Annotated in this window: 114 protein-coding genes, 12 tRNA genes and 1 riboswitch (2 of these 127 cut by a window edge); of the genes, 66 read left to right on the top strand and 60 right to left on the bottom strand. The window is 44.7% G+C overall.

Annotation, left to right across the window (positions count from 1 at the left end; all coding sequences use genetic code 11):
- From alaS to L5M51_RS13275, 11 genes are all read left to right on the top strand, one after another.
- A protein-coding gene (gene alaS, locus L5M51_RS13325) for an alanine--tRNA ligase (RefSeq protein ID WP_263173228.1) crosses the window boundary here: on the top strand, positions 1-200 show its 3' portion. It extends 2425 nt beyond the left edge of the window; only the last 200 of its 2625 coding nucleotides appear in the window; its start codon lies beyond the left edge, outside the window; its stop codon occupies positions 198-200.
- 9 nt (positions 201-209) lie between these two features.
- Complete coding sequence (locus L5M51_RS13320) at positions 210-1466, top strand: aspartate kinase (RefSeq protein ID WP_006082603.1); 1257 nt, start codon at positions 210-212, stop codon at positions 1464-1466.
- A gap of 118 nt (positions 1467-1584) precedes the next feature.
- Positions 1585-1782 (top strand): carbon storage regulator CsrA, encoded by a 198-nt coding sequence (csrA, locus tag L5M51_RS13315; RefSeq protein WP_006082602.1) that lies wholly within the window; start codon positions 1585-1587, stop codon positions 1780-1782.
- 205 nt (positions 1783-1987) lie between these two features.
- Positions 1988-2079 (top strand) — tRNA-Ser (locus L5M51_RS13310).
- A 22-nt stretch (positions 2080-2101) separates the two neighbouring features.
- A tRNA-Arg gene (locus L5M51_RS13305) sits at positions 2102-2178 on the top strand.
- Positions 2179-2222: 44 nt separating this feature from the next.
- Positions 2223-2299 (top strand) — tRNA-Arg (locus L5M51_RS13300).
- A gap of 86 nt (positions 2300-2385) precedes the next feature.
- A tRNA-Arg gene (locus L5M51_RS13295) sits at positions 2386-2462 on the top strand.
- Positions 2463-2511: 49 nt separating this feature from the next.
- Positions 2512-2588: transfer RNA gene (locus L5M51_RS13290), tRNA-Arg, on the top strand.
- Positions 2589-2637: 49 nt separating this feature from the next.
- Positions 2638-2714, top strand: a tRNA-Arg gene (locus tag L5M51_RS13285).
- 45 nt (positions 2715-2759) lie between these two features.
- Positions 2760-2851, top strand: a tRNA-Ser gene (locus L5M51_RS13280).
- Positions 2852-2954: 103 nt separating this feature from the next.
- Positions 2955-3028, top strand: a tRNA-Arg gene (locus tag L5M51_RS13275).
- A 609-nt stretch (positions 3029-3637) separates the two neighbouring features.
- Here L5M51_RS13275 and L5M51_RS13270 read toward each other — a convergent pair.
- The 3 genes from L5M51_RS13270 to pepA all read right to left on the bottom strand — a co-directional run bounded on the left by L5M51_RS13270 (position 3638) and on the right by pepA (position 8890).
- Entirely contained in the window at positions 3638-6514 is a 2877-nt protein-coding gene (locus L5M51_RS13270; protein WP_263173226.1) for a valine--tRNA ligase, read from the bottom strand.
- Between the two features lie 20 nt (positions 6515-6534).
- A complete protein-coding gene (locus tag L5M51_RS13265; RefSeq protein WP_263173223.1) occupies positions 6535-7038 on the bottom strand; it encodes a DNA polymerase III subunit chi in 504 nt (167 codons plus the stop codon).
- 343 nt (positions 7039-7381) lie between these two features.
- Complete coding sequence (gene pepA, locus L5M51_RS13260) at positions 7382-8890, bottom strand: leucyl aminopeptidase (protein WP_263173220.1); 1509 nt, start codon at positions 8888-8890, stop codon at positions 7382-7384.
- Positions 8891-9133: 243 nt separating this feature from the next.
- Here pepA and lptF point away from each other — a divergent pair, with 243 nt between their 5' ends.
- Positions 9134-10246 (top strand): LPS export ABC transporter permease LptF, encoded by a 1113-nt coding sequence (gene lptF, locus L5M51_RS13255; RefSeq protein ID WP_113939369.1) that lies wholly within the window; start codon positions 9134-9136, stop codon positions 10244-10246.
- The gene (gene lptG, locus L5M51_RS13250) at positions 10243-11301 is read left to right on the top strand and encodes an LPS export ABC transporter permease LptG (protein ID WP_105251819.1); all 1059 of its coding nucleotides are present in this window, start codon (positions 10243-10245) and stop codon (positions 11299-11301) included. The genes lptF and lptG overlap by 4 nt, the downstream gene beginning before the upstream one ends.
- A gap of 120 nt (positions 11302-11421) precedes the next feature.
- Here the strand turns inward: lptG and L5M51_RS13245 are convergent, their stop codons facing one another.
- The 5 genes from L5M51_RS13245 to L5M51_RS13225 all read right to left on the bottom strand — a co-directional run bounded on the left by L5M51_RS13245 (position 11422) and on the right by L5M51_RS13225 (position 14808).
- Positions 11422-11931, bottom strand: a complete 510-nt coding sequence (locus L5M51_RS13245) for an RDD family protein (RefSeq protein WP_263173219.1) — start codon at positions 11929-11931, stop codon at positions 11422-11424.
- A gap of 59 nt (positions 11932-11990) precedes the next feature.
- Complete coding sequence (locus L5M51_RS13240; protein ID WP_006082593.1) at positions 11991-12248, bottom strand: DUF2960 domain-containing protein; 258 nt, start codon at positions 12246-12248, stop codon at positions 11991-11993.
- A gap of 29 nt (positions 12249-12277) precedes the next feature.
- Positions 12278-12628: a DMT family protein gene (locus L5M51_RS13235; protein ID WP_006082592.1), complete on the bottom strand. Its 351-nt coding sequence runs from the start codon at positions 12626-12628 to the stop codon at positions 12278-12280.
- Positions 12625-13122, bottom strand: a complete 498-nt coding sequence (locus L5M51_RS13230; RefSeq protein ID WP_113939489.1) for a GNAT family N-acetyltransferase — start codon at positions 13120-13122, stop codon at positions 12625-12627. The genes L5M51_RS13235 and L5M51_RS13230 overlap by 4 nt, the downstream gene beginning before the upstream one ends.
- Before the next feature lie 180 nt (positions 13123-13302).
- Entirely contained in the window at positions 13303-14808 is a 1506-nt protein-coding gene (locus tag L5M51_RS13225; protein WP_263173216.1) for a carboxypeptidase M32, read from the bottom strand.
- Between the two features lie 438 nt (positions 14809-15246).
- Between L5M51_RS13225 and L5M51_RS13220 the strand changes: the two genes are divergently transcribed.
- Entirely contained in the window at positions 15247-15882 is a 636-nt protein-coding gene (locus L5M51_RS13220; RefSeq protein ID WP_105251821.1) for a YqiJ family protein, read from the top strand.
- 36 nt (positions 15883-15918) lie between these two features.
- Positions 15919-17697 carry a flotillin family protein gene (locus L5M51_RS13215; protein WP_173243524.1) on the top strand — a complete coding sequence of 593 codons (1779 nt, stop codon included), beginning with the start codon at positions 15919-15921 and terminating at the stop codon, positions 17695-17697.
- 159 nt (positions 17698-17856) lie between these two features.
- Here L5M51_RS13215 and L5M51_RS13210 read toward each other — a convergent pair whose 3' ends face one another.
- A complete protein-coding gene (locus L5M51_RS13210) occupies positions 17857-20226 on the bottom strand; it encodes an OmcA/MtrC family decaheme c-type cytochrome (protein WP_263173213.1) in 2370 nt (789 codons plus the stop codon).
- Positions 20227-20581: 355 nt separating this feature from the next.
- On the opposite strand from L5M51_RS13210, the gene L5M51_RS13205 reads away from it, so the two are divergent.
- From L5M51_RS13205 to L5M51_RS13195, 3 genes are read left to right on the top strand one after another with little or no spacing between them, the layout of a single operon-like run.
- Positions 20582-21226 (top strand): 4Fe-4S dicluster domain-containing protein, encoded by a 645-nt coding sequence (locus L5M51_RS13205; RefSeq protein ID WP_105251824.1) that lies wholly within the window; start codon positions 20582-20584, stop codon positions 21224-21226.
- 16 nt (positions 21227-21242) lie between these two features.
- On the top strand, positions 21243-23366 hold the full coding sequence (locus L5M51_RS13200) for an aldehyde ferredoxin oxidoreductase (protein ID WP_105251825.1): 2124 nt from the start codon (positions 21243-21245) through the stop codon (positions 23364-23366).
- 18 nt (positions 23367-23384) lie between these two features.
- A complete protein-coding gene (locus tag L5M51_RS13195) occupies positions 23385-23906 on the top strand; it encodes a hypothetical protein (RefSeq protein ID WP_028761343.1) in 522 nt (173 codons plus the stop codon).
- An 80-nt stretch (positions 23907-23986) separates the two neighbouring features.
- Here the strand turns inward: L5M51_RS13195 and L5M51_RS13190 are convergent, their stop codons facing one another.
- The 3 genes from L5M51_RS13190 to L5M51_RS13180 all read right to left on the bottom strand — a co-directional run bounded on the left by L5M51_RS13190 (position 23987) and on the right by L5M51_RS13180 (position 26273).
- Positions 23987-24739: a substrate-binding periplasmic protein gene (locus L5M51_RS13190; RefSeq protein WP_028761342.1), complete on the bottom strand. Its 753-nt coding sequence runs from the start codon at positions 24737-24739 to the stop codon at positions 23987-23989.
- 145 nt (positions 24740-24884) lie between these two features.
- Positions 24885-25520, bottom strand: a complete 636-nt coding sequence (locus L5M51_RS13185; RefSeq protein WP_028761341.1) for a DUF2913 family protein — start codon at positions 25518-25520, stop codon at positions 24885-24887.
- A 99-nt stretch (positions 25521-25619) separates the two neighbouring features.
- Positions 25620-26273, bottom strand: a complete 654-nt coding sequence (locus tag L5M51_RS13180) for a peroxiredoxin-like family protein (protein ID WP_105251829.1) — start codon at positions 26271-26273, stop codon at positions 25620-25622.
- 315 nt (positions 26274-26588) lie between these two features.
- On the opposite strand from L5M51_RS13180, the gene L5M51_RS13175 reads away from it, so the two are divergent.
- Positions 26589-26912 (top strand): ankyrin repeat domain-containing protein, encoded by a 324-nt coding sequence (locus L5M51_RS13175; RefSeq protein WP_263173210.1) that lies wholly within the window; start codon positions 26589-26591, stop codon positions 26910-26912.
- A gap of 54 nt (positions 26913-26966) precedes the next feature.
- Positions 26967-27857, top strand: coding sequence for a hypothetical protein (locus L5M51_RS13170; protein ID WP_113939380.1), 891 nt, complete (start codon positions 26967-26969; stop codon positions 27855-27857).
- Positions 27858-27974: 117 nt separating this feature from the next.
- Here the strand turns inward: L5M51_RS13170 and L5M51_RS13165 are convergent, their stop codons facing one another.
- Together L5M51_RS13165 and L5M51_RS13160 are read right to left on the bottom strand one after the other, a co-directional pair.
- Positions 27975-29276, bottom strand: a complete 1302-nt coding sequence (locus tag L5M51_RS13165; RefSeq protein ID WP_028761337.1) for a DEAD/DEAH box helicase — start codon at positions 29274-29276, stop codon at positions 27975-27977.
- A gap of 361 nt (positions 29277-29637) precedes the next feature.
- Positions 29638-31206: a methyl-accepting chemotaxis protein gene (locus L5M51_RS13160; protein ID WP_263173207.1), complete on the bottom strand. Its 1569-nt coding sequence runs from the start codon at positions 31204-31206 to the stop codon at positions 29638-29640.
- A gap of 531 nt (positions 31207-31737) precedes the next feature.
- Between L5M51_RS13160 and L5M51_RS13155 the strand changes: the two genes are divergently transcribed.
- Positions 31738-33003 (top strand): HD-GYP domain-containing protein, encoded by a 1266-nt coding sequence (locus L5M51_RS13155; protein ID WP_168822982.1) that lies wholly within the window; start codon positions 31738-31740, stop codon positions 33001-33003.
- 173 nt (positions 33004-33176) lie between these two features.
- Here the strand turns inward: L5M51_RS13155 and L5M51_RS13150 are convergent, their stop codons facing one another.
- Positions 33177-34964, bottom strand: coding sequence for an aminopeptidase P family protein (locus tag L5M51_RS13150; RefSeq protein WP_263173202.1), 1788 nt, complete (start codon positions 34962-34964; stop codon positions 33177-33179).
- A gap of 393 nt (positions 34965-35357) precedes the next feature.
- Between L5M51_RS13150 and L5M51_RS13145 the strand changes: the two genes are divergently transcribed.
- The gene (locus L5M51_RS13145) at positions 35358-36143 is read left to right on the top strand and encodes an ROK family protein (protein WP_028761333.1); all 786 of its coding nucleotides are present in this window, start codon (positions 35358-35360) and stop codon (positions 36141-36143) included.
- Positions 36144-36491: 348 nt separating this feature from the next.
- Positions 36492-36580: riboswitch (cyclic di-GMP riboswitch) on the top strand.
- 113 nt (positions 36581-36693) lie between these two features.
- Entirely contained in the window at positions 36694-39300 is a 2607-nt protein-coding gene (locus L5M51_RS13140) for a glycosyl hydrolase family 18 protein (RefSeq protein WP_263173200.1), read from the top strand.
- Between the two features lie 132 nt (positions 39301-39432).
- Here the strand turns inward: L5M51_RS13140 and L5M51_RS13135 are convergent, their stop codons facing one another.
- Positions 39433-39903 carry an FKBP-type peptidyl-prolyl cis-trans isomerase gene (locus L5M51_RS13135; RefSeq protein ID WP_263173199.1) on the bottom strand — a complete coding sequence of 157 codons (471 nt, stop codon included), beginning with the start codon at positions 39901-39903 and terminating at the stop codon, positions 39433-39435.
- A 250-nt stretch (positions 39904-40153) separates the two neighbouring features.
- Between L5M51_RS13135 and L5M51_RS13130 the strand changes: the two genes are divergently transcribed.
- A complete protein-coding gene (locus tag L5M51_RS13130; RefSeq protein WP_263142424.1) occupies positions 40154-41509 on the top strand; it encodes a short-chain fatty acid transporter in 1356 nt (451 codons plus the stop codon).
- Between the two features lie 80 nt (positions 41510-41589).
- On the opposite strand, the gene L5M51_RS13125 is transcribed toward L5M51_RS13130, so the two are convergent.
- A complete protein-coding gene (locus L5M51_RS13125) occupies positions 41590-42069 on the bottom strand; it encodes an HPP family protein (protein WP_263173197.1) in 480 nt (159 codons plus the stop codon).
- A gap of 291 nt (positions 42070-42360) precedes the next feature.
- On the opposite strand from L5M51_RS13125, the gene L5M51_RS13120 reads away from it, so the two are divergent.
- On the top strand, positions 42361-42975 hold the full coding sequence (locus L5M51_RS13120) for a TetR/AcrR family transcriptional regulator (RefSeq protein WP_263173195.1): 615 nt from the start codon (positions 42361-42363) through the stop codon (positions 42973-42975).
- Positions 42976-43054: 79 nt separating this feature from the next.
- Here L5M51_RS13120 and L5M51_RS13115 read toward each other — a convergent pair whose 3' ends face one another.
- From L5M51_RS13115 to L5M51_RS13100, 4 genes are all read right to left on the bottom strand, one after another.
- Positions 43055-43561: a DUF1294 domain-containing protein gene (locus L5M51_RS13115; RefSeq protein WP_263173192.1), complete on the bottom strand. Its 507-nt coding sequence runs from the start codon at positions 43559-43561 to the stop codon at positions 43055-43057.
- Positions 43562-43590: 29 nt separating this feature from the next.
- Positions 43591-44796, bottom strand: a complete 1206-nt coding sequence (locus tag L5M51_RS13110; protein ID WP_263173270.1) for a DUF418 domain-containing protein — start codon at positions 44794-44796, stop codon at positions 43591-43593.
- 199 nt (positions 44797-44995) lie between these two features.
- Positions 44996-45433, bottom strand: a complete 438-nt coding sequence (locus tag L5M51_RS13105; protein ID WP_028761325.1) for a nucleoside deaminase — start codon at positions 45431-45433, stop codon at positions 44996-44998.
- Between the two features lie 65 nt (positions 45434-45498).
- Positions 45499-46416, bottom strand: a complete 918-nt coding sequence (locus tag L5M51_RS13100) for a LysR family transcriptional regulator (protein ID WP_263173189.1) — start codon at positions 46414-46416, stop codon at positions 45499-45501.
- 136 nt (positions 46417-46552) lie between these two features.
- Between L5M51_RS13100 and xapA the strand changes: the two genes are divergently transcribed.
- Positions 46553-47380, top strand: coding sequence for a xanthosine phosphorylase (xapA, locus tag L5M51_RS13095; protein ID WP_263173186.1), 828 nt, complete (start codon positions 46553-46555; stop codon positions 47378-47380).
- A gap of 211 nt (positions 47381-47591) precedes the next feature.
- Here the strand turns inward: xapA and L5M51_RS13090 are convergent, their stop codons facing one another.
- Positions 47592-48092 (bottom strand): hotdog fold domain-containing protein, encoded by a 501-nt coding sequence (locus L5M51_RS13090; protein ID WP_198573750.1) that lies wholly within the window; start codon positions 48090-48092, stop codon positions 47592-47594.
- Positions 48093-48316: 224 nt separating this feature from the next.
- Here L5M51_RS13090 and L5M51_RS13085 point away from each other — a divergent pair, with 224 nt between their 5' ends.
- Both L5M51_RS13085 and L5M51_RS13080 read left to right on the top strand, forming a co-directional pair.
- Positions 48317-49231: a DUF368 domain-containing protein gene (locus L5M51_RS13085; protein ID WP_263173184.1), complete on the top strand. Its 915-nt coding sequence runs from the start codon at positions 48317-48319 to the stop codon at positions 49229-49231.
- Between the two features lie 227 nt (positions 49232-49458).
- Positions 49459-51033, top strand: a complete 1575-nt coding sequence (locus L5M51_RS13080) for a hypothetical protein (protein WP_263173181.1) — start codon at positions 49459-49461, stop codon at positions 51031-51033.
- Between the two features lie 92 nt (positions 51034-51125).
- Here the strand turns inward: L5M51_RS13080 and L5M51_RS13075 are convergent, their stop codons facing one another.
- The 3 genes from L5M51_RS13075 to L5M51_RS13065 are packed head-to-tail and all read right to left on the bottom strand — an operon-like array spanning position 51126 to position 53518.
- Positions 51126-51785: a transcriptional regulator gene (locus L5M51_RS13075; RefSeq protein WP_113939392.1), complete on the bottom strand. Its 660-nt coding sequence runs from the start codon at positions 51783-51785 to the stop codon at positions 51126-51128.
- 50 nt (positions 51786-51835) lie between these two features.
- Positions 51836-53110, bottom strand: coding sequence for a serine dehydratase subunit alpha family protein (locus L5M51_RS13070; protein ID WP_263173178.1), 1275 nt, complete (start codon positions 53108-53110; stop codon positions 51836-51838).
- 24 nt (positions 53111-53134) lie between these two features.
- Positions 53135-53518 carry a RidA family protein gene (locus L5M51_RS13065; RefSeq protein ID WP_028761317.1) on the bottom strand — a complete coding sequence of 128 codons (384 nt, stop codon included), beginning with the start codon at positions 53516-53518 and terminating at the stop codon, positions 53135-53137.
- Positions 53519-53774: 256 nt separating this feature from the next.
- On the opposite strand from L5M51_RS13065, the gene L5M51_RS13060 reads away from it, so the two are divergent.
- A complete protein-coding gene (locus L5M51_RS13060; RefSeq protein ID WP_263173267.1) occupies positions 53775-55046 on the top strand; it encodes an amino acid permease in 1272 nt (423 codons plus the stop codon).
- Positions 55047-55175: 129 nt separating this feature from the next.
- Here the strand turns inward: L5M51_RS13060 and L5M51_RS13055 are convergent, their stop codons facing one another.
- From L5M51_RS13055 to L5M51_RS13045, 3 genes are read right to left on the bottom strand one after another with little or no spacing between them, the layout of a single operon-like run.
- Positions 55176-56795 carry a methyl-accepting chemotaxis protein gene (locus L5M51_RS13055; RefSeq protein WP_263173176.1) on the bottom strand — a complete coding sequence of 540 codons (1620 nt, stop codon included), beginning with the start codon at positions 56793-56795 and terminating at the stop codon, positions 55176-55178.
- Positions 56796-56839: 44 nt separating this feature from the next.
- Positions 56840-57250 carry a phosphate ABC transporter substrate-binding protein gene (locus tag L5M51_RS13050; protein ID WP_105251847.1) on the bottom strand — a complete coding sequence of 137 codons (411 nt, stop codon included), beginning with the start codon at positions 57248-57250 and terminating at the stop codon, positions 56840-56842.
- 9 nt (positions 57251-57259) lie between these two features.
- Positions 57260-58336 carry a porin gene (locus L5M51_RS13045; RefSeq protein WP_168823015.1) on the bottom strand — a complete coding sequence of 359 codons (1077 nt, stop codon included), beginning with the start codon at positions 58334-58336 and terminating at the stop codon, positions 57260-57262.
- Between the two features lie 691 nt (positions 58337-59027).
- Here L5M51_RS13045 and L5M51_RS13040 point away from each other — a divergent pair.
- The 3 genes from L5M51_RS13040 to L5M51_RS13030 are packed head-to-tail and all read left to right on the top strand — an operon-like array spanning position 59028 to position 60785.
- Positions 59028-60170: a transglutaminase-like domain-containing protein gene (locus L5M51_RS13040; protein WP_263173171.1), complete on the top strand. Its 1143-nt coding sequence runs from the start codon at positions 59028-59030 to the stop codon at positions 60168-60170.
- Positions 60171-60186: 16 nt separating this feature from the next.
- Positions 60187-60504 carry a hypothetical protein gene (locus tag L5M51_RS13035; protein ID WP_049821785.1) on the top strand — a complete coding sequence of 106 codons (318 nt, stop codon included), beginning with the start codon at positions 60187-60189 and terminating at the stop codon, positions 60502-60504.
- Positions 60501-60785 carry a heavy-metal-associated domain-containing protein gene (locus L5M51_RS13030; RefSeq protein WP_173243585.1) on the top strand — a complete coding sequence of 95 codons (285 nt, stop codon included), beginning with the start codon at positions 60501-60503 and terminating at the stop codon, positions 60783-60785. The genes L5M51_RS13035 and L5M51_RS13030 overlap by 4 nt, the downstream gene beginning before the upstream one ends.
- A gap of 153 nt (positions 60786-60938) precedes the next feature.
- On the opposite strand, the gene L5M51_RS13025 is transcribed toward L5M51_RS13030, so the two are convergent.
- The gene (locus L5M51_RS13025) at positions 60939-61463 is read right to left on the bottom strand and encodes a hypothetical protein (protein ID WP_263173166.1); all 525 of its coding nucleotides are present in this window, start codon (positions 61461-61463) and stop codon (positions 60939-60941) included.
- A 275-nt stretch (positions 61464-61738) separates the two neighbouring features.
- On the opposite strand from L5M51_RS13025, the gene L5M51_RS13020 reads away from it, so the two are divergent.
- The 12 genes from L5M51_RS13020 (at position 61739) to L5M51_RS12965 (ending at position 72390) form a co-directional block, all read left to right on the top strand.
- On the top strand, positions 61739-62692 hold the full coding sequence (locus L5M51_RS13020) for a YbgA family protein (RefSeq protein WP_107946875.1): 954 nt from the start codon (positions 61739-61741) through the stop codon (positions 62690-62692).
- Positions 62693-62752: 60 nt separating this feature from the next.
- Entirely contained in the window at positions 62753-63784 is a 1032-nt protein-coding gene (locus tag L5M51_RS13015; RefSeq protein WP_263173165.1) for a MerR family transcriptional regulator, read from the top strand.
- Positions 63771-65273: a deoxyribodipyrimidine photo-lyase gene (gene phrB / locus L5M51_RS13010; protein ID WP_263173131.1), complete on the top strand. Its 1503-nt coding sequence runs from the start codon at positions 63771-63773 to the stop codon at positions 65271-65273. Before L5M51_RS13015 ends, phrB begins: the two co-directional genes overlap by 14 nt.
- Before the next feature lie 23 nt (positions 65274-65296).
- A complete protein-coding gene (locus L5M51_RS13005; RefSeq protein ID WP_263173130.1) occupies positions 65297-65743 on the top strand; it encodes a nuclear transport factor 2 family protein in 447 nt (148 codons plus the stop codon).
- Positions 65743-66543 (top strand): SDR family NAD(P)-dependent oxidoreductase, encoded by an 801-nt coding sequence (locus L5M51_RS13000; protein WP_263173129.1) that lies wholly within the window; start codon positions 65743-65745, stop codon positions 66541-66543. The genes L5M51_RS13005 and L5M51_RS13000 overlap by 1 nt, the downstream gene beginning before the upstream one ends.
- Positions 66540-67790 carry an NAD(P)/FAD-dependent oxidoreductase gene (locus L5M51_RS12995; protein WP_263173128.1) on the top strand — a complete coding sequence of 417 codons (1251 nt, stop codon included), beginning with the start codon at positions 66540-66542 and terminating at the stop codon, positions 67788-67790. Before L5M51_RS13000 ends, L5M51_RS12995 begins: the two co-directional genes overlap by 4 nt.
- Positions 67787-68611, top strand: a complete 825-nt coding sequence (locus L5M51_RS12990) for a DUF1365 domain-containing protein (protein ID WP_263173126.1) — start codon at positions 67787-67789, stop codon at positions 68609-68611. Before L5M51_RS12995 ends, L5M51_RS12990 begins: the two co-directional genes overlap by 4 nt.
- 1 nt (position 68612) lies before the next feature.
- Positions 68613-69887: an SAM-dependent methyltransferase gene (locus tag L5M51_RS12985; protein ID WP_263173125.1), complete on the top strand. Its 1275-nt coding sequence runs from the start codon at positions 68613-68615 to the stop codon at positions 69885-69887.
- Positions 69888-69978: 91 nt separating this feature from the next.
- Positions 69979-70560: a DUF2878 domain-containing protein gene (locus tag L5M51_RS12980; protein WP_263173124.1), complete on the top strand. Its 582-nt coding sequence runs from the start codon at positions 69979-69981 to the stop codon at positions 70558-70560.
- A gap of 94 nt (positions 70561-70654) precedes the next feature.
- Positions 70655-71269, top strand: a complete 615-nt coding sequence (locus tag L5M51_RS12975) for a chalcone isomerase family protein (RefSeq protein ID WP_173243619.1) — start codon at positions 70655-70657, stop codon at positions 71267-71269.
- Positions 71257-71802: a DUF3833 domain-containing protein gene (locus tag L5M51_RS12970; RefSeq protein ID WP_105251860.1), complete on the top strand. Its 546-nt coding sequence runs from the start codon at positions 71257-71259 to the stop codon at positions 71800-71802. Before L5M51_RS12975 ends, L5M51_RS12970 begins: the two co-directional genes overlap by 13 nt.
- 360 nt (positions 71803-72162) lie before the next feature.
- Positions 72163-72390, top strand: a complete 228-nt coding sequence (locus L5M51_RS12965; RefSeq protein WP_131523646.1) for a hypothetical protein — start codon at positions 72163-72165, stop codon at positions 72388-72390.
- Positions 72391-72473: 83 nt separating this feature from the next.
- Here L5M51_RS12965 and L5M51_RS12960 read toward each other — a convergent pair whose 3' ends face one another.
- A complete protein-coding gene (locus L5M51_RS12960; protein ID WP_219251287.1) occupies positions 72474-72818 on the bottom strand; it encodes a DUF3634 family protein in 345 nt (114 codons plus the stop codon).
- Between the two features lie 153 nt (positions 72819-72971).
- Here L5M51_RS12960 and L5M51_RS12955 point away from each other — a divergent pair, with 153 nt between their 5' ends.
- Positions 72972-73157, top strand: coding sequence for a hypothetical protein (locus tag L5M51_RS12955; RefSeq protein WP_105251863.1), 186 nt, complete (start codon positions 72972-72974; stop codon positions 73155-73157).
- 294 nt (positions 73158-73451) lie between these two features.
- On the opposite strand, the gene L5M51_RS12950 is transcribed toward L5M51_RS12955, so the two are convergent.
- From L5M51_RS12950 to L5M51_RS12935, 4 genes are all read right to left on the bottom strand, one after another.
- Positions 73452-73527, bottom strand: a tRNA-Thr gene (locus tag L5M51_RS12950).
- 34 nt (positions 73528-73561) lie between these two features.
- Positions 73562-73637, bottom strand: a tRNA-Phe gene (locus tag L5M51_RS12945).
- 704 nt (positions 73638-74341) lie between these two features.
- Positions 74342-74417, bottom strand: a tRNA-Thr gene (locus L5M51_RS12940).
- Between the two features lie 34 nt (positions 74418-74451).
- Positions 74452-74527 (bottom strand) — tRNA-Phe (locus tag L5M51_RS12935).
- Positions 74528-74916: 389 nt separating this feature from the next.
- On the opposite strand from L5M51_RS12935, the gene L5M51_RS12930 reads away from it, so the two are divergent.
- The gene (locus L5M51_RS12930; protein WP_263173122.1) at positions 74917-75468 is read left to right on the top strand and encodes a cytochrome b; all 552 of its coding nucleotides are present in this window, start codon (positions 74917-74919) and stop codon (positions 75466-75468) included.
- A 4-nt stretch (positions 75469-75472) separates the two neighbouring features.
- On the top strand, positions 75473-76048 hold the full coding sequence (locus L5M51_RS12925) for a YceI family protein (RefSeq protein ID WP_028761297.1): 576 nt from the start codon (positions 75473-75475) through the stop codon (positions 76046-76048).
- 86 nt (positions 76049-76134) lie between these two features.
- Here the strand turns inward: L5M51_RS12925 and L5M51_RS12920 are convergent, their stop codons facing one another.
- Entirely contained in the window at positions 76135-76413 is a 279-nt protein-coding gene (locus L5M51_RS12920; RefSeq protein WP_263173119.1) for an oxidative damage protection protein, read from the bottom strand.
- A 2-nt stretch (positions 76414-76415) separates the two neighbouring features.
- Positions 76416-77507, bottom strand: a complete 1092-nt coding sequence (mutY, locus tag L5M51_RS12915; RefSeq protein ID WP_263173117.1) for an A/G-specific adenine glycosylase — start codon at positions 77505-77507, stop codon at positions 76416-76418.
- A 200-nt stretch (positions 77508-77707) separates the two neighbouring features.
- Here mutY and trmB point away from each other — a divergent pair, with 200 nt between their 5' ends.
- The 5 genes from trmB (at position 77708) to L5M51_RS12890 (ending at position 82112) form a co-directional block, all read left to right on the top strand.
- The gene (gene trmB, locus L5M51_RS12910; RefSeq protein ID WP_173497616.1) at positions 77708-78424 is read left to right on the top strand and encodes a tRNA (guanosine(46)-N7)-methyltransferase TrmB; all 717 of its coding nucleotides are present in this window, start codon (positions 77708-77710) and stop codon (positions 78422-78424) included.
- Positions 78425-78472: 48 nt separating this feature from the next.
- Positions 78473-78799 carry a YggL family protein gene (locus tag L5M51_RS12905; protein WP_028761293.1) on the top strand — a complete coding sequence of 109 codons (327 nt, stop codon included), beginning with the start codon at positions 78473-78475 and terminating at the stop codon, positions 78797-78799.
- Positions 78799-79713 (top strand): glutaminase B, encoded by a 915-nt coding sequence (glsB, locus tag L5M51_RS12900; protein ID WP_168824600.1) that lies wholly within the window; start codon positions 78799-78801, stop codon positions 79711-79713. Before L5M51_RS12905 ends, glsB begins: the two co-directional genes overlap by 1 nt.
- Positions 79714-79896: 183 nt before the next feature.
- Entirely contained in the window at positions 79897-80718 is an 822-nt protein-coding gene (locus L5M51_RS12895) for a YggN family protein (protein ID WP_263142379.1), read from the top strand.
- Positions 80719-81170: 452 nt separating this feature from the next.
- On the top strand, positions 81171-82112 hold the full coding sequence (locus tag L5M51_RS12890) for a LysR family transcriptional regulator (RefSeq protein WP_006082526.1): 942 nt from the start codon (positions 81171-81173) through the stop codon (positions 82110-82112).
- A gap of 678 nt (positions 82113-82790) precedes the next feature.
- Here L5M51_RS12890 and L5M51_RS12885 read toward each other — a convergent pair.
- From L5M51_RS12885 to L5M51_RS12850, 8 genes are all read right to left on the bottom strand, one after another.
- Positions 82791-84641, bottom strand: coding sequence for a DUF885 domain-containing protein (locus L5M51_RS12885; RefSeq protein WP_263173114.1), 1851 nt, complete (start codon positions 84639-84641; stop codon positions 82791-82793).
- A gap of 152 nt (positions 84642-84793) precedes the next feature.
- Positions 84794-85960: a radical SAM family heme chaperone HemW gene (gene hemW, locus L5M51_RS12880; RefSeq protein WP_263142375.1), complete on the bottom strand. Its 1167-nt coding sequence runs from the start codon at positions 85958-85960 to the stop codon at positions 84794-84796.
- Positions 85960-86577 (bottom strand): RdgB/HAM1 family non-canonical purine NTP pyrophosphatase, encoded by a 618-nt coding sequence (rdgB, locus tag L5M51_RS12875; protein ID WP_131523655.1) that lies wholly within the window; start codon positions 86575-86577, stop codon positions 85960-85962. Before rdgB ends, hemW begins: the two co-directional genes overlap by 1 nt.
- 122 nt (positions 86578-86699) lie before the next feature.
- Positions 86700-87134: a DUF4426 domain-containing protein gene (locus L5M51_RS12870; RefSeq protein ID WP_105251872.1), complete on the bottom strand. Its 435-nt coding sequence runs from the start codon at positions 87132-87134 to the stop codon at positions 86700-86702.
- 134 nt (positions 87135-87268) lie between these two features.
- Positions 87269-87574 (bottom strand): DUF167 family protein YggU, encoded by a 306-nt coding sequence (gene yggU / locus L5M51_RS12865; RefSeq protein ID WP_028761286.1) that lies wholly within the window; start codon positions 87572-87574, stop codon positions 87269-87271.
- Positions 87574-88122: a YggT family protein gene (locus tag L5M51_RS12860; RefSeq protein ID WP_105251874.1), complete on the bottom strand. Its 549-nt coding sequence runs from the start codon at positions 88120-88122 to the stop codon at positions 87574-87576. The genes yggU and L5M51_RS12860 overlap by 1 nt, the downstream gene beginning before the upstream one ends.
- A 46-nt stretch (positions 88123-88168) precedes the next feature.
- Complete coding sequence (proC, locus tag L5M51_RS12855; protein ID WP_173497619.1) at positions 88169-88987, bottom strand: pyrroline-5-carboxylate reductase; 819 nt, start codon at positions 88985-88987, stop codon at positions 88169-88171.
- 216 nt (positions 88988-89203) lie between these two features.
- A complete protein-coding gene (locus L5M51_RS12850) occupies positions 89204-89902 on the bottom strand; it encodes a YggS family pyridoxal phosphate-dependent enzyme (RefSeq protein WP_028761283.1) in 699 nt (232 codons plus the stop codon).
- Positions 89903-89937: 35 nt separating this feature from the next.
- On the opposite strand from L5M51_RS12850, the gene L5M51_RS12845 reads away from it, so the two are divergent.
- The 4 genes from L5M51_RS12845 to hemH all read left to right on the top strand — a co-directional run bounded on the left by L5M51_RS12845 (position 89938) and on the right by hemH (position 93870).
- On the top strand, positions 89938-90975 hold the full coding sequence (locus L5M51_RS12845) for a type IV pilus twitching motility protein PilT (RefSeq protein WP_006082517.1): 1038 nt from the start codon (positions 89938-89940) through the stop codon (positions 90973-90975).
- 9 nt (positions 90976-90984) lie between these two features.
- Positions 90985-92097: a PilT/PilU family type 4a pilus ATPase gene (locus tag L5M51_RS12840; protein WP_028761282.1), complete on the top strand. Its 1113-nt coding sequence runs from the start codon at positions 90985-90987 to the stop codon at positions 92095-92097.
- Positions 92098-92284: 187 nt separating this feature from the next.
- Positions 92285-92824 carry a glutathione peroxidase gene (locus L5M51_RS12835; protein WP_173243652.1) on the top strand — a complete coding sequence of 180 codons (540 nt, stop codon included), beginning with the start codon at positions 92285-92287 and terminating at the stop codon, positions 92822-92824.
- Between the two features lie 32 nt (positions 92825-92856).
- On the top strand, positions 92857-93870 hold the full coding sequence (hemH, locus tag L5M51_RS12830) for a ferrochelatase (RefSeq protein ID WP_263148734.1): 1014 nt from the start codon (positions 92857-92859) through the stop codon (positions 93868-93870).
- An 85-nt stretch (positions 93871-93955) separates the two neighbouring features.
- On the opposite strand, the gene ruvX is transcribed toward hemH, so the two are convergent.
- The 4 genes from ruvX to L5M51_RS12810 form a co-directional block, all read right to left on the bottom strand.
- Complete coding sequence (ruvX, locus tag L5M51_RS12825) at positions 93956-94381, bottom strand: Holliday junction resolvase RuvX (protein ID WP_028761279.1); 426 nt, start codon at positions 94379-94381, stop codon at positions 93956-93958.
- A gap of 29 nt (positions 94382-94410) precedes the next feature.
- A complete protein-coding gene (locus L5M51_RS12820; protein WP_173243658.1) occupies positions 94411-94974 on the bottom strand; it encodes a YqgE/AlgH family protein in 564 nt (187 codons plus the stop codon).
- A 66-nt stretch (positions 94975-95040) separates the two neighbouring features.
- Positions 95041-95370: a stress response translation initiation inhibitor YciH gene (gene yciH, locus L5M51_RS12815; RefSeq protein WP_219253466.1), complete on the bottom strand. Its 330-nt coding sequence runs from the start codon at positions 95368-95370 to the stop codon at positions 95041-95043.
- A 182-nt stretch (positions 95371-95552) separates the two neighbouring features.
- Positions 95553-95870: a hypothetical protein gene (locus L5M51_RS12810; protein WP_263173112.1), complete on the bottom strand. Its 318-nt coding sequence runs from the start codon at positions 95868-95870 to the stop codon at positions 95553-95555.
- A gap of 180 nt (positions 95871-96050) precedes the next feature.
- On the opposite strand from L5M51_RS12810, the gene L5M51_RS12805 reads away from it, so the two are divergent.
- Entirely contained in the window at positions 96051-96611 is a 561-nt protein-coding gene (locus L5M51_RS12805) for a DUF4136 domain-containing protein (protein ID WP_028761276.1), read from the top strand.
- 360 nt (positions 96612-96971) lie between these two features.
- Complete coding sequence (locus tag L5M51_RS12800; protein ID WP_263173108.1) at positions 96972-97613, top strand: trimeric intracellular cation channel family protein; 642 nt, start codon at positions 96972-96974, stop codon at positions 97611-97613.
- A 75-nt stretch (positions 97614-97688) separates the two neighbouring features.
- On the opposite strand, the gene tpx is transcribed toward L5M51_RS12800, so the two are convergent.
- The 3 genes from tpx to L5M51_RS12785 all read right to left on the bottom strand — a co-directional run bounded on the left by tpx (position 97689) and on the right by L5M51_RS12785 (position 99856).
- Positions 97689-98282, bottom strand: a complete 594-nt coding sequence (gene tpx, locus L5M51_RS12795) for a thiol peroxidase (protein ID WP_105251878.1) — start codon at positions 98280-98282, stop codon at positions 97689-97691.
- 123 nt (positions 98283-98405) lie between these two features.
- Positions 98406-99233, bottom strand: a complete 828-nt coding sequence (locus L5M51_RS12790) for a mechanosensitive ion channel family protein (protein ID WP_263173106.1) — start codon at positions 99231-99233, stop codon at positions 98406-98408.
- Positions 99234-99265: 32 nt separating this feature from the next.
- A complete protein-coding gene (locus L5M51_RS12785) occupies positions 99266-99856 on the bottom strand; it encodes an OmpA family protein (RefSeq protein WP_113939425.1) in 591 nt (196 codons plus the stop codon).
- A 343-nt stretch (positions 99857-100199) separates the two neighbouring features.
- On the opposite strand from L5M51_RS12785, the gene ltaE reads away from it, so the two are divergent.
- Positions 100200-101213 (top strand): low-specificity L-threonine aldolase, encoded by a 1014-nt coding sequence (gene ltaE / locus L5M51_RS12780; protein ID WP_263173103.1) that lies wholly within the window; start codon positions 100200-100202, stop codon positions 101211-101213.
- 194 nt (positions 101214-101407) lie between these two features.
- Complete coding sequence (locus tag L5M51_RS12775; protein ID WP_173497622.1) at positions 101408-102883, top strand: HDOD domain-containing protein; 1476 nt, start codon at positions 101408-101410, stop codon at positions 102881-102883.
- 95 nt (positions 102884-102978) lie between these two features.
- Here the strand turns inward: L5M51_RS12775 and L5M51_RS12770 are convergent, their stop codons facing one another.
- The 6 genes from L5M51_RS12770 to L5M51_RS12745 all read right to left on the bottom strand — a co-directional run bounded on the left by L5M51_RS12770 (position 102979) and on the right by L5M51_RS12745 (position 109095).
- A complete protein-coding gene (locus L5M51_RS12770; protein ID WP_263173099.1) occupies positions 102979-103527 on the bottom strand; it encodes a nuclear transport factor 2 family protein in 549 nt (182 codons plus the stop codon).
- 23 nt (positions 103528-103550) lie between these two features.
- Positions 103551-104375, bottom strand: a complete 825-nt coding sequence (locus L5M51_RS12765) for a zinc-dependent peptidase (RefSeq protein ID WP_263173097.1) — start codon at positions 104373-104375, stop codon at positions 103551-103553.
- Positions 104376-104485: 110 nt separating this feature from the next.
- Entirely contained in the window at positions 104486-106225 is a 1740-nt protein-coding gene (locus tag L5M51_RS12760) for a GGDEF domain-containing protein (protein WP_263173265.1), read from the bottom strand.
- Positions 106212-107615 carry an ABC transporter substrate-binding protein gene (locus L5M51_RS12755; RefSeq protein WP_219253486.1) on the bottom strand — a complete coding sequence of 468 codons (1404 nt, stop codon included), beginning with the start codon at positions 107613-107615 and terminating at the stop codon, positions 106212-106214. Before L5M51_RS12755 ends, L5M51_RS12760 begins: the two co-directional genes overlap by 14 nt.
- A 249-nt stretch (positions 107616-107864) precedes the next feature.
- Positions 107865-108329, bottom strand: coding sequence for a CopG family transcriptional regulator (locus L5M51_RS12750; protein WP_263173094.1), 465 nt, complete (start codon positions 108327-108329; stop codon positions 107865-107867).
- Positions 108289-109095, bottom strand: coding sequence for a division plane positioning ATPase MipZ (locus tag L5M51_RS12745; RefSeq protein ID WP_168824543.1), 807 nt, complete (start codon positions 109093-109095; stop codon positions 108289-108291). The genes L5M51_RS12750 and L5M51_RS12745 overlap by 41 nt, the downstream gene beginning before the upstream one ends.
- Before the next feature lie 525 nt (positions 109096-109620).
- Between L5M51_RS12745 and L5M51_RS12740 the strand changes: the two genes are divergently transcribed.
- The 5 genes from L5M51_RS12740 (at position 109621) to L5M51_RS12720 (ending at position 112280) form a co-directional block, all read left to right on the top strand.
- Positions 109621-110091 carry a GNAT family N-acetyltransferase gene (locus L5M51_RS12740; RefSeq protein WP_105251887.1) on the top strand — a complete coding sequence of 157 codons (471 nt, stop codon included), beginning with the start codon at positions 109621-109623 and terminating at the stop codon, positions 110089-110091.
- 151 nt (positions 110092-110242) lie between these two features.
- Positions 110243-110452, top strand: coding sequence for a DUF3820 family protein (locus tag L5M51_RS12735; protein WP_006082494.1), 210 nt, complete (start codon positions 110243-110245; stop codon positions 110450-110452).
- A 126-nt stretch (positions 110453-110578) separates the two neighbouring features.
- Positions 110579-110881: a hypothetical protein gene (locus L5M51_RS12730; protein ID WP_006082493.1), complete on the top strand. Its 303-nt coding sequence runs from the start codon at positions 110579-110581 to the stop codon at positions 110879-110881.
- A gap of 186 nt (positions 110882-111067) precedes the next feature.
- Positions 111068-111589 (top strand): GNAT family N-acetyltransferase, encoded by a 522-nt coding sequence (locus tag L5M51_RS12725; RefSeq protein ID WP_212601114.1) that lies wholly within the window; start codon positions 111068-111070, stop codon positions 111587-111589.
- A 166-nt stretch (positions 111590-111755) separates the two neighbouring features.
- A complete protein-coding gene (locus L5M51_RS12720; protein ID WP_212601113.1) occupies positions 111756-112280 on the top strand; it encodes a GNAT family N-acetyltransferase in 525 nt (174 codons plus the stop codon).
- Positions 112281-112535: 255 nt separating this feature from the next.
- Here L5M51_RS12720 and L5M51_RS12715 read toward each other — a convergent pair whose 3' ends face one another.
- Both L5M51_RS12715 and L5M51_RS12710 read right to left on the bottom strand, forming a co-directional pair.
- Positions 112536-113246, bottom strand: coding sequence for a pirin family protein (locus L5M51_RS12715; protein ID WP_263173089.1), 711 nt, complete (start codon positions 113244-113246; stop codon positions 112536-112538).
- 13 nt (positions 113247-113259) lie between these two features.
- On the bottom strand, positions 113260-113703 hold the full coding sequence (locus L5M51_RS12710; protein WP_263173087.1) for a DoxX family protein: 444 nt from the start codon (positions 113701-113703) through the stop codon (positions 113260-113262).
- A gap of 183 nt (positions 113704-113886) precedes the next feature.
- Here L5M51_RS12710 and L5M51_RS12705 point away from each other — a divergent pair, with 183 nt between their 5' ends.
- The gene (locus tag L5M51_RS12705; protein WP_168824535.1) at positions 113887-114780 is read left to right on the top strand and encodes a LysR substrate-binding domain-containing protein; all 894 of its coding nucleotides are present in this window, start codon (positions 113887-113889) and stop codon (positions 114778-114780) included.
- Between the two features lie 84 nt (positions 114781-114864).
- Here the strand turns inward: L5M51_RS12705 and L5M51_RS12700 are convergent, their stop codons facing one another.
- Positions 114865-115343: the 3' end of a bifunctional metallophosphatase/5'-nucleotidase gene (locus tag L5M51_RS12700; protein ID WP_263173085.1), read on the bottom strand. The gene runs 1267 nt beyond the window's last position; the window shows 479 of its 1746 coding nt (coding positions 1268-1746); the start codon falls outside the window, past its right edge; the stop codon is at positions 114865-114867.

Here is a 115343-nt window from a genome sequence, read left to right as displayed (position 1 = left end):
AAGTTAACCTGATCGCGGGTGTGAGTAACGATCTGATCGGTAAAGTCAAAGCGGGTGAGCTAGTCGCTATGGTCGCTGCACAAGTGGGCGGTAAAGGCGGTGGTCGTCCTGATATGGCTCAAGCGGGCGGTAGCCAGCCAGAAAATCTGGATGCGGCATTGGCTCAAGTATTACCTTGGATTACTGAGCGTCTAGCTTAAGAGGTTGCTGTGCCCCAAAAACGAAAGCTTAGTGGTAGCAAGCTTTTTGTGAAAAAGTTCGGCGGCACTTCGGTGGGTTCTATTGAACGTATCGAAGCGGTCGCTGAGCAGATTACAAAGTCAGCTCACAATGGTGAGCAACAAGTCTTAGTTTTATCCGCGATGGCGGGTGAGACTAATCGCCTGTTTGCACTTGCAGCACAAATTAATCCGCGCGCCTCGGCGCGCGAGTTAGACATGCTAGTCTCGACGGGTGAGCAAGTGAGTATTGCTTTGATGTCGATGGCGCTACAACGTCGCGGCATAAAAGCAAAATCCCTTACGGGCGATCAAGTGCAAATTCATACAAATAGTCAATTTGGCCGCGCCAGCATTGAGCGAGTTGATACTGAATATTTGCAGTCTTTGCTTGCCGATGGTGTTGTGCCGATCGTTGCAGGGTTTCAGGGCATAGATCCTCAAGGCGAAGTGACCACCTTAGGACGCGGTGGTTCAGATACCACTGCAGTAGCCTTAGCGGCAGCGTTAGAAGCCGATGAATGCCAGATTTTTACCGATGTGGCTGGGGTATTTACCACAGATCCTAATATTGATAGCAGTGCACGTCGCCTCGATGTGATTGGGTTTGATGTGATGCTCGAAATGGCAAAGCTCGGCGCTAAAGTATTGCATCCCGATTCTGTTGAATACGCCGAGCGTTTTCGCGTACCGCTGCGAGTATTGTCGAGCTTTGAAGCTGGGCAGGGGACGTTAATCCAATTTGGCGACGAGTCGGAATTAACGATTGCCTCATTAGTGCAAGGTATCGCGATTAATAAGGCGCTGGCAACGCTAACGATTGAAGGGCTGTTTACCACCAGTGAACGTTATCAAGCGCTGTTAGGCTGCTTAACGCGATTGGAAATCGATGTGGAATTTATTTCTCCATTGAGGATCCATGAGGATGATCCTTCGGGTCGAGTCAGTTTTATGCTCGCTGAAGCTAAGGTTGATACTCTGCTTAATGAGCTCGAAGGCTTAAGCGAAAGCCTTGCTCTCGGACCATTGATTATCGAACGGCAACGTGCAAAAGTATCTTTAGTTGGCAAAGGTTTACAGGCAAAAATGGGATTATTGACTAAGATGTTAGAAGTCTTGGGTAATGAAACTATTCATGCTAAGTTACTCACGACGTCAGAGAGTAAATTATCAACCGTTATCGATGAAAGGGACTTACACAAGGCGGTTCGGGCGTTACATCACGCTTTCGAGCTAAATAAGGTGTAATTAAATAACCGTTTGAGTATTGAATACTATTAATTTGTACTAAGCTGACCTTATAATAAGCCCATCTACCGGATGAGTGCCGTGTGTAAGCTGAATTAAGAAATAAAGGAGCTATCGAATGCTGATTTTGACTCGTCGTGTTGGCGAAACACTGATGATTGGTGATGAAGTCACAGTTACAGTGCTAGGGGTAAAAGGCAATCAAGTGCGTATTGGTGTGAATGCACCAAAAGAGGTTTCTGTTCATCGCGAAGAAATCTACCAACGCATTCAATCTGAAAAATCAGGTACACCATCGGAAGGTGGTAACTTTTAGTACCTTGTTTTGGCAAGCGTACTACGGCAGCAGAAGAGTCAGTTTTTTAACTGGCTTTTTTATTTTTCAGACCGAAAGATTGGCGTAAATCAATACATTGGCTTGATATAACAGCAATGTGATTAAAAACAGTTCAAATGGAATCTGTTTCGGAAAAAGGGTTTGACTTATTTTCGTCAAACAGTAATATGTGCGCCAAGAAAACGGAGAGGTGGCCGAGTGGCCGAAGGCGCTCCCCTGCTAAGGGAGTATGGGCTTTAACTCCCATCGAGGGTTCGAATCCCTCCTTCTCCGCCATTTCTTACTGATAGAAAACAGTGCGCGTGTAGCTCAGCTGGATAGAGTACCTGGCTACGAACCAGGCGGTCGGAGGTTCGACTCCTTCCACGCGCACCATTTTTTATTAGTGTTTGATGTAAAAGTAAATTTAGATACAAGTCGCGCGTGTAGCTCAGCTGGATAGAGTACCTGGCTACGAACCAGGCGGTCGGAGGTTCGACTCCTTCCACGCGCACCATCTCTGCATTAGTTAATCTTTAACTCATCAGTTTTGAATTTCATAAGAAATTTTGTAGATAATTGCTTATAGCAAAGAGTTAAAATGCGCGTGTAGCTCAGCTGGATAGAGTACCTGGCTACGAACTAGGCGGTCGGAGGTTCGACTCCTTCCACGCGCACCAATTTAAATTAATATGATTTAAATCGTATTAATGTTTTACCGTTTAACATGCGCGTGTAGCTCAGCTGGATAGAGTACCTGGCTACGAACCAGGCGGTCGGAGGTTCGACTCCTTCCACGCGCACCAATTTAAATTAATATGATTTAGGTCGTATTAGTGTTTTACCGTTTAACATGCGCGTGTAGCTCAGCTGGATAGAGTACCTGGCTACGAACCAGGCGGTCGGAGGTTCGACTCCTTCCACGCGCACCAATATAGTTAACGAGATACGTCTTGTTGATTTAAAGCGTTAAACGCGGAGAGGTGGCCGAGTGGCCGAAGGCGCTCCCCTGCTAAGGGAGTATGGGCTTTAACTCCCATCGAGGGTTCGAATCCCTCCTTCTCCGCCATTCTATTCTCTTAGTCGAGGGGAATAGAATAAATTTGCGAGATAAAAGTGCTTATCCTAGACTCAATCATGATTGGATCTATTAGAAATACAAAAACGAGTTTGCGCGTGTAGCTCAGCTGGATAGAGTACCTGGCTACGAACCAGGCGGTCGGAGGTTCGACTCCTTCCACGCGCACTATATAGATAAGCCCTGCAAGCAATTGCAGGGCTTTTTTATTTTTTAATCTGTAATGGTTTAACTCATTATATTTTTACCCGCTTAGGTTTAACCTTAACTTTGCATCATCATCTTTTGCCTTACCTTAGATATCTTCGGTGTCGCTATCTTTAGCCATTTCGCTTTAAACACTTCTCTTTCTTAGGTTCAACTCACTGAAGAATCTGCTTTTGCCTGTGTTGAGAGTCTATGACGACATTGGATATCTATGTCAGCACTCCATGTCAGCTCTCTCAGTGCTGTCTCTGGAGGTATTAGTTGTTCTTTAGTCTACATGTGTGGTGTTTACGTATGTCGGCAGTGATGGGCTACGTGTGAGCTCATGAGCGATAGACCACGGGGAATGATGAGGATGAATGGTGTGGTGGTTTCAATACAGTGTAGTAGGTTAAATGACAGTGTTTAGAGTTGACTCGGGTTAAAGGCGGCATCTGGCTCAAGAACGTAGATTAAGGCTCATAATTGCTCATAGATTGCAGCGATATAGATACAAGGAGGGCAGCCAAGTGGCTGCCCTTCATTCAGTTAGAACCAATCATAACAAGTGAATCAGAGTAAATGAGAAGCTTAAGCTTCTAACTTAGCGAACTCAGATTTTTGTTCATTGAGTTTGTCCATATCTCGCTTGAGATCGGCCATCTTGGCGCGCTCTTTGTCGATAACGTCGGCAGGGGCTTTTGCCACGAAGCCTTGGTTCGACAATTTTCCTTCGATGCGAGCTATCTCTTGGCCGAGCTTTTCAAGCTGTTTGTCGATACGGGCCATTTCGGCGGCGACATCGATTAAGCCTGCCATAGGGATCAGCAGCTCCATTTCGCCAATCAAACCTGTGGTCGACATAGGCGCAGTTTCGCCATCGGCTAAAATGGTCATGCTTTCTAAGCGGGCAAGCGTAGTGAAGAAGGTTTGGTTCGCTTCTACACGGGCTTTATCCTGCGCGCTAACACCACGAAGTAGGGCATTTAGCGGTTTAGATGGGGCAATGTTCAGTTCGGCGCGAATGTTACGCACCGCGACGATCACTTGCTTAACCCATTCTAAATCGGCCATTGCTGCGCTATCGACTTTAGCGGCATCAAATGTTGGGAATGGCGCAAGCATAATGGTATCACCTGCGACACCGGCTAACGGTTTAACGCGCTGCCAAATGGTTTCAGTGATATACGGCATCATAGGGTGCATCAGGCGTTGCATCGCTTCAAGCACTGTCACTAAGGTGTGACGGGTGCCGCGCATTTGCGTTTCGCTGCCGTTTTGCAATACCGGTTTGGTTAACTCTAAGTACCAGTCACAGAACTGGTTCCAAGTGAACTCATACAGGGTATTGGCCGCTAAGTCGAAACGATAGTTCGTCATGTGATCGTCAAAGGTCTTAACGGTTTGATTGAACAAGCCAATAATCCAGCGATCGGCTAACGACAGCTCCATCTCGCCACCTTTGTACTCTGGTGAGCCAGGGCCGCAATCTTGATCTTCTGTGTTCATCAGCACGTAGCGTGAGGCGTTCCATAACTTGTTACAGAAGCTACGGTAACCGTCTAAGCGCTTCATATCCCAGTTGATGTCACGACCCGTTGATGCCATTGCCGCAAGCGTAAAGCGCAGTGCATCAGTGCCGTGGGCTTCTATACCGTCAGCAAACTCTTTGCGAGTGCTCTTTTCAATTTTGGCGGCCAGTTGTGGCTGCATCATATTACCGGTACGTTTTTCAACGAGATCTTCAAGGCCGATACCGTCGATCATGTCTAATGGATCGAGTACGTTGCCCTTAGATTTTGACATCTTGTTACCCGCTTCATCGCGGATAAGACCGGTTACGTAGACGGTTTTGAACGGGACTTGTGGTTTACCGTCTTCATCTTTGATGAAGTGCATGGTCATCATGATCATACGGGCAACCCAGAAGAAGATGATGTCAAAACCTGTCACCAACACGTCGGTTGGGTGGAAGGTTTTTAAATCTTCTAAATTGTCAGGCCAACCTAAGGTCGAGAAAGTCCACAGGGCTGAGCTGAACCAAGTGTCCAGTACGTCTTCGTCTTGGCGTAATGTCATTGAGTCGGCAATATTGTGCTTAGCACGTACCTCGGCTTCGTTGCGGCCGACATAGACTTTGCCGTTTTCGTCGTACCAAGCTGGGATGCGGTGACCCCACCACAATTGACGCGAAATACACCAGTCTTGAATGTCGCGCATCCACGAGAAGTACATGTTCTCGTATTGCTGCGGCACAAATTTAATGCTGCCATTTTCAACGGCTTCGATAGCGGTTTTCGCCATTGGCGCAACAGCTACATACCATTGGTCGGTCAGCATTGGCTCGATAACCACACCGGAGCGATCGCCGTAAGGCACTTTCAAGGTGTGCGGCGCGATTTTTTCGAGCAGCCCTAAAGTGTCAAATTCAGCGACGATAGCATCGCGCGCTTTAAAACGGTCAAGTCCGGCAAAGCGTTCAGGCAGGCTGCCATCGAGCGTTTTGTTAAAGGTACCGTCAGAGTTCACCACTTCGGCGCTCACGCGAATGGCGGCATCTAAGGTCAGCACGTTGAACATGGGTAGGTTGTGACGTTTACCGACTTCATAGTCGTTAAAGTCATGGGCCGGGGTGATCTTCACGCAACCTGTACCAAAGGCCATGTCGACGTAATCGTCGGCCACGATAGGAATGCGGCGGTTAACAATCGGCAACAGAATAAACTTACCGACCAGCGCTTGATAGCGTTCATCATCGGGATGCACTGCAACCGCACTGTCGCCGAGCATGGTTTCTGGGCGCGTGGTAGCGACTTCTAAATAGTCTTTACCATCGGCGGTCAGTTCACCGTCGGCCAGTGGATAACGCAGATGCCACATGTGGCCCTGTTTTTCTTTGCTTTCCACTTCTAAATCAGAGATAGCTGTGTGCAGCTTTGGATCCCAGTTGACCAAACGCTTACCGCGATAAATCAACTCGTCTTCGTACAGACGTACAAATACTTCTTGCACGGCCTTGGACAAGCCTTCGTCCATAGTGAAACGCTCGCGGTCCCAATCAACAGAAGCGCCCATACGACGTAGCTGCTTAGTGATAGTGCCGCCCGATTGCGCTTTCCATTCCCACACTTTATCCATAAAGGCATCGCGACCTAGGTCATGACGATTTTTGCCTTCTTCGGCTTCAAGCTTACGCTCAACCAACATTTGGGTGGCGATACCCGCATGGTCAGTACCGACTTGCCATAGGGTATTTTTGCCTTTCATCCGTTGGTAACGGGTCAAAGTATCCATAATGGTGTCTTGGAAGGCGTGGCCCATGTGCAAGCTGCCCGTCACGTTTGGTGGCGGGATCATGATGCAATAATTGCCTTGGGATTCATCGCCGTGTGGTTTGAAGTAACCTTGCTCTTCCCAATTTTGGTAAAGCGTTTGCTCGATGGACTGCGGATCGTATGTTTTTTCCATGGGAACGTGTCTGTCTCAAACTAATTAAGTGGATGTGTTGCTAAGTCTTGGGTCTGTAAATTGACCCCTAAGCCGCGATACTGTCGATAACGTTCGCGAGCGACCGCTTTATGCTGATCGTCATTGGCAACAAAATCGATAATGTGGCCAAAGTTTACCGCAAATGGGGGCGCTTGGTCTGCAAGATTAATCAGAACTTGGCGACTTTTGTTGGCGCCGAGGCGATCAAAACCAATTTCAACCGGTGATCCCGTCATCGGGCCCTCACCTTTGAGGTTATGGGGCACAAAAGCACTGGGCTCAAACTGCCATAAAAGTTCATCAATTGCATGGGCTTGCTGTTTATCTTGGCAATGGATATAGACCCATTGTTGCTTCACAAAAGCCTGTTGCGCCAGTTGGCATGCCAGAATATGCATCTCGGAAAGCGCAGGGTTCGCATTCGCAGTTTCAACAGGTGAATCAGCCTTGGCCTTGGCAGGCGATGCCACTGGCGGCATAAGATAAAACAGCACTTGAGTCATGATTTCAATGCCTTGCTTCACTTGTTTTAGTGGCGAACGAAAGCAGCAGTTTACACTAAAAGTCAGTATGGGTTAATGCTTAGGGCAAACCTTACTGTGAGGTTTTATCTATCATTGTCTGGCGGGGCTTAATGGGATACTTTCAAACCGTTGGAGATGCAGAGGGTAGAGCTATAACTCTTTGAAAAATGATTCTAAAACCATTAGTTGTTCAGTTTTTTTATTTTCTTAATTTATTCAGGAAATCGATTTTCTGATTAAATTAAGGAAATAAAAAAGGCGAAGATTTTTATCTTCGCCTTTCATTTATCGAGCCTTTAACAAACTAAGGCCCGATAGTTGGTTATTCGCCGAGTTCAACGCCAGCACGATTGATCAGGAACTGAGTCAATAGTGGCACTGGACGGCCCGTAGAACCTTTGTTAGCACCGCTATTCCAAGCTGTGCCTGCAACGTCTAAGTGAGCCCAGTTGTACTTTTTAGCAAAGCGAGAAAGGAAACATGCTGCTGTGATAGCACCTGCTGGACGGCCACCTAAGTTGGTCATGTCAGCAAACGGGCTGTCGAGCATATCTTGATACTCATCCCACAATGGCATGCGCCATGCGCGGTCACCACTTTGCTCACCGGCACTTAATAGCTCGTGTGCTAGAGGGTTATGCGATGAGAACAGACCCGATGCGTGTTTACCAAGGGCAATCACACACGCACCAGTCAGGGTTGCAGTATCGATAACCAATTCAGGATCGAAACGCTCAACATAGGTTAATACGTCACATAGGACTAAACGGCCTTCTGCATCGGTATTTAACACTTCAACGGTTTGACCTGACATAGTGGTCAGAATGTCACCTGGACGGTAAGCATTACCCGATGGCATGTTTTCACAGCCAGCCAGAATACCCACAACGTTGATAGGTAACTTCATATCACAGATGGCTTTCATGGTGCCGATAACACCCGCTGCGCCGCCCATGTCGTACTTCATTTCGTCCATGGCTTCGCCAGGCTTCAATGAAATACCACCCGAGTCGAAGGTTAACCCTTTACCAACTAGAACGATTGGTTTTTCTGTGCTATCGACAGCGCCCTTGTATTCCATCACAGTCATGATGGATTCATTGGTACTGGCGCGACCGACTGCAAGGTATGAGTTCATGCCCAGTTTGGCCATTTGCTCTTCACCAATAGTGGTGACATGCAGTGTGTCGTGTATTTCAGCCATTTGGCGAGCTTGTGAAGCTAAATAGGCTGGATTACAGATGTTCGGTGGCATGTTGGCTACATCGCGACATAAATGCATGCCAGCAGATACTGCCATACCATGCTCGATGGCGCGCTCACCTAAAGTTAATTCACGGCGAGTCGGGACATTGAACACTAATTTACGCAGTGGACGGCGAGTTTCACCTTTGCGGGTCTTCAGGGCATCAAAGCTATAAAGACTGCTATTAGTGGTTTCAACCGCTTGACGTACTTTCCAATACGTATCGCGTCCTTTCACGTGCAGTTCAGTTAAGAAGCAAACTGCTTCCATTGAACCTGTTTCGTTAAGGGTGTTGATTGTCTTAGTGATGATTTGTTTGTATTGGCGTTCGTCTAATTCTCGTTCTTTGCCACAACCCACTAATAATACACGTTCACTCAATACGTTAGGAACATGGTGCAGCAATAACATCTGGCCTGGTTTACCTTCCAGATCGCCGCGACGCAGTAGGTTACTGATATAACCTTCGCTAATTTTATCTAATTGCTCCGCGATACCCGACAGACGACGGGGTTCATAAACACCGACCACGATACAGGCTGAGCGTTGTTTTTCGGGGCTACCGCTCTTTACGCTAAACTCCATGAGCACTCCTAGATTCTTAAAGACAAATTTTTATATTTATTGGATAATGTCTGCTTGTCCCGAAAAGGGCCTAAGTTATTACTCCAAAGGTGATTTATTCTCGGCGCTTGAGCCACGCATTTCGTGACGTTAAGTTTACCTAGAACCCCTGAAGCTGGTCAGAAAACTATCAAAAGTAAACAGTTTACATGAAAGTTAGTCTGTTACCAGCAAAAAGATAAGTTTAGAGACCGGATCCTGCCTGTGATTGTATTTAAATACCTTATTCGAGAAGTTTTAAAGGCACAAATTGCGGTACTTTTAGTGCTGTTAACTATTTTTATTAGCCAGCATTTCGTGCGTATACTGGCCGATGCCTCCGACGGCGATTTTCCCGCCTCTTTAATCATGACTCTGATTGGGCTTAACTTGCCTTATCTGGTGATCTTAGTGCTGCCGTTAAGTTTGTTCTTGGGTATTTTACTGGCCCACGGCCGTATGTATTCCGAAAATGAAATGGTCATTCTCCACGGTGTTGGGGTCAGTGAGTGGTATGTCACCCGCGTGACGCTGATCCTCGCCGTGATCAATATGCTGTTTACTGGCTATTTATCCCTTTATGTTGCCCCTTGGGCAGAAGAACAGCAAAACCAAGTGCTCGAAAAAGCCCAGTCTGAAGCGGGTCTTGCCGCCTTAATCCAAGGGCGTTTTCAGGCGAGTCCCAATGGTCGCGCGGTATTATTTGTTGAGCGTATTGGTAAAGATAACGAGTTAGATAAAGTGTTTGTAGCCCAGTTGCCAGATCCTGATGATGAAACTGGCGTGACCAATGTCGTGGTGGCTAAAGGTGGACGAGTACAGGAAGATAGTTCAGGTGCTCAACAATTGAACTTGAATGACGGCGTGCGTTATCAAGGCAGCCCGAAGGCGAAGGACTACCAAATGATCGAATTTGGTGGTTATAAAATGCAAATTAAAGAGCAGCAAGTTGATGAGCGTCGCCGTAAATTATCTGCACTGCCCGTTGATGAACTCGTGAAAATTGAAGGTGCTGAAGCCGCGGCTGAATTCCACTGGCGTCTTGCTATCCCGCTCGCGATTCCAATTATGACACTGATTGCTGTACCGTTAGCGCGGGTGAATGTGCGCCAAGGTAAGTTTGCTAAGATGTTCCCGGCAGTTCTTTTGTACCTTGGCTATTTTGGACTGATGGTCGCGGGACGTAAGGCATTGCAAGATGGGATTATTCCACTGTATTTAGGTATGTGGTGGATCCATGTTTCTGCGCTCTTGATGGGGTTATTCTTGCTTGGCAAAGATAGGCCTATTTTCAGTCGTATATCGTCCTTGTTTGCCAATAAGAAGGTGGCAGCATGAAGATATTAGACCTTTATATCGCCAGAATATTGTTAAGCACTTCAGCGCTTTGTTTGCTGGTGTTGACTGGTTTGTCGGGCATCATCAAATGGGTTGATCAGCTGCGTTTAGTTGGCCGTGGCACCTACAGCATGATGGATGCTGGCATCTATGTTTTATTTTTAGTGCCACGGGATATTGAAATGTTTTTCCCTATGGCCGTCTTGCTAGGCGCTTTGATTGGTATGGGAATGTTGGCATCGAATTCCGAACTTGTTGTGATGCAAGCTTCTGGCATGTCACGTTTGCAGATCACTATGTCGGCGATGAAAACTGCTGTGCCTTTGATGTTATTGGTGATGGTTTTAGGGGAGTGGGGCGCACCGATTGCTGAGCAAAAAGCCAATGAGTTGCAAGCTGTTAAACTCTCTGGTGGGAGTTTAATTAAGTCCCATCGTGGAATTTGGGCAAAGGATGGTGATTTGTTCGTTAATATTGGTGAAGTTGAAAACATCAATAAACTCAGCAATATCACGCTTTATAAATTCAATAGCGAACTTAAGCTCACCAACGTAGTTCACGCAGACCGAGCGGTCTTTTCCCAAGATCGCTGGCGTTTATTTGACGTTAAACGTACTGATTTAAGCTATGAAAAAGTCGTGCTTGAGTATCTTGAAGAAGACCAATGGCAATCGAGTTTAACGCCAGATAAGCTCAGCGTAGTGTCGATTAAACCCGAGGCGTTATCTATACGGGGTCTGGTCGGTTATCTTGATTACCTTAAAACTAACAGTCAAGATCCCAGCCGTTATGAGCTTGCTTTATGGCGCAAGGTGATGCAGCCCGTGACGGTCGCAGTGATGATGTTAGTGGCACTGTCGTTTGTATTTGGTCCGCTGCGGACTGTGACTATGGGCGCGCGCGTATTACTTGGGGTCGTAGCAGGTTTTAGCTTTTATATCAGTAATGAGATTTTTGGCCCCATGAGTATAGTGTATGAGCTACCTGCTTATGTGGGGGCTGTTGCGCCAAGCTTGTTGTTTACTGGCGTTGCCTTCTACTTTATCCGGCGATGATACGCAGCTTATTACTCCTTACTCCGGATTTCGTCAATTAAGAATAGTCCATAAAAATAGCCCATAAAAAACGACGCTTTTGCGTCGTTTTTTGTATTTCGGATTTACTTAAGAATAAACTTATGCCCCATGCCAGTTACGCATTTGGTTGGCTTCTTTAGACAGCACGACCACTTCTGAGCGAGTCATCATATCCTGCAGTGCGCGCTTATCATCATTGATTAAAATCCATAAATTGCCAATGCCGAGCAGTGACCAAATGATGCGAGCGTAGGCAGTGATCAGGCTTAAGTTTTGGCCATTAGGATGTTGAATTTTAAGCCGCCAAGCGCGCATCCCTAAGGTTTGACCGCCCTTACTCCAGAATAATGCGTAGAAAGTGCCGACACACAAGGCAAGCCAAAGTTGATAAATTCCCTGATAAGCTGGCGTGCCATTGAGTGCATCTGAGACATGCTCAAAGCCATTCATGCCAGCCAGTCCTGAAGCGGTGAGGCCGTAGAAAATCCCAAAGCCCATTGCGCCAGCAACCATATAGACGGCCACGGCTAACATCGAATCGTAAACTGCAGCGCCTAGGCGGCGGAAGAATCCTGCGCGGGGGAAGTTAGCATGTTCGGTATTGAGCATTACAGTGTCCTGTTATTGAAGTGCTTAAAGCTAATACAAAAAACAATTAATACATTAGCCTAGGCTTCAGGTTCTTCATCTCTGACAAAGTGGATATTGCTAAAACCAAAGCGGGCAAACTCTACTTTCCTGAATTCTTTTTCAGCCTTGGCACCTTTACGAGATGTCATGGCGACTTGTTGTTCCATAGCCAAAAATTTGGTCAGATCTATGCCCTCGGCTTCGGCCACAGCTTCATATAAATCATGGTGTTTGTCGTAGCTAAAGGCGATAGTTTTAGTCTTACCTTTGAAGGTATAAGTGACTTGACGGGCCATGGGGGAGCTCTCCTGAAATAAGTCTGAAATTAATTAAATTCACTTCTAAAAATAAAATAAACAGCACCTAAGATGCACAGTCCTGCCCACAGATAATCGAGCTTCAATGGTTCTTTCATATAGAAATAGGCAAAGGGGACAAACAAACTTAAGGTGATGACTTCTTGTAAAATTTTTAACTGGCCGACATTCATTACTGTGTAGCCGATACGGTTAGCTGGCACTTGCAGCAAGTATTCAAATAGGGCGATACCCCAGCTCACTAAGGCCGCAATAATCCAAGGTTTTGAGCCTAGCGTTTTCAAATGCCCGTACCAAGCAAAGGTCATAAAAATATTACTTAAGCAAAGTAAACCGATAGTGGTTAGGGTTGGATTCATTTTTCATCTCTATGATTAAATTTATAAATCATATACATAGCATCGTCAGTATAGCTGCCAAGGCATTTATCGATTGCTTTAGGTTTAAAACCCATTTTAAGCCAATAGCTGTCGGCACCTTGTACGGCTACGAGGGATAAGGAATTGAGATTATAGCGATCAGCCAGTAGTGTTAGGCGGGTCAGCGCCTTCGCTCCAGCGCCTAAACCTTGGGCTTTGGCCGAAATCGCAATATCGTGTAGGTATAAGGTATCAGCCTTGGGTAAATGGGTGATGGGCTGATATAGCGCTGGCGGCATATTGGCGGTCCATGGGTGGGCCAAGCAATAACCGACAACCGATTTATCCACTTCGAACACAAAACAGGACTGAGGTGATACCTGCCATTTACTTTGCAGTACGTGCAGTGGCTCAGGATCCAGTTGTGAGTAACACTCGTCTTGGATCGCTAAAATGGCATCCCAATCCTCTGGGGTGATTGCACGCAGTAACATGGCCGACATTTATCCTGTTTCAAGAGTTCTGTTGAAGGAACTCCGTGGAAAGAGTCCTGATTCAAATAAGCTCGGCATTATAACCTCAAGCAGCGTTAAAATGCAGGCTCCAGCGGCAATATAAAGCGCTTTAAAACCCGTATAAACTGAGCTTTCAGCGCTTTTAAGCATTAGCAGCGGTTAAATGCCCAGATATCGTTGGCGCAGGTGACGCTCAAGATATTGACCATTTAGGGTTTCGCCCGTTGCTTGGCGTATCAGTTCATCGGTTGTGAGCAAAGATCCCTTAGACCAAATGTGTTCACTCAACCATTGGAATACAGAGTTCAACTTGCCTGCATCGATCAGGGTTTCAATTGGTCCTAAGGCTTTTTCCATCGCAAAACGGCATTGGGCGGCATACATGGCGCCTAAGGTATAGCTGGGAAAATACCCTAGTTCACCAACGGCCCAATGGATATCCTGCATGCAACCGTCTCGGTAGTTGCCATCGGTATTAATCCCCAGTAGTTGTTGCATCTGCGTCGACCAAAAATCAGGTAAATCATCTACGGTTAAGCTGCTGTCGATAAAGGCTTTTTCTGCCTCAAAGCGCAGTAAAATGTGGCAAGGATAGGTGACTTCATCGGCATCTACACGGATAAGTCCGGGCGCTACGCGGGTGTAATGCTGTGCTAATTCTTGGGCGCTAAAATGACAATGAAGATGTTGCGCAATTTTAGGCTGCAATTGGCGTAAAAATGCCGGATTTGCCCCGAGTTGCATTTCGCAGAATAGACTCTGGCTCTCGTGGATACCCATAGAACGCGCCAGTCCCGCAGGTTGTCCACGCCACGCTTTAGGTAAACCTTGCTCATATCTGGCATGGCCTGTTTCATGAACTATACCCATGATAGCGCTACTGAAATCAGCCTCATTGTAGCGAGTCGTTATCCGTACATCGCTTGGCACGCCGCCACAGAATGGATGGCTGCTGATATCCAGCCTACCGTGGTTAAAGTCAAACCCCAGAAAATCCATTACGTCTCGGCCAAGGGCTTGCTGCGCGCTAACATCGAAGGGACCATTTAGCGTTAACTTAGGCTCGTTTGCCTGTTTAGCCAGCACTTCTTGGATGAGTGTCGGTAGCCAATCTTTCAGTCCGCCAAAGGTTTGCTCCAGCTTTGCCGAGGTCATTCCCGGCTCAAATTTATTGAGCAGGGCATCATAGGGGGAAATATTCTGGGCTTCGCCGCGGATCTGCGCTTCTTCCTTAGCAAGTGCAATTACCGCTTTGAGGTTTGGTTTAAAGCCTTGCCAGTCATTATTTTTACGTTGTTCACGCCACGCATTCTCACATTGATAGGCCATTTTAGTTTTGGCTTGCACGAGATCGCCGGGCACTAAATTTGCCTGTTGATATTGGTACTGCATTTCCCGCAGGTTAGCTTGTTGTTCCGTTGTGAGAGATTCGTCCGTCGCGCTGTGTAAGTGTTCGGCTAAGACGGTTGAGGTTTTGAGTGTGTGGATATGTCGCGCCAGTTCAGCCATTGCATCGCCGCGATTGCTATTACCGCCCATAGGCATCATGGCTGCTTGATCCCAGTCACCAAGAGCGCTGAAATGTTCAAAGTGAGAAATTTTTTGAAAATGTGCTGTCAGTTTATCGTAACTTGGTGTTGGTACTTTGCTCTTGGGTGAGTCCATGGAATTTCCCTTCTGGCGCATCAAATTCTGCGCGAATAAATAACAATAACAGGATGATAATACAATGACGTCAACAGTATACTCAAACAACCTGAAGATGCAGGACTCAGTGGGCTGATATTAACGCTATAGTAACGCACTTGAGGCAAGGCCATTTATTGCTCCTGAATAAATGGCATCCACGCCATGTATGGCGATTGCGGCTATTTGCAGCTCTCGCGCGCTAAGCTAAAAGGGGCGTTGAAGTGTTAAAGTGGTTTTCGATAGGGTACTAATAGCGAAGATGGTCACGCGATTTTGGCGCAGCAGAGCATAGTCAAAATCTGTTTTAGGGACAATTTTTAGTTTGGAAATTATGCTTGCCTTGCTATTCTGTTGTGGTTAAGTCGATAATTACAGTGAAATAAATGGAATGCTGTATTGTTCAAGGAGATGACTATGTGGGCGTTTTTAGTTGAACAGCCTAATTTACCTTACACCATAGCTTTTGCCTGCGTACTGGCCCTTGGTGTGTTTGAAGCCTTCGCATTATTCATAGGTTTAAGCATGTTAAGTGCGTTAGACCAATGGGTACCTGCTGATGTGGAATATGATGCTGATGTGGGCGCGGGTGGACTCACGGGCATTGCCGGTTGGCTGTGTCTAAATAGACTCCCATTACTTATTTGGTTTGTGCTTGCGCTGACCAGTTTTGCGATTGCGGGTTATATCGTCAATTTTATCAGTGTTAGTCTTGCCGGTTTTTTACTGCCGCAACTGTTCACTTTACCCATTGCTATTGTCGCCAGTGCATTTTCTTGCCGTTATTTTGGCCGAGTACTTGCTGATCATTTGCCTAAAAATGAATCGAGTGCGATCTCGCTAGATGATCTTAGCGGCTATGTCGGCACTATCACCTTAGGTTGCGCAATTAAAGGCATGCCCTCTGAAGCTGTCGTTCGCGATAAACATCAACAAAAACATTACGTTTTAGTCGAGCCCGAAACTTCGGATATCGAGTTTGCCTCAGGCACTCAAGTCGTGCTGCTTAAGCGAGAAGGCCGAGTCTGGTCAGCTACGCGTTTTGATAATTAATCTTCCCAAGCCATAAATCAATTGAAAGGAAATCAAATGGATGTGTTAACAAACATAGGTTCATCCGGTAGTTTTATTTTGCTCGTTGCGGGTATGGTGCTACTCGGCCTCATTGTGATCGGGTTAATTTTCGCCAAGTTATATAAACGTGCAACTAAAGAAATGGCCTTTGTGCGTACCGGCTTTGGTGGTGAGAAAATCATTAAAGATGGCGGCGCTATTGTGTTGCCTGTATTACATGAAACCATCTCGGTAAACATGAACACTCTGCGTATCGAAGTGGAGAAAACCCAGAAAGATGCGCTAATCACTAAGGACAGAATGCGTGTCGATGTGAAGGCCGATTTTTACTTGCGTGTAGCCCCACATTCCGATGGTATTTCAATGGCAGCGCAAACCTTAGGCACGCGTACAAACCGTGTTGAAGAGCTTAAAAAGCTGATGGAGTCCAAGTTTGTTGACGTGCTGCGTGCTGTGGCCGCCGAAATGACCATGACAGAAATGCATGAGCAGCGTGCCGATTTTGTGCAACGAGTGCAAAATAACGTCGCCAACGATCTGGAGAAAAACGGTCTCGAACTCGAATCGGTTTCATTAACGGGTTTCGATCAAACTGATTTGCAGTTCTTCAATGAAAACAATGCATTCGACGCCGAAGGTCGTGCGCGTCTGGCGAAGATTATCGAAGAGAAACGCAAAGAAACCAACGATATTCAACAGGAAAACCGCATTAAAATCGAGCAGCGTAACCTAGAGGCCGAAAAGGAATCCTTAGAGATTGAAAAGTCGGAAGAAGAAGCGCGCCTGATCCAGCAACAGTCGTTAGAATTTAAACGCGCCGATCAGAAAGCGGAGATCATTAAGCAGAAAGAAAACAAGGCCCGCGAAGAACGCGAAGCTGAGATTGCCAAAGAGCGCGCCATCGAAACCGCTGAAATCGAAAAGACCAAAGATATCGAAACCCGCGAGATTGAAAAGTATAAGTCGATTGAGCAATCGCGCATTCAACAGCAAAGGGATATCGAAGTTTCTGAGCAGGAAAAACGCATTGCGGTTGCGGCCAAATCTGAAGAAGAATCAGCTGCCCGTGCTCGTGCAGCTGAAGCCGAAAAACTGAAAGTTGAAAAAGAAGAAGCGGTAATCACAGCGCGCCAAGTGGCAGAAGCTAATCGTCGCAAAGAGATTGAAGTGATTGATGCTCGTAAGGAAGCTGAGCGTGATGCAGTCGGCGTAACAGTGCAGGCCGAAGCTGAGAAACGTGCAGCTGAAGACAGATCGAGTGCGATTCTGATTGAAGCGCGCGCCAGTGCCGATGCGAAAAAACTGCAGGCCGAAGCGGATGAAAAAGTGTATGCCGTTGAAGCTGCAGGTAAACAAGCACTTTATGAAGCAGAAAACGTCTTGAGTGATGAGCAGATTGCCCTGCAAAAATCCCTCGCCATTTTGAAGGCCTTGCCTGAAATTGTGGCCCAAGCCGTTAAGCCGTTAGAAAATATCGAAGGTATTAAGATTCTTCAAGGTTATGGTGCAGGTCATCAATTTGCTGCGGGTGGCGAAGGTGCTCACCATCAAGGTGGTATCGCAGAGCAAGTGACCAGTGCAGCATTAAACTATCGCGCCAATGCGCCTGTTATTGATGCCATGCTCAGGGAGTTAGGGTTAGTGAATGGTGACTCTGGAACCTTGAATGATTTATTGAATGGTAATAACACCTTAACCGCCGAAGCCTTAAGTGGTGTGACCTTGTCGAACTCTAGACCTAAGGACTATAGCCAAACGCAGGTAGTAGAGAGCCAAAGTGTGCTCAAGCCTTAATCTCAACGACATTAAACTAAGTCAAATCAAGTAAAGCACTCGCCGTTGCTCTTTTGAGCCTTGTGCGGATAAAAGATTGATAAATAGGACGAATGAAATAAAACCGCTCACCATTATGGTGAGCGGTTTTTTTTGGGGTATTAAATCAAATCTAACGGCTTATTTGTGTACCTTGTCGACCCCCGATGAGCGACCTTCTGCATGACAGGTTGCGCATGATTCCTGTCCTGATTGGTAAATTCGACCACCGCTGGCATCACTTTGGTAAACCCCGCCAAAGCTACGAGCATGGACGACTAAACTATCGATAAGCGTGTGACAAGCCGTGCAGGTTGCTAAGGTTGGTGAGTACTCGGCAATTTGCCCTATGTTGGCTGCATCGGGTGTCGCAACTAACAGGGATTGCTGTGCACTTAGCCCCTCGAGACTGAGCTGTCCTGCGCTATGACAAACACTACAGTTATTTTTTGCATTAGGGTAAGTGAGTTCGGGACGTGGGTTATCAAAACCTACTACAGTACGGGTTCCCGCATGCAGTGAATGCACCATTTCCCTGTAGCTCAAAGTATTGTTGATGGTGCGATAGGGCTTGATTTGGCTGGCCCCAGGAGTATGCATCACATTGGCATTGAGATACATAATCGCATCATTACTGTGGCAACTTTGACATTGCCCATCGGTTAGTGCGGTGGCCGTTTGCGGTGCATGACAGGTGCCACAGCTGCTATTGGGTTCAAAAATTCCTTTCATTTGATGCGCCGACAGAACTCTATCTTCTAATCCTTGATCATGACATTGGCGACAGGCCTGTTCATCGACCTTAGCTTTTGCTGTAACAGCTTGACCTTGCAGGCTTAGCAAATTAATGGCACTGAGACTCACCTCTTGATTTGCGATATTACAGTTAACGGCAAAGCCAGTATTTTTATCGGCACAGAGCACCAGTTTACTGTAGAGTTTTGACTGACTCAGATCGCCAAAATCGGCTGCCGACAGGTTAGATATAGTGACGGTTAGCTGATTGGGCGCGGTAATTTTTAAGGCGACGTCGCTCGTGTTTGCTAATAAATCCCACACTTTACGCTGGCCGTTATTGATTGGCATGTTCGCGCTATTTGTTTCACCTGTGGCAATCAACCAGAAGGATTTTATCATAGGTTGACTGGCGGGCAGTTGCTCCATTTGCTGCACTTGCAATGTCACTGCAAGGGTCTTAGCTTCAACGCTTAGCTGCGAACTCAGTAACTTAACTTGGTAATCGCTCACCAGCTTAGTGGCTGTTTTCACGGCGGCATTGTGGAAAAGCCCGACACCTTCAGGATTAGTGCTATCAGGGTGGCAGCCGCTACAGCCCAGTGCCCATGGGTTGGCAAAAATTTCCCTATTGTGGAATAACCCCGCTACAGTGCCATTCCAATCTGCTGGAATTTGCGCTTTGTGACAGTCAAGACACGCGGTTTTACTGGGGATATTACTATTGCCACTTTGCGCCGTTGCGCCGGGAATATGGCATTGCTGACATTGGGCCATATCACCGGGAAAGGTCACATTGGCGTAGTCATATAGCTGTCCCTTGTAACCTACAATTTGATATTTGGCTTGGTGGATCTGGTGTGTCAATGTCGCCATATCAAGGCTATTACCCGTTTCAGGATCGCCAGAGTAAGTCGTGTGACAGACAACGCAGCCCTCAAAGGCAAAACGTTTATTGCCGTGCATCAAAAGGCGAGTATCGGTATTGGCTAAGTCTGGGTTATGGCATCGAAAACAGGCTTGTTCCGGCGCGATCACTTTACGGCCCATATCCGCAGCGACGGTCTGTCCTGTGGCGGGCACAAAATCGTACACGCTGTTGATCAACTGAGTGTCGATTGGGCTGTTTGCTAACGGTTTTAACTCTAGGTAAATCCTGTGGGTGAGCTCAGGCGAGTACTGGGTATCTATCCCCGTAAATTGGGAGTAACCCGTGAGTGGTTTACTCAAAGTGTAACGGTATTGGCCCGCGCCTAAGGAGGTTAGACAAGCCGTTTTACAGCTGCTTTCAATGCCTGCTTGCCACTGAGTCTGTGCATTCGCTTGGGCATTTGTGGCGGGTTCTACTTGATTATTGATGTAACTGGTCCATTGCAACGCAGCATTTGTCGCGCTTGCTGCAGAGTTAGTGACTTCAGCGCCAGTTGTTGCCATAGCATTAGCCGCGGCTTGGGTGATTTGATAGTGCTCCTGCGGCGGTGCTAATTTGGCAATACCGACACCTAAGGTATCTAGCTCCTTCAGGTTTTCTAGTCCTGTGACCGCAATACCATTGGCATTGCTGAGGAAGAAATCGACCTGAACATGGGTTTGCGCATCGATAACCACATTTTCTATTGTCGCTTTGAGTGTATCCGCTTGTTCAATGCTGATACTCACAATTCCTGGTGGACCTTCTTTCCCATCGTCACCATCGGAACAGGCTGTCATCAGACAGACTGCGACTGCCATTGGCGTAAAGATTTTCCATTGAGAACGGGTATTCGTTTTCATCATTTTCCATTCCTTTTTAATTAGATTCTGTCGGGACTCTAATCGGAATGTATGCGGTATAGATATTAACTTAGTTATAAGTCTAGTTGCACTTAATTAACCAAATTTAAAAGTTATTTGTTAATTATATTAAGGTAATTTGAAGTGAGGCATTATTTAAATTTGCTAGATGTTGAATTGTTAATTCTTGAAAACGTTACTCTGATGTATGTCGCGTAACTTGATCTAATAATGCCCCAATATGGGTAATTGTGACGCAGGTTAAAAATCAAAGACATAATTACTTTAGCATAAATTGTCGGGAATCAAAGTGTATGCATATTTTAATTATATTGCTTTGACTAATAAAGGATCAAATATGATTACCAGAAGAGGAATGCTTAAAGGCGGTATGGGCGTTGCTGTCGGTACAGTTTATAGCGGAACATTAATAAGTTTTCTGACCGGTTGTGGCAGTGACAGTAATAGCCAAGAGATAGTAGAAGTCATGCCTGGTGGACTCATGGTGGTGAACCCTACGGTTTGTGTTAGCTGTAGACGCTGTGAAATTGCCTGTGGTTGGAACCATGAAGGGGATAGCAGTCCGACACTTGCCCGCGTCAAAGTAGAAAGAAATATGAACTATGGCCCACATGGTGTGCAATTTGACTATGAAATACAACGAGGAGAATGCGGCGATAAAACCGTTGTTCCTTCCACTTGTCGCCACTGCGAAGTCTGTACTGAAGTTTGTCCACAGCAAGCTATTTCAACGAATGAACAGACTGGCGCCAAAGTGATTGATGAAGAACGTTGTGTCGGATGTGGTTATTGTGCAGATAAGTGTCCTCAGCAAGTCATTAAAGTTGTTCGCAGTAAAATGAAAGCCGTCAAATGTGATTTATGTAACGGTAAACCTGCCTGCGCGCAAGTTTGTCCTACAGGTGCAATTAAATTTTATAACTGGGAAGAGGCTGAAGCTGCATTAGAACAATATGAAAAATATACCGGCTTAGTTTCTTAAATTCAGGAGAAATAATATGAGTGATAAAATAGGTGGTTGGGCGGGTAAAGTCCTCAGAGTTAATTTAACAACTAATCATATATGGTATGAGCCAATCAATAAATATTATGACTATATCGGTGGCATGGGGATTGGTTATAAAATATTGTGGGATGATCATAAGGATAATATTACAGCAATCGACCCAGATAATATTATTGTCTTTTCTGCCGGACCATTAACGGGTTCAGGCGTTATTTGTACTGGACGAACAACCATTACTTCCCGTAGTCCCGTCATTGAAAAACATCTGATTGCCGATGGTCACTTTGGTGGGCATTTTTCACCCGCAATGAAATTTGCGGGTTTCGATGCGATTGCAATAGAAGGCAAAGCGAGCAGCCCTGTGTGGCTTAAAATTGTGGATGATAAGGTCACGATTGAACCTGCCGATGCCCTATGGGGGAAAGGTATATTTGATACCCACGCTATGATCGCGCAAATGATGGGACCTAATGCACAAGTCGCTGCGATTGGCCAAGCGGGTGAAAACCAAGTGCCTCTTTCTGTCATTATGACTCAGGGCGGGCACTCAGCAGGTGGTCATGGCTCGGTAATGGGGTCAAAAAATTGTAAAGGGATCGGCATTATCGGCACTGGCGCCGTTAAAATCGCCGCCAATAATGAAAAGATGCGTGCCTTAGATGACCATATTTTAGGTATTATCGGTGCCAACAATAATGGTGTCGTTCCTTCAACGCCGCAATCTTGGGCTGAGTACTCAGCACCCATCAGCCGCTGGAAATCTCGGCCCGGTTTGAAGTGGGGCGCTGCCGATCAAGAAATCGATTTAGGCGAAGTGCCATGGAATGAACGCAATCGTATTGGGTTTCGAACTTCAATGGCAGAAAGCTACATAGGTGTGGAATATGCCAATAAGTGGATGAAGCGTACGGGAGGCTGTCATTCATGCCCAATACGTTGCTTCTGCGAGCTAAAAGTCCCTGAATTGAAAAGCAAATACGGTCGTAAAACCGAACATATATCTAACGTCTGTATGGGATTCCTCGTACCACAGTATTTAATGGGCACCAAAAATGGTACAGAAGCACATGCGATGGCGGGCGCTTTAGGGGCTCATATTCTCGATGACTATGGTATTTGGTGTAACTATGGCTCCATTTCTCATCTATTTAAATTCCTAAAAACAAAGGATATGTTTAAGCATTTATTACCTGAAGATGAATTTAACAGTATTCCTTGGGCGCTCTGGGATAACCAAGATCCTGCTTTCTTACTTGATTTTTATCGCCGAGTGGCGTTTAAAGAAGGTGAAATCTCCCATATGGCCGACGGCTTATATGATTTGATCAAGCGTTGGGGGTTAGATGGAACCAATCCCAAGTTAGGTAATTGGGATATTCATAAAGAAAGTGCCACTAAGGTATTCAACAAGAAAACCAATGCTGCCGTGCACCATGCTAGTGAAACCGCGGGTCAGGTGGGTACGTTAATCAACGTCGTCTTTAACCGTGATGCTCAGTGCCATTCCCACATCAACATAGTTAACAGTGGTTTGCCACACGATATGACAGTGGCGATTGCCGAGAAAAAATGGGGTGAAGGTGCATTCGATAAGGTGAATTGGTATACCCCAATCAATGCGGCTAAGATCCGTTTTGCAAAATGGTCGCTGGTGAAAAACGTATTACATGACTCTCTGACACTGTGTAATTGGATGTTCCCATTGTTGGCATCACCGGATAAAAATCGTAACTATGAAGGCGATAGCACCATTGAATCGCAGATGTTCAGTTTAGTGACTGGGATTGAAACCACAGAAACGGAATTGGACTTTAAGGCGGAAAGAGTGCTGCATTTACACCGTGCCTTAACCGTATTGCAAATGAATGAAAGCAATATGCGCGAAGAGCATGATGTGCTCAGTGACTGGGTTTATGATTTGAATCCAGATAAAAACTTCGGTCAAGAGGGCACCATCAAGATGGACCGCGCTGACATGCAAACGGCGCTGGACATGTTCTATGAAGCCTTTGGTTGGGATATTCAAACCGGTGCGCCAACTCGGGCCACGCTCGACAAGTTTAGCCTAGGTTTTGTTGCCGATAGATTGGCGGCGCGAGGCCTGTTACCCAGTTGAACTCTATAGTTGGACACTATGATTGAACTTGTCGGTTATATCAGGGTATTTAGCCAACACGGACGCTTAGTCACGGCGGAGCAAATCGCCGCCGTGGCAGGGCTCGAGTGGGATAGTGAGCAAACGGTTAACAGTTATATTCGCCTGATCCTCAATGAGGCTTACAAGGATGTGCAGATGCGTTTGTCGGATAAGCGGTATTTCTTCTATTCCGACAGAAGCATAGTTGAACGTTACGCTGAGCAATGGTTAGCGTTGGAGCGGGGTGAAGCGTTTGAGGCGATTATTGCCCAGATCCGTCGCAATAGCTGCCGCCATACTGAGGTCTATCTGGAGAGTGTACTGACGTTTGCCCCCTATCTTTATGATGAGCCTACATTAGCCAATGTGCGTGAGCAATTACCACAACAGCTTGGGGCCGAGGATATCCATTATGCAGTGGACAATCAGGGGAAAGGTTATTACTACTCGACTCTGGGATTGAGTCACAGCTATGCGGCCGTCCTCGCTAATTATGATCCTTGTGAATGGTCAAACTGAGATTCTGCGACCTCATTGATATTGATTAAGCGCCTTCGGGCGCTTTTTTATCGCAAATATCTCATATAGCTAGCGTGAAATTAGCTTGCCAGCGTTTGAGTGTACTTTTTGATGATTTCGTCAATTTTACCATTGGCCTTCAGTGTCGCTATGGCTTGATTGATGGCAGGAAGCAAATCGGCATGTTCTTTTCGCAACCTAAACACTAAGTCACCATCAGAATGCACTGCCGCCAGTGCGACAGGGATCCGCAACTGAGTCGACCAATACAACGCCGGGTAATTACCAGCAATAACGGCATTGACTCTGTGTTTATCTAAGGCTTTGATCAGCTCCTGCTCTGAGGTAAAGTCTGCGCGGATAAAATCTTTATCGTCGTGATATAAATAACCGCGCACTGTACCTATTTCTTGGCCTTTTATCTGGCTGATATCTGTATATTTACTGACATTCTCTGGCAATGTGACCACATATTCAGTGATTTGCATTATGGGGGCCGATTTGACAAACAGCGGCCCTAAATCCTGCTTTTCAAACCAACTAGGGCTGACGATATCAAAGTCGAGTTGACCGGTTTCTAGCGCATTATTGGTGCGCTTTGGCGGCAGGGCTAGGATTTCACCTTTGATTTCAGCCATAGATAAAATCATCGGAATAAGCTCAGTGATCATCCCCGGCGCCTCGGCTTGATCACCGATAAAATACGGATACCAAGAATAGGAGCCAGTGATATTGTATTTGAGCTGTTCCGCAAAGGCATGCTGTTGAGTCAAGCAAAGGGTGAACAAGGCAAATCGAACTAAGTGTTTATACTGCAAACATCGCTTAACCATATTGCTTTTATCCTTGTTATCTCTGCTTTAGCCAAGGCCTATCCGATGGCCATTCTACCTAAACTATGTGAATGAATTGTTTATTGGATCACAATCAGCCACATCAGCCATATTCAAGCTATTTTCTGCTTTTCGCTATTACACCTTAAGCCAATAGCTGACACAAAGCGGGTTGCTGATTATTAGGGAAAATTTGATAGGTTTTATGGTGCTTAATCAAGCTGGTTTTCTTGTTGCCTTGGCTGAGCAATAACCCATGGGACAGGGCGATACGCGTTAGTGTCTGTTCATCGGCGCGGACATATAAGTTGATTGGCTTGATCAGCTGATTGTCTTTAATATGTTGATTAAATTCTTTGGTATCAATCACTAAGCTAGATTGACCATCACCATCGAGTTTCAGCTTGGCACTGATTTCAGTGTCAGTAAAGACTAACCAATCGGCTTGTTTTAAGGTTTCTATCATAGCATTTAATGCCGTGCCTAAAGCGGGCTCTGATGTCTCAACTGATTGATATTGATACACTATCCTTTCTAGTAAACGCTTGAGTTCGGCGCCCGCACCTTGGCTGCGAGCCAAACGTATCCAAGCCGTGAGATCGTCGGCTACCAATTTAGAAAAGCGTTTTTCCTTTAAGGACTCGACCATCCAATTACACAAAAAATGACTTTCCTGCGCAGAGGTGCGCTGGGCTTTCTTGGTCTGTGCTGAAGCGGTTAAATCGGCAAGACCCGCAAGGGCGAGTTCGAGCACAGCTTGGTTATAGGTTTGAGAATTCATTATGACTCCGCCGCGGGCTGAAGTGATGTTATCTATTTGAACTTGGACGATATTGATTGCGGCGGAGCTAGTTTAGCAAAGCGGTCGTTAAACCGATATTTATTCTTGCGATCCCACTAAACTCGCGGCGGTTAAAATCAGCTTTGGCGCGGGCCTCACTTTGTAGTTAGGGTTGATATATTGAAAATGAATCAATCCTTTGTCGTCGCTGATATAAATGGCGGGTACAGGTAAGACTAAACGTTTGGCACCTTCAGGGGTGATCCATAAAGGATTCTCGAGCTTAAGGCGTGCGGTATAGGTTTCAGTCACTTTTTCGCTAGTGTAAAAAGCTAAACCAAAGGCTTGGGATGCCAGCATTTTTTCATCGGAAAGCAGCAGATACTTAAGCTCATTTTTTGCCGCCGAAGCCTTAAGTTGAGCTGGCGTATCGGGTGAAATCCCCACTAACTGAAAGCCCATTTTTAATAACTCAGGTTCAATGGCTTTTAGTTGCCCCATTTGATTATTACAAAATGGGCACCAGCCGCCGCGGTAAAAGAAGAAAATGGTTGGCTTTTTCTGGGTTAATTCTGCTAAATCGACCGTTTTGTCATTGATATCTTGCAAGTTTACCTTAGGGATTTGCTGACCATTAAGTAGCGGACTGATGGAAAATTCATCCTTAGCAATGGGTTGCGCAATAGCCGTTAGACTTGTTAGTAGTAAGATGGTTGTGAAGTAAAACCTGTGTAACATCGAAGCGGTTTGCATATAAAGTCCTTAATTTGGTTTTGTTTTCTTCGTTTTTTAAGCCGTTGTTGTTAATATTTCCCTCGTTTTAGACAAAGAGATATTGCGTAAATCTATATTTGTTATGTCTAACTTGCTTAAGAGTGGTTCGAGTTAGCACTAAACGGGTATGAGCATTAAAAGAGCGGCAATTGCCGAACATTCTTACAAGCCAATGCAGATGATTGCACCAATGTGATACCGATGGGGTTGGTTGGTTGGTTGGTGAGGTATTTATAACGGTAACCATTTGGATTTTATCGCGATTACAGCGTAGTGTTGGAGTGGTTAAAACGAGTGAACGACAAGCTGATGGGGCAAGCCTTAATTGATGCAGTGGTAAAACACGATATCATTACCGTAAAACAGTTGATCAAACAGGGTGTTGATGTCGAATATGTCGACTCACAAAATATGACGGCTTTATTGCATTGCTGCCAACTTCAATTACTCGATATTCTCATGTTACTGGTTGAAGCTGGGGCCGATGTCCATCATGCCAATAACTTAGGTCACCTTCCTGTTGAACTGGCCCATTGGCATGGCGAGTTTCATATAGGGAGTTATACCGCCACGAGTCAAAAAATAGTGAAGTATTTGGAGCGCTATGGTGGCGTTTAACGTGGTCATCGATAAATTGTATTGCACTTCAATATTCAATCACGGGAGCTGTAAATGGATAAGGGATTATTTAAAATATTAAAGAAAATCTATTTTAAAAAGTCTTATATCAAAGACGAAAATGGATATATGCAAAGAATAGATAATGGGGACCAGTTTGATTGTGAGTCTGGGACTACACACTATTCTAATGACGGTTTATCTAATGCAGAAATACTAACACTTGAAAAAAGTGGTTATCCTGTCAATCAGATAATCAAATATAGTCATGATGAATGTATTAACGCTTATAAAACGTTGCTTGAGCATCCTCACTTATCGATTGAGAATTTGATTTCGGCATATATATGTGGCTTTTCAAGTTTTCCAAGAGGAAGACAACCCATATTAAGTTATTTGTTCGCTCAAGCGGTTCCAGAACATAAAATGGTCAGCGAAGGGGATGTTTGCCCCGTTTGCTCAATAAGAAGAAATGTTTGGATAGAAAAAGGGCATAAAATATTCAGTTGCTATGCTGGGAGTGTATGGAATGAAAGGTGGTGTGGTAATCTCGTTGAATTAGAGGAGTTTACTGCCATTTCACCTTGTACTCCGACGTCAGAGGATATCAGTATATTGATATCGTTAATCGATATGATCCGTCAAGCTCCTCAAGATGAAACACCTGGAAAATTAGAACAGCGCATCAAGAAAGCTAAAATTATTCCTAACTATGAGAAATATAGTTTTCGCGGACAATTAATGGTATTGGCTGAATTGGGAATTATGCCAAATCCGTATGTAAAACCTTTATATGATGGATTCACCCATTTTACCGATATCTGTAGTGTGAAATACCCTGGAAGTACTCGATCGGATATTATGCTTCCTCTCGCGGGGTGGCGAGGCGAAAATAGTATAAATGAAACAAGGCTTCAAGCGTTATTGGGTAACATAATACGGTGAGATAAAGGTTACCAAGGTTATTATTGAGTGAGTATAAAAAAGCGTCCGGTTATGGACGCTTTAAAATCGCTGTTTTATCAATATTGACAAACACTGATAATATCAATCAACGGATAATTACTTAAGTTTTTTGGCCTTGCTCGGTGCTTGACCAACCTTCATTTTTACGCGGCGGCCCTGCATGTTTTTCTCAGCAGCAACTTGAGCGCCGACGTTGTCGGTTCTTTGTTGCTTTTTGGCAAAACTGCGGCGGGTTTGCAATTGCTTTAATAGCAATTCGCGGCTGCCAACTTCATAACCTGGCACAGTGACGCGGCGAATCTGTTGGCCAATCAATTTTTCGATATCGGCTAACGTGCGCTCTTCTTCGCGGCTCACAAATGAAATGGCTACGCCAGTTTTACCCGCACGGCCTGTACGACCGATACGGTGTACATAATCTTCTGCGAGGAAAGGTAAGTCATAGTTGACTACGTATTCAAGGCTTGGAATATCCAGACCACGGGCGGCGACTTCGGTGGCAACCAGCACCCGAACATCACCCGCCACAAACTCACGCAGGGCGCGGCGACGACTGCCTTGGCCTTTTTCACCGTGGACCACTTCAGATGGGATACCATCTAAGTTTAATTCTTTGACTAGTGTATCGGCGGCTTCACGGGTCGCAGTAAATACCAATACCTGTTGCCAGTTTTTCTTGCCGATAAGCTCAGAAAGCAGTTCGCGTTTACGGCGTTGTTCAACCGGATAAACTACTTGGCTAACGGTGTCGGCTGTAGTGTTTTGTTTATCAACGCTGATCACTTGCGGTTTAACCATCATGTCGTTGGCGAGTTTTTTCACCGCACTTGAGAAAGTGGCCGAGAATAACAAGTTTTGACGTTTCTTATTTACCGCTTGAAGGATTTTTTGGATATCGGCGCTAAAGCCCATGTCGAGCATTCGATCGGCTTCGTCTAGCACTAAAAAGTCGACGTTCGACAGGCTTAAGTTACAGGCGGTAAGGTGCTCAAGTAAGCGACCTGGGGTGGCAACAATCACATCGGCGCCGCGTTTCAGCTTTTGCGCTTGAGTCTCAATCTTTACGCCGCCGTAAATGGTTAAGACGCTGAAGTTTAAGTATTTGCAGTAAGCCGTAACGTTGTCAGCCACTTGAGCGGCAAGCTCACGGGTTGGCGTAAGGATTAATACGCGGGCATTCGATTTTAGCGTTTCGCTTGGCTTTTCAACCATCTTTTGCAGGATCGGCAGCGCGAAAGCGGCGGTTTTACCCGTACCGGTTTGGGCACTGGCTAAGACATCTTGGCCGCGGCGGATAGCAGGTATCGCTTGCTGCTGAATAGGCGTCATTTGTTGATAACCGCAATCTGAGATAGCGCGCAAAATCTCGGGGGAAAAACTAAAAGATTCAAATCTCATTTTGGATTCCTATCGTTCACTTATTCAAACATTCAAGCGCCACTAGCCTCTTTATCACTTGTCTAAAGGAGAGAGGTGTACCGGCTGGCTCATTCTTCCACACAGATTTTATAAGAAAAATGGCGGGCGCGGAGTATAGCAAAAATTTCGGTTAAAACCTGTACTTTTTAGTGTTTTGGCATTTTATCTGCATCATTTCATCAGGAGGGGATAAAAGGCTTGGTACTGGTTCAGGTGGGCTAGGTCTTATTGATCTATACAAGGGTTGAGTAAAATATGGACTCAACAATAAGGATTAAAGCTCGCTATATTAGAGAATACCGCAACCTAGGCTGCGGTATTTTGGATCTTGTACTTATGTTTAACCGAAGGTGCGCCTCAGGCCAAGGGCTTTTTCGGCATTGTGTTTAAGAAGATGGGCTGCATCACCAATCAGATGGGTTGCGGCTAAGTTCTCGGCGCTGGCATGGGTGATGGAGTGAATATTACTGGCGATCTCATTGACCACTTGACGCTGTTGATCGGCTGCCACTGCATTTTGTTGGGCAAAGGTGTGGATATCACTCACTTCTTGGTAAATGGTGTTTACATTGTCGGCGGACAGTTGAATATCGCTGGCACAACGCTCCGCATGTTGACGGCTTTGTTCCATTTCTTTGGCCCATGCGTTGAGCATAGTGAACATCTTATCGACACTCTTAGAAATACTGTTGGTCGATAGCTGGGTTCTGCTCGATAGGGCGCGTACTTCATCGGCGACCACGGCAAACCCACGGCCTTGTTCACCCGCACGGGCAGCTTCAATTGCGGCATTGAGGGCGAGGAGATTCGTTTGCTCGGCAATAGAGTCAATTTCGCCCATCGCATTAGCGACTTGCTCGGCTTCTTTATTTAATTGATGGGCATTGTTGGTGGCATCGGCAACAGACTTTGCCAGTTGCTCCATTTTTTGAGTGTTGGCCTTCATGTTGGCACTGCTTTTAAGGCAGAGATCATAGGCGGTATTGATGCTGGTGGACGTGAGATGTGTATTCTGCGCCACTTCTGTGATGGTTGAACTCATTTCTTCCATCGCGCCAGAGAGCTGTTCTAGCTGACTTTTCTCTTGATCTAGGCTGACATAGGTTTGCTCGGTTGCGACCACTAATTGATCGGCAATGGCATGTAATTGATTGGCTTGATCTTGGGTGCGCCCAAGTACGCCATTCATTTTGGCCTGTAGCATGATGAGCTGGAAATCGAGAATAGAAGAGGTATCTGCACCCGAGTAAATGTAACGACTGATAGAGTCATATTTGGTTTGCATTTCAATCAGTTTAGCGGGAATACGAAAAGCCTCATCGTAGAAAATGGCGAGGTTTAAACTCATCAGAATCGCCCCTGCGATAATCACGCCCCAGCCCCAAAAGTAGCCAGCGATCAGTAAACCTGTGGAGGCGACAACCGCAGATACGATACGTTTTTGCATTAAACTTAAGGGTTTAGGAATGGATTTGTCTAATTTGAGTCTTTGGTAAATCTCATTAGCTTTCGTGACGTAGGCGACTTGAGGCTGAATGCGCACCGATTGGTAACCGACAATAATGCCGTTTTCAAACAAGGGAGACACAAAGGCATCGACCCAATAGAAGCCACCATTTTTACAGCGGTTCTTGACTATGCCGCGCCAAGATTGGCCTGACTTAAGTTTTCCCCACATTTCCTTAAAGGCGGCACTCGGCATATCCGGATGGCGCACCATATTGTGGGCACTGCCAATTAATTCTTGGGCGCTATAGCCTGAGACTTCGGCAAAACGGGCATTAACGTAAGTGATGATACCGCGAGTATCAGTGGTGGAAATGAGTTCATCTTGTGGTGTTAAGCGGATTTCTTGATCTGATCTCTGTGTATTAACTATTTTATTCGCTGAGGCGTTACTCTGGCTCATTTAGTGTGTCCATTCAGGGCCGATGTGGTTCATTAGGGTTCAGGGCGCGGTATTAGGCGCGAATTTTATTGTGCTGACTCTCATCGGAGTAAGCTTGTTATGTGATAAGAGTATCATTTTTGTGTGGGTATAGGAGAGCGGTTTCTCATGGCTGACAGGTGAAAATCAATCGTTCGTCGTATTTATAAGCTATTGCAATATATAAAGTTTTTAAGTAGTGAGAATATGGTGTTAAACGAGCGTTTATCCTGTTAAATCGTTAATTCTAGTATTTTGTATAGGGTTATTATTTTATGTCTTGAGTGGGTATTTGTCATTCATCTTAAATATAAATTATGTTCGATGATATTGGGCTAATGTCCTTGATTCGGCTTGATATCGCTGTATTCATGGAGCGCTTTATTGGCCTTAGTCTATTCTTTAATGGGCAACAAAAGATGGCTTATTTTTCCTTGCTTCAGTGGTGTATCTTGATTTTGCTCTTCTAGTTTATTAGCTCACAGCGGGAATGCTACATAAGAGGAACTTCCCATGGCGATATCACTTAGGCGTGGTGTAACTAAATTAGCCACAGCGTCCTTGGGAACAGCGGCGGCACTGCCACATTGGCGACGTTTGATTTTTGAACGTTTATTTGGCTTTCTAGCGATTCTCTGCGTGCCTGTATACATCACTAGTGTGTATTTATGCGTCATCGCCGATCTCTGGTTTATGGTGGTATTTGATACGCTGGCTTATCTGTTTTTACTGCTTTTACTGTATTTTCCTAAGCTTGCTGATAGTACGCGTTTTGGCTGTGGCTGCTTGCTGGGTTTTGCTATCGGCATCGGTTTTTTAATTGCGATAGGCCCTTCGGGAGCTGGTTTTTTCTGGTTATTTATTTTCCCGCCGTTAGTCGGTATTTTTTTAGGCAATCGAGCCAGCTTATATGCCCAGTGTTTGAATGGGCTAAGTTTGGTATTGATTGGTTTTGCCTATCATTTTAATTGGCTCAATTGGCCTGAAACCCAAGGTTATAGTGTCGGTATTTGGGCCGTTGTCGTGGTCAATTTTATCGTGACCAATGCCATGTTGACGTTAACTATCACTTATTTATTAGGTAAGTTGGCTGACGCACTCGATTCAACCTTAGCATCACGCCAAGCTACCGTATTAGGCTTAGCTAAACTCGCCGAATACAGAGATAACGAAACGGGCGCGCATTTGCTACGTATGCGGCAGTATTCGAAAATGCTCGCGTCGCAGCGACTACTGGCCGCCAATCCTCCTGCAGAATTGAACGAAGATTATATTCAAGACATTAGTTTGTCGGCCATTTTGCACGATATAGGTAAAGTCGGTATTGCCGATGCGATTTTGCTTAAACCGGGTAAATTAACGCCGCAGGAGTTTGAGCAAATTAAAGCTCATCCTGTGATCGGGGGACAAGTGCTACGCAGTTTGTTGGAATATGCGCCCCAATGTACTTTTATTCAGATGGGGCGCGATATTGCCTCGGGTCACCATGAAAAGTGGGATGGTAGTGGTTATCCCCTTGGTTTGAAAGGTGAAGATATTCCGCTTTCGGCGAGGATAGTGGCCCTAGTTGATGTTTATGACGCGCTGACTTCTCCCCGATGTTATAAGCGGCCCTTTAGCCACCAAGAGGCTATCGACTTAATTATTGAAGGCAAAGGTCAGCATTTCGACCCTGAATTAGTCGATTGTTTTATTGAAATTCATCAAGACTTTGAAGTGTTGTCTAAAGCATCGCTGGATGATGCTTATCAGCCGATGGCACAACCTACTATGGTTTAGCGACTCATGTTTTTAAATCGTGTTTTGAAATCATGGTTTTGAAATAAGACGTGGGTTTTAAAACACACTGATAGCGCTAAAAAAAAGCCCAATGCTAATTGCCTTGGGCGTTCTATTTTATAGCGCGTAAGTGACTAAAATAACGACTTAAATTGCTACTTATCAGCGGAGTGCTAAATTGCTTTAGTCACTTGAGTTAACCAAGCCAATTCATCCCCTGACATCAACGGAGAAAGTGTATTGAATACTTGCTGATGATAAGCATTAAACCAGTCTATTTCCCCTTGCGTTAACAGGCTCTTATCAATAAGGCGCGCATCCATAGGGATCATAGTCAGTGCATCGAACTCATATATCTCACGCTCAGCCCCTTTAAGTGCTTCACAGTGTTGCACTACGACGAGGTTTTCTAGGCGAATACCGAAATCGTCGGCGCGGTAGTAACCCGGCTCGTTGGAAAGCACCATGCCTGGCATCAGGGCAATAGCGTTAACATTCTTGCCTATGCGCTGCGGACCTTCGTGCACACTTAAAAAATGACCCACACCATGGCCTGTACCGTGATCGTAATCAAAACCATGTTGCCATAAATATTGGCGGGCGAATGCATCGAGCTGCTGGCCTGAGGTGCCTTTCGGGAAGCGAGCTTGGTCGAGGGCAATATGACCTTTTAGCACCAGCGTAACCATTTTTTTATGCTCATCGGTCACTTCACCTATCGCAATGGTACGGGTCACATCTGTCGTGCCATCAATATACTGAGCGCCAGAATCCACTAAGTAGATGCTGTCCATTGTCATCATGGCTGGTGTGCCATTGTTGTGATTGTAATGGCACATAGCGGCATTAGGACCGGCAGCTGAAATCGTGTCGAAACTTGGCTCGCGGTAACGCTCATCTTCTAGGCGAAAGCTTTCCAATTTATCCGCAAGGGTGCCTTCATCGTGCATACGATTGGCTGCCACTTCGGCATCGAGCCATGCAAGGAATCGACTCACGGCGACGCCATCGCGGATATGGCAGGCACGCATGCCGGCCAGTTCTGCGGCGTTTTTCTGCGCTTTAGGTAAAGCGACAGGATCGATTCCAGCTATCAATTTTGCTCCTGCCTCACGGGCAATGTTTTGTGCCCAAGCGTTTGCAGAATTCGGATCGGCAAGTAGTTTTACATCCTGCATGCTGGCGAGTGTATCGGCAAGAGATGCCTCGCCCTTAAAGCTTACGCCAGCACCAACATGCTCCTCAATGCCCTCTGGGAGTTTGCTTAAATCGGTGAAAAGCTGCATATCGCCATTGGCGTGGAGCAGGGCACTGCCGAGTACAACGGGCAGGCGTGGTACATCATTGCCGCGAATGTTGAGTAGCCAGCAGAAAGAATCTAAGGCGGCGATTAAGGCAACATCACCACCGGCTTTTTTTACTAAGGCACCAATTTCAATGCGTTTTTGCAGGCTGGTTTTACCTGCACTCTCGTTGCTAAACAAAGTGATAGGCGCGTTCGACTGTGCTGGGCGATTCTGCCAATGCAAATCGATGGGGTTTTGTTCAACTGCAACTAATTCGATTTGGGATTTATTTAAGGTTGTTTTGGCATTTTCATACCAAGCTAAGGTATGTAAGCGCGCATCGAAACCAACGCGTGACCCTGCTGGTAGCGTGTCACATAACCACTCAATTTGTGGTGTATCGGTTAGGCTTTCATAACTGAAAAGTGTGGCATCGACTTGCAAACGAACTTGAACCGTATAGCGGCCATCGGTAAATATTGCGGCTTTATCTTTCAATACGATAGCCATACCCGCCGAACCGGTAAAGTTGGTTGCCCAGTACAAACGTTCGTTATGTGCCGGCACATATTCGCCCAGATATTCGTCGGCACGGGGAATAATAAAAGCATCGAGATTAGCAGATGTTAATTCGTTACGAATAGCACCGAGACGGTTAGCGATTGATTGTGACATATGGGCTCCAATTAAGACTGGCATGCTATGCGAGTCGGTAGGCGAAGATCGCCTAAGGATGAGTAGGTTTATGTTGATTTGAGTTTTAACCGGCTCGGATTATCGCAAGTCTAGCGCGCTAGATGCAAGGGTAGCGAATAAAGGATTTTGTATACAATCGTGAATTTGTGCAGGTAAGACGCGTGAGGTTATGGGGTTTGTTGTTAATTTATTTATGTGATTTTGAGCATGGAAAGTGAATTAAATAAAAGGTTGGTCATGTTTTAATTAGGACTTGTTCCTTACAAATTAGCAACTTAAGTTTTATTCAATCGCTAACATTTGGACCCTATGCTAACATTTGCCATCTCTACTCGGGGTCAGAGTGGGGCACATGTATCAGTGGAGTAAGCGATGCAAATACTAACAATAGATGTGGGCGGTACCAAAGCCCTGTTCGAACTTCAGCTCGCGGGGCATACAGAACAATATAAAATCCCCACAGGTGAAGGTTTTAAAATTGAAGAGTTAAATAATCAAATTGCGGCGTTTGAACGTGATTATGATTTACAGCATTACCAACTAGCGATTGCCGTACCTGGACTGGTACAAAATAATCGTTTGGTTTCTTGTAAATCTTTACCCGGACTCAATGGATTGAGCTTCGATACAGTCAAAACCCAGGGTGAGCTTAAGTTTATCTGCAACGATATCGATGCGGGTATGCAAGCGACTTGTGATGCCAAATATGCCTGTGAGTTATTGGTCATGTGCGGCACTGGGATCGGAATGTCTATTGCCTTTAATGGACAAGTCTTTACGGGAGCGACGGGCGTGGCGGGGGAGTTGGGGCCTTGTCGCGTGATGACAGAATCTGGCGAGTTTAGTTTAGAGCAACTGGCCAGTGGCGATTCAGTGCGCAGCCGCAAAATCTCTACTCAGGATGATTTATATCGCGCGGGCAGTTATCTCGGCATGGGATTAGCGTGGGCGGTTAATTTATTTAATCCCAATCGAATTTGGCTTGCTGGCGGTATGATGAATAGCGCTCCTTACTACAAAGGCTGTCTCGAAAGCTTAAAGCAAATGGCATTGAGCGCGCCCTTAGCTGAGATGAAAATCAATCGTGTCGATGATATGGAAACCTTGGTTTGCCGCGGTTTATCTGTGATGCTCGCAAGGGACTATCCCCGTGCATAAGGATCATAAATGCCCCGCGCATAAGGATCATCATGTTGCTCGACAATGGTTTGCGCCATGAATGTTTAGTGATTGGGTTTTAGCTGCATAAGTGACGTAAATTGTGAAATATAAAGCAGGACTTGTGATGCCTTTGGCATATCGAGTCCTGTTTTTTATTCTTAAAGTATTCAGATAATCCTCATTACCCAAAGTAAATATTAGCGATAGTTTAATTTGCATAATTCCTTTCTTATCAGATGACTAGTTCTATTTACGATTTTAGCCAATAACGCAGTTGATAATATTTTGTTGCAATTTTATTGCGCTTACGCTTATGCTGATATTTGCAATGACAACGTTGTCATTGCGTGTAAAAGGCAAACCAGTTGAAAAACTGGGACGCAAAGCCTCCGGTCTAAGGGTTCGTCTGTACCTATGATAGCGGGGATACCACAGGTTTTTCTTCGTGCAGTTGTCAGTCGTTTTGCATGGTTTTAAGAGAGTGCTGTTTCCTGTCTACGCTTTGTTTGCCTTATTGATTCATATAAAAATTCAATAGGGATATCTCATGTTCAAGACTCAAATTTCAACATCAGCCTTGCTAGTGGCATCAGCGCTGGCATCTACCATCAGTGCCAGCGTTTTTGCAGCGGCGCCCGGTAAACCGACTTTAGGTTGGGGCGAAACTAAGTTCGCTATTATTGAAGTGAATCAAGCGGCTACCGCTTACAATCAATTAGTTACGGTGAAAGATGCCGCCGATGTCTCCGTCAGTTGGAACCTTTGGAGTGGCGATGTGGGCAATAGAGCCCAAGTATTACTCAACGGCAATGTAGTTTGGGAAGGCCCATCTGGCGCGTCGGGAACCGCTAACTTTAAGGTGAACAAGGGCGGCCGTTATCAGATGCAAGTACAACTGTGTAACAGCGATGGTTGTACTGCGAGTGATGCTAAACAAATCCTCGTGGCTGATACCGACGGCAGCCATTTAGTGCCACTCAATGCTCCTCTAAAAGAAAACAACCGTCCCTATGCTAATAAATCAGGCAAAGTGGTGGGAGGTTACTTTGTCGAATGGGGCGTATACGGCCGTAAATTCCCGGTCGATAAGATACCTGCGCAAAACTTAACCCATATTTTATATGGCTTTACCCCAATTTGTGGTGGTAATGGCATCAATGATAGCTTGAAAGAAATCGAAGGCAGTTTCGAAGCGTTGCAACGTGCCTGTAGTGGTCGTGGTGATTTTAAAGTTGCGATTCACGATCCTTGGGCAGCGATTCAAATACCGCAGGCGGGAGTGAGTGAGCATTCAGATCCTTACAAAGGTAACTTCGGTCAATTGATGGCACTTAAGCAAGCACATCCAGATTTGAAGATTTTACCTTCGGTCGGTGGTTGGACCCTCTCGGATCCCTTCTTTTTCTTCGGTGATAAAGCCAAGCGCGATATCTTTGTCGCTTCGGTGAAAGAGTTTCTACAGACATGGAAATTCTTCGATGGCGTAGATATCGACTGGGAATTTCCAGGGGGGAATGGCGCTAACCCAAATTTAGGTAATGCCAATGACGGTGAAACCTATGTGACTCTGATGCGTGAACTGCGGGCAATGCTTGATGAACTAAGCGCCGAAACGGGTCGTACCTATGAGCTGACCTCTGCTATTAGCGCAGGTGACGATAAAATTCAAAAAGTCGATTATCAGGCTGCTCAGCAGTACATGGATTACATCTTCTTGATGAGTTACGACTTTAATGGTGGTTGGACTAATACTGAACTCGGCCATCAAACCAATCTGTATGAAGCGAGTTGGGATCCCAATACCCGTTACACCACAGCTAATGGCGTTAATGCGCTGTTAGGCCAAGGTGTGACCCCAGGGAAAATTGTGGTCGGTGCCGCTATGTATGGCCGCGGTTGGACAGGTGTGAATGGCTACAGTGGTAATAATCCTTTCACGGGGACGGCAACGGGCAAAGTAAAAGGTACTTGGGAAGCTGGTGTGGTGGATTATCGTCAGATAGCGAACGATTACATGGGAAGTGGTTGGACTTACAGCTATGACGAAACAGCTGAGGCGCCATCTTTGTTCAAGGCATCTACTGGCGATTTAATCACTTTCGATGATGCTCGTTCAGTTAAAGCCAAGGGGCAATATGTGCTTTCTAATCAACTTGGTGGGCTTTTTGCGTGGGAGCTTGATGCCGATAATGGTGACATTCTGAATGCCATGCACGAAGGTTTAGGTCATGGTGAAGGCACCACTCCGCCAGTGAATAAAGCGCCCATTGCCAATGCTGGCGCGGATGTGAATGTCACCGGTCCCGCCGATGTGACGCTCAATGGTAGCGGTTCGCGCGATCCTGAGAATAGCGCGCTGACGTATCTTTGGACGCAAGTGTCTGGCCCAGCAATTGCCATCGCGAATGCGGATATGGCGAATGCGACTATTCAACTGGGAGCAACCCAAACCGATGTCGCCTATGGTTTTAGCCTTAAAGTCACCGATCCTGAAGGGCTATTTGCCAGCGATACTGTGCTGGTGACGAACAAGGCTGATACGCCTAATCAAGCACCTGTAGTGACTCTGGCTCCGACTACGACAGTTGAAGCGGGTAAAACCGTCAGTATAGTGGCGAATGCTTCCGATGCAGATGGTGATGCCTTAACCTACGCTTGGACTGTGCCCGCAGGCGTGTCGGCAACCGGGCAAAATAGTGCCACGTTAGTAGTTACTGGCCCCAATGTTACCGAAGCGACCCGCTATGGTTTGAGCGTGCTGGTTTCCGATGGTGCCTTAGATGCGAGCGCATCGACTAATCTGACCGTGACGCCAAAAGTGGTCGGTGGTGGTTGCGATGCAACTGATCCCAATGCCGGTAACTATCCTGCTTGGCAAACCAGTGTGGTATACAACACGGGTAATACTGTGAGTCATAGTCAGTTGGTATGGAAAGCAAAGTATTGGACTCAGGGCAATACGCCATCTCGCACCGCAGACCAATGGCTGCTACTCAGCCAAGTTGATCTCGGTTGGGATGCAGGTGTGGTGTATAACGGCGGTCAAACTACTCGCTATAACGGTCGTGTATGGAAGGCGAGTTACTGGACTAAAGGTGATGTACCGGGCGTTGCGGCGGTATGGGTTGATATTGGCGCGGCAACCTGCCAGTAATTATCCAAAATTTTGATATTATTGGTTAAAAAATAAAGCCCTGCGAAGATTCAGGGCTTTTTTCTTTATTAAGTGTTAGGTTTTTTTATGAATACAGCCGAATGTGTTAAGACAGACTCATTGAAGACTGATTTAATCAATCTTAAGCAGTTCCACATCAAAAATTAACACAGAACCACCACCAATCTTGCCCGTGCTACGGTTACCGTAGGCGAGTTCACTGGGAATAAAAAACCGCATTTTATCGCCAACAACCATAAGTTGTACGCCCTCGGTCCAACCTTTAATCACCCGATTAAGCGGAAATGCGATGGGTTCGCCGCGATCAACCGAACTGTCAAACACAGTACCGTCAATCAAAGTGCCATGATAATGGACTGTCACTGTATCGCTGGCTTTAGGATGAACTGTGCCATCGCCCTGAGTTAATACTTGATATTGCAAACCTGAAGCTGTGGTGATCACATCTTCTTTGGTTTTGTTTTGTGTTAAAAACTCATTGCCTAAACGGATATTTTCTTGGGCGGCTTTTTGGCCGTTCATCGAGGTAAAGAAGTAAAAAATCACCCCAGCAATCACCACAACGGCAAGTAACATTTTCATATAAAGAGCACCTTAGTTAATTTTTGCCATATTATCAGTTTTTTAGCATCAGATGCTATCGGCACTCGCGTGTGCGTTGAGCGGGATATCTGGTGCTACCAGTTCAAACCGTTAAAAACTCCCTCAAGACTTTATCCTGCTTTAGAGATCGCTTAATCTGTGGGCTTAAGACTCAATAAAAATTCAATAAAAACAAATAAGAACTAGGGCGTGTTGACGTTTTAGTTCAGATAATAAACAAGGAAAGTCTATGTTAAACAAAGCGGCAAAACCTCTGGTCAAACTCGTCGACCGATATCTACCCGATCCTTATATTTTCGTGCTTTTACTTACCTTAGTCGTATTAATTGCTGCTGTGGTCGCTGAACATAAAACCCCGCTGGAAGTCATCAATTATTGGGGCGATGGTTTTTGGACGCTGTTAAGTTTTTCGATGCAGATGCTGTTAGTGCTGGTGGCAGGATTTATGTTGGCAAGCTCGCCGCCGATTAAAAAGCTGCTCGATGCCATTGCTGGATTGGCTAAGTCGGCACCACAAGCCATTATTTTAGTGACTTTGGTGTCACTGGCCGCCAGTTGGATTAACTGGGGTTTTGGGCTAGTGGTGGGCGCGTTATTTGCCAAAGCCTTAGCTCGCAAAGTAAAAGTGGATTATCGGCTGCTGGTCGCCAGCGCCTATTCCGGCTTTGTGGTTTGGCATGGTGGGCTTGCGGGTTCGATCCCATTAACCATAGCGACGGTGGGGCATTTCTCTGAATCGCAAATCGGTATCATCCCTACCAGTGACACTATTTTCGCGAGTTATAATTTATTGTTAGTGGCAATTCTGTTTGTGGTCATGCCCTTAGTGAATCGCTTTATGTTGCCTGAAGATAAGGACAGTGTTTATGTTGACCCAAGCGCCCTTGATGACAAAGACGCTGAACTTGATGCTTCGGCGTTAGAGCTTAACTCTGCAAATGTGAGCGAGCGTCAGCCTGAAAGCCGTCCTGCGGATAAGTTAGAAAATAGCCGTTTACTCGGCTGGAGCGTCGGTGGCGCTGGGCTTGTATACTTAGGTTATTACTTTTGGGTGCAGGGCGGCAGCTTAAACCTCAATTTAGTGAACTTCTTATTCCTGTTCCTCGCCATCCTTTTACATCAAACACCACGCAGTTTATTAACCAGCTTGAATGAGGCCATTAAGGGCGGCGCAGGTATTGTTATCCAATTTCCCTTTTATGCGGGCATTATGGCTGTGATGGTGCAATCGGGTTTAGCTCAAAGTATTTCGGAAGGTTTTGTGGCCATCGCTAGCGCCGAGAGCCTGCCATTTTGGAGCTTTATCAGTGCAGGAATTGTGAATATTTTTGTGCCATCGGGAGGTGGCCAATGGGCGGTGCAGGCACCGATTATGTTACCCGCCGCACAAGCTTTAGGTGCTGATGTCGCTCGGGTCGCAATGGCCGTTGCTTGGGGAGATGCGTGGACTAACTTGATTCAACCTTTCTGGGCACTGCCCGTGCTGGCGATTGCAGGCTTAAAAGCGCGGGATATTATGGGCTTTTGTTTAATGCAATTGATGATCACTGGCGTGATTATCAGTATCGCGTTGAGCTGGTTCTAAAGGCAAAGTGACAGCCAATTTTGCATTTTAGAGAAAGTGTTGGGCAATTTTAAATTGCCCTTTTTATTGGTGATGAATGATTAAAACCACTTTTGTGGGTATTGTCGGCGGCAAAGTAAGTTGTGATACAGCCAACCAAAAGCCAGAATGAGCGCAACACCACTGGCGACGGGCATATACAGAAAATCCCAATGCTGCGCCGTGAGCATAACGACCAGAGGATTAGCTCCCGCGGGTGGATGCACAGTATGAGTTAACATCATGACCGCTATGCCTAATCCGACCGCAAGCCCTAAGGCTAGCGGGGAGACTCCTAAAGTATTTAGAATGATCAGTCCAACCAAACTCGTGAGTAAGTGGCCGCAGAGAATGTTTCTCGGTTGAGCGAGTGGACTTTCTGGCAAGGCAAACAACAACACCATAGTGGCACCAAAGGGGGCCATCAACCAAATGGTTTGCGGTGTTAGCTGTTCAAGCGTCGCTAAACTACTGATACACAACGTGGCTCCACACCCAGCGAGCAAGGTCATCTTTAGATTCTGTGGATTGATTCTTTGCATCTTTTCTCCCATTAATGGCTTGTTTTAAGCCCTTATTTTGATCATGAATTGTGGACGTGAATGCTCAGGCAAACCATCGCCGCTAACATGCTGTGGTGTTCCGTGTTCACTCTTGATTTCACTATTAACTTAATTTAGTTACCGAAGTAGATAGACTTGTCTACCTATGTGAATATCTCACGAGTAGACTGACTTGTCTACTCGTGAGAACATAGGACTCATAAACATAGGACTCATATTTGTTAGCTAAGATTTGCTAACGAATGTTTACCAAAGAAGAGGAATGAGTTGATGCAGGGCACTGAGATTCAGGCAGGTACGCCATCGGATAAACGGCAGCAATTGGTCACTACCGCATTTAAACTGTTTTATTTTCAAAGTGTGCATGGGGTGGGGATTAACCAGATTCTGCAGGAATCGGCGATCGCCAAAAAGACCCTGTACCACCACTTTGCCAGTAAAGATGAGTTAGTTGAAGCCGTGGTTCGCTATCGTGATGAGGTATTTTATCAATGGCTTAGCGAGCGAGTGAACGCATTGCCAGCGGGACGGGAGGGCATTGGTGGGTTATTTATCGCGCTCGATGATTGGTTTAATCAAAGAGTGCCGCAACTGTGTGAGTTTCGCGGCTGTTTTTTTATCAATGTCAGCGCCGAATTTACTGAGCCGAGCCATCCAGTGCACCAACTCTGCGCCCTGCATAAACTGCGAGTGGCGAGTTTAATTGAACAGCAAGTATCGGCATTGGGCTTGCCAGAAGCTAAGACCCAATTTCTCGTTGCGGCAATAGGTTTACTCAAAGAGGGTGCGATAGTGTCGGCGCAACTAAAAGGTGACACTCAGTCTGCACTGTTGGCGTTGTCTGTGGTAGATCAGTTGATCGATGCCGCGACTCATGCTGCTTAGACTGCCACCCTCAGATGGCGATTCTTAGATAAGGCGCCTCATATAAAAGCCTTTGTATAAAAGCCCTTAAATAAGAGCATTAGATAAACATATCTACGGCGCCGGTTTTTATGCCATAACCCAGCACGGCTAAGTTGGCGACAACGGTGAGCCAAAAGACGTTTCTAAATGAGGCTTTAACGGACTTGTGTCTTAACAGGTTTTGGGCAAATAGAGCGCCTGGCCAACCGCCCATGAGGGCGAGCAGATGTAATGTGCTTTCTTTAGTACGCCATTTGTTACGTTTAGCGGCGGATTTATCGATGGCATAGGCGATAAAGGTGAGCAGGCTTAGTGTGAGGTACATGCCCGCAATCCCGACTGGCAACATATGTTGCTGCGCTGCGCCGATTAAGCCAGCAAGAAAAATCAGCACTAATAACAGCGGCATAAGGCTTGAGCCTGAAGTGGCTGCATTGGACTTTTGAGTGCGACCACTTTGGGCGCGACTGTTCTGAGCGCGACCGCTTTGTGCTCGACTCTTTTGAGAACGATTGGTTTGAGGTGAAGCGCTGTTGCCCGTTTTGGTAGTTTTTTTGTTTGTCATTATCTGGTATCAATCTCGTGTCAGTGTTTTTAAGCTTGCTTGTGTTCTTGTGATGCCGTGTATTTTTTAAACGCGAGGTGGCGCCAAAGTTTCTCTAGCGGCCCTTGCTTGAAATAGCGTAAGTACAGGCTGGCTAACAATAATTGCACTACTGAATAAACGAGCGCCATGGCCATGTATCCCCATCTATCTAAGCTCAATAGCAATTCGGGAGCTAAGTGTCTAAACACTAACACGCCAACGATGGATTGCAGAATATAGAGACTAAACGCGAGTTTGCCAACATTTTGCAGCGGAGTCAGTATATTAGGATTATTCTGGCAAACTTTAACTATAATATGAATGTAAATCAGCGCCATAGGAATAGCACTTAGCATGATTAACACATCTGAAAACGCAACGAGAATGGTATTTTTCGTTAAACCTAAGATGGTATCAAGCAGTGATAGCGTTACGCTTGCTAGCACTAACTTTACCAGTACCGATTTGCTAAAACCCCGCTCAAAAGTCCCCTGTTGATACAAGGCCATGCCGAGCAACATCAAGCCAGCTGTAAACCACATTATGGTAAAAGGGATCACCAGTGCCATATAGCCAACTTGCATCAATTGCAGTAATAGTTGGTCGGCATAGCCTGAGGTCCATGCACTGTATTGCTCTGCAAATAGACTCGATTCTCGAGTGAAAGGTTCATCGCTGCCCGTAAGGCTAACCAGCGTAATGATAACTAAGGCGCTTAAAATAAAAATATTCGCTTTGCGCTTAAGGGCTTCAATACTTAAATCTTTGTAACACAAAGCTAAAAATCCGCTGATGCCATAGGTGAACAAAATATCACCTGACCAAATAAAAATGCCGTGGAGTAGGCCAAATACAATTAACCATTTTAAACGTGATCGCAGTAGGGGGTAAGCTTCTAGGCCTTTGGCGCTAAATCGCTGATATTGAATAAAAAGCCCGACGCCAAACAAGATGGAAAACAGACTGATAAAGCGTGCCTCGATGAAAAAGTTACTGAACACTTTGATTATGTGATCCGACAGCGGCTGTGTTTCATGGGGCGCATAGCCAAAAAATGTAATGCCCATAAAATAGATATTCATAAAAAATATCCCCAACACGGCTAAGCCGCGAATAGCATCGAGGTTGGCATTACGCTGTGCGGGTATCGTCATTACAACAGGCTGCGTGGAGTCTGATCTTGACCAAGGGTCTTTAGGTAAGTTTTCTGGCACGTTAGCTGAGTTCCTTTCGCTAGTAGACATGTTCCACTTTTCACTGGAATTTGGGAGGGCTAGCCTAGCAGGCGCTAGCCCCCAATGAAATACAGCCAACACAAAAAGTAAAATACAGGAAAGGTAGAAAGTGAACTAGCGCCAACGTAAAAAGTGAAATACAAAAATGCAGAAACGGATTGAGAAGACTGTCGAACCATTACTCGCCGATATCTTCGTTCCAGAGTGTGGGATTACTGGCGATAAAGTCCTGCATCAATTGTTTGCACTCGGCATTATCGACCACAGTGACATCCACGCCGCGGGATTTTACATAGGCTTCTGGCCCTTGGAAGGTAGCGTTTTCACCGACGATGACTTTTGGTATGCCATAAAGTAATACTGCGCCGCTGCACATATCGCAGGGCGATAGGGTGGAATACAAGGTCGCCCTTTGGTACTCGGCGGCGCTAAATCGGCCGGCATTTTCGAGACAATCCATTTCGGCATGCAGTACTGAACTGCCTTTTTGTACCCGTTTATTGTGGCCGCGCCCGACGATTTTGCCATCGATCACTAATACCGAACCAATGGGGATGCCGCCCTCGGCGAGTCCTTGTTTGGCTTCTTCAATGGCTGCCGCTAAAAATTCATCCATCTTGATATCCTTAAAATATGAACCCTGAGTATTGAACTCAGCATAGCACTCGTTTGGGAGACAATCTAAATGGTTTTGATTTGTTGCTTCAATAAGTCCCTCAGGCTATCGAGAATTGGCAGCGAAGCCATTTCTGGCCGATAAATCAGGCAGATATCGGCGGAGATGGTTTGTTTTAACTTAATAAACTTTACCCTAGGCCAAGGTTGTGAAGCATAACTTTGCGGCACTATGGATACCCTGTTATCGGCAGCGATGATAGCCATCAAGCTATTGGGCTCGACCATTTCCTGTACTAATTGCGGCATAAATCCTGCGGCCTGACAGCTGGCGATAATCAAATCGCTAGAGGCGGAATTGGCACGGCTGAGTAAGGTAAAAGGCTCATCTTTGAGTTCACTCAAGTCGATGCTTTTACGTCTGGCTAAGGGATGCTTACTTGCCAGTGCTAACACCATAGGTTCGCTGGTGATGGTTTCGGCGAGAAGGTGCGGCAAATTTAAGGTGTCGGCGTAGCGCACTAGGCCAAAATCGATTTCTTGATGTGCTAAGGCGACTTTTTGAGTTTCAGGTGATAACTCTTGAAATATCAGCTCATTATCAGGGCATTGCTTACGAAAGCTTTTCAGTATGTCACCAAATCCCATCCAAAACAGCGAGCTCATGATGCCAATCCGAATATGGTTTCTATCGAGTCGCCCAAGCTGAGCCACTTGTTCCAATGAGGTATTCACCAGTTCGAATATTTGCTCGCACTTCTCTCTTAACAATTGGCCATAGGGCGTGAGCTCGACCTGACGAGTGCTGCGGGTGAACAGCTCAACGCCAAGGAGCGATTCTAACTCTTTGATTTGTGCGCTCAGCGGAGATTTCGATAAATGCAGTTGCTCGGCGGCCGCGGTAAAGTTTTTCACTTCAGCCACTCGATGGAAATACCGCCGCATCTTCAAGGTGACGAGTTCAGGTGCGTTTATCTTGCTCATCTTTGGCTCACCATTTTCTAGTTATTGTCATTTTTATCAGCACAATAGTGCGATTAATCGCGATTATTTGCAACCCTAAGCCCGCTTATACTGAGGGTCGTTTACTCTTTCATTCCTTTGCTATGAGGTACCTTGTATGAGCCATGATCCTGTTATTAATGCCCTTGCGACGATTCGAGCCCGTAAACCGAATTTCTCTCCCCGTGCAGCTATGATTTTGGGCTCAGGGCTTGGCGCGTTTGCCGATAATTTAGATAATAAAGTGGTGATCCCCTATGAAGAGTTAGACGGTTTTCCTGTGAGTACCGTCGTCGGTCACTCGGGAGAGCTCGTGCTCGGCAGCTTACATGGCATCGATATAGTGTGCATGAAAGGCCGCGGGCATTTTTACGAGCATCAAAGCATGAAGGTGATGACGACGCCTGTGCGTACTTTCAAACGGTTAGGGTGTGAATTGTTACTCGTGACTAACGCTGCGGGTTCATTACGGCCAGAGCGGATCGGCGTGGGATCATTAGTGATTTTCAGCGATCACATCAATACTATGCCGGGTACGCCCATGACGGGCGCAAATGATGATAACTACGGCCCACGCTTTTTTAGCCTAGCCAATGCTTATGATAAAGATCTGAGAGTAGAAGCCTTAAGTGTCGCAAAAGCCGCAGGCATTGAAGTGAATCAAGGGGTCTTTGTGTCTTACTCTGGCCCGTGTTTTGAAACCGCGGCTGAAATCCGCATGATGCAAATTATCGGTGGCGATGTAGTGGGAATGTCCGTGGTGCCAGAGGTGATTTCGGCGGCGCATTGTGGTTTGCCCGTGTTGGCTGTGTGCGCTATTACCAATATGGCAGAAGGATTGGGGGACGTGCAGTTATCCCATGAACAAACCTTAAAGTGTGCCAAGCTTGCTGAAGCCGACTTTATCCGTTTAATTGAGCAATTTACCGCAAGCCATTTCGCTTAATATTTTGCATAACGGTGCAGCTATATTGCGATAGGGCTGGGATTTTAAAAGCTCGTATCTAACAGTTCGTACTTAAACGTGAGCGAGCAAGGCGCCGCGCAATTCAGTTCACCGAATGTTTTTGCGAAATACGGCTGAAGGTTAAAAAGTAAAGGGAGCAAAGCTCCCTTTTTAAATGCTGACATTAAGTGTAAGTCTTGATTCAAAGCGTTTATTTTTGCGGTTTTTCTGAAATCCACAATTTGATATGTCCTTTCACCACAACCACTCCTTGGGTGTCGTAGGCGGTGACGGGGACCAGCATATCGCCGGGAGTCCATTGCTCTGGGGTCACTTCGGCGACACATAAAATATCGCTGCCTGCTTTAGCCGTATAATCCAAACTCATGCCCTTAGGTATCCAACGTAAATGTTTTGGAATAGAGGCTTCGGCCATCACGCCCATGGCCATTTCTAGACCATTACAAATCGCAATCACATGCACAGTTTTTATATGATTATGAACGGCATGGCGTTTTTTAATTAAACAGGCGCAATGATTAAGGCGTAATTCAGTGATCAGTGGTTTGATGGTGCCGAAATAGGGCGCCATGCGTGAAACCATGATTGAAAACAGTTTTTGGCCGAAGGGATAACGGCGAGTTTTGTGGTAGAGCGCGAGCACTTTATTAGGTTTTTGTTCTGCAGTGCTAGAAGAGTCTGTCTGGCTCATGGTCATCCTTAATAATGGTGCAAAGGGGTGTTGTTATCTTGAGCCTGTTCCAAGTTGAGCTTGGGTTGCTCTGGTCGGATGAGTGTAACATTAGGATAACAACAAATACCAGTCGGCTTAATTAAGTAAACTTCATTTCGCGGTTTTAAGTGTAACACCGTATAATTGCGGCCAATTTGTCGTGTAGCGGCAATGGCATGTTGATTTAACTACAAGGACTCACAGTGAAATATTTGCTGACGTATTTTAAGGGAATGGCCATGGGCGCTGCTGATGTTGTGCCTGGCGTTTCGGGCGGCACCATAGCGTTTATTACCGGTATTCTCGATACTTTGCTCGATAGTGTAAAACGCATTAATCCTTCCCTTTGGGGCGTAATCAAGTCGCAGGGCATAAAAGGGGCATTTTCCCATATTAATGGTGGCTTTTTAGTGAGTCTGCTGGCGGGGATCCTGACCAGTATTTTTACCTTTGCGAAGCTGATTTCTTGGTTGTTGGCGGTACATCCCATCCCGATCTGGTCGTTCTTTTTTGGGCTTATTCTTATCTCTGTCGTGCATATGCTTAAGCAAGTGAGTGGTTTCACTGTGGCACGTTTAGGGTTATTTGCGCTTGGTGTGCTGGCTGCATGGGCGATTACTGTGCTGAATCCGGTCGCGGTAGAAGCCAGTTACATGAATATCTTTTTCGGCGGCGCGATTGCGATTTGCGCTATGGTATTGCCAGGAATTTCAGGCAGTTTCATCTTATTATTGTTAGGGTTATATCCTGTGGTCCTCGCTGCCGCTAAAAATATTCAGCTGGATATTTTGGCCTGTTTTGCTGCTGGTGCCGTGATGGGATTACTGACGTTCAGCCATTTATTGTCGGCGCTGCTGCGTAAATACCATGATGCCACTATCGTGTTTCTAACCGGATTAATGTTAGGTACCTTAGGTAAAATTTGGCCATGGAAAGAAATCTTAACTTGGCGGACCAACTCCCACGGCGAACAAGTACCTTTGCTGGAGCAAAATATTTCCCCGCTTAATTTTGAGCAAGTAACGGGTCAGCCTTCACAACTGATGTTAGCCATTGTGTGTATGTTAGCGGCGATTGCACTGGTTTGGGGGTTAGAGAAAGTGGGCAAAAGAGATTAGCCCTTTGTTACCTCAACATCATATTCAATAAAAGCAGCGAGATACGCTGCTTTTATTTTTTTGCTCATATGCTCATCTTACTTGAATCAGGTCAGCTTTCGACTTTAGGGCAATGTCATTTTAGCCCTGTTTTGGTTACAATCACAGTTCACATTTAGCGTACTCAGTCGACGTTATGTTCCAGTTTAAACTCAGTGAGAGTTTGCAGTTACGATAAGGATATACTTGTGGATAAAAAACAGGTCTCGTGGGGCGGTGTAGCGCTGGCGATTTTTGCTTTGGGTCATGTGGTTAACTTACTCATAGATAAACAGGATTCTGATATATCGCCCGAATTAAAACAGCAAATTTCTGACACGATCTTGGCTCACAGATCACCATCCACCGCGAATAATTCATTAACGTCCATCCCGAGCAATCTTGAGGTGGTCGACGATTCTACCAAAATCCCTATGCCTGCCCAGTTAGCCCAGGTGAGTCAAATCTACAGTAATCTCAGTGCATTTGCGGCACTCAAGCAAGACGGTACTGTGGTGGCATGGGGCGATGCTGAATGTGGTGGCGATATCAATAATGCCGCAGAGCCTCTGGTCAATGTAAAAGAGTTATACGCGGCGGAGAATACCTGTGGTTTTGCGGCCTTAACCCGTGATGACAAACTTATCCCTTGGGGGATGGGGATGAAGCAAGTGCTGACAGGCGTTCGTTCTTTTGTGTTGGCAGAAGGGCTTTATGCGGCCATCAAACAAGATGGTAGTGTAGTCAGTTGGTCTAATCTGGATTCAACACCAGCCGAACTGCTCTCGGGTCAATATGCTGCGCCTGCGATGACCAATATTGATTTTGTGTTGATTAATAAAGGTGCCTTTGCTGCTTTAAAGCTGGGGGGAGCAGTAGTGACTTGGGGCGATGCCGCTTATGGTGGCGATAGTCGCCACGTGGCCTCTGAGCTTAACCATGTTGATCTGCTCTATGCCAACAATAATGCTTTTACCGCGAGGACGGCGACGGGAAAATTAGTGTCTTGGGGCGGGGTCGGCGATGATCAAAAAGGCCGCGAACAACTGGCAAAACTCAGCCAATTAGCGCCTGCCGTGAAAGTTGTCAACACGGATCATGGGTTTGCGGCGCTGCTGGCGGATGGCAGCGTATATACCTGGGGTGAGGGCGAATTGACTGAGTATCACGTCGCGTTTCCAGCGCGTTTATCTACTACAAAACGCGCCAATAAAGTGATTGATATTTATGCAAATCGTGGCGCGTTTGCCGCCTTAACCATCAGTCGTCAACTGCACGTATGGGGCAGTAAATTCAATGGTGCCGATACATCAGTCCTACAGGATAAGTTGCAAAAAGTGCACAAGGTTTATCCCTTTGAGGAGGGGTTTGTCGCGCTACGCAAGGATAATACGGCCATTGCTTGGGAAGGTTGGGACTTGGTAGACAAGCAACCACGTTATCAAGAAGTCACTCAGGTGAGTAAAGTGGTGACCTATGAGCGGGAGTTTGCCTTTTTAAAACAGGATGGCACTGTGGTTGATGGCCACTCTGGACCCAAAACTGAAATCACCCAAGCAACGGATATTTTCCCGACAGGCTTAGGGTTTACGGTTAAACGCCAAGATGGTTCGATTGCGGTGTGGATGGGAGGCGAGGCTGCGTTAACATTAGATAAACAAGCCGTTGATTTGAGCCAAATGCGCGACATTCGCAGCAATTTGCTCGATGCCATTGCCTTAATGGCCGATGGCACAGTGCAGGCATGGAATATGATGGGCTTTAGCGGACAAGCTGCGCAATAACAAGCGCAATCACAAGTGCAAAAATAATAAAACGAAAGGGCTAAGGTTATTTACACCTTAGCCCTTTCTATTTAGGCGAGTTTTTTCTCGCTTTAAGCTTGATTGGCTTTGATTTCCCGTAGATAGCGATAAATCGAATGCACAGAAATCCCCAATCGAGTTGCTGCTACTTGGGCACTGTCCTTGAGTTCGAAAATCCCTAACTCGTGGAGTTGATTGACGATTTCGCGACTCTTTTGTGAAGGTGAAATCGCGGGATTCGCGCGAACCTCATGGTTCACACTGTCGATAGTGCTATGGAGCGCTTCATCAATATTGCGGGCAAACACTTCGGGCGAGCTGGTCAGTTCGCTGCCAAGGAGTTGCTCTGGCATCATAGTGCGCAGAACTGATTGCAGTGGTGCATCCATGTCGCTGTTAATACACAGCAAACCTATGGGCTGATTTTTACTGTTACGGATCACAGTCGTAATTGATCTTAGCGTCTTACCATTGGCACATTTAGTCAGGTAAGAGTTGGAAATATCCTGACCGGTTTTGAGCTTGAGCAGGGCAAGGTTGGTTATTGGAGCACCCACTTCACGGCCTGTGACATGGCCATTGGCAATTTTGACCACAGACGGATGTTTCGCATCTAGGCTGTGCAATACCACTTCTGTGTGTTGACCATACATGGCAGCGATGCCATCGACGATATTTTCGATGGATTTCAGAATATCCAGATCACTTTGCGTTAAATCTTGCAGTTTCACAATTTCAACCTTTAGTTATTAACCCGCCAATATTCAGCGGGTTAAAATCATCATGCCGACATAATATCGATAATAGTGACATCTGTGGATGACATGCCATTGAGGATCATTTTGCCAATGTTTTTAATGGTTTTCTCTACATCGGTAGCAATAATACCTTGGCCTGAGACATTGTGACTACTGAGCGCCATCAGAAATGAGCGCACGGCCGCACTGGATGAAGTGCTAACCTTCATGGCGCAGGACGCTTTAGCGCCGTCACACACCATGCCTGAGCTGTCGCTGATCACGTTTTGAATCGCGAAACAGGATTGTTCGAACGAGCCACCAGCTAAATACACCATGGCCATAGAAGCGGCTGCGCTGGTGACGGTATTGCCACAAAATGCCGACAGTGGTGGGTAATGGGACTTGATATAAATCGCCCCTAGATGGCTCATAATTAAGGCGCGGGCGAGTTTTTCTTCTGAAACCTTATAGCATTGTGCCGTCAATACCACAGGGATAGTTGCCGCTATGCCTTGATTACCACTACCAAGATTGCTCATGGCGGGCAAGTTCGCCCCGCCCATGCGAGCATCGGATGCTGCAGCAGTTAACATGACAATTTTGTTCAGTAAGTCTTCACCAATAATGCCGGCGGCTATGCCGCTTTTCATGGTGCGGCCGACTTCAAGCCCATAGGGATTCGCCATGCCTTCATCGGATAATTTGCCGTTTAGCTCAGAGGCTTCGAGAATGAATTTGATCTCTTCGAAGGGGACTTCTTGGGCGAAGCGATAAATGGACTCGATAGTGATATCCACGCCTTCACAGATGGAACCAGTGGCTTTAGCTTGCGTGCTATCGACACTGAAGACGGATTCGCCGTTGAGGCGCTTCTCGGCGATCAGTGTATGGCCGCCGCAGATTTTCACTAGGGCTTCGCGGTCGCCTTTTTTCGCGATGATACAACAATAGATAAATTCTGCTGTTTCGGTGCGCTCGACCGTCACCTTGCCCGCATCGATAAGGGCCTGTGCTCTGGCGACTTGTTCTGGCGTGATCACAGCCAATACTTCTAAGCCCGCATCCGGATTACCCGCAATGGCGCCTGCTGCAGCGGCAATTGCCAGACCGATTTTGCCTGTGCCAGGCACAAACACGCCCATAGAGTTTTTATAAAGATTGTCAGACACTTGTACTGCAATTGAATCGGGTTCAACACCCAGCAAGGCGCGGGCGACGGCGGCGGCGTAAGCGGCGGCGATGGGCTCTGTGCAGCCTAATGCGGGCTTAACCACTTGTTTAATGATTTGAATATACTGCTGCCATTGGGGTTTCATGAGCTTACAACCTTATGTTAATGCTTAGATTTTAACGTGTGCTATCGCTTCAACTTCTACTTTAACGCCCAGCGGAAGGTCCTTCACTGCAAAACAGCTACGAGCTGGGCAGTCGGTTTTAAAATAGGTTTTATACACTTCGTTAAAGGCGGCAAAGTCATTGATCTCTGCAAGATAACAAGTGGTTTTAAGAATCGTTTCTAAGCTGCCACCACCCGCTTCGAGTACGTATTTGAGATTCTCTAATGATTGAATCGATTGCTCAGTAATCCCACCGTCAACTACGCTGCCTTTCTTTTTACAAACTGGGAGTTGGCCAGAGGTAAAAATGAGGTTGCCATAGGCTGTGCCATGGGAATAAGGGCCAATTGCCGCGGGTGCACGTTCTGCGTGAATAATGGTTTTCATTGTCTCTCCAACTTGCAAATAAAATTGAATGCCTAGGTCGGCGTATGTGCAACATTATTTGTATTTTTATGTTTTATTGCAATTATTTTTTAATGAATTTCATTTGTCACTGCAGTTTGTGCGCTATTTATCTCGTTTTCAGTCAAGTTGTGAGCTTTAACTCTTTGTTCAACAAAAGTTGAGTATTTTGATTGCTGAGTTTGTTTTGTTCAAATATATTTGCACAAAATAATACCAACTAGGTAAAGGTGAAATGATGGATGCAACAATTACTGCTGCACAGTGGAAAGCAGATACCCGCTTCGATAGTACGGATTGGGGCTGGATTATCATGAGTATCGGAATGGCGATTGGCGCGGGGATCGTATTCTTGCCTGTGCAGGTCGGTTTGATGGGGTTATGGGTTTTCTTACTGTCTGGCATTATTGGCTATCCTGCCATGTATATGTTCCAACGGTTGTTTATCAATACCTTAGAGGAATCTCCAGAATGTAAGGATTACCCGAGTGTGATTTCGGGTTACTTAGGTAAAAACTGGGGTATGTTGTTGGGTGGTTTGTATTTCATCATGTTGGTCATTTGGGTGTTCGTTTATTCAACGGCCATTACAAACGACAGTGCCTCATTTTTGCAAAGTTTTGGGGTCACCAAAGCGTTATTGTCAGAAAATCCTTTCTATGGTTTAGCCTTGATCTGCGGTCTTGTTGCTTTAGCCTCCCGCGGTGAGAATCTTTTGTTTAAGATCTCTACTTTTATGGTACTGACTAAGTTGGGCGTTGTCGCCGTGCTAGGGTTATTGATGGTGGATAAATGGGATATCAATAATATCGGCGCTATCCCAGCAACGGGAGATTGGTTAAAAGATGCGGTCGTTATGCTGCCCTTTACGCTAACATCGATTCTGTTTATTCAAAGTTTAAGCCCTATGGTGATTTCATACCGTTCGCGGGAAAAATCCCTTGCGGTAGCGCGCTTTAAAGCGATGCGCGCCATGAACATTGCCTTTGGCGTCTTGTTTGTCGTGGTGTTCTTTTATGCCGTGTCATTCACCCTAGCAATGGGACATGATCAGGCCGTGCGTGCATCGGAAGAAAATATCTCGGCTCTTGCTATGGTTGCCCAAGGTATGCAGGGACAAACACTGAAATTGCTGAGTTTAACCTTGAATATTTTTGCGGTGATGACGGCTTACTTTGGCGTATATCTCGGTTTTAGGGAAGCTTGCCAAGGTTTGACCATGAACATGCTGCGCCGTTATATGCCTGAAGATCGTATCAACAAAAAGCTTGTGGGTTACGGCATTATGATTTTTACCATTCTATTATCTTGGGGCGCGATTGTGTTGAATGCGCCAGTGCTGAGCTTTACGTCGATTTGTAGTCCAATTTTTGGTTTAGTCGGTTGTTTGATCCCCGCTTATTTAGTGTACCAAGTACCTGCATTACATAAGTACAAGGGTGTGTCGCTGTATATCATTATTATCACAGGCTTATTGCTGTGCGTATCTCCCTTCTTAGCGTTTAGTTAACACGGATGTTTAGTTAACACGGATAAAGTGGTACAAAAAGATAAGCTTTAAGGAATTAAAAACCGGTATTAAGTGTAAACTCAATACCGGTTTTCTATGTTGAGCAATCATTTCGATAATGCTCTATGGTCAAAGTTTGAATTGAGATGTGGCGTTTTTTAGTTCATCGGCAAAATCGACTAATCCCTCAGAAACATTGCGAACCTGCGAAAGAATTTGTAATGTCTGTTCGAATGAAGCGTTCATATTGACGACGTTATCGACCACTTGGGAAGCGACCGAGGCTTGTTCTTCCGTTGCCGAGGCAATGTGGGTATTCATACTATTGATACTGACAATCTGCTGCTGAATTGATTTCAATGCACTGCCCGTGTTTTGGGCATTGGTTTCATTTTCTGATGATTTAGACATGGCCACATTCATGGTACTAACCGAAGAAATAGCCGCCGTTTTAAGGTTTTGTAACACATGACGGATTTCTGTGGTTGCATCTGCGGTTTTAGAGGCGAGGGCACGGACTTCATCCGCTACCACGGCAAAGCCCCGTCCTTGCTCACCCGCGCGGGCGGCTTCGATGGCGGCATTAAGTGCCAACAGGTTGGTTTGCTCGGCAATAGAGGTAATCACATTTAAGATAGAAGTGACATTTTCTGTATCTCTGGCGAGCTCGTTGATCGAGTTAGAAGCCGCCTGAATTCCTGTATTTAATTGCTGTGAAATATCGATGGTACGCTGAACGACTGTCATACCTTGCATCGCTTCTTTCTCCGCGACCTGTGCTGCACTGGCGGCTTGGCGGGCATTTTGTGAGATTTCGATGACAGAGTGACGCATGTCTTCCATTGAGACTTGTACTGCGCTGGCATCATGGCTTTGCCGCTGGGTGGCATGCGTCGCATCTTCCATGCGCTGTTTCAGTGAGCGCGAGCTATCAAGTAAGGGATCGGTAACATTCACCACCCTTCGAATAGAATCTCCGAGCAAGCGAAGAAATCGATTGAAGTTACTTGATACTTGGCCGAGTTCATCGCTACCAGATACTTTGAGCTGATGACTAAGATCGCCTTTTCCATCGGCCAGCTCACTCAGTGACTGGGCGACATTACGCGCAGATGAGCTGATAGCACGTGCAATGGCAATAGTGACAATCAACATCACGATCAGCAAAGCGATGCCGATGGAGAGGGTGAGCCACAAACTTTGCGCAGATCTGTCGCCAGCTTCTTTTATCGATTGTTTAAATTCGAGTACTTTGCTTTGTTTGTAATCTTGTATTTCATTAAGTACAGCTTCATAGGCTTGGGATTTTTCTTGGCTGATCTGGCCAATGTTTGCCATATCAATCGTACCCGCCAACATGCCTTTAGCCAGCTTAATCGTCATGTCGTTATAGCGGGTTAATTTAGCAGATAGATTACTGAGTTTATTGGCTTGTGAGGGATCGACACTATCTAATTGTTGCAGGTTTTTACGTAAAGATTCATACATAGTACCTGCATTCGTTAACAGGTCTTCGTCGGCAAAAGAAACCGATTGAGTGTAAAGTTCATCGAGTCGTTGGATAAAAAACACGTTTTGATTGGCGAGTTCAACTCTTTGGTAAACTTGCTGCTCCATATAATTAAGTGTGGTGCGATTTTTATTTATGGAGATGACACTAATGCTTAAGTTTAAAGCGAAAATGATGACAGCTAAAATAAATATCGCGATAACTTTTTTAAAAATAGAAATATCATTAAAGAAATTCATCCCTTGCCCCCAAGTTGTGCCGAGCTTGAGCTCGGCACTCCAATCTAAAACTCGGCAATAACTTTTACCGAATCATTGGCCTCACTACTATCAATATAGCCAATAATATTGGGGTTCGATGCAACTAATTTTATCATCTCCGCCCCACTAGTGACTTCCTTGGGTGGCGTTCCTTTGCCTGTAAATACTTTTTGTGACCAATATGACTTAAGTTGGCTGGATGACTTGCCCAGCACTTTAGTATCAAAGGTTTCCCTTAAGGGCATAGCACTGTCAAGATTGACCGGCACGGCCTGCGCTCCACCAGGAAAGGTCTTTGTTTTCCCTAGAAAAATATTTTCAATAACCTTTTGGTCGACAGTGTCTGCATTACTGGGATGAACGATGACAACCACACCAGCAAATAGTGGCATTGAGACTAAGCTGAGTAGGATTAAGCAAAGTAACTTATTCATTTCTCTCTCCTAAAATACTAAGTCAATGCCAAGACTGATGGATTTCGAATCCCCTGCGACTTTCATGCCTGGGCCACCGTCATCTTTAACGTCATCATACTGAATTTTAAAGGCCGCCGAAGGATGGAAATCCCAACGTATACCTGCAGAACTTGTATGGTGAACTTCACCGCCTTCACCATCATTGAAGTCCGAATAGGAAATGTAAGGCATTACTGAATCGATACGATAGCCGAACGAGAGAAGATAAGTATCTAGATTACTCCCATCGAGATCTAAGCGGTTAAGCTCAGATAAAAAAAGGAAATTCTCATAATCTATATTAACGGATAGGCCATAAAACTTACCCGTACGTTGGTTGCTACCATTCCATTCCTGCTGAATACCACCAATATAACGTTCGTTAGTATATTGCATATGCGTGAGGCGAATATCTAACCAATCTTTGTTGAATTGAACAACAATACCGCCTATATCCTTCCATACTTCTCGGGTATTTTCGAGGAAGAAAAAATCAGATAAAAGCTTATTAGGTTCGCTATCTTCGCTACCGTAATAAACTTGTCCAGACATAGTCCAGTCGCCAATTAAATAGTTATATAAGGCGCTGACACCTGTGTAGTTAAATATTTGCCATGTGTAGTTATCTGCGGGTGGACGTATCCAAGGATAAGCATATCCAACATCAAAAAAGTCACTGTAATAGTAGAGCGGTAAGCGTTTTTTACCTCCTTGTACTGTCCAATGATCATTGATCTCATAGGACAGATAAGCCCATTCAAAACTTGCCGAAAAGTCATCAGCCCCCCGAGAAACAACCTGTGCAGTGGCAGATAAACCTTCGAGCAAATCTGCTGAGAATTGAATACCAAATAAGGTATCGGGTTTGAAACTAATATCTTCATCATAGGCGCCAACGAGTGGATAGTCGGCGAGAAAGGTGGGGCCTAAATCAAACTCTGCAACGCCCGAACCTTCGAGAACTTGACCAGCAACAACTGAGGCAAAACCTGAAATGTTGACTTCTGCATAAGCGGTGGAGCTGAGCAAAAGTGAGCAAAGACCTAATGAAAGCTTATGTTTCATAAAAAAGCCCTTTAAGTGAGTATATTCGTTTTTAAGCCTAGAACAGGCACAAACATACGCAAACTTTTATTAAACATTTTTGCAACATGGTGGTCTGGCTCCCATTTTGAAAGATAAGTTTGATATTTTATGAGTAAAAAGCGTTAGGTAATTCGAGCTAACTTAAGTCAAAACTGTAAGTTCAATATTCTAAATTTGGAATGATTACTCAGCCATACCCATTAAACTGTTCAAGTGAGACTGTGATCTCCCTGAAAACTGTTTCGAAAATTTGCCAAAGAATATTATTGATTTTGCTAAATGAGAGACTCAAAGCTTGAGTGAAAAGTGGTGAGATAATTATCTTTATTAACAACATTAGCCAAAGCTAAATATGGTTGTTATTTAGCCTTTAGATTATAAAAATAACGCAATGGATACTTTTTATTAAACTAAAATTGGGCTTTTTACATAAAAATGCTCTAAATCTATCATTGATTATGCTTGTTAAGTCAACGTCGATATTTATTCCATTTTCATGTGTATGCCTGCGCTGTAGCATATTTTACTGAGTCTTTTTCTCCGATGTAGTGGTTTTATACTGTATGGTTAGCGGCTTGATTGCTGCACAGTGCTATAGCACCTATAATCTTGCTCTCTTATGTTGAGTTTCTCTTCTTTCTAAACATGATCCAATAAAAGGAATGCCATAATGCAAAGACGCAATTTTTTAAAAAGTGCGGCTATTTTGTCGACTGCGGGTTTTATCACGCCAGTACTGGCATCTTCCTCTAAATCGAGTGTCGTTGAACATAGCTCAAGCGATGGACGCCGCCGTTTTATCTTAACCAACACTTACCATCTTGTTGCCCCAGAAGGCTCTGAGGGTGTGGTTAAGTTGTGGATCCCTTTACCTGAAGACACGCAATTCCAACGGGTAAGTAAGTTGAATTTTACGGGCAGTTTTAAAGACGCCTATATCAGTTCAAACAACAGTTATGGCGCTAAAACCCTGTTTGTGACTTGGCCTGATGCCAAAGCGAACATGACAATAACGGTTGAGCTTGATATTGAAACGATAGATTGGGAACCCGTTAAAAGCGGCGCCTTAACCCATTACCGCACCCCAGAGCAGATACATTATCCTGTAGATGTTGAACGTTATTTGCTGCCGACTAAACACATGCAGATTAATGGTATTGTGAAGCAAACAGCAGATAAGATCGTTGGCAGCGAGACTGAACCACTGAAGCAAGCACGACTGATTTATCTTTGGGTTAGCGCTAATATGTTTCGCGATAATAGCGTGATTGGCTGTGGTACGGGTGATGTAGCAAGTATCCTCGAAAGTGGCAAGTTAGGCGGTAAGTGTACCGATATTAACTCAGTATTTGTGGCGCTAATGCGCGCAGTGGGGATCCCTGCCCGTGAGATGTTTGGGATTCGCTTAGGTCAGGCGATCAAGATGGGCGAATATTCTAAAAAGGCCTTTGGTAGTGCCGATGACAAAGGGGTTGCCGATGTCAGTGGTGGTCAACATTGTCGCGCTATGTTCTATTTAGCGGGTTATGGTTGGTTGCCAGCCGATCCTGCCGATGTGACAAAAATGCGTTTGACGGAGAAAAAAGAACACAACGATCCCGCAGTTCAGGCCGTGAATGATTACCTCTTTGGCAATTGGGAAATGAACTGGGTTGGCTTTAACTATGGCCGCGACTTTGATTTATACCCTACAGCCGAACAGACACCCCTGAATAACTTTGGCTACCCTTATGCCGAAGTTGATGGCGATCCCGTGAACTATTATGAGCCTAAAGTGTTTGCCTATGACTATCAGTCAACCGAACAACGCTAAGGGCCTCTTAGCGACTATGGCCGCCGCAGTGGTTGCTGCGGTTGCTTCAAGCCTATGCTGTATTGCACCGCTTATTTATTTGGTGTTCGGGGTGTCGGCCGCAAGTCTGTCGGGGATTGAGCAACTGAGCTGGCTGCAAGTGCCCATGTTGATACTGTCGACTGGGCTGATTCTGATGGGATTTTGGCGGCTCTATTTTGCTAAAAAGCCACTGTGTACAGCGACGTTGAGTCGTACTCAGATGCTGTGGCTGTACTGGTTAACTGTACCTGTTGTGCTGGCATTTCAGTCATATCCTTTTGTATTACCTTGGTTATTAGAGGTGCTTGAATGAAGTTAGTGTTATTTCTCGCCTTAAGTATGTGTTCAGCGTCGAGCTGGGCGGCAAACGTGCTGGTCACCTTAGATGTTAAGGGCATGACTTGTCCGCTGTGTGTCACTGTCGTGAATAAAGCGCTGCGTAAAACCGATGGGGTGATTAAGGCCAAGGCTTCGTTAAAAACGGAGCAAGCCTTAGTGACAGTGCCAGAGGATTTTAATCTAGATAGTTTGCTTAAGGCCGTCGACGAAACGGGGTATAAGGGCAGTATTAATAAGGTAGAAAAACAATCCTAAGCGTCGGTGTCTTTAGTAACGGATTGAGCGACATTATAAAATATCAGTCTAGCTCCAAATGATTAGACTGATATTTCACCGAGAAAATACACTCTGTATCCCACCAGTTACTTCCTTCACTGCCAATTTTTTCCTTTGCGGGTCATTTCTTCGTTAGCTGTAATACACCTCGGGCTCGATACGACGTTGCCGCTCTTCATTTTTCTCCGATGATTCTTTAATCAGATCCAATTTTTGCGCTTGCAGTAATTCTAGTTGCTTGGCTTTTTGTTCTTCAGATAGATTTTCATCGGCCGCAACCTTCGCCATTTCTTCATCTATCTTATCAATTTTATCCCTATCGACTCCTGTACGGTTATCTAAAATAGCCTGCATGGCTTTGTCCAACCTGTTGATGCTTTTGTCTGGTTCAGGCGTGCCTGCAATGGCTTGCACATTACCCGTGTAGCCTTGTTTGGCGTTAGGGGCCAGATGGCTATAGGTATCGGCTGTCGTTACCGATGCAGCAGAGGAGAGCGTTACAGTATCTTGGCTTATTGATGACGTTAGATTTGCCGACGTCATTGAATTTGCACGAGTTCCTAGGCCATTAGTGCTCGGCTCGACTTGCTTGATTGGCACATTGGCATAACTTTTCGCAAAGGTATTGGTATAACTATTAGGGTTAATTGTGCTCATATCCGACTCCTTATATATATGAATCTGTCCCTTGGTCACCTGCGGTTTAAAATGTTGAGCGGTTAACTAATGTGTGTTGCTGGACGTTTCAATATTATTTGATGACAACTTTGCAATTTGAATTAGCAAGTTATAGGCCAAGTTAGGTTTATTTGTGGTTGATTTATCAGGAGTCACTGTTAAACGATACTTTTAAAAAAATATTTATACAAAAACTTGATCCTTGTACAACTATGGTCCGTAATTAGAAGCATAGTGATACAAGGAGTCGACTTATGTACAAGTTTAACCCGCAGCGAATTCAGATTGGGATCAGCGCTTGTCTATTAGGGGAGAAGGTTCGTTTTGATGGTGGACATAAAAATTCGACCTATTGTAATCAAGAGATTAAGCAATTTTTCGATTATGTGCCCATCTGTCCTGAAATGGCGATTGGCTTAGGTGCACCCCGGAAAAGTATCCGACTAGTCCGTGATGGGGAAACCATCTTAGTTCAGAGTGGTGACGGTAGCTTAGATGTGACCGATAAGCTCAATGAATACAGCGAAAACAAGGTTGAAGAGCTCGATTTCCTCGGAGGATACTTACTTTGCGCTAAGTCGCCAACCTGCGGCATGGAGCGGGTAACAGAGTATAAAATTGGCACTAACAATGGTTCTAAGTCTGGCATTGGTGTATTTGCTCGCAAGTTGATGGAACGATATCCACTATTGCCCGTGGAAGAAGAAGGCCGCTTGCATGACATGGTGCTGCGGGAGAACTTTTTCACCCGCGTTTATGCCTATCACGATTGGCACCTGATGAAACATGAAGGGCTGACTAAGCATAAGTTAGTGAAGTTTCATTCCCGCTATAAATACCTATTAATGGCACACAGCCCGACATGGTATCGCGAGCTTGGTCCGATAGTGGCCAATATTGAGGATCTTGAGCAAAGCGCGACCCGCTACTTTGAAGGTTTTATGACGGCGCTGAAAATTAATGCGACCCGTAAAAATCATACCAGTACGCTGCAGCATATTCAGGGTTACTTTAAAAAGCATTTGAGCAAAGAGCAAAAGACAGAACTGTCTGAAGCGATTATGAAATATCGCCAAGGTCTATTGCCGTTATTAGTACCTATCACGCTCATTAACCATTATTTACGCGAATTTCCAACACCTTATATTGAAGAGCAAGTGTACTTAAACCCTCATCCTGAGGCGTTAAAGCTGCGCTATGCCTATTAACGTTTACCTAATCGCATTCAGTTGATTTTAGCTTTTGATTTAGTGAGTTATTACTGAAATATGAAACAAACTATAGAGAACACGGCCCACACAGAACCCAATGGTGAGATATTACTCCCCATCGGTGAAGTGTCGGCCTTAACTGGCGTGAATGCCGTGACCTTAAGGGCATGGCAGCGTCGTTTTGGTTTAGTGATCCCTGCACGTACACCCAAGGGACACAGATTATATACGAGTGAAAATATCCAAGAAATCCATGAGATTAATGCATGGCTAGCTAAAGGTGTTGCGATCAGTAAGGTTAAACCTTTGCTGATGAGTGCTGCTAAATCTTCATTTACAGAAATAGTTCAAACTCAAGCCATTGATTTATGGTGCGAGCAAGTCACTACGCTCAATACGGCATTATTCGATTTCAATCAGCACAAATTACAGCAGATTTTAGATGATGCATTTGGCTTATATCCTTTCCAATTGGTGAAAGAAAAGTTGCTACAACCTTGGCTTAATCAACTCGAGGACTTAGTGAATGAGCGGCTCGATACCGAGTTGATTATTGCTTGGTTAAAGAGCGAGTTACTTAACCGAGTGGGTGGACGTCATGCCTTTAATGGACAGGCCGTGACGGCGAGAATCGCTGTGGTGAGTCTATCCCGTGGGGTACATACCTCGCTTAATTCCACCCGCACTAACATTTTGTTTTCTCTACTTCTATCGCTCGAGTTAGCGTCGCTGCGGGTATCGGTTATTGATCTTGGCGAGCAAGCCATGGGCAGTTTACCTTTGCTGCGAGGTAGGCTTAACGTCGATGCACTTTTGATTATTCCCGACTCAAATCATTCGGGTTCTGAACAGACTGAAATGCTGACTGTATTGGAGCAAATGACTTTCCCATGCTGGTTTATGGGGCCTTTTGCGCCAACGTTAAGCTCTTTATCTGCTTTTTTTGCGTCTTCGATGACAGACTTGATTGGAAAAATGCCATCTCGTTTAGCGGGGAAGGTGAATAGAAGTCGTAAGCGCAGTGGAAAGATGAATACCGTGAATCAAAGCGAGCAGATAAATAGCGAGAAAAACAATGACATTAGCTAACGATTCAATGCAAATAGATTCAATTCCAATAAAAGTGCAGGGCAATAATGCACTGATGTGGTTTCGCCAAGATTTACGCCTTGCCGATAATCAGGCATTAACCGCCACTTGCGATTGGGCGCGGGAGAATGGCGTGGCACTTAAGGCGATTTACATTGCTACGCCAACCCAGTGGCAGCGCCATGACGTTGCGCCTATTCAGTTGGAGTTTATCGAACGTCATATCAATTTACTTGCCCAAGGGCTGGCGAGTCTTGGTATTGGATTCGAGTTAATTCAGCTAGATACCTTTGCTGATGTACCTGAGTTTCTCGGTCACTATTGCCAGCAACAGGGGATTGGTCGAGTGTTTGCTGGTCGCGAGCCTGAGATTAACGAGCAACTGCGAGACCAAGCCTGTATTCAGGCGGGTATTCCTCTAGTGTTAACCGAAGAACACTGTTTGCTTAAGCCGGGCACTGTGCTGAATTTATCCGGCGACATGTACAAGGTTTTCACTCCTTTTAGCCGTAAGTGGCGAGAAATTGCCGCCCGCCATGCCATTTTGCCGCTTCCTGTTCCGGCGCCACTTGGGCCTGTGTTGGCCGAGCCAAAGCCGCTTTTGTTTAACAATGTCACTAAAGTGTCGAGTGAACTTTGGGCTGCGGGAGAAGGGCAGGCGAAGCGTTTGCTCTGCGCATTTATTCAGCAGAAAGTGCAGGATTATAAGCAAGATAGGGATTTCCCCGCCATTGATGGCACTAGCTCAATTTCACCCTATCTGGCCATTGGTGTGGTTAGCCCAAGACAATGTGTTGCCGCGCTGTTGCATCACTTCCCTGAGGTGATTGTCGACGACACTAGCCCTGCTCGTACTTGGTTAAATGAGCTTACTTGGCGTGAGTTTTACCGTCATTTGCTGGTGGCATTTCCCGATTTATCTAAGAATCACAATTTCAATCGTCAAGCCGACCATGTGCAGTGGCGCAATAACCCGCAGGAGTTTGCTGCTTGGTGTGAAGGTCGTACTGGCTATCCGATTGTGGATGCGGCTATGCGCCAACTCAATCAAACGGGTTGGATGCACAATCGGCTGCGTATGGTGGTGGCGAGTTTCCTGACTAAACATCTGCTGATTGACTGGCGCTGGGGTGAGCGCTATTTCCGCCAAAAACTGATTGATGGTGACTTAGCCGCGAATAATGGCGGCTGGCAGTGGTCTGCGGGTTGTGGCTGCGATGCTCAGCCTTATTTCCGTATTTTTAATCCTATAAGCCAGAGTGAAAAGTTTGATCCAGATGGCAGCTTTATCCGTAAGTATTTACCAGAGCTCGCATCTTGGGGAGTTAAGCAATTACATCAACCCAGTACAGCGCAGACACCGTCCTTGTTTGAACAGCCGTTATTCAACACTAAAACGGCTTATCCAAGTGCGATTGTCGAGCACAGTGCAGCAAGAGCAAGGGCATTAACCGTATTAGGCGTATTGAAAAAGGCCACGGCCCAATAAATAGGATCAGGAGCAATAGCAAGATGACAAACCAAGCGACGACTGAGACTAATACGCTTGTTGATGATTTTATTCAGCTTTATCAAGCTTTAAATAAAGATAACTTGCATCTGTTAGCTCATGTTTATGACGACAATATTTGCTTTACCGATCCTATGCATCAAATCACAGGGCTAGCGGCGTTAACTCAGTACTTCGCGAAGTTATATAAGAATGTTAAGCATATTCATTTTGAGATCAAAGAAGTGCAGCAGGATGCGAATCAAGCCGCGCTGTTTTGGCTGATGGAATATAGCCACCCTAAGTTGAATAAAGGTGGACTTATCCGTGTTGATGGCATGAGCCAACTTAAATTTAACGACAAGATTTATTTTCACAGGGATTACTTCGACTTAGGGCAAATGTTGTATGAGCATTTGCCTTGTATGGGCGGCCTTATCCGCTTACTCAAAGACAGGGCGGCAAAGTAATGGACGCTGTTAAGCCGATGAAAATAAATACAGTGCTGATTACAGGTGCAAGCTCAGGCATTGGATTGCAACTGGCGCAAGACTATTTGGCTTTAGGTTGGCACGTCATTGCCTGTGGCCGCTCGCTGCAAAGGTTAGAGGCGTTAGCCTTGAATGAACTCGTCGGTGCTACGTTGTTAATTTTTGATATATCCCAGCGCGACCAAGTTCAACAAGCTGGCCAAAATGTAGCTGAGCTATTGGCGAAAACAGATTCTCAGCTCGATTTGGTCATTTTGAATGCGGGCAGTTGTGAATATATTGATGATGCTAAGGCTTTCGATGATGTGTTGTTCGAGCGCGTTATCTATACCAATCTAATTGCAATGGGATATTGCCTCGGGGCATTTTTACCTTTAATGCCAAGGGGTTCACGTATTGGCTTAATGAGTTCTAGTGCTATTTATTTACCTTTCCCTCGCGCTGAAGCTTACGGCGCCTCTAAAGCCGGCGTGCAGTATTTAGCCTCGAGTCTTGCGCTCGATCTTGCCAAGAACGACATAGGCGTGAGCTTGATTTGCCCTGGTTTTGTGGCGACACCACTGACCGCAAAAAATGATTTTTCTATGCCAATGCAAGTGAGTGTACAAACCGCTTCTAAGGCGATACGTAATGGGCTGAAAGGTGGCAAGCGCGAGATCCATTTTCCGCGACGCTTTACTTATCTATTGAAGTTGATGTCGTTTTTACCTGCCTTTGTGTGGCAAAAAATGATTGCAAACGATACTCAAGCCAAGCCGCTAAAGGACAAGAGTTTATGAAAAATATCGCCATCGTCGGCACCGGCATTTCTGGATTAACCTGTGGCCATCTATTAAGTGAGTCGCACAGGGTTACAGTGTTTGAGGCCAATGACTATATCGGCGGCCACACGGCGACAGTCGATGTGGAGCATCAAGGGCAAACCTACGCTATAGACACAGGTTTCATCGTGTTTAATGACAGAACGTATCCACGATTTGAACGTTTATTGGCTCGCCTTAATGTCACCATATTACCGACTGAGATGAGTTTTAGCGTGCACAATGCGCTGACTGGGCTTGAATACAACGGCCACAATTTAGGCAGTTTGTTTGCCCAAAAGCGTAACCTCCTGAATCCACGCTTTTGGGCCTTTTTAAAAGAAATATTGCGCTTCAATAAAGGCTGTAAGGCACTCTATCAACAGGATATTTACCCTGAAGGCAACTTAGGTGATTATTTAGACAGTGAAAACTTTTCGCGCTTTTTTGCCGAGCACTATATTTTGCCCATGGGCGCGGCAATTTGGTCTTCGAGCATAGAAGATATGCGTGCGTTTTCGTTGAAGTTTTTTATTCGCTTCTTCCAACACCACGGTTTATTAAATGTCAGTGATAGGCCCCAGTGGTATGTGCTAAAGGGGGGCTCGCGTAGCTATATTCCTGATCTTATTGCGCCCTTTAAAGACAATATCCGCCTTAACTCACCCGTGACAGGTATTGAACGCCATGGCAATGGGGTGAAGTTACAAGTTCACGGTGAATGGTTGGAATTCGATGAGGTGATTTTAGCCTGTCATAGCGACCAAGCACTGCGTATGTTAAACGATCCTACGCCAACAGAACGCGCCATTTTAGGCGACCTCAGCTACCAGAATAACGATGTGGTGCTGCATATGGATACGCGTATTTTACCGAAGCGAAAAGCCGCTTGGGCGAGTTGGAACTATAGGTTAGATGGTAATCTAAAACTTCCAGCATCAGTGACTTACAACATGAACATACTGCAACAGTTGCCAGCCAATGCGCCGACCTTTTGTGTCACCTTGAATCAGTCAGAGTTGATTGATGAGTCGAAAGTGATACGCCGCTTCAATTATGCCCACCCAGTGTTTAACGAAGCCAGTCTTAAGGCTCAGGGCCGCCGTGAGGAAATATCCGGGCAAAATCATACTCATTTTGCTGGCGCCTATTGGCACAATGGTTTCCATGAAGATGGCGTTCGCAGTGCACTTGATGTGTGTGCCCATTTTGGTGTCAGCCTATGACAGGTTTAAATGTGACAGGTCTAAATATGACAGAGCTCAATAGCGGTATTTATTACGGCACTGTATCCCACTGCCGTTTTACGCCGATTAAACATAGCTTTAGTTATGCCATGGCGCTGTTGGCGATTGATTTAGATGAGGTCGATAAGATCAGTGCCATGGGGCGAGTTTTTGCCAGCCAGCGCCGCGCTTTACTGAGATTCAATCCTAAAGACTATTTAACTTCTTTTACGACTACATCCAATGACAGTAGTGAAGTGGCTGTTGTCGATCCGAGCGCCGCTGCACTTAAGAGTCGCGTATTGACTCAAGTGGCAGCGTTAGGCGCAGATAAACTGTGCGATCGAGTTTTGTTTGTGGGTCAGATCCGCCATTTTGGCGTGTATTTTAGCCCAGTAAATTTCTACTTTTGTTATCAAGATCAAACGCCTTTATACATGTTGGCCGAGGTGAGTAACACGCCTTGGGATCAGCGCCATTGCTATTTAGTCGATTTAGCCGCGCCCAAACCTTCTGACAAAGTGTTTCACGTGTCTCCCTTTATGACTCTCGATATGCGTTATCTCTGGCATGTGTCTGCGCCGAGTGAAGACTTAAACATCGGTATTGAAAACAAGTCGATGCAAGAGAATGGCAAAAAACTGTTTAATGCCAATTTAGTGATGAAACGCCAACCGATAACGGCGGCCAATTTACGGACGCTTTTGTTTCGCTTCCCTTTTATGACTCTCAAGATCTTCTTCGGGATTTATTGGCAAGCGCTAAAACTCTTTTTTAAACGTGTGCCCTTTGTGCCGCATCCAGCTCAGATGGAGAAATAACATGGAAAATACGGCTTCGCAAACCTCAGTCACCACAGGGAAACTGCCCGACAGTATTGCGCGTAAAGTCTTGCTTAAGGCGCTGGAAAGTCTCCCACATGGCTGCTTGACCTTGGTTGAGGGTGACAAGAGTTATCGTTTTGGTGAGAGTCATACCGACTTGCACGCCACGCTTGTGGTTAAACACCCGAGTTTTTATCGTCAAATCATGCTTTCAGGCTCCATTGGTGCGGGTGAAGGTTATATTCAAGGCCATTGGACGAGCCCTGATCTCACCAAAATCGTACAACTGTTTGCCCGTAATTTAGCCTTACTCGATAAGATTGAAGCCAAATTCTCTTGGTTAACTGGCACGATAAACCGTGTGAAGCATGTGCTGAATCGCAATTCTCAAGAGGGCTCAAAGCGCAATATTCTCGCCCACTATGATTTGGGTAATGCTATGTATGAGCAATTCCTCGACCGTGAAATGTTGTATTCGAGTGCGCTTTATCCCCATGAGGAAGCCAGTTTGCAGGAAGCGCAGTTGTTTAAGCTGATGACTATTTGTGAACGACTCGATTTACAGCCAGGTCAAACCTTGCTTGAGATTGGTACAGGCTGGGGCGCACTGGCTATTTATGCGGCTAAGCATTATGGCGTACACGTGACAACAACAACGATTTCAGATGCGCAATATGCCTATACCAAAGCCCGTGTCGAACGCGAAGGGCTAAGCGATAAAGTGACGCTGTTGACAGAGGACTATCGCAATCTGACTGGAGCATACGACAGGGTTGTTTCTATCGAGATGATTGAAGCGGTAGGGCATGAGTATTTGCCAGGCTTCTTTAAAAAGCTGGAGTCATTATTAAAACCCAATGGGCGCATGCTGCTACAGGCGATAACGATTGCCGATCAACGTTACGACAGTTATCGCAAAAGTGTGGATTTTATTCAGCGTTATATTTTCCCCGGTGGCTGCTTACCCTCAGTGAGCCAAATGGTCGGTCACATTGCCAAACAGACGGACATGGTGGTCTGGTCGCTCAATGATATGGGGCTCGATTACGCTAAAACCTTAAAACATTGGCATGAGAATTTTGATCATGCGATAGGCGAAATCCAAGCTTTAGGTTATGGCGATGATTTTATTCGGATGTGGAAATTTTACCTAAGTTATTGTGAAGGTGGATTTTTAGAACGTACCACAAGCACAGTGCATTTAGTGGCTGTGCGTCCGGACTATCGCATTGCTAGCCATCATCTCCCAAGCCATAGCCCTAATGCGACGTAATTTGTTTTGATTAAGCAGTCACTTTAGTGGAAATAACCATTTTCGTTGGAATGAGCCGCTTTGTTTACAGCAAGATAAAAGTGAGGCAAAGATGAAGTCCATGTTAGCTAACTCTCGGGTTCCTTTTAAACATCAGGGCTTTATTCTCTATAACGCCTTGAGTTTTCAGGCTGTATGGTGGTCTAGTGTACTTTGGCTTAACACCTCTCTGTTGTTAACTATCCCTTTGTTATTATTTCACTTTATCCTGCTAGCTTCCTTAAGTAAGCCCGGGTATCGCAAAGTTGATTTGCTATTGATGCTAAAGGTTGCAGCCTTAGGAATAGGCGTAGATACAGTACTCTCTGTTTTAGGGGGGTTTGAGTTTGCTCTTTTCCCTTGGTGGCTTGGTTGCCTGTGGCTGCATTTTGCTTTGACTCTGAATCATAGTTTGGCCTTTATGCGACCTTTACCGCTGATATTTCAGGCGTTACTCGGGGGCATATTTGGTGGGTTAAGCTATTTGGCTGGCGCACAATTTAATGCCGTGAGTTTGCCCTATGGCAATGTTATTTCTGCTGTGGTGTTATTTTTGGTTTGGCTAGTCTTGCTGCCATTTTTAATCCAACTTGCTAATCCCTATGGATTTAATCGAAGCACTAAGGCTCGCTCTTTTACTGTGTTTGGGCGTTAATTATTGAGTTGTAGGAATTGATCGCGGTTAAGCCATTATGCCGTTTTTAGTTAAGTACCAGTTGTAAGACATTATGCAGTAAAAGGGGGATCCCATGTCGTCAGTTCGTAATCGTAGCCCAAATCTTGGTTTTTCATTTTTGAATTCAAGCTGCTTAAGTCTATTGGCCCTCAGTTTATTGGCCGCACCTTTAAAAGCGTTAGAGGCGAAAACGCCTGATTTTGAAAACATTACTATCGAACTGAATGATGCCGCCGATGTGACGCAGACTTTTCAGGAAGTGGGCCGCGGAGAAATGGATTGGCTGTGGTTTAGTTTGTATAAGGCCAGACTGATGACGGTAAATGGCCGTTATCAACAGGGGCAATATCCTCTGCTGTTAGATATTGAATATTATCGAGATATTGAGTCAGAGGATTTGCTCGAAGCGACAAAAGATCAATGGAAGCATCTAGCGTTTGCCGAAAATGATATCCAACGTTGGTTGGGTTTATTAAATGCGACTTGGCCCGATGTGAAGCAGGGCGACCATTTAAGTTTTAAGGTGATAGATGGACAAACGAGTCAGTTTTTCTTTAATCATCAACCACTCGACATTATCCATGATGCTAATTTTGCTGAGGCATTTTTAGCGATTTGGTTATCGAAAGCCACTAGTCGTCCTAGTTTGCGGGCGCAATTACTCGGAGAAAAACCATGCGATTGTTGAAACGGCTTGTCGGCCGAAAGTTATTTTTAGGTTTAATAATGATAGGGCTGTTGTCGAGTTGTTCATCGGTGGAAGTGACTGATTATAAAGACACTCATCCGACATTGGTTTTGGAGTCATTTTTTAATGGACCATTAAAAGCCTCTGGGGTCGTACAAGATTTTAGTGGCAAAGTAATCCGCAAATTCAATGTCATTATGGAAGCCAGTTGGCAGGGAAGTGAGGGGGTCATTAATGAATGGTTTGTGTATGATGATGGTGAAACTCAAACGCGTGTATGGCGCATTAAGGCACTAGGGGAAGGGCGATACTCAGGAACTGCAGGTGACATTATCGGGACTGCCGATGGCCAATCTAGCGGCAGTGCGCTACGTTGGAAATACGATATGTTATTGCCTGTGGATGGTGAGGAATATCAAGTTCATTTCGACGATTGGATGTTCTTAGTGAATGATAATACCATTATAAATCAGAGCGATATTATTAAGTTTGGCATCACAGTTGCTAAAGTCACTTTAGTTATTCAAAAATAGTCTCAGCAATTTTTAGTTAAGTTGGCTTACCCCAGTTTGTCTTGGATTAACTCTGTTGATTAAGGCTTAAATGTTGATTAAGGCTTAAATGTTGATTAAGACTTAAATGTTGATTAAGACTTAAATTGGCTTAAACAGTATAGCTTGGCTAATAACCCCCTTTTTTCTGCATTAAAGTGTTGAAGTCAAACCAAAGTTGCAGCTAGGCATTTTTGCTAGTGGCATAAGTGATATATGGGGGTAAGGTTATTGCAACCCATTGTTTAAATTTAATTAATCTGAGCTTAAGTCTAAGTTTAAGTCTAAATCTAAGTCTAAATCTAAGTCTAAATCTAAGTCTAAATAGATAGGGGGTAGTCGATGAATAAACACGTTGTTTTATGGGGAGTATTTTTTAGTCTGTCGTTAACTGCTTGTTCATCTTTTGACTTTAAGTTTGAGGATCATTCTGAGAAACAAGTCGATCCTCATCAACCCGCAAGCGATCCTATGGTGCAAGATAATGAACGTCGTATTCGAGATGCGAGAAAAGACGGCCAGTTAGAATCCGATTTTCTAAAACCTAGGTATCCAGTTAAGTTTAAATAAGAAAATGCCTTAGGAACTCACTTCAACCTCAATACTTAACTATCAATAGCAAGTATTAAGGTTGCAAGGGGAGAGGCGAAGAGCTAACCCGCTTGACGACTGTTATCTATCGATTTTTTGTCATAATATTCAAACGGAAACAGATTACGAATCCTTTGCTTTACATTGTCACTCACGTTGGCAGAAATATGTAAGCGTACATCTCCTGTTTTTTCAGCCCTAACAGTACAAGTCAGTTTTTCGGTTTTAGCGATTTGGCGGCATTCCCGTTCGAATCGTTCGGGGATCTTGCCCTTATGCTGAGTCATACGGCCATCTTTAAAATGCATTTCAAAAATAGTCAGACCTTTCTTGCCACCAAATATCAGTTTGTAAACGAGAAATATACCAATAGCGACAAAAATGAGTTTGAAAATATCGGCTGTCATAACGCCTCCTATCTTATGTTTATAGAACCAAGATACTCCCGAGTTAGTTGTTTTAACAGTGCGCTAACGCGCAATTTTGAATTGGCAATAAAATGATTCCAGCCTAGACTTAACTGGCTAAGGAAAAGTAACCCCTCAGTTAAGGAAAACGCCATGTACTTATCAAATGCAGATCGTTGGTCATTATTGTGTAAGAAGCAAATTGATGTTATCGAAAAACTTGCTACACATTTCCCCGAGAGAAAAGCACATCTAAGTGAGCTCACTCAAGGGTGGCGCCATGTTCAACATCAAGTTCAAGCAGGTGATAGGCCTATGCCACTCGAGCTCATCAAATAAGCACGATTGAGTCATTTGGAACTAGATAGTTTGTATAAGAACGCAAAGCCACTCAATAATGAGTGGCTTTTTTATGTGGCGAATATAAAACTATCATTTATAGGGGTAAAGGATTAAGTGATTGTCTGTTGCATGAAGTCAATAAATTATCTTAACGCTCGATTTGAACGTTTATTGTGCCAGTATTGAGGGCGCTATCAGTTATTACTGAGGGAAGTTCGTTGTGTTTTGCTTTGAAACACTTCAAATTTCAGATACAAAAAAGCCACTCATTGAGTGGCTTCATTGTTTATATGGTGCCGGCACCAAGAGTCGAACTCGGGACCTACTGATTACAAGTCAGTTGCTCTACCAACTGAGCTATGCCGGCTTAAATCTTTACTGCAATTTTTACTACAGAATAATGGTGCCCGAACCCGGAATCGAACCAGGGACACGAGGATTTTCAATCCTCTGCTCTACCGACTGAGCTATTCGGGCAACTAAACTAAGCGTTAGTTAACTACTTTGAACTAAGTTGTGAAGACCTTGTTCGCTCGAAGTGCGCGTATAATATAGTGCTCGCTTTAGCTGTGCAAGCCCTTTTTAAGTGACTGATTAACTATTAAACAAAATGCGCTTATTTATTTGATTCTTTCGTTTTCCCCTTATTTTACCGCTGAAAGTTTCAGCACTTTAACGCCAGTAGGTGTTCCTTTTGGCTGTTTATCCTAGCTTCCTCATTCATTTATCTTCTATTTTGGAGGAAAAATTAAGGTTTAAGCTCATCTGTTGCAAGCAAGGGGCTGTGGGGCGCAGTGGGTATTGTTGAGCTTTGATTGATGGCTGGCTGATATTTATGGGGTGTAACTAAGCGGAGTAACTAAGAGTAAGCGAGTGGCTTCATTGTTTTATATAGTGCCAGCGGCACCAAGAGTCTAACTCGGGACATACTGATATTATCAAGAGTAAGTCAGTTGCGATTGGCCACAGACTTTGTGAGTTTTTATTCAAATTTCAGATACAAAAAAGCCACTCATTGAGTGGCTTCATTGTTTTATATGGTGCCGGCACCAAGAGTCGAACTCGGGACCTACTGGTATTATCAAGAGTAAGTCAGTTGCGATTGACCACAGACTTTGTGAGTTTTTATTCAAATTTCAGATACAAAAAAACCACTCATTGAGTGGTTTCATTGTTTTATATGGTGCCGGCACCAAGAGTCGAACTCGGGACCTACTGATTACAAGTCAGTTGCTCTACCAACTGAGCTATGCCGGCTTAAATCTTTACTGCAATTTTTACTACAGAATAATGGTGCCCGAACCCGGAATCGAACCAGGGACACGAGGATTTTCAATCCTCTGCTCTACCGACTGAGCTATTCGGGCAACTAAACTAAGCGTTAGTTAACTACTTTGAACTTGTTGGCTAAGCAGTATCGTTCGAAGTGCGGCTATATTAGCTAGGGTGTTTGACCTCTGCAAGTGCTTTTTCCTGATAAATCACTCGTTCGGCTGTTTAATGCACATCTTGAGTGTTTTTTATCTCTTATTTTGCGAATTCAGCCCAATTTCATTCGTTGGCTGTATTTTTCAAGTCAGAGGGATACTGATGTTTACTATAGCTTTGTGCTCACAGATCATGATTTTTGGCTTACTTTCTAAAATTTAGAAAGATATAAGCGATTTTTACTGATTTTAGTTTTTAAATTTAGATTTATGATAATGAATATTATTTCATGGATAGCATGAAGAAAACGCGAGTACGGAGTCGCAGTATGTTTCGAAATAGTCAGTTTGCTTATGGAATTACCGCCATTGTGACCCATTGGTTGAGTGCGTTCGTCGTGATTGGGTTATTTGCAGTCGGTGTGTGGATGGTGGAGTTAACCTACTACAGTACTTGGTACAAGACTGCGCCGCATCTACATAAAAGTATTGGGATTCTGTTATTGGCTGCGACAATATTTCGTTTGGTATGGCGCTTAGTTAATCCCAAGCCTGTACCTGAGGCGAGTCATAAACCGTGGGAAAAGACGGCCGCACATTTGGTGCATTTTATTATTTATATCTTGCTCTTTGTCATCATGACTGCTGGCATTTTAATCTCAACCGCAGATGGCCGTGGTATCTGGGTGTTTGATTGGTTTGAACTACCAGGATTGGGACTTTTGTTTGAAAACCAAGCTGATATCGCGGGTGATATTCACCAGTATGCGGCTTACTGCTTGATCGCGCTGGTCGTTATTCACGCGGCGGGCGCATTAAAACATCACTTTATCGATAAAGACACTACCCTACTTAGAATGATTAAATTTAAACGAGGATAATACAATGAAAAAGCAACTGTTAAGCGCACTGATTGGTGTATCTCTATTGGCTCCTGTGGCGGCTTCAGCTGCTGACTATGTGATTGATCATGAAGGCGCTCACGCTTCTATTACATTTAAAGTGAATCACTTAGGTTATAGCTATGTGGTGGGGCGTTTTAATGATTTTAGCGGCGATTTTAGCTACGATGCGGCTAAACCAACTGCGATGAAAGTGAATGTCACAGTGAATACATTAAGTGTCGATTCAAACCATGCTGAGCGTGACAAACATATTCGCGGTGAAGATTTCCTTAATACTGGCAAATTCGCTAAAGCGACCTTTGCATCTACTTCGGTGGAAGATAAAGGAAATGGCGATTTAGTGATTAACGGTAACTTAACTTTAAATGGTGTGACTAAACCATTAGCGATCAAGGCCCATGCTGTGGGTGAAGGTCAGGATCCTTGGGGTGGCTACCGTGCCGGTTTTACGGGCACAACCACCTTTGCGATGAAAGATTTCGGTATCAAGATGGATTTAGGTCCAGCATCTAGCCATGTTGAGTTAGATCTAGTGGTTGAAGGCGTGCGTAAGTAACTCTTTATTCTGCCATTAGATAAACAAAAAGCGCCGAAAGGCGCTTTTTTGTAAGCTTTATACTTAGGGCCGACTAACGACCAGAATTAATCTTGGTCTTTTTCTGGTACAAAACCTTCAATTTCAACATCTTTACCTTCAAATAGGAAAGAGGTCATTTGTTCTTCAAGAAATTTACGATCATCAACATTCATCATGTTGAGTTTTTTCTCGTTGATCAGCATGGTTTGCTTTTTTTGCCATAGGCCCCAAGCTTCTTTGCTGATGTTATCAAAAATGCGCTTACCTAAATCACCTGGATACAGTTGAAAGTCTAGGCCGTCGGCTTTTTTATTTAAATATACGCAATTGACTGTACGCGCCATGATTATTCCTTACTGACTGCGGATTGAACGAGTGATCCCAAATTGGCTAGCACGCGCTCGGTGGCGGCGGCGAGTCCCACTTTGGAAGGATGACTTATGTTATACCAGAGAGACTGGTTTTGTTCCATGACAGCGCCCACGCTCTCTTTATTGCCGAGGGCTTTATCTAGATTAAGCATCATGGGCTGAATATCTAAATGAAAGTGGCTAAATGTGTGCCTAAAGCCAGTTAACCATTCGAGTTGCTGCGCATCAAACCCTTGCTCTTCAAGATGAGTTTCAAGGGCGGCTTGGGTAGCGAATTCAGGGAAACACCAGAGTCCGCCCCAAATTCCCGCTGGCGGACGTTTAGCTAAAAAGACTTGGTTGTCTTGCATCACCACTAACATCCACGCCGCTTTGGTTGGTATGGTTTTTTTAGGTTTTTTGCCAGGGAAATCGGTTTGTCTGCCAATCAGTTGAGCTTTGCAATCAATCGCTACAGGGCAAGCGGCACAGTTAGGTTTGCTACGAGTGCAAATACTGGCGCCGATATCCATCATGGCTTGATTATATTTCTGAATATCTTGCTGCGGTGTGAAGGCATCCGTCAGTTGCCAAAGTTGCTCTTCAACCGTCTTTTGCCCTGGCCAACCTGCGATTGCCCCATGTCTTGCTAATACACGTTTTACGTTGCCATCGAGAATGAGGTGATGTTGCCCAAGTGACAATGACAATACTGCGCCTGCCGTCGAGCGGCCGATGCCAGGTAGGGCGAGCACTTGTTCAAAATGTGTTGGAAATAATCCCTGATAATCATCGCGGATTATTTTGGCTGCTTTATGCAGATTACGCGCCCTAGCGTAATAGCCAAGACCGGTCCAATGATGTAATACCTCATCGTCTGGCGTGTTAGCAAGTGCTAACACATCGGGGAAACGCGCCATAAATTTAAGATAATAGGGAATAACAGTCGCAACCTGAGTTTGTTGCAGCATAATTTCAGAAACCCATACGCGATATGGGGTTTTATCTTGCTGCCAAGGGAGGGTTTTACGACCGTGATTGTCGTACCAAGAGACGATACGTGTAGCGAAGGAGGCTGTAGATTTCATCGGCGCAGTGTAGCGGCAGTTATCTTCTTAGACAAGCGTCAAAGATAAGTTGGCAAGGGATCTAAAGCTAAAAATCGCTGCTAAATTCGCACTCTTAAATAATCTTGGTATACTTTCGCCCCATTAGTGCTTGCACTGTATGTTGAACTTTGGATAATGCCCTTCTTTTATGATGGTGTTGTCCACTAGACGAGGCAAAAATGAGCGAAGTCACTACCGCTGAATTTAATGAAGAAGGCAAGTATCTGCGCAAGATCAGAAGCTTTGTCCTGAGAGAAGGTCGCTTAACCAAAGGCCAAGCACACGCTATTGAAAGCCAGTGGCCAACAATGGGTTTAGATTACAGCCCAGTGCCATTGGTACTAAGCGACGTTTTTGGTCGTGAAGCTGATACTGTGCTGGAAATAGGCTTTGGCATGGGCGCCTCTTTAGTACAAATGGCTAAAGATGCACCAGAGCAAAATTTCATTGGTATTGAAGTACATAAACCGGGTGTAGGCTCTTGCCTCAGTGATGCCGCCATTGCTGGTGTGACTAATTTACGTGTGTATCATCACGATGCCATGGAAGTATTAGAACATGCGATTGCTGACGGTTCATTAGCCCGAGTGCAATTGTTCTTCCCAGATCCTTGGCATAAAAAACGTCACCATAAACGCCGCATCGTACAAGCTGAATTTGCCGAACTTATTCGTCGCAAGCTAAAAATTGGCGGTGTGTTCCATATGGCCACTGACTGGGAAGAGTACAGCGAGCATATGTTAGAGGTGATGCAAGCCGCACTGGGTTATCAAAACCAGTCGGCCGATGGTAGTGTTGTGCCGCGTCCTGATCATCGTCCATTGACAAAGTTTGAAGCCCGCGGCCATAGACTGGGTCACGGTGTATGGGATCTGATGTTTGAGCGTATCGCTTAATCACGAACTCAATTTTAGCTAATTTTAAACACAAAAGGGAAAATCACTATGGCAACTAATCGTAGCCGTCGTTTACGTAAGAAAATGCGCGTTGATGAATTCCAAGAGTTAGGTTTCGATATGGCTTGGACTTTTGATGCATCAGTATCTGAAGCCGATATCGATGCAACTGTAGATAAATTCATCGATGAAGTGATCGAAACCCGTAAATTAGGTTTCCATGGCGGCGGCCACATCGAATGGGAAGGCATTATCGCCACCCAAACGATTGGTAAATGTACCGAAGAAGATATTGCTGCAGTTAAGGCATTCTGGGCGACCCAAAAAGTATCTCAGGTTGAAGTTAGCGAACTGTACGACATTTGGTGGGGTTAATGCCCGAGTTGGCATTACTTGAGGAAGTGGTCGAGAAAGTTCGACCCTTGCTCGGCCAAGGAAGGGTTGCAAATTATATCCCCGCACTGGCCAGCGTTGATGCTGGCAAATTAGGTATTGCCGTCACGACTGTTGACGGTGAAACTTTAGGTGCGGGCGATTACCTTGAGCCGTTTTCGATTCAAAGTATCTCCAAAGTTTTCAGCTTAACCTTAGCGTTAACTTTATATGAAGAAGCCGAAATCTGGAGCCGTGTTGGCAAAGAACCTTCGGGCCATTCATTCAACTCTTTAGTACAAGTCGAGTTAGAACGTGGCAAGCCACGCAACCCATTTATCAATGCTGGCGCGTTAGTGATTGCTGACTTATTGCAGAGTCGTTTAGGTGCACCTAAACACAGAATGCTTGAGTTAGTCAGGCAACTAAGCCAAAACGATAAAGTGTGTTTCGATAAACAAGTAGCAGATTCAGAATATCAGCATAGTGCGCGCAATGCGGCTATCGCTTATTTGATGAAGTCCTTTGGTAATTTTCAAGGCGATGTTGATACTGTGCTGCGCACCTATTTTCATTATTGCGCCTTGAAGATGAATTGTGCTGACTTGTCTAAGGCCATGTTGTATTTGGCTAATCGCGGCAAAAGTATCACAGGGTCTGAGCTTATCTCTCAAGTGCAAACTCGACAACTTAACGCTCTGTTGGCAACCTCGGGCTTATACGATGGTGCGGGTGAGTTTGCTTATCGTGTTGGTATGCCAGGTAAAAGTGGCGTCGGCGGAGGTATTATTGCCGTGATCCCTGGAGAACTGTCGATTTGTGTATGGTCGCCAGAACTCGATAATAATGGCAACTCACTTGCGGGCACAGCCATGCTTGAGCATCTAAGTCAGCGTCTCGGTCGTTCTATTTTCTAGTCTTATCTCTCGTTTTTTATTAGCACTATCAGACTAAATGTTAGCGAATTTCGCTAATGGCCTTTTAGTGCTTAATTTCAAAATCCAACATAATCATATTGTTATAAAGTTGGCACGTCTCCTGCTATAAGCTATTCAGTAGTTTAGGTTTATCGAATTATTCAGATTAAAGGACGAACAAAAATGAAATTAAATAAGTTATTAACTGGATTTGCATTATCTGGCGTGATTTTAGGAACATCTAGCGTACAGCTGGCGCAAGCACAAACAGAGCCAAAAATAGATGAACGCTGTGAAGTCGCCTTAAATTATGACGTTATGGTTGAGCCTAAAAAATTAGTCATGAGCGAGAAGGGCACAGAAAAGTATCGCATCGAAGTTGACAAGTTATTTGTGGAAGGTAAGCAAGTTAACTTAACCGACAAGCAGAAAAAATTGGTTACTCAATATGCCGATGAAGTTTCGACTCAAGTGCCAGAAGTGATTGAACTGGTGAATGAGGCAGTATCTCTTGCTTCCAAAGCGGTTGGTATGGCCTTAACACCTTTAATGGGTGATGCCGCTGGTGCAAAATTTGATGAAATGATGGCTGGCGTTCAAAAACGGGTTGATTCAGTGGCTTATAAGAATGGTGATAGCTTCTATTTAGGGGCGACTGAAGACTCGATGCAAAGTACATTTAACGATGAATTCGAGCAGGAAATGGAACAAATTGTCCAGAATTCAATTGGCGCAATTATGATGAACTTAGGTGGCCAAATCATGTCTGGTGGCGGTGAGAATTTTGAAGCCAAGATGGATGCCTTCTCCAAAAAAATGGACAATTTAGGCCAAGATATTGAGCAACAAGTTGAGAGCCAATCTAAGGGATTAGAAGCTAAGGCTGACCGTTTGTGCGACCGATTTGAAAATCTGTTAGTGCTTGAAAATCAATTGCGCCAAGAAGTGCCTGAACTAGCACCTTATGTGTTGACACAAAACTCAACCAAGGAACCGCGTGAATAGTTCTTGCAAATAGTTCTTGTAAATATCTCTTGCGAATCGCCCTTAGTTTTAACTGCAATAACTTCTATCTCCTTGTGCATGAGTCAAACTTGAATGCTACGCCCCTAGTCAATTTATCGACTAGGGGCTTTTTTATTGGCTACGGTTTAATCGTGGCGACAACCCTTATGGCTAAGTTGATGTGGCTTATAGGCTAGGCTTGCAGCGATTTAGTTCGGAATGTTACAGTCTAGAGACGAATATTTGGTATACTCTTAAAATATAATTAAAAGCTGGCATATCAGTCAGATATAACCCCCTACTTTAGTGGACTTTTTCGGTCTAAATCTCTGCGTTATATGATTTTAATGCGAGATATCAATGCTATGGTTATTTTTAAGCGATGATTACGCTAACCATAGCTGCTCACCGAAAGTTAATATCATTGTCGTAAACAGCTTAAGGCGACTTCCATGTTAGAACTGTTAGAACCTATTGCGATTTTTACTCATGTGGCCAGAGCAGGTAGTTTTAGTGCCGCCGCAAGAAGGCTTGGGATCTCTAAGTCTAAGGTCAGTACACAAGTCGCCGATCTTGAACATAGACTTGGTGTTCAATTAATTCAACGTACCACCCGCAGCTTAAGTCTGACTGAAGCAGGGCATTTGCTGTATCTGCAAGGTGAAGAACTGCTGCGTGACGCTGAACAAGCGATAGCCAGCGTGCATAACTTAAATGATGCGACCCGCGGCGTGCTCAAGGTGGGGATTTCCCAATCCTTTGGGGTGATGCATATCATTCCTGCGTTGCCATCTTTTATGGCAAAACACCCTGAGCTTGAGCTACAAGTGAGCTTACTGGACCATAAAGTGGATGTCGTGAGCGAAGGCTTAGACTTACTGTTAACTATGTCTGAGCAATTACCGCTTGGCATGGTTGCTAGACCTCTGATGAAGTGCCAATTCCTGTTAGTTGCTTCGCCTGGCTATATTGCTCAACATGGCGAGCCAACTCGACCTGAGCAGCTAGTTGACCACAACTGTTTGGTCTATCAAGGAGAGTGGCACGAGCACAGCATGTGGCAATTTAAGAAGGGTGATGACTACTGTGAAATTGGCGTATCGGGTAATTTCAGGGTGGATAATGCGCCTGCATTAAAATCTGCTGCAATCAGTGGTCTTGGGGTTGTGTATCTTGCGAGTTATCTGATGGAAGATGAGATTGCCAAGGGGACATTAGTGCCTTTACTGAAGGATTGGCAATTGACCCACCATCTGCCATTGCAGGCGGTTTATCCCCGTCGTAAGCACTTAGCACCTAAGGTCAGTTCTTTTATCGAATTCATCAAAGATCACATAGGAACGCCGCCGTATTGGGATGCACCCTATGTCGAATTATTCAGTAAACGTCAGTAAAATAGGAAACATTGTTCTCAAAAGCAGTCTTATGTGATTTCAAATTAACCAAGCACTTTTATGGCTATTTAAAATCAATACTTTAGGTTGAGTTGGTGAGTACATTTGCTGATGGTTTTTTAGGGTGTTCTAAAGCACTTTTTTATAACATCCTTGAACTCTGTTCTTAATTGAATACAATGGTAACAGTTGATTCGGAATGACCTGAGTCCTATGCGTTTATTGGAAATGACCCCTTTCAATTTTTGTGTACAGGTCGGCATTAATGCAGTTTTGGATCACAGCCAACAGAAGTTTGAGAACTAAAACAATGTTGGCTCTTTAAACCATCATCCTAGTTTTTGGTTTACCTCAGCCTTATCGCTGAGGTAATTTTTTATTGATGGTTTGTGCAGCCTTGGGCAAGCGTTTTGTCTCTCTGTACCCTAAAGTCGCAACTGTGTGTTAAGTGTGTGAAGGCGAGTGCTAAAGCATAAATTAATACAACAAATATAGTGACCCACAGTGAGAAGGGTTCTGTTATCTAACGGGATAATGGTACCAATAAAAAAGCCACTTTCGAGTGGCTTTCTTATTGGGCGTAGCTATATATGTCGCTTTAGTCGTGAAGCAGGTTAACAATGCTTCACGACTCAGCATTAAGGCATTAAGGCATTAGGGCATTAAAACATTAAGGCATTAGGCCTGCTTCTTACTGGCTATCCAGAGATCGACTTGTTGCTCTAACACATCCAGTGGCAATGCGCCGTTAGCAAGTACTAGCGTATGGAAGTCGCGGATATCAAATTGACTGCCAAGCTGTTGCTCTGCTTTATGTCTTAGCTCTAGTAGTTTAATCATACCTACTTTATAGGCTGTCGCTTGCGATGGCATAACGATATGGCGTTCAACCATTTTCACCGCATCTGATTTAGCATTTGGCGTATTGTCCACGTAATAGGTTATGCCTTGCTCGCGGGTCCACTTTTTAGCGTGGATACCAGTATCAACGACTAAGCGACAGGCACGCCACAACTCCATTGCTAGGCGACCAAAGTCAGAATATGGATCGGCGTAGAGTCCCATTTCTTTCGGGAAAGATTCGCTATATAAACCCCAGCCCTCAATATACGCGGTATAGCCCCCAAACTTACGGAACTTAGGAATATTTTGCAGTTCTTGGGAAATGGCTATCTGCATATGGTGACCCGGAATACCTTCGTGGTAGGCCAGCGCCTCCATTTGGTATTTTGGCATGGCTTTCATGTCATATAGGTTTGCATAGTAGCTACCTGGACGCGAACCATCCGGTGCCGGTTGTTCATAGAAGGCTTTACCCGCGGATTTTTCCCTAAAGGCTTCAACCTGCTTCACTACCATGGCGGCCTTAGGTTTTACTTTGAACACTTCATCCAAGCGCGACTTCATATTGTCGATGAACTTAGTCGCCTCAGCTAAATAGGCGGCTTTGCCTTCGGCGGTATTGGGGTAGTAGAACTGGGGATCATCACGCATAAAGCTAAAGAATTGCTGCAAATCGCCTTTAAAATTGACCTTCTTCATGATGGCACGCATTTCATTGTGAATACGTTCCACCTCAGAAAGGCCTAAGTCATGGATTTGATCGGCGCTCATGTTTGTAGTGGTCGTTCGTGCCAAGGCATTATTGTAATAGGCGGCTCCGTTAGGGAGTTTCCACGCACCATCGCGGTCATCAGCTTTGGCTGCTAAGGTTTTTACGTAACTGATGAGTTTGTTATAGGCGGGCTCGACTTGAGTAACGAGTGCTTGCTCAGCCTGTTGAAGCAGTGCTTGCTTCTCTGTCTCTTGAATCGCTAATGCGTTAACTTTACGGCGAAAATCTGCGAGTAGCGCGCTGTCGTCGCCCTTATCAAAAGGCGCACCTTTGATGATGTTTTGGCTGTCTGAAATCACATAAGCGAATATAAACTTAGGCGCGATAATGCCTTTATCTGCGCGAACGGCTAATACTGTCTGCAATTGACTTAAGCGTTTGGGCACGCTATTCAAGCGACTGATATAGGCCTTAGCATCGCTGACATCTGTGATTTGATGTTGGTTAATCAAGAAGGAGGCGATCATAGAGTGGCCGCCATACATCTGATTCACAGGGTAATTATGATAGCGCCATTGGTCATCTTCGATGTCATTTTGCAGATTTTGCTTCAGTAACATGAGGCTAAGATGAGTTTGTGGATCGAGCTTGGCCGCATCAATTTGATTGACCTGCGCTAGTTGTTTTTTTGTGCGAGCTATGGCTTTATCATCGGCGGTATCACCCAGTTCATCCCATTTATCATAGTCTTGCTTGATCCCCATATAGGTCTGCGAAATGGGACTCGCCATAATGTTTTCCATGAAGATGGTTTCGAACAGAGCATTGGCTTTTTCTGACTCGGTTTGTGCTACAGCATTCACAGGTTCGCTTGCACTGTGTAAGGCTGGCGCAGTTGATGCTGCATACGCGGGAATGGTCAGCAGAGCTGAAAGGGTCAGTGCGACTAAGCTGATTTTAGTTTTTATTGGCATGATCAGGCTTCCTAGATTGATTTGCATCAATACTAAAGAAGCTGAACAAGAATGTATGGATATTAGTGTTAGAAAATGTGTTAGCAGTAATAGTGTTAAACCGTACTATTAGTTACTAACACATTATTTATAGAGATATTTTAACGGCTAACTCAGCAGAATTGTGTCAGTAAATCATTAACAAACATATGACCTTTACTGGTTAATTGCCAATGTTCAGCGGATTCTGTGAGTAAACCGCGTTGTTTAGCTTTTTCCATTCCTTCGGTCAATGTGTCTCTGTGTTGTCCTGTGCGCAGTTCAAATTCTTGCTTAGGAATAGGTGTCATCAGACGCAGGCGATTCATTAAATATTCGAGCGCGCGGTCTTCCTCTGCAACTTCAATCGATTCGAAGGTGTAGTTGCTGGCACTCAGATATCCCTTGGGATGTTTAATTTTTACCGTGCGTATGATGCGGTTTTCTTTTGGCAGCGTCACTTTGCCGTGTGCGCCACAGCCTATGCCTAGATAATCACCAAACTGCCAGTAGTTGAGATTGTGCCTACATTGGTAACCAGGTTTTGCGTAGGCAGATATTTCGTATTGCTCATACCCTAATGCGGCCAGCTTTTGTTGACCTTGCTCATAGATATGCCAGAGCGCTTCGTCATCGGGCAGCTGCGGCGGTTTTGAGTGGAATAGGGTGTTGGGCTCAATTGTTAACTGATACCAAGATAGGTGTGGCGGGTTAAGCGCCGCTGCCGTGTCGATATCAGCCATAGCTTCAGCAAAACTTTGGTTCGGTAATCCATGCATTAAATCGAGGTTGAAACTTAAGTATCCCGCTTGGCTGGCTTTTTGAGCGGCGACTTGTGCCTCGTTTTGATCGTGAATACGTCCGAGTAAGTTGAGTTTATCCTTAGAAAAGCTCTGCACCCCGATAGATAAACGAGTGACGCCCGCAGCACGATAGGCACTAAAGTCATCGTGCTCTAAAGTACCAGGATTGGCTTCCATAGTGATTTCGATATTGTCACTAAAGGGGATTAGCGCATTGGCACCATCGAGTATGCGTTTGATTTGCAAAGCATCGAATAAGGATGGCGTGCCGCCACCGATAAAGATGGTATGGATCTGCCGCCCTTGGACGAGATGTAAATCTTGGCGTAAGTCTTCCAATAGCGCATCAACATAAGCCTCTTGTGGCAGTTCGCCATTTTGGCCATGGGAATTAAAGTCACAATAGGGACACTTTTGTACGCACCAGGGAATATGGATATACAGACTGAGTGGTGGCAGTTCGAGCTTTATCGCAGTAGTCACGGCAGTTGACGACATTATTGTGCATTCCCGCCTGTTAATACGCCTTGGGCTTGCATGGCGGCGATGAGTTGCACTAGAGCTTTACCACGATGACTTAAGGCATTTTTCTCGTTGCTGCTCAGCTCTGCCGCGCTACATTGATAATTTTCAGGGATAAAAATCGGATCGTAACCATGGCCATTGGCGCCACGTTGGCTAAAGTCGATTTGGCCTTCCCATGAGGCTTGGCAAATAATCGGGGTAGGGTCTTTCGCATGGCGCATATATACCAGTACGCATTGGAATCTTGCCCCGCGAGGTGCTGGCTGGTCTTTTAACGTCTCAAGTAGTTTCAATACGTTGTCTTGATCTTTGGCATTTTCGCCTGCGTAACGTGCTGAATAAATGCCTGGAGCGCCTTGGAGTAAATCCACTTCTAAACCCGAATCATCGGCAATGGCCGCAAGTCCGGTGATTTCGGCGGCATGCCTTGCTTTGATAATGGCATTCTCTACAAAAGTGGTACCCGTTTCTGCTACTTCGCTGACATTAAACTGGCTCTGCGGCAGTACAGTGACACCGTAGCTTGCGAGCATTTGATCGAATTCGGCGAGTTTGCCTTTATTACCGCTGGCGAGGACGATTTGTTGCATGGAATACCTATCATAAATGGGACGACGTGCGTTGGCACTATGATACCCAAGCTCAATAGTAAAGGACAGGGAAAGGGGTTGGCGCAACAGGAAAGCAACGCCAACAAAGGTATAAAATAGGTTTATTCAACGTAGAATTTTTGCTTGAACTGTAAGTTCGTGTTCAGTTGATTGCCATATTTAATTGCGATATTGAAGTTGATTTCCTGATCATCGCGGTAGGGCACTTCGGCAATGTAATAAATCGCATCACCTTCGCGGATCTCTTTAAACGTTAGATTGATTCGCGCATCTAACAAATTATTAGCAACTCCAGTAATTTCAACGGGTACTGCGGGCTTATTCGCTTCGCTAATATCTAATACGGCAATATTGATAATGCCAGTGTAGTTACTGCGCTTAATGCCATAGGATTTGGCTATGCTAGGCGTTAAAAATGTACTGCCAAGTGCCATGTAATGAATATCAAAATTGCCGACAGTTTCTTTTTGCTCGGCATTTGCAACACCGCAAAGGCTAGCCGTGAGAGCTAATACAGCGAGAAGATTACGGAACATGATGGATACCTCATATTAGGGAATGTTGGATTATAGGGCCGCTGTGACTATTTTTTTCAATAAATTAATAGCATTCAAAGGATTAATTCGTTTTCAGTTGTACGATTATTTAACTGATTGATCTTTCAACTGAATTACTTTTCACTATCTTGCCCCATCAGTTCAGTAATGACACTTGGGATGATCTTAGGGTCAATAATGCGGATTTGTTTATGTCGGCCAAGTTCACCTTTTATTATGTGAATGTCGCTCTTTGGCACTTTAAAAGCTTTTGCTAAGTACTTGCTTAAATGGGCATTCGCTTTGCCATCAATAGGCGGCGCAGTGATGGCTACTTTTAGCTCATCACCGTGCAATCCTACAATTTGATCTCGGCTAGCCTTAGGCTGAATGTAGAGATTAAGCAGCAAGTCACCTTGCTGCAAAGTCACAGCACTCATTAGATCACAGCCCAATAAGGGATATATTGAGCAAGTAACATATTGAGGAAATTCATACCAATAATGACCAGCATTACGGATAAATCTAAACCACCAATTGGCGGTATGATACGACGTATTGGTGCTAATACGGGTTCAGTTAACTGACCCATGATCATTACAATGGGATTATAGCCTTGGTTAAACCAGCTTAAGATTGCGCGTATTAATAGCATCCAAAATAGAAGTACCCCTGCTTTTTTGACCACAGATACAACGGCAAACAGCAAAAATAACAGTATGTCTATGCCACCGCCCGCAATGAGGCTAATTAGTAGCAGCTTGGCTATCACAACCAATAATGCGAGGACGAAAGATGCGGTATCAAATCGCCCTAAGGAAGGCAAAATACGGCGCATTGGTGCGATGAGCGGGTGAGTTGCTTTAACAATAAATTGGCTAAACGGATTGTAAAAATCAGCCCTTGCCAGTTGTAACCAAATCCGCAAAATCACCACCATCAAATAGAGATCGAATAGAGTGGTGATTAAAAAGGTAAATGCATTCATCGAGATTTCTACCTATTAAAGTTCGATATAAAAACGTGTTAGTGGATCAAAATGTTTTAGCCATTTCTTCTGCACGATTAATACAGTTTTCCATGGCTTTTTTTACTAAGCCGCGCATATCCGCAGCTTCAAATGTCGCCAGCGCTTGTGCGGTGGTGCCGCCCTTTGAAGTAACATTCTCCCTTAAATTACCTAAGGTCAGTTGTGGGTTTTGCTTTGCCATCATAGCAGCGCCAAGCGCAGCTTGCTGCACTAAACTTCTGGCTTTTGTTTCATCCATTCCCATTTCTTTGCCTGCATCTATCATAGACTCCATTAGCAAAAAGAAATAAGCCGGTGAACTGCCCGATAATGCAATCACTTGATCTAAATCTGACTCTTCATTTACCCACACTATTTCGCCGCCGCTTGACATCAAACGATCGCAAATGGCTTTCTGCTCGGTAGTAATGCTTTGAGGCGCATAGAGGCCAGTCATACCAACACTAATTTGCATCGGCGTATTTGGCATGGCGCGGATAAGCTTGATGTCTTGTGCCAGATAGTCGGTATATCGCTTTGCTTTAATGCCCGCAGCGATAGTGATGACTAACTTATTCGACAGCTCGACTGTCTGTAATGCTTCACAAACTTGTTGCATCAATTGTGGTTTTACTGAAAGTACTATGACATCGGCAGCTTGCGCCGCTGCCAAATTATCCTGAGAAACCAAAATCCCAAAATCGTCTTTTAGTGCATCGAGTTTACCTTGGCTGGGATTAGTCGCTTGGATGAGTTGAGCTGGATAGCCGCTATTGATTAAGCCACTGATGATGCTGCGCGTCATATTGCCGGCACCGATAAAGCAGATTTTCTGTTGATCCATTTGATTCTCTTCAGTGTGTTAACCGTTAACTTGTAACATCTTCACCTTAAATTAAGATGATAAAACGGTTAGTCATTTGAATGACTGAGCCTGATTATCGACTCTCGCTAATTGCTCTTAAATCGTTAATGTTCGGTGTTCTTAAATACAGTATTTGGGCATAAAGTGCTAAAAACAAGGTTAAACTGACCTCTAACTAAATGCCGAACGTGGATTTTACGCAGCGTAATTGCGCTCACCAAAAATGGCACTGCCAATACGCACCATAGTTGAACCGCAGCTAATCGCTGTATCTAGGTCATTACTCATCCCCATTGAAAGCGTATCTACAGCGGGATAATGCGTTTTAAGTTCTTGAAATAGATTGTTTAACATGGAAAACTCTTTAAGCTGCAACTCTGTATCTGCGGTAGCCGTTGGAATTGCCATTAGGCCCCTCAGTGCTAAGTTAGGTAGCTGAGCTATCAGTTCGGCCAGTGGCAGCATTTGAGCCGCATCTATGCCAGATTTTGTGTCTTCAGCACTGATATTAATTTGAATACAGACGTTTAATGGCGCCAATTCGGCCGGACGTTGCTCATTGAGACGTAGGGCAATTTTGTCGCGTGAAACGGTATGCATCCAATCGAAATGCTGGGCGACTATGCTGGTTTTATTGGATTGGAGTGGGCCGATAAAATGCCATTCTATGTCCGGGAAATCCCCCTTGAGCGCAGTAATTTTTTCAGCGCCTTCTTGGACATAGTTTTCGCCAAAGCAACGCTGACCCGCTTGGTAGGCTGCTATAATGTCTTCAATAGGTTTAGTCTTGCTGACGGCAAGTAAGCGAATACTGCTGGGGTGGCGGGCACATTTTTGCGCTGCTTGTGTGATCCTGCGCTGTGCGATTGCGAGTCTGTCTGCTATTGTTGTCATGATGTAATTATCTAGTTGCAAGGATATCCCAAACGATGGAAATCACTGAGTTATTGGCATTTAGTGTAAAACACAAAGCCTCGGATCTACACCTTTCTGCAGGGATATCTCCCATGATCCGTGTTGACGGTGAAGTGAGAAAAATTAACCTGCCCGCGCTCGATCATCAAGGTGTACACAGTTTAGTGTACGACATAATGAATGATAAGCAGCGTAAGGACTACGAAGAACATTTAGAAATAGATTTCTCGTTCGAAGTCCCTAATCTTGCACGCTTTCGTGTTAACGCATTCAATCAATCCCGTGGTGCAGCGGCTGTGTTTCGTACCATTCCAAGTGACATTTTGTCACTTGAGCAATTAGGTGCGCCGGAAATTTTTAAAAAAATTGCCAGTTTCCCTCGGGGATTAGTCCTAGTGACTGGACCTACTGGGTCGGGTAAGAGTACCACACTTGCCGCTATGGTGGATTACGTGAATGAAAATCGACATGATCATATCTTAACCATTGAAGATCCTATCGAATTTGTTCACCAAAATAAGCAATGTTTGATTAACCAACGTGAAGTTCACCGCCATACCCACAGCTTTAATGCGGCGCTTAGAAGCGCACTGCGTGAAGACCCAGACGTGATTTTAGTCGGTGAGATGCGTGACCTTGAGACCATTCGTTTGGCGATGACCGCCGCTGAAACAGGCCACTTAGTGTTTGGTACCTTGCATACCACCTCTGCCGCGAAAACGATTGACCGTGTGGTCGACGTATTCCCCGCCGGTGAAAAAGACATGGTGCGCACTATGTTGTCTGAATCGCTGCAAGCGGTTATTTCACAAACTCTGATTAAAAAGGTGGGAGGAGGCCGTGTCGCCGCCCATGAAATCATGATGGGCACGCCCGCTATCCGCAACTTAATTCGTGAAGACAAAGTGGCGCAAATGTATTCGGCAATTCAAACAGGTATGGCCCATGGAATGCAGACCTTAGAGCAATGTTTACAGAATTTAGTCAATCGCGGTCTTATCACTCGTGAAGATGCAATGGCGAAAAGTTCGAATAAACAAGCGACATTTTAAGGATTTATGATGGATGTTCGTCCGTTTTTAAAAGTGATAGTGGAACGCAAAGCCTCCGACTTGTTCATCACAGCGGGCTTTCCGCCGAGTGCCAAGATTGACGGTGAATTGCGTCCCTTGGCCGAAAGTGCCTTTACTCCAGCACAATCACTGGATTTTGTTGAGTCGTTAATGACAGAGGCTCAGAAGCAAGAGTTTCATTCCACTCGTGAGTGTAACTTCGCTTTTGCGGCAAAGGATTTAGGTCGTTTTCGGGTGAGCGCTTTTTGGCAGCGTGAATCGCCTGGCTGTGTGATGCGCCGTATTGAGACTAAAATCCCTGATGTAGATGATTTAAAATTGCCGCCTATTCTAAAAGATCTGGTGATGAGTAAACGTGGTCTCATCATTATGGTAGGCGGAACGGGAACAGGTAAGTCAACGTCCTTGGCGGCCTTGGTGGGTTATCGCAATGGTCATGCTCGTGGGCATATTTTGACTATTGAAGATCCGGTTGAATTCGTTCATGACCACAGAAAAAGTATTATCACTCAGCGTGAAGTGGGTATAGATACTGAGTCTTTTGATGCGGCGCTAAAAAGCTCCCTTCGCCAAGCTCCCGATGTGATCTTGATTGGTGAAATCCGTACCCAAGAGACGATGGAGTTTGCGCTGTCATTTGCAGAAACGGGTCACCTTTGTATGGCAACCTTGCATGCCAACAACGCCAACCAAGCGTTAGACCGGATTATGCATCTCGTGCCTGAGAGTAAACACCAACAGTTATTGTTCGATTTATCATTGAATTTACGCGGTATTGTGGCGCAACAATTGATCCCTAAAGTCGATGGCACAGGGCGTCGCGCCGCGATTGAAGTATTGATTAACACCCCAAGGGTGGCGAGTTTAATTGCGAAGAACGAGCTGCATTTACTCAAAGAAACCATGGCAAAATCCAACGAGCAGGGCATGCAGACGTTCGATCAGGCCTTGCTGAAACTTTATGTCGATGGCGAGATTAGTTACGCCGATGCGCTGCACCATGCTGATTCACCAAACGATTTACGTTTGATGATTAAATTGCAGAATAAAGAATCCACGGGCTCAGGTTTTATGGAAGGTGTCACCTTAGACATGGACTAACGCGATAGTCAGGTTCTGGGTTAGGCAGCTCTTTATGGGCTGCTTTTTGTTGGTGTAGTTAGATTTTCGTTCAGCTCAATCGGTTTTACTTCATCGCTATGCAGTCGTTAACCATAGCTTTTATTTTTTAATTCAATATGATCTTTACCTTGTGCGTTTGCGTAATGTACTGGTAAAGGAGAAAGCAATGAAAAAATTACCCATGATATTCGCTATGACAGCGAGCTTGATGAGTGTTGGCGCTATGGCGGCCACTTGTCCCGAGTATCTGAACCTTGAAGTACGAAAATTACATTCTGAAGAGACAGTTAATCTGTGTGAATTGACTCAGGGAAAACCAGTGTTGATTGTTAACACGGCCAGTAACTGTGGTTACACCCCGCAGTTTAAAGCGCTCGAAAAATTGCATGAAAACTACAAAGATAAAGGCTTAGTGGTCATTGGTTTCCCATCGGATGATTTTTTCCAAGAAGAAAATGATGAGAAAGATACGGCTAAGGTGTGTTACATCAATTACGGTGTCACCTTTACTATGCTGTCGACATCGCCAGTACGTGGTAGTGACGCTAATAGTGTCTTCAAATACTTAGCCGAAAAAACCGGTGCGCCTAAGTGGAATTTTTATAAGTATGTCGTCAGCGGTGATGGTGCGGTTGTGCAACAGTTCAATTCTAAAGTGAAGCCAGATAGTGAAGAGCTTAAGCAAGCGATAGAATCTGTACTTTAATCTTACGAATATTTATTAATTAAGAGGCTGTTTTGGCTAAATTTTCAGGCTTATCCAAAGAAGTTGGACACGGGCAGCGCGGCAAAGTAGGCGTGTTGTTGTTGAATTTAGGTACTCCAGATGAACCCACAGCATCTGCTGTTAGACGTTATCTTGCAGAGTTTTTAGCGGATCCCCGAGTCGTCGAAATTCCTAAGCTAGTGTGGATGTTGATTTTACACGGGATTATTTTGCGGGTACGGCCAGCAAAATCGGCAGCATTATACCAAAAGGTATGGACTGCGGCAGGTTCACCGTTAATGGACATTAGTTTGCGTCAAACGGCAAAGTTAGCGGATAAGCTTAACGCTGATAACCATGATGTTTCTGTGCATTTAGCCATGCGTTATGGCAGTCCATCGGTCGCCAGTACATTGCAAACTATGCATCAAAATGGCATTGATAAAATCGTGGTGTTACCTCTGTATCCCCAATATGCGGCGCCAACTACGGGTTCTGCTTTTGATGCGATTGCGGCTGAGTTGTCCAAGTGGCGCTATATTCCAGCACTGCATTTTATTAATACTTATCATGACAATGCTGACTTTATTAATGCTTTAGCCAATTCGATCACGGCTGATTTTGAAGCCCATGGTAAACCGCAAAAATTGGTGTTGTCATACCATGGAATGCCTGAACGTAATTTGCATTTAGGTGATCCGTATTACTGCTTCTGCATGAAAACGACTCGACTTGTCACCGAAAAGCTTGGGTTAGGTAAAGATGAGTTTGTCATGACTTTCCAATCGCGTTTCGGTAAAGCCAAATGGCTACAACCTTATACCGATGCGACTTTGAAAGCGTTGCCGCAACAAGGCGTGCGTGATATTGCTATCGTCTGCCCAGCTTTTAGCGCTGATTGTTTAGAAACGCTGGAAGAAATTGTTGGTGAGAATGGTCATCTCTTTGCCGAGGCGGGTGGTGAGAAGTTCCGCTACATTGCTGCATTAAATGATGATGATGCGCACATTACTATGATGGCAAACTTAGTGAAGCCACATTTTTGATCCGGTAATTTATCGGGTTAAACATCAAACTAAAAGGATAAGGCAACTTATCCTTTTCTTTTTTGTAGTTTTATTTATTGTGGCATTACTTGCTGAAGTTATTTTCGAAGTAGCTTTCGATGATAAGGACGGCAGACACCGCATCGACTTGACCTTTGGTCAGTGCCTTAAACCCGCCCAATTCGAATAATCTGGCCTTAGCATCAGTGGTAGTTAATCGCTCATCTTGAGTGGCTATTTTGACTTTGAACTTAGCATTGATGCGGTTCGCAAATTTACGCGCCCTGTGGGTCATATCTTGCTCTGTGCCATCCATATTTAAAGGCAGGCCAACGACGACTAAGTCAGGTTGCCACTCTTTGATTAAGTCGCCTATCTGATCCCAATTTGGGATACCATCGACGGCCTTGAGTGATAATAATGGTGTGGCGCTGGCGGTGATCTCTTGGCCTATAGCCACACCAATGCTCTTAGTGCCAAAATCAAAGCCTAATACGGTTTTCGAATTCATAGTGTGCGGACTTATATTAATAAATAGGCTTAAGCGTGACCCGCTTGAGCTGAAACTTGCCAAGCATCAAATCCGAGAGCACGGCTGGCCTGTGGCCAACGGTCTTCGTGTTTAATGTCAAACAAGAGCGCATTCGTTGCTGGAATTGTGAGCCAAGAATTATCGGCAAGCTCTTGTTCGAGCTGATCTTTACTCCACCCTGCATAACCTAAGGCGACGAGGAACTTCTCGGGCGATCTGTTGCTTCCAATCGCGGTTAACACATCACGTGAAGTGGTTAGCATTAAACCACAACCCAGATCTGTGCTATTGGCCCAATAGGGCTGAGAGGTATGCAGCACAAAGCCGCGATCTTGGGAGACGGGGCCGCCCATCATGACATTGGCATTGAGCACTAAATCCGCGGAGACTTGCTCTGCCGGCAAATCCATTTGTTCTAATAGCGAATTAACTTCGATACCGAGCGGTTTATTGATGACAAGCCCCATGGCGCCTTTGGCATCATGTTCACAGATATAAATGACTGAGCGTTCAAAAAACGTACCGTGTAGTGAGGGCATCGCAATTAAGAAATGGTTCTGCAAACTCTCCATTAAACTACTCCGTTTGATGTGGCTAAGTTGATCTAGCTTGCTGCTATATTGCTAAGTCGGGCGAGATTAACCGCCAGCTAATTTAACTTTGTAGTTTTGTTTCTCAAGTAATAGCTTTAATTGCTCGCGGTTGTCCGTTTGGACCTCAATAGTGAAATCTTTAACCGTTCCACCACAACCACATTGTTTTTTAAGGGTTTGAGCCATTGCTTTTAACGCGGTTTCATCGAGACCTAGGCCTGAGATAATCGAAACGCCTTTGCCTTTGCGGCCCTTACTGTCTCTATGGATCCTGACTATACCGTCGGATTCAGGAATCACTTTAGTGACGGGCTCTGCATTAATACGGCCTTTGTCGGTGCTGTACACTAAGGATACATTAGGATCTGCTTTCATAGATTTCATTCATTGGTGTTAAAAGATGACTTATACCCGTTCAGTTTATCAAATTTGCAGGGGTTCTGGGAGGTAAAAAAAGACCACTTGAGGATTATCCTTAAGTGGTCTGAACAAAATGCTAACTCTTTGCAGGGAAGTAAGTAAGCATATTTTTGAAAAAGGGAGCGTTATCAGCCATTTTAATTTATGCGCATAAAGACCATGACGATCAGCGCTACTGCAGTCAGTAAGGCGCTGGGCATAATAAATTTATGCAGCTTAGGTAACGCAATTAAGCAGGCGGTAGTCACAAAGCCGAATGCGGCGACTGTGGCATACTTAGTGCCATTCGCGACGGTATCAATGACCAACCAGCCAAGTACAATAAGAGGTAAAATCAGTAAGCTGACAGGCAAATGGCGCTTTATTTTGGCGTTATTGGCCTCGAGAGAAATTTTTTCTGGTGCAAGGAAAAAAATGGCAGATGCAACCATAAACGCGCTAATAAACCAGTACATTTCAACACCTCCCTCAAATATTAATTGATAATCATTATCATCTTTGGTTTTGCTGAAGTCAAGCTGAATGAGATGCCGCTTTTTAATCAATTGAGTTGTAGATTAGGCTATTGCTCTGTAAGCTAAATTCATATCTCTGATACTTGTCTTTGTTCGGGTCGAACATCTGAGGAAATTAAGATGAAAAATATTTTTGTAGCATTAGCTGTGTTGGCACTCAGTGCCTGTAGTTCGATGAAGTCAGGTTGGGATTTTGATCCTAGCGCCAATTTTACCCAATATAAAACCTATGCTTGGGTTGCTCAGAAAACGGATTCTGCTGGATATCATTTGGATGGCTTGATGGACCAACGGGTCAGAGAAGCGGTGAATAGCCAGTTAGCGAGTAAGGGGATGACATTAGTTGATGCAAAAGATGCTGATGTACTTGTTAATTATCTGACCAAAGTTGATAAGAAGATTAATGTTGATACCTTCAATAGTAATTTTGGCTACAACCCATACTATGGTCCAGGATGGGGTTGGGGCGGCAATATGCAGACCCAAACCACAGTAAGAGAATATGAAGTCGGCACCCTGATTATTGATTTGGTTGATAATAAAACCACTAAACTGATCTGGCGTGGTTCTGTTGCCGATACCATTCGCGACAAAAATACCCCAGAAGAAAGAGTACAGATCATCAATCAAGCTGTGGGCAGTGTGATGGCAAATTATCCCCCTAAGCCTGACACTAAGTAGTCCTGACTCAGTTTGAATAAAAATTAAGCGGCCTGAGGGCCGCTTTTTTGTGGCTGATTTTTATGCGTTTTGCCCATTCGATTAGATGATCTGCAGTTATTTATCATCTGATTGGATTTACGTTATTAATACTTATTAAAAATTCTATTTTCATAGATGACAATGTGAAGGTAACATTTTTATAACTGACTATTTTGTATAATATTTATCCTATAACTTAATAAAATTATAGGAATCTGCATCAGATTATTAATAGGATGATGAATTAATTTTTCTAATGATGAATTCAAAATAAAATCATTATAGAACTGAGAGGTTATCAGGCAGAATCAATTCTTTGAGTTGTTGGTAGTAGCAAAGATGCATGAGACGCAGATTATTGGATTACTTTGGCTGATTGGGATTATTGCCGAGGCGATGACGGGCGCTCTGGCGGCTGGCCGCAAGCAGATGGATTTGTTTGGTGTGGTGATCATTGGCTGCGCAACGGCAATTGGTGGCGGCACACTAAGGGATATGATGCTCGGAAATTACCCCTTAATTTGGGTTGAGCATGTGCATTACCTTATTGCGATTGCATTCGCTTCTTTGCTCACTGTCGCTATCGCCCCTGTGATGCGTTATCTGTCTAAGTTATTTTTGGCTATTGATGCTTTAGGCTTAGCCGTATTCTCCATTGTGGGCGCACAAAAGACGTTAATGCTGGGATTTAGCCCAACAATTGCCGTAGTCATGGGATTGGTCACAGGTGTCTTTGGTGGCGTTATCCGCGATATTCTGTGTAACCAAGTGCCTTTGATTTTTAAGAAAGAACTCTATGCGGTGATTTCACTACTGACGGCAGGCTTGTATATCGTCTTAAATGCCTATCAGTTAACGGAATGGATTAATCTGGTTATTTGTTTAAGCGTTGGTTTTAGCTTACGGATGTTGGCGCTGCGATATCATTGGTCTATGCCAACCTTTGACTACCAATCCAGTGGCGATCAGCATACACATTAAATCGTAAAACCAAATCGTAGAAATAGAACCGTTAAACAAAAGGGCAGCTAAGGCTGCCCTGTTTTTAGCTGTGAATTACTGCTGGGCTTGAAGGGTTTTCAAGGCTTCAAGGGCAGCATCATAGTTAGGATGCTCTGTGATGTTTGGTACTAACTCTTGGTATTGGAGCTTACCTTCTGCATCTATGATGAAAATGGCTCTAGCCAGCAAGCCATAATCTTGAATTAACAAACCATACTTTTCACCAAAATCACGCCACACGCTATCTGATAGCACTTTGATTTTATCTACGTTTTCCACTTTACAGAAACGCTTTTGTGCGAAGGGTAAATCGGTACTGATCGTTAGCATTATGACGTCATCGGAAAAATGGCCAACTTCGCTGTTGAAGCGCTTCGTCTGCAGTGCGCAAACACCTGTATCTAGGCTTGGCACGGCACTTATCAGTACAGTTTTACCCTTAAAATCACTTAGCATCACTGGCGTGAAATGCTCATCAACGACTTTAAACCCCGGCGCCATTTGCGACAATTTTGGTCTTTTCCCTTCTAAGGTGACTGTTTTTTCACCCATTAAAACCTGTGTTTTCTCACTGGCGAGTGTATTGGGACTCATCAGTACTAGGCTATAAATACAGCTTGCGGCTAAAAATGAAACATATTTTTGCATTGGATTTCCTCACACATGAATATCTGTGCCTTCGCTAATATCTGTCCATTAATGTACGCTAAAATGATGCGTAGAACCATAAAAAAAGGTCGGTAATTACCGACCTTTTTTATCCATTAATTGTTATTTGCTTAGCGGTAATTCTTTGACATGGATATCCATTTGTGGGAATGGAATACCGATATCTGCAGCGTCTAATGCATTTTTTATTTGCTCAAGCAGTTGGAAACGTGCAGTCCAATAATCAGATGTTTTTACCCAAGGACGAACCACGAAATTGATTGAAGAGCTAGCCAATTCAGAAAGTCCAACTGTATATGCTGGATCTTTTAACACATACTGGTTGTTATCTAAAATATCGGTCAATACTTTTTTAGTGAGTGCGATATCAGCGGAATAAGATACACCAATCACTAAATCGATACGGCGACTATCCATCGCTGAGTAGTTAGTGATAGTGCCATTCATGATAGATGAGTTTGGCGCTACGATAACTTTATTATCAGGAGTGCGAAGCTTGGTTGAGAATATGGTTATTTCATCAACAGTGCCGGCGATACCTGCAGCTTCAATATAGTCACCTACGCGGCAAGGGCGGAATAACACCATTAATACACCCGATGCAAAATTAGACAGAGAACCTTGTAGCGCTAAGCCTATTGCTAAACCTGCAGCACCGATAACGGCTACCAGTGATGCGGTTTGTACGCCAATTTGGCCTAACGTAGCAATAACCGCGAAAACAAATACCACTGCCCAAGCGAGGTTTGCGACAAATGAAACGACTGTCGGATCAACTTTACGGCTGTTAAGTAATTTACTAACAAGCTTCTGCGCTACGCCTGCAAAGTATTTACCAACAAAGAAGATGATAATGGCGAATAATGTTTTTAAGCCATAAGTCACAATCAGATCTGGTGCTTGCTTTAATAAACCTTCGAGGTTTTCCATTGAATAACTCCCTAAATATACGCTAACAAAAACTATTTATTATTGACGATAAATTCTACTCGCCGATTTAAACTGCGCCCTTCGCTAGAACGGTTGTCCGCTACAGGTTCAGATATACCTTTACCTATTACGGTAAAGCGATTTGGATTAAAGCCATAATCTTCAACCAAAATACGTTTTACATTTTGAGCCCGTTGAAGTGATAGTTGATAATTAAACTCTGGTGTACCAACGATATCTGTGTGGCCTACTAAGGTTAATTCAGCATCATTTGTTTCTAAGAATGCTTTTACTAAGGCTAAAGTTTTCCATTGAGAAAAGTCAACCTCGGCAATGGCAAATTCAAAATACACCATAGCTGCAGAAATATTATGACAATCTGTGTTTAACTCAGCATTTGAATGACTCATATCGCAAACTGGTGATGCAGTCATTTCCACAGCGGCTTCTTCCACACAACCATTAGCCATAACAGGTGTATTTGGCTCTGTGTTAGGACAGGCATCTTTGATATCTGGCACTCCATCTCGGTCAGTGTCAGACCAAGCAAATACCTGTGATGTTAGGCTTAAACTTAATAGCAAAAGCGCTAGCTGAATCCATCGAGATTGGGAGTTTTTCACTACAAATCACCTATTGAACGATAAGTATTAGTCAAAATTACTAAAGCGATCGCATTGTTGTAGCATGACCATCTTAGTGTGGCATTCTAACGAGTAAGACTCTTTTCGCCAAGCTAAACGCGTACAAGCGTCCATACATCGACAGATAGATATCGGCAAGATCTTGAGTATATTTATGTTTTTATTAGTAGATGTCAGTATGTCGATACTTGCTTCAAGTATATGCGAGGTTCTACATCGGTAAATTTGTCGACAAGTATGACGATAAACTATACAAAATAAGCCTTTAGCGCTAGAGTCTTGAGCCCATTATGCGCCAACCAAACTTTAAGTTGAGGACAAGATGATAGATTTACGCAGTGATACTGTTACCCAGCCAACAGCAGCCATGCGGTTAGCCATGTCCAGAGCCGAAGTGGGTGATGATGTTTACGGTGATGACCCTACGATAAATAGTTTGCAGGATATGGCTGCGGAGATGTTTGGCTTTGAAAGTGCATTATTTACCTGTTCGGGTACTCAAGCAAATTTATTGGCTTTGATGGCCCATTGTGATCGTGGAGATGAGTACCTGTGCGGTCAGCAGGCTCACAATTATAAGTTCGAGGGCGGCGGCGCCGCTGTCCTAGGCAGCATTCAACCTCAACCTTTAATGAATCAATTAGATGGCACAATTGCATTAGCTGACATTGAAGCCGCAATTAAGCCTGATGATATCCATTTTGCTCGTACTCGTTTGCTTAGTTTAGAGAATACGATTGGCGGTAAGGTTCTCCCGCAAAGCTATTTGGCGGACGCGCAGGCATTAGCCTTTAATCGCGGATTAAAAATTCATTTAGATGATGCGCGAGTTGCCAATGCTGCGGTTGCGCAGAATATTGCAATAAGTGATATCACGGCGCACTTTGATTCAGTGTCGATTTGTTTATCCAAAGGATTATGTGCGCCAGTCGGCTCATTACTCTTAGGTGATGAACGCTTGATTAAGAAAGCCATTCGTTGGCGTAAAATGCTTGGTGGTGGCATGCGTCAAGCTGGGATACTTGCCGCTGCGGGTAAGCTTGCTTTAACTGATCAAGTACAACGGCTGAGTGAAGATCATGACAATGCAGCGTACTTAGCTCGGCAGTTGGCAGAATTCAGTGAGTTCGAGGTCAATTTAGCCGCAGTACAAACTAATATGTTATTTGCTACATTAGCACCCCATATTGATGCGAACTTATTGGCTAAACACTGTCGAGCGGAAGGCATCCTGATAAGCCCAGGGCGTACGCTTCGGCTTGTGACTCATAAAGATGTCAGCCGTCAGGACATAGATAAAGTGTTGCGTGTTGTTAAGCAGTACCTCAAAGCCTAAGTGTGGATTGATTTCCGGTTTTACTGAAATGCCCGAGCTTTGTCTTGGGCATTTTTATAGGCAGATATTGCTTAATGTTGAATTATTAAGCAATTAATGAATGATTTTCTAAAACAAGCTTTAGACAACAGGCGAAATGTTTGTGTTTATCTATACTAAAAACAACAAGATTATATCGCTAAGGTAACTTTAGGTTGAAACCTAATAACAATACTAATAAAGGGGTCGATTATTGGACAAATCGGATCAGTGAATTGGAAATGCCAGCACTGTGTTCGACTGTTAAATCGCTAGAAAAGCTCGCCAAGGATGACGTTTCCTCTCTCGCATTACTCGGGCGTAGCGTGATGCACGATAACGCCTTAACCTCTCGTATTCTTCGAGTTGCTAATAGCGCTATTTACCATAAAGGTAGTAGCCAAATCTCCACTGTCAGCCGAGCGGCTATAGTGCTTGGTTTCGATGCGGTGCGAAATATCTGTATCACAGCCAAGTTACTCTCAAGCTTGTTAGAGAGTAAAAATTTGGCACCTAACGTATATCAAAGATTAATAAAGTTGATGGCTAAAGCATTTCAAGCCGCCATGATTGCACGGATGATGTTGAGCCATTATGACGAAGAAATGCAGGAAGAAGCTTTTATAGCCTCTTTACTGTATCACATAGGTGAGAGCGCTTTTTGGAGTATTGGTGGTGAGTTCACCGAAGAGTTAGATCTAAAACTACGTGAATGTGCAACGCCAGCAGAGGAACGAAGTATAACCCGCGAAGCCCTCGGCACTTCTTTTTCACTATTAACTCAAAGTATTGCCCGCAATTGGGGATTGGGAGAACTGTTGGTCCATGCAGTTAATAATCCTGAAGACCAAAGACCTGAAATTCGGTCTATTTTTATTGCGGATAAGCTCTGCGATATTTTATCTCAACCTAATCTTGATAAGCAGGAATTAGGGAAACGTATCACGCAAGCGGCGAGTTTTACTGGACTAGAAGAAAATGAGTTTATGGTGCGGATGCAACGCTGCGCGAATGCGACCCATAAGTTAGCTGAAGTATATGGTGCTAAGGTGTTGCTAGACTATCTACCTGATCCCAAGCGTATGGTCACAGTTAAACCTGTTCCACTTCCCATTCCGTTAGATATGCCTGTCTATCAAGTTAACTTGAATATTCAGTTAGCTAAGCTACGAGAACTAACAGGCTTCGCCATTAATAAAGCCGATTTTAACCAAATCATGCAAACGGTTCTCGAAGGTATACTTGAGGGCGTTGGCGTTGACCGGTGCGGCGTGCTGTTATTGTCACCAAGCCGTAAACAACTCCAACCTAGAGTGATATTAGGCCGTGATGCCGATGCCATTAAGCAAGAGTTTATTATCGATTTGAGCGATAGGCGGGGATTATTTTACCAAGCGATGGAGCATAAGTTACCGCTTTGGGTAGATGATCCTAGCTCTAAGAAATGGCAAGAGCAGTGTAAAGAATTACAAGCGCGACATGTGTCACGTCAAGGCTTTTTATTGGCGCCATTATTAGTCGATAGTAAAGTGATCGGGTTTTATTATGCGGATAGGGGCCCTTCGGAAAGGGCATTTGAAGACGTGGATTTTCAAAGTTTCATCCACTTCTCCCAATTGGCGAATGTGTGTTTTACTGTGTCCCTGAGATAGCGGTATAACTTAAGCAATTGTTTTTATTAATTTAATTTCAAGCTGCATTCTTTCGGAATTGCACTCTTTCAAACCGTATTTTGGGGAGTGCTGCGCTATTGTTTGTTTGCGGCTTTAATCTCGGCAGTTATTTGCTTGGCTACCTCATTAGGAATAGGAAAGCTTAAATGGTATTGCGCTATTTCCCAGTTGCCATTGGTTTTGATTAAAGTGCCTGTTCCTCGACTGACGCCATAGGCTGGACTATTTAATAACTCGTCAAACAATATGACATTACCGTGTTGGATTAAATGCCGCTCAGTTAAATCATAGCGCCAACCTTTTGTGGGGCGGGAGTAACGTTCAAATTCCGCCATTCCCCAGCGCTCACTCGCATCCGTGCCAATAAAAATGCCGTCTTTTCGGTACAGGGCAAAGTATTTATCCCAATTGGCATCGCTTGAATATTGGTTGAGTAAATCTAATACGTGAGCCGCCGCTTGTTGATCAGGATTCGAAGTCGTTTGAGTGCTTTGTGTTGGCGAGTCCTGTGCCTGTACGCTTACATTAAGGCCGCCAAGCATTAACGCGCTGAGCAGTAACCCCAAGGTAGCGCGATTAATATTGGAACCTTTAACTGAGAATGCATGAGTGTCTTTGAGCATTTGCGTGCCTCTACTTTTATGGGTTAATGCCAGTTTATCGGATCGAGTTGATAAAAGCGGCTCAGTTCCCGATACAAGTCTGGGTGTTGTTGGTAAAAATCCTCTGGTTTCTCAAAAAAGACTTCGGTGATGACGGCAAAAAACTCAGCGGGATTAGTCGCACCATAATAATTAAATAATGAGGGCATGCCAAAATTTGCACTGTGTTGTAATTGGGTAAATTCCCTACTTAGCACTTCAGACCAAGTGCTGTAGTCGGCAAAATGCTGCATAATGGGTGCGCCATTGGCTTGGCCATCTTCTTGATCGAGCTGATGGGCAAACTCATGGATTACGACATTATTACCATCATGGGGATCGGCGGCGCCGTCTAGAGTATTTCTCCATGAGAGCACAACTTTACCGTATTCCCATGATTCCCCTGCTAGCACATTGCGTTGTTCCCACACGATACCGCTAATGTCTTTATGTTGATTATTGACGATAAAGGCATCGGGATAGACCAAAATCTGTTTCAGTTTGGGGTAAAAGTCGGTTTTACGATTGAGTAGCAGTAGACAGGCTTGGGCCGCGATTGTGACTCTTACTTCATCCGTGATCTCAAAATTATCGCAGCCGATAAAGACTTTCTCATCGATGAAAATTTGGATATGCCGTTTGAGTTGCAGTTGTAGATCTGCGGGTAGAGCATGGAAGTAAGGCAGTCTTTTTTTGAGAATGCTGCGCCATTCTTTTGGAAAAGGTTTCATCGTGACTCGTCGACGATGTAAGGTCTTGCGCCAACGACTCGACAGTAGCCAGGTAATTGCGCCAATTCCTAGGATAAGCGTGATAACAATAGCGAGCATACTTCCCTGACTTTATCCTGATTAACTTAGTATTAGCTAATGGGGGTGAAGTTAGCTTAACTCAATCCTCTGGTGAAAAAAGAAACTGAACCGTCGCCGCATTTTTATGGTTAGGAATAGCGAACAGGTTGGTTTAGTCGTGTCTCTGTACGATTGCGACCTGTTAGTTTGGCGTGATAGAGAGCCTCATCAGCTTGATTAATTAAGCTATTCGTATCCATAGGTTGTGATCGCTCCCAGCAAGTAATACCAGCGCTGATGGTCAGTATGCCGTCATGGGGGGAGTCTTCATGTGGTATTTTTAAATTGATGATTTTATTGCGTAATATTTCAGCAAAATGATATGCCTCCTCGAGATTGCTCGATGGCAGTACTATCATGAACTCCTCTCCGCCATAGCGGGCAAGCATGTAAGTGGGTTGTTTCAAGATCGATTTGGCGGCATTCACGATTTTCTTAAGACATTGATCGCCTGCGACATGACCATACCTATCGTTAAATTGTTTAAAATTATCAATATCAAACAGAATTATACCTAGGGGCATGTTGTGGTCCCTTGCATACTCTAATTCTTTTTGGAGTTGTAAATCTAAATAGCGGCGATTATAGCAGCCAGTTAATCCGTCGGTTTCGGCCATGCCTTTAACCTGAGCTGCGTAGCTTTTTAATGTCTCTAAGGAGCTCACCATTTGCTGGAGCTCTAAGTTATCAGTGACAGGCATTCTGGCGTCGAGTTTTTCATTGGCAATGGCATTCATTGCATCTCGAGTCGCCATGACAGGCTTGATGATTCCCTTAGTGATAAAGTGCCAACTGGTGAGCCAGATGAAGAAGCAATATAAGATGCCACTGCAGAAAATTAATACGATAAATGCGGTGCTATCGTTTTTAAGTTCGCGGCCTGTTTGCTGAATTTCATTTTCAACTTGGTTAACGAGATCCTGCGTATAGGTCGCAACGATTTGTGCGGCATCAGCTTGGTATTCTAAATGCGCATTGGCGATATGAGTGCTTCTAATTGCTTTGCGAGAAAGTTCAAAGAGGTTGTCTTCACCGACCATGGTCTGTTTTATTTGTGATAACAAATTAAAATATAAGTTTTTATCGCCACCGATACTATCAAGCATAGCCTCCATGCTTAACAGCAGTCGCATAGCATCTCTTTGGGTTTGGTTTAGTTCAACTAGATTGTCGATGATATTCACTTGAGTTAACTGGGTAAATAAGTGTTCTCCTAGATGACTAAATAAAGATAGCTGCTGATTGGTATTGATATTTAAAGCAATCTGGTCAACGTTTCTCAGCTTAAGCTGACGTTCAGAGTCCGTATTAATATGCTGAAATTGGGTTTGCATTTCATCGCTAAATCCCGACGCCATTGACGTTAAGTTGGCTTGAATATTGGCTGCCTGTGAATTGGCTTGTAAGGCAGTATCGGTTAACGTGTTGAGTAATGGCAGTTGTTGTAAGTAATACAGTTGAGTATCTAAGGCGTGATTTAATTCTTGCTTATTGACAGTAGAAGTTTCTATTGAGGCCAGTAGTCGTGAGTCATTGATAAGTAATTCCCATTGTGTAGAAAGTTCACCTAACAGGCTAGTTCTTTGTTTTTCATCATAATAGTTATTCAAGCGTGCAGTAATGATTTGTAGTTTTTCACTGTTTTTTGCCAGTTGCAGCGCAGTGGTGACTTTTACCACATCTACCCCGACTAAGTGTTCAATTTCTGATTTGAGTTGCTGTGACAGTAATATGGCGACAACACCATTTAATAGCGCCATGCCCACTATGATATAGAAGGTTGAGGTTATTTTTTGTTTCAAACTTTTCAGTGGTTTAGTGCTTGGCATTATTTTCTTTGTCAATAGCAGGTACCTCTCCATAGGTATTTTGGAGGTGTTTTATCTCTGCACTTAATTTAATGAAAATATCTTCACTGTTAGCGGGTCTGCGGCTTGCGCTAAAACAGGCGTGGCTGAGTTCAGGGTAAATTTGTCCCATGGCAGTACTGGTGAAATGCCCAAAGGATAAGACCTTAGTAGACCAAAACATATTGGCTATGTGGCTTGCCTCAAATGCGCCTGCTATGCCTCTTAAAGATTCATCTTTAAATTCTGGGGCTGTTACTACATCCATACGACAGGGATTACCACCCCCCATAGCATAGGCATGTTGTGCCTCATAGGTGCCCATATATTTGAGCAGCCAATAGGCAGCTTGAGGGTTTTTGCTGTCGTAGCTAACGGCAAAGGCATAAGCGCCATTGTAGGGATAACCGCCAGGCACTTGGCTTACGGCTAGACGCGCGCCGAGAATGTTCTGTTCAACTTTAAAGGATTTATACCACAGATTATTGTAGGCAAAAGGCCACATTGCCGCTTGACCTGTTGCAATAGCATTAGCTGCTTCATTGAAAGCAAACTGCTCGTTAGCGGGAACGGCATAGGGCATTAATTTGCGATATTGCTTGGCCGCTTCAATGGCTTCATGGTTGATGGTGGGCACTTCAAAATGGGAGATCTGTTTCTGGCTGTTATAGACGGGCTGCATCCAAGTGCCACCTAAGCTCCAAATCATGCTAGAGAATTCATCGTTAATATGGGGTTTATCACCCGACATTAGCGCTAGTCCGTAAAAGTCATGAGTCAGTATTTTATCCGCCAATGTAGTGCCTGCTTTACGAGTGAAGAACTGAGCTTGATCTCGTAACTCTGTTAAGGTTTTTGCTGGTGCGAGTGGATAGCCAAACTGACGCAGAAACTGAGCTTTTTCAGTTTTATTATCAAAGAGATCTGCTCGATAATGATTTCCCATAACATAATTGTTATAGGGAATAGCATGGATTTCACCTTGATAGGACAAGATGTTAAGTAGCGATGGGTAATAGGGTTCTAGGTATTTCTCCATGGCCTTTTCGCCATCGGGATCGTACAGTTTAGCGAGTTCAATTAAGGGCACTGTATAACCATTGGCAGCCCATTCTTTAGCCCAGCCCGCTTCCATTGTGAGTAAATCGTATTTGCCTGAACCTTGAAGTAAATTCTGGGTCTGTAAGTTAAACATATCCTCTAATTCAGTACTGACCACCTGCACTTTTACGCCGGTTTTTGCGGTGAATTTAGGTAACATTTCTTGGGTTAAATAGTCGGTCCAAAATCCTTTTTCAGCGACCAAAGTGATGGGGGTTTTGTTTGTTAGCGGCGGGATTTGTGCCAATGAAAATTCTGCGTAACAGGGCATCATTATCGCTGCGGTTAAACAAAGAAAAATAAATCTGATCTGTTTTAACAAAAATAACACCTTAATGTTACGTATTGACTCTGAGTTAATATCATTAATTCAGCATTATGTATATTTAAGGATAGGTGGGATCAGAACTTATGCCGCGATTTTATGATGGTTTTTATTGTGTTTTTTACTTTTTGAGTAAAAAGCCGGTAACTCGATCTTAGCTAAGTTACCGGAAAAGGGTGGGAGTAGTGTGAATCGTTAACGGTTTTGGCGTTGTTGTTCTCGTAATTGCCTCAAGGCAATAGGTAGGTCGAAGTGTTGTTCAATCAAGAGTCGGAGCAGCTTTGATTTGGATATAGTGCTTTCTTCTGCCAGTGTAGCAAGATGGGTTATAGCCGCTTCACTGAGGGAAAATGTTGCTTTGCGATAGTGTGTTTTAGTTTCTACTTTTGCCGGGAATAATACGTCTGTTTCTAGGCTTTGTTTGTGTAAGCTCAACATATTGGAATGGCTCTGGGCCATGTCAGTTGTGATGTGATTTGCCTGTGAGCCTGTGTTTTTTGTGACAGTTGCATCTGCTTTATGATCTAGATTGCTTTTTATCTTATTCAGACTTTGTCCCATTGCGTACAAGTTTGCCGCCTCAATAAACTCATCTAACGAAAGCGAGTGCTGTAAGCTGCTAGATGACATAGCGTTTTTCTTGAGATCGCTGAGTCCCATTTTGCCCCCTTCGTTGAGTGGTCGTGTGAGTGGATTGAGTTTGATTGGTCAAATGATGATGCATTTGACTCACCCCCTGAGCGTGTATCGCGGGATGTAGGAGATTGGCTAAGCTGGCAGCACAATCGACTTGGAATAGTTCGCAGGCGATAGTGCGAATTTCTTCGGCTGCTTTTCCTGTGGGCTCGATTTCAATTACCGATAATCCTGATTCTTCACTGTCATCATAAACATTGCGACAGTAAGTTATCGCGTCAAGGACATGGATATCATAGGTTTTACAGACTTCTTTGGCCTCCAAAATTCGGTTAGCTTGATTGGGTAGACTTGGACATTGGGTGATCACAAAAGAAGCCCGTAACTTGGGATTAATCATCTTACACGTCGCGACGATATCGTCCATATGACATACGGTTTTTAAATCGCGGCGCTTAGGTCTTAAGGGCATTAAAATGTAAGAGGCGACAGACATGGTTGCTCGTAGCGCTAGGTTATCTTGCCCACCGCAGTCGACTATGACTACATCATAGTGTTGCTCAAGACTGAGTAAGTCATTACGGATCTTACCGTAAAGCTGCACGCAATTGATGCTGGCAAGTTGCGGATTGTTGTTTCTTGCATGGATCCAATCAGAGGTAGTGCGCTGGGGATCGCAGTCCACCATAATGACCGAGGCGCTACATTCTGTGGTTAGAAATACAGCTATATTTTGGGCCAAGCAACTTTTACCGCTGCCGCCTTTTTCTCCACCGATTAAGACTATCATGACGCATTCCTTAATTCTTTTGATGACCCTTGTGCAACGAGTTGATGAGTTTGGAGCTATCCGCATTGATGTCCGAAATCGAATGTAAACCTAATGTTAATCTCGGTCAATTGGCTGATTTTTGACGCTTTTAAATTAAATTGTCGTAGGCGTTTTTCTGTCAGTATCTGGTCATATGCCGTTAATTTGACAAAAAAGATGAGAAGAGGGATTTATAAAAATGTTTTTTATCTTATTGGTTTTACATTGTTTTATCTGTTATCCGTCAGTTAAAAGGGTTGTTTGTGGTGATCGGTAACTGTGCATAGGACTTAGGGTGTAGTTTTTTATTTCTTTCTTGGTACAAATGTTAATTTTATATTTCTAAATGTTATTGGCTGATCTGAGTAAATTATCAGCTTCTCAGTCGAAAGTGGTCTTGTTTGGTGAGGCACTTGTCATCAAACTGCCAAATGCTGGCTTTATCATCTCTATAGACTGACGTCTAAATCGCTTGAAATTTCAACCATGGAGAAGGGATGCCAAATGGATATCAAAACTATTATGCCTATTAAGTTTGAACTCGTTGAAACTGCACCGTTATTTCATGAACTACTTAATCTGCGGGCCACAGTTGGCCTCCCTTCTATTGGCGTTGAACTTGCGGATGTACAGGCATTGTTCTGGGTCTCTATTCGATTAAGTGACAAGACTGAATTGGAACATGCAGGCGCTGGGGCCGCTAAGTCTAATCTATTGGCAACGGCGTGTGTTTATGGCAACAAGCCCGGGCATTTGATGATTGAAGATTTTATTGTCTTACCCGAATACCAATCCTACGGGCTAGCAAAGATAATACTTGAGCGGGTGATGGCCTTTGTTGATGACCATGCGAGTGCGGGAACTTGTGTCAGTATGACCGCCCATGGTGAGCATGAGCGCTTATGTAGTGAATATGGTTTTCAGTATGCTCCCTGCGCTAACTTAGGGCCTAATCTGTTAAAAATTATCGCTTAATATTCGTGTGAGAATGCCTTTTAGGTGTTAGCTAGCGCGTATTTTTGCCCTTGGGTATATAGTTACTTTTGCGTAGTTAACGGCGACATTCGTTCGCTTATGTTGTAGCATCCGTAGGATTATCGTGACGTTCTGTATGAGATAACAACCTATGGATCAGCAACTCCTTATTGATGCTGTTAATCAAAAAATGCCCTTTGGTAAGTACGCTGGACGTAAGTTGCTCGAATTACCCGAACCTTATCTGGTGTGGTTCCATAAGCAAGGTTTTCCTCAAGGGAAACTTGGTGAGCAATTAGCCCTAATGTACGAAATCAAACTTAATGGCTTAGAAGGCATGCTAAAACCTCTGTTGAAATGAGTTCCCTTCTTTGTAAGAAAAATACTGCTTTTGCGATAAGTGTTGTATTTCGTGATAGAGATTAGCGATTTATTGTTTTTAGCGTGCTTTAATGCAGCATATTAGCAAAACAAAAGGAACGCAGGCATGATGGCAAAATGGGTAAAATTAGCGGCAGTAGCGACTTTAGCGTTAGGCATGTCAAGTGCTTGGGCTCAGGGTGTCACCCACGAAGGTACTGTTGTTGATACTATGAACGGTGGTGGTTACACCTACGTACAGATTAAAGAAGCTGATACCACTTTTTGGGCCGCGGGTCCTCAAACTGAAGTGAGCAAAGGTGATAAAGTGGCTGTGGTTGAGCAAATGTGGATGAACGAATTCACCAGCAAAACCTTGAACCGCACCTTTGATAAACTGTTATTTGTTGGCCAAATCGATAAGAAATAGTTAGCAGTATCGAGTGCGCTAACCTGAGCGCCTCTGTAATTCAACGGCTTCGATACTTTCGAGGCCGTTTTTGTTTTTAGCGTTCAATGCCGCTAAATCTGAGTTTGTGACTATCTCGATGGGGACAAAGGCGGCAAAATAGCGGCTATTTTTCTAGCCGTTATTACTCAGCAGGGGATCACTCAAGTGATAGCGTTTGAACAGTTCGAGATCCAGCCTTATCAGTCATGTTATGCACGTGAAGTGAGTGAGTTATTTCACCTTTGCGTGCACAGCATTACCCATGTTCGTTATGCGCAGGCGCAGCTTATGGCTTGGTCTGCGGCGCCAAGATCGGCTAAACATTGGGATTTACGGTTACGTCGCTCGAAGGCGTGGGTGGTTTTAGCCATAGATGAAGCGACTGCTTCTTCAGTTTGTTGCGGTTTTATCAATGTCGAAACCCATTTCCCCCGTCAAGGTTACTTAGATAGCTTATATATACATCCAGATTATCAAGGTAAGGGATTAGGTGAGCGCGCTTATCTTGTTTTAGAAGCTTGGGCTAAGGCACAAGGCTATGTGCGCTTGAGCTTGGACGCATCTTATCTCTCTAAAGGGTTGTTTACTCGGATGGGATTTATTCAAATACAGCGCAGTTATCAGCAAAAACTTGGGCAAGTGATCCCAGGTTTCTATATGGAAAAGAATATAGGAAAGAATATTTAACGTGCGTTTACTATGGTTTCAGCTAGAAAGTGATGTAAGGTATTCCACAGTAAAACATTAGCTTAACGCCGTTTAGTGACACTATTTAACTAAATCAGCACTGTTTAGCTTAAATTAGAATTCGGTTAATCTAAGTCAATTAATGATTCAAGATGGAGGGCTGAGAATGAAGATTCGACTATTTACGCCATCGGATGTCTCGCAGCTGGCGGCAATCTTTGAGGCGAGTGTAATGCAAGGTTCTGGTGAGTTTTACTCCTTCGCCGAGCGCTCAGCATGGGCTTATATCGAAGGTGAGACCCGCAGCGAGAGTTATTGGCTTGAACGCTTACAGGGAACCACTATTTGGGTTGCCGAAACCGATAATATGCTGGTGGGTTTTATCAATCTTAAGATAGGCACCGACAGCGATGTTGAAGCCGCTGCTGAAGTGGAATGTTTGTTTGTTCATCCAGAATATGCCCGTTCTGGGGTGGCTACCTCTTTGTATTTTGCGTTGTTTGAAGAAGTTAAAATCTTAGCGCTGAAACGATTAACGGTTGAAGCATCCTATCTCGCGCGGCCTTTTTTTGAGAAACAGGGATTTCGCAGTATTCGTCGTAATGAACATAAGCGTTTTTTGAATGCGACGGATAAAGCACAGGGCCAAGCTCAAGTGTTGGTTAACTTCAGCATGACGCTCGCCCTCTAACTCAGCTTATCAAGGGCTGTTCTGGTAGCTAAACGAGGCCGTTAGCACTGCTTTATAACATCGCCTTATAACATCGCCATAGAAGCGCCAATAAAAAACACTGCCAAAGATGACTTGTGGCAGTGCTTCTCGGTGAGTGCTTATTAAGCTGGCATCTAATCACTTACTCAATCGTTTGCTTGGTAGTTTGCGAATAACGAATAACTAATAAATAGTGAAGCCGCATTATTTAATCGCTTTGTTAAATCATTTGTATTACGCGTTAGGCGACAAGTCGAACACCAATGCGGTAACTGGGCCGCTTGTCGCAGTAAAGTCGACATTCGCGAGTTGTGTCAGATGTGCGCCGTCCCCAGCCGTGAGTGTTGTGCCATTGATATCCAACGTACCTTCAATCAATTGAACAAACAGATGACGATTTGCTTGAGCGGCGTTTCTGTCCATCGTCACTTTTTCGCCTTCACTCAACACTAAACGATATAGGGTCGCATCTTGTTGCACTTTGAGCGTGCCATTTTCACCGTTTGGTGTCACTACAGCCGTCAGTGGTGAGCTTTGCTCAAATGCTTTTTGCTGATAGCCCGCATCTATGCCTAAAATATCTGGGCGGATCCAAATCTGTAAAAAGTGCAGCGGCTCGGTTTTAGAGGCATTAAACTCGCTGTGGTAAATGCCTTTACCTGCGGACATCAATTGAAACTCTCCTGCGGGTAAGGTTTTGATATTGCCGAAGCTATCCTTGTGAGCGATAGTGCCGGATATCACGTAACTGATGATCTCCATGTCTTTATGACCATGGGTATCAAAACCTGCGCCGGGTGCCACTCTGTCATCGTTGATGACTCTTAGGGATGATATCCCCATGTGCTCTGGGTCATAGTAGCTAGAGAAAGAGAAGGTATGTTGACTCTTTAGCCAGCCTAAATCTGCTTGACCGCGATCTTGTGCTTTTCTTAATGTGATCATCTTGCTTTCCCCTTTATTTGATGCGGTTAGCGAATAGGTTATCTACAGCGAATTTGCCAGCACCTGATACCGTCAATGAGACTGTGGCTGCTAATAGGGCGAGACCAAATTCGTAACCGTTATTGGCAAGGAACAGACCGTTGCCTATATGTACCGAGAAAATCGCCACAACCATAGTGAATGACAAGACGAGGGCCGTTGGGCGAGTCAGCAGGCCAAGCAATAGGAACAGGCCGCCGAAGAATTCACTTGAACCTGCCATCAATGCCATTAAGTAACCTGGCGTCAAACCAATGGATGCCATCCATTGTCCAGTGCCTTCTAAGCCGTAACCGCCAAACCAGCCAAACAGTTTTTGTGAACCATGGGCGATTAAGATGATCCCGATAGGAATGCGCAGTGCCAGTGGGGCAAAACTCGTGGCTGATTTCAGTGTTTTTGTGATCAGTGCTTTCATGGGATATTCCTCATTTCAAATTATTTAACGAATAGTTAAGGGTATTGTTCACTCAGTCTTAAGTCAGTTTGGCTGCAGTTCCGAAGAACTTCTCCATTGCTAAGCAGTGTAGACTTGACCTTTGGCAAAGAAAATCGGAACATTTTCAATGTCCATTTCAAATAATTTGAATATAAGGTTTATATGTTGCCATCTATTAGTCTCGATGGATTAATCGTGCTCGATGCCATTGATAAAAAAGGCAGTTTTTCCGCTGCTGCCGAGTCTTTGTTTCGGGTGCCGTCGGCACTGACCTACACAGTGCAGAAACTGGAAAGCGATTTAGGCACAAAATTATTTGAACGTAAGGGCCAGCGCGCCGAGCTGACCTTAGTCGGTCAACTTGTGCTGCGCCAAGGCCGAGAAATCCTTGCGGCAACATCAAGGCTCGAAGAGGCGGTGCGTCAACTCGAGACAGGCTGGGAGTCTTCATTGACCTTAGCCATAGATACAGTGGTGCCGGATTTACCCCTGCTGCAGTTGATTGGTGAGTTTACTGAGTTGGGTAAGCAAGTGACTGTGAATATCAGCGAAGAGTCCTTAGGTGGCGGCTGGGATGCGCTCTATTCTGGTCGTGCCGATATCGCTATCGGCGTAACAGGGGAGTTGCCCAAAGGCCAATATCATGTGGTTGAAATTGGGGAGTTGGAGTTTGTATTTGCTTTAAATCCCGCGCACCCATTGGCGCAACATGCAGGTCCAATTCCGACCGAGGCATTGCTGCAATTTCCTTCTATTGTGGTAGCAGATAGTTCGACTGCCCTAGCACAGCGATCAAGTGGTTTATTTGATAGTCGCCAAGTGATCCGTGTGCCGAATATGCAGACCAAAATTAAGGCGCAGCAATTGGGATTAGGTGTGGGTTACATTCCAAAGCACTTGATCTTAGATGCGTTGGCGGCGGGAAGCCTAGTGGCTTGTCATGTGGAAATGCCGCGCCCAACGCAAGCTGTGTTTATGGCATGGCGTAAATATGCTGAAGGCAAGGCGCAGGATTGGTTTACTGCGCGTTTACCGCAATGTGATTGGCAATTTTAAGCTCAGGTTTGTTTAGTGCTTTGTAAGTTGCCACTCACTTTGCTCCTCACAGCATTAATGTTTACGCCATGAGGAGCATAGCGCCTAACCTATACGTTGGCTGTGGCTGGTGTAATGCACATGCTGTGACAATAAATCAGACAGATTCGGTGAGCGATTCAAGAATCGAATAAAGGCCTGTGGCAAAGTAAGTGACTCCATCGACTCCTGCCAGCGGGCTTGCAGCAATGGAGAATAACCTTCTTTACCTGCGGCGGTATAAGATGTTGAAACTCCTACGTAAAGTGACTCAGGTTCAACGGGATACCATAGTGATTGGCTGTCTTGCTGCATCATCTCTAGTCTGAATAAACGCTCACCCAGTGGGCGTCGCCCATCGTAGTAATACCGTAGGCCGTAAGTGTAGGGGAAGCTGCCTGCACCTGTGCCACGGACACTGTTGTTGGTTGCCGCGTTAATCGCCGATTCGAGCGCTTGATAGAGAAACTGACCTTGAATTTCATACTTAACTAATGGTAATTCGAAGGGGAGTAATTGCCCCATCACATCGGCTAGTGTCAATT

The organism is Shewanella sp. SM73, assembly GCF_025653795.1.
Lineage (GTDB): Bacteria > Pseudomonadota > Gammaproteobacteria > Enterobacterales > Shewanellaceae > Shewanella > Shewanella oncorhynchi.
The sequence above is the reverse complement of the archived record's forward strand: the minus strand, read 5'-3'. Positions and strand labels throughout refer to the sequence as shown.

Bases quoted from the DNA above. Each gene is read 5' to 3' on its own strand.
- csrA (WP_006082602.1), top strand. From the start codon at position 1,585: ATGCTGATTTTGACTCGTCGTGTTGGCGAAACACTGATGATTGGTGAT.
- L5M51_RS13270 (WP_263173226.1), bottom strand. From the start codon at position 6,514: ATGGAAAAAACATACGATCCGCAGTCCATCGAGCAAACGCTTTACCAA.
- L5M51_RS13265 (WP_263173223.1), bottom strand. From the start codon at position 7,038: ATGACTCAAGTGCTGTTTTATCTTATGCCGCCAGTGGCATCGCCTGCC.
- pepA (WP_263173220.1), bottom strand. From the start codon at position 8,890: ATGGAGTTTAGCGTAAAGAGCGGTAGCCCCGAAAAACAACGCTCAGCC.
- lptG (WP_105251819.1), top strand. From the start codon at position 10,243: ATGAAGATATTAGACCTTTATATCGCCAGAATATTGTTAAGCACTTCA.
- L5M51_RS13245 (WP_263173219.1), bottom strand. From the start codon at position 11,931: ATGCTCAATACCGAACATGCTAACTTCCCCCGCGCAGGATTCTTCCGC.
- L5M51_RS13240 (WP_006082593.1), bottom strand. From the start codon at position 12,248: ATGGCCCGTCAAGTCACTTATACCTTCAAAGGTAAGACTAAAACTATC.
- L5M51_RS13235 (WP_006082592.1), bottom strand. From the start codon at position 12,628: ATGAATCCAACCCTAACCACTATCGGTTTACTTTGCTTAAGTAATATT.
- L5M51_RS13230 (WP_113939489.1), bottom strand. From the start codon at position 13,122: ATGTTACTGCGTGCAATCACCCCAGAGGATTGGGATGCCATTTTAGCG.
- L5M51_RS13225 (WP_263173216.1), bottom strand. From the start codon at position 14,808: ATGGACTCACCCAAGAGCAAAGTACCAACACCAAGTTACGATAAACTG.
- L5M51_RS13220 (WP_105251821.1), top strand. From the start codon at position 15,247: ATGTGGGCGTTTTTAGTTGAACAGCCTAATTTACCTTACACCATAGCT.
- L5M51_RS13215 (WP_173243524.1), top strand. From the start codon at position 15,919: ATGGATGTGTTAACAAACATAGGTTCATCCGGTAGTTTTATTTTGCTC.
- L5M51_RS13210 (WP_263173213.1), bottom strand. From the start codon at position 20,226: ATGATGAAAACGAATACCCGTTCTCAATGGAAAATCTTTACGCCAATG.
- L5M51_RS13205 (WP_105251824.1), top strand. From the start codon at position 20,582: ATGATTACCAGAAGAGGAATGCTTAAAGGCGGTATGGGCGTTGCTGTC.
- L5M51_RS13200 (WP_105251825.1), top strand. From the start codon at position 21,243: ATGAGTGATAAAATAGGTGGTTGGGCGGGTAAAGTCCTCAGAGTTAAT.
- L5M51_RS13195 (WP_028761343.1), top strand. From the start codon at position 23,385: ATGATTGAACTTGTCGGTTATATCAGGGTATTTAGCCAACACGGACGC.
- L5M51_RS13190 (WP_028761342.1), bottom strand. From the start codon at position 24,739: ATGGTTAAGCGATGTTTGCAGTATAAACACTTAGTTCGATTTGCCTTG.
- L5M51_RS13185 (WP_028761341.1), bottom strand. From the start codon at position 25,520: ATGAATTCTCAAACCTATAACCAAGCTGTGCTCGAACTCGCCCTTGCG.
- L5M51_RS13180 (WP_105251829.1), bottom strand. From the start codon at position 26,273: ATGCAAACCGCTTCGATGTTACACAGGTTTTACTTCACAACCATCTTA.
- L5M51_RS13170 (WP_113939380.1), top strand. From the start codon at position 26,967: ATGGATAAGGGATTATTTAAAATATTAAAGAAAATCTATTTTAAAAAG.
- L5M51_RS13165 (WP_028761337.1), bottom strand. From the start codon at position 29,276: ATGAGATTTGAATCTTTTAGTTTTTCCCCCGAGATTTTGCGCGCTATC.
- L5M51_RS13160 (WP_263173207.1), bottom strand. From the start codon at position 31,206: ATGAGCCAGAGTAACGCCTCAGCGAATAAAATAGTTAATACACAGAGA.
- L5M51_RS13155 (WP_168822982.1), top strand. From the start codon at position 31,738: ATGGCGATATCACTTAGGCGTGGTGTAACTAAATTAGCCACAGCGTCC.
- L5M51_RS13150 (WP_263173202.1), bottom strand. From the start codon at position 34,964: ATGTCACAATCAATCGCTAACCGTCTCGGTGCTATTCGTAACGAATTA.
- L5M51_RS13145 (WP_028761333.1), top strand. From the start codon at position 35,358: ATGCAAATACTAACAATAGATGTGGGCGGTACCAAAGCCCTGTTCGAA.
- L5M51_RS13140 (WP_263173200.1), top strand. From the start codon at position 36,694: ATGTTCAAGACTCAAATTTCAACATCAGCCTTGCTAGTGGCATCAGCG.
- L5M51_RS13135 (WP_263173199.1), bottom strand. From the start codon at position 39,903: ATGAAAATGTTACTTGCCGTTGTGGTGATTGCTGGGGTGATTTTTTAC.
- L5M51_RS13130 (WP_263142424.1), top strand. From the start codon at position 40,154: ATGTTAAACAAAGCGGCAAAACCTCTGGTCAAACTCGTCGACCGATAT.
- L5M51_RS13125 (WP_263173197.1), bottom strand. From the start codon at position 42,069: ATGCAAAGAATCAATCCACAGAATCTAAAGATGACCTTGCTCGCTGGG.
- L5M51_RS13120 (WP_263173195.1), top strand. From the start codon at position 42,361: ATGCAGGGCACTGAGATTCAGGCAGGTACGCCATCGGATAAACGGCAG.
- L5M51_RS13115 (WP_263173192.1), bottom strand. From the start codon at position 43,561: ATGACAAACAAAAAAACTACCAAAACGGGCAACAGCGCTTCACCTCAA.
- L5M51_RS13105 (WP_028761325.1), bottom strand. From the start codon at position 45,433: ATGGATGAATTTTTAGCGGCAGCCATTGAAGAAGCCAAACAAGGACTC.
- L5M51_RS13100 (WP_263173189.1), bottom strand. From the start codon at position 46,416: ATGAGCAAGATAAACGCACCTGAACTCGTCACCTTGAAGATGCGGCGG.
- xapA (WP_263173186.1), top strand. From the start codon at position 46,553: ATGAGCCATGATCCTGTTATTAATGCCCTTGCGACGATTCGAGCCCGT.
- L5M51_RS13090 (WP_198573750.1), bottom strand. From the start codon at position 48,092: ATGAGCCAGACAGACTCTTCTAGCACTGCAGAACAAAAACCTAATAAA.
- L5M51_RS13070 (WP_263173178.1), bottom strand. From the start codon at position 53,110: ATGAAACCCCAATGGCAGCAGTATATTCAAATCATTAAACAAGTGGTT.
- L5M51_RS13065 (WP_028761317.1), bottom strand. From the start codon at position 53,518: ATGAAAACCATTATTCACGCAGAACGTGCACCCGCGGCAATTGGCCCT.
- L5M51_RS13060 (WP_263173267.1), top strand. From the start codon at position 53,775: ATGGATGCAACAATTACTGCTGCACAGTGGAAAGCAGATACCCGCTTC.
- L5M51_RS13055 (WP_263173176.1), bottom strand. From the start codon at position 56,795: ATGAATTTCTTTAATGATATTTCTATTTTTAAAAAAGTTATCGCGATA.
- L5M51_RS13050 (WP_105251847.1), bottom strand. From the start codon at position 57,250: ATGAATAAGTTACTTTGCTTAATCCTACTCAGCTTAGTCTCAATGCCA.
- L5M51_RS13045 (WP_168823015.1), bottom strand. From the start codon at position 58,336: ATGAAACATAAGCTTTCATTAGGTCTTTGCTCACTTTTGCTCAGCTCC.
- L5M51_RS13040 (WP_263173171.1), top strand. From the start codon at position 59,028: ATGCAAAGACGCAATTTTTTAAAAAGTGCGGCTATTTTGTCGACTGCG.
- L5M51_RS13035 (WP_049821785.1), top strand. From the start codon at position 60,187: ATGGCCGCCGCAGTGGTTGCTGCGGTTGCTTCAAGCCTATGCTGTATT.
- L5M51_RS13030 (WP_173243585.1), top strand. From the start codon at position 60,501: ATGAAGTTAGTGTTATTTCTCGCCTTAAGTATGTGTTCAGCGTCGAGC.
- L5M51_RS13025 (WP_263173166.1), bottom strand. From the start codon at position 61,463: ATGAGCACAATTAACCCTAATAGTTATACCAATACCTTTGCGAAAAGT.
- L5M51_RS13020 (WP_107946875.1), top strand. From the start codon at position 61,739: ATGTACAAGTTTAACCCGCAGCGAATTCAGATTGGGATCAGCGCTTGT.
- L5M51_RS13015 (WP_263173165.1), top strand. From the start codon at position 62,753: ATGAAACAAACTATAGAGAACACGGCCCACACAGAACCCAATGGTGAG.
- phrB (WP_263173131.1), top strand. From the start codon at position 63,771: ATGACATTAGCTAACGATTCAATGCAAATAGATTCAATTCCAATAAAA.
- L5M51_RS13005 (WP_263173130.1), top strand. From the start codon at position 65,297: ATGACAAACCAAGCGACGACTGAGACTAATACGCTTGTTGATGATTTT.
- L5M51_RS13000 (WP_263173129.1), top strand. From the start codon at position 65,743: ATGGACGCTGTTAAGCCGATGAAAATAAATACAGTGCTGATTACAGGT.
- L5M51_RS12995 (WP_263173128.1), top strand. From the start codon at position 66,540: ATGAAAAATATCGCCATCGTCGGCACCGGCATTTCTGGATTAACCTGT.
- L5M51_RS12990 (WP_263173126.1), top strand. From the start codon at position 67,787: ATGACAGGTTTAAATGTGACAGGTCTAAATATGACAGAGCTCAATAGC.
- L5M51_RS12985 (WP_263173125.1), top strand. From the start codon at position 68,613: ATGGAAAATACGGCTTCGCAAACCTCAGTCACCACAGGGAAACTGCCC.
- L5M51_RS12980 (WP_263173124.1), top strand. From the start codon at position 69,979: ATGAAGTCCATGTTAGCTAACTCTCGGGTTCCTTTTAAACATCAGGGC.
- L5M51_RS12975 (WP_173243619.1), top strand. From the start codon at position 70,655: ATGTCGTCAGTTCGTAATCGTAGCCCAAATCTTGGTTTTTCATTTTTG.
- L5M51_RS12970 (WP_105251860.1), top strand. From the start codon at position 71,257: ATGCGATTGTTGAAACGGCTTGTCGGCCGAAAGTTATTTTTAGGTTTA.
- L5M51_RS12965 (WP_131523646.1), top strand. From the start codon at position 72,163: ATGAATAAACACGTTGTTTTATGGGGAGTATTTTTTAGTCTGTCGTTA.
- L5M51_RS12960 (WP_219251287.1), bottom strand. From the start codon at position 72,818: ATGACAGCCGATATTTTCAAACTCATTTTTGTCGCTATTGGTATATTT.
- L5M51_RS12955 (WP_105251863.1), top strand. From the start codon at position 72,972: ATGTACTTATCAAATGCAGATCGTTGGTCATTATTGTGTAAGAAGCAA.
- L5M51_RS12930 (WP_263173122.1), top strand. From the start codon at position 74,917: ATGTTTCGAAATAGTCAGTTTGCTTATGGAATTACCGCCATTGTGACC.
- L5M51_RS12925 (WP_028761297.1), top strand. From the start codon at position 75,473: ATGAAAAAGCAACTGTTAAGCGCACTGATTGGTGTATCTCTATTGGCT.
- L5M51_RS12920 (WP_263173119.1), bottom strand. From the start codon at position 76,413: ATGGCGCGTACAGTCAATTGCGTATATTTAAATAAAAAAGCCGACGGC.
- mutY (WP_263173117.1), bottom strand. From the start codon at position 77,507: ATGAAATCTACAGCCTCCTTCGCTACACGTATCGTCTCTTGGTACGAC.
- trmB (WP_173497616.1), top strand. From the start codon at position 77,708: ATGAGCGAAGTCACTACCGCTGAATTTAATGAAGAAGGCAAGTATCTG.
- L5M51_RS12905 (WP_028761293.1), top strand. From the start codon at position 78,473: ATGGCAACTAATCGTAGCCGTCGTTTACGTAAGAAAATGCGCGTTGAT.
- glsB (WP_168824600.1), top strand. From the start codon at position 78,799: ATGCCCGAGTTGGCATTACTTGAGGAAGTGGTCGAGAAAGTTCGACCC.
- L5M51_RS12895 (WP_263142379.1), top strand. From the start codon at position 79,897: ATGAAATTAAATAAGTTATTAACTGGATTTGCATTATCTGGCGTGATT.
- L5M51_RS12890 (WP_006082526.1), top strand. From the start codon at position 81,171: ATGTTAGAACTGTTAGAACCTATTGCGATTTTTACTCATGTGGCCAGA.
- L5M51_RS12885 (WP_263173114.1), bottom strand. From the start codon at position 84,641: ATGCCAATAAAAACTAAAATCAGCTTAGTCGCACTGACCCTTTCAGCT.
- hemW (WP_263142375.1), bottom strand. From the start codon at position 85,960: ATGTCGTCAACTGCCGTGACTACTGCGATAAAGCTCGAACTGCCACCA.
- rdgB (WP_131523655.1), bottom strand. From the start codon at position 86,577: ATGCAACAAATCGTCCTCGCCAGCGGTAATAAAGGCAAACTCGCCGAA.
- L5M51_RS12870 (WP_105251872.1), bottom strand. From the start codon at position 87,134: ATGTTCCGTAATCTTCTCGCTGTATTAGCTCTCACGGCTAGCCTTTGC.
- yggU (WP_028761286.1), bottom strand. From the start codon at position 87,574: ATGAGTGCTGTGACTTTGCAGCAAGGTGACTTGCTGCTTAATCTCTAC.
- L5M51_RS12860 (WP_105251874.1), bottom strand. From the start codon at position 88,122: ATGAATGCATTTACCTTTTTAATCACCACTCTATTCGATCTCTATTTG.
- proC (WP_173497619.1), bottom strand. From the start codon at position 88,987: ATGGATCAACAGAAAATCTGCTTTATCGGTGCCGGCAATATGACGCGC.
- L5M51_RS12850 (WP_028761283.1), bottom strand. From the start codon at position 89,902: ATGACAACAATAGCAGACAGACTCGCAATCGCACAGCGCAGGATCACA.
- L5M51_RS12845 (WP_006082517.1), top strand. From the start codon at position 89,938: ATGGAAATCACTGAGTTATTGGCATTTAGTGTAAAACACAAAGCCTCG.
- L5M51_RS12840 (WP_028761282.1), top strand. From the start codon at position 90,985: ATGGATGTTCGTCCGTTTTTAAAAGTGATAGTGGAACGCAAAGCCTCC.
- L5M51_RS12835 (WP_173243652.1), top strand. From the start codon at position 92,285: ATGAAAAAATTACCCATGATATTCGCTATGACAGCGAGCTTGATGAGT.
- ruvX (WP_028761279.1), bottom strand. From the start codon at position 94,381: ATGAATTCGAAAACCGTATTAGGCTTTGATTTTGGCACTAAGAGCATT.
- L5M51_RS12820 (WP_173243658.1), bottom strand. From the start codon at position 94,974: ATGGAGAGTTTGCAGAACCATTTCTTAATTGCGATGCCCTCACTACAC.
- yciH (WP_219253466.1), bottom strand. From the start codon at position 95,370: ATGAAAGCAGATCCTAATGTATCCTTAGTGTACAGCACCGACAAAGGC.
- L5M51_RS12810 (WP_263173112.1), bottom strand. From the start codon at position 95,870: ATGTACTGGTTTATTAGCGCGTTTATGGTTGCATCTGCCATTTTTTTC.
- L5M51_RS12805 (WP_028761276.1), top strand. From the start codon at position 96,051: ATGAAAAATATTTTTGTAGCATTAGCTGTGTTGGCACTCAGTGCCTGT.
- L5M51_RS12800 (WP_263173108.1), top strand. From the start codon at position 96,972: ATGCATGAGACGCAGATTATTGGATTACTTTGGCTGATTGGGATTATT.
- tpx (WP_105251878.1), bottom strand. From the start codon at position 98,282: ATGCAAAAATATGTTTCATTTTTAGCCGCAAGCTGTATTTATAGCCTA.
- L5M51_RS12790 (WP_263173106.1), bottom strand. From the start codon at position 99,233: ATGGAAAACCTCGAAGGTTTATTAAAGCAAGCACCAGATCTGATTGTG.
- ltaE (WP_263173103.1), top strand. From the start codon at position 100,200: ATGATAGATTTACGCAGTGATACTGTTACCCAGCCAACAGCAGCCATG.
- L5M51_RS12770 (WP_263173099.1), bottom strand. From the start codon at position 103,527: ATGCTCAAAGACACTCATGCATTCTCAGTTAAAGGTTCCAATATTAAT.
- L5M51_RS12765 (WP_263173097.1), bottom strand. From the start codon at position 104,375: ATGCTCGCTATTGTTATCACGCTTATCCTAGGAATTGGCGCAATTACC.
- L5M51_RS12760 (WP_263173265.1), bottom strand. From the start codon at position 106,225: ATGCCAAGCACTAAACCACTGAAAAGTTTGAAACAAAAAATAACCTCA.
- L5M51_RS12755 (WP_219253486.1), bottom strand. From the start codon at position 107,615: ATGCCCTGTTACGCAGAATTTTCATTGGCACAAATCCCGCCGCTAACA.
- L5M51_RS12750 (WP_263173094.1), bottom strand. From the start codon at position 108,329: ATGGGACTCAGCGATCTCAAGAAAAACGCTATGTCATCTAGCAGCTTA.
- L5M51_RS12745 (WP_168824543.1), bottom strand. From the start codon at position 109,095: ATGATAGTCTTAATCGGTGGAGAAAAAGGCGGCAGCGGTAAAAGTTGC.
- L5M51_RS12740 (WP_105251887.1), top strand. From the start codon at position 109,621: ATGGATATCAAAACTATTATGCCTATTAAGTTTGAACTCGTTGAAACT.
- L5M51_RS12735 (WP_006082494.1), top strand. From the start codon at position 110,243: ATGGATCAGCAACTCCTTATTGATGCTGTTAATCAAAAAATGCCCTTT.
- L5M51_RS12730 (WP_006082493.1), top strand. From the start codon at position 110,579: ATGATGGCAAAATGGGTAAAATTAGCGGCAGTAGCGACTTTAGCGTTA.
- L5M51_RS12720 (WP_212601113.1), top strand. From the start codon at position 111,756: ATGAAGATTCGACTATTTACGCCATCGGATGTCTCGCAGCTGGCGGCA.
- L5M51_RS12715 (WP_263173089.1), bottom strand. From the start codon at position 113,246: ATGATCACATTAAGAAAAGCACAAGATCGCGGTCAAGCAGATTTAGGC.
- L5M51_RS12710 (WP_263173087.1), bottom strand. From the start codon at position 113,703: ATGAAAGCACTGATCACAAAAACACTGAAATCAGCCACGAGTTTTGCC.
- L5M51_RS12705 (WP_168824535.1), top strand. From the start codon at position 113,887: ATGTTGCCATCTATTAGTCTCGATGGATTAATCGTGCTCGATGCCATT.